This window comes from Veillonella infantium, from assembly GCF_002959895.1.
In the GTDB taxonomy this organism is placed as follows: domain Bacteria; phylum Bacillota; class Negativicutes; order Veillonellales; family Veillonellaceae; genus Veillonella; species Veillonella infantium.
Map to the genome: position 1 here is coordinate 114,319 of NZ_PPDD01000008.1, position 115,343 is coordinate 229,661.

The 115,343-nt window shown below is 39.9% G+C and carries 104 protein-coding genes, 8 tRNA genes and 1 riboswitch (2 of these 113 only partly in view); of the genes, 17 read left to right on the forward strand and 95 right to left on the reverse strand.

The genetic code is table 11. The annotated features are described in order from the left end of the window. The 13 genes from rplB to VCHSUH03_RS04515 form a co-directional block, all read right to left on the reverse strand. Window positions 1-389, reverse strand: partial view of a 50S ribosomal protein L2 gene (gene rplB, locus VCHSUH03_RS04455; protein ID WP_005385496.1) — the start only. Its footprint begins 442 nt before the window's first position; only the first 389 of its 831 coding nucleotides appear in the window; the start codon lies at window positions 387-389; the stop codon falls past the left edge of the window. 26 nt (window positions 390-415) lie between these two features. Continuing rightward, window positions 416-700 carry a 50S ribosomal protein L23 gene (gene rplW / locus VCHSUH03_RS04460; protein ID WP_004695108.1) on the reverse strand — a complete coding sequence of 95 codons (285 nt, stop codon included), beginning with the start codon at window positions 698-700 and terminating at the stop codon, window positions 416-418. Further along, entirely contained in the window at window positions 700-1,323 is a 624-nt protein-coding gene (rplD, locus tag VCHSUH03_RS04465) for a 50S ribosomal protein L4 (protein ID WP_005377066.1), read from the reverse strand. Before rplD ends, rplW begins: the two co-directional genes overlap by 1 nt. 26 nt (window positions 1,324-1,349) lie before the next feature. Beyond that, a complete protein-coding gene (rplC, locus tag VCHSUH03_RS04470) occupies window positions 1,350-1,991 on the reverse strand; it encodes a 50S ribosomal protein L3 (RefSeq protein WP_004695102.1) in 642 nt (213 codons plus the stop codon). A gap of 12 nt (window positions 1,992-2,003) precedes the next feature. Further along, complete coding sequence (gene rpsJ, locus VCHSUH03_RS04475; protein WP_004695100.1) at window positions 2,004-2,315, reverse strand: 30S ribosomal protein S10; 312 nt, start codon at window positions 2,313-2,315, stop codon at window positions 2,004-2,006. A 180-nt stretch (window positions 2,316-2,495) separates the two neighbouring features. Beyond that, entirely contained in the window at window positions 2,496-3,683 is a 1,188-nt protein-coding gene (gene tuf, locus VCHSUH03_RS04480; RefSeq protein WP_105084924.1) for an elongation factor Tu, read from the reverse strand. A gap of 50 nt (window positions 3,684-3,733) precedes the next feature. Beyond that, window positions 3,734-5,809 (reverse strand): elongation factor G, encoded by a 2,076-nt coding sequence (gene fusA, locus VCHSUH03_RS04485; protein WP_105083569.1) that lies wholly within the window; start codon window positions 5,807-5,809, stop codon window positions 3,734-3,736. Between the two features lie 15 nt (window positions 5,810-5,824). Beyond that, entirely contained in the window at window positions 5,825-6,295 is a 471-nt protein-coding gene (gene rpsG / locus VCHSUH03_RS04490; protein ID WP_004693556.1) for a 30S ribosomal protein S7, read from the reverse strand. Window positions 6,296-6,347: 52 nt separating this feature from the next. Beyond that, the gene (gene rpsL / locus VCHSUH03_RS04495; RefSeq protein WP_004693554.1) at window positions 6,348-6,722 is read right to left on the reverse strand and encodes a 30S ribosomal protein S12; all 375 of its coding nucleotides are present in this window, start codon (window positions 6,720-6,722) and stop codon (window positions 6,348-6,350) included. A 76-nt stretch (window positions 6,723-6,798) separates the two neighbouring features. Further along, window positions 6,799-7,044, reverse strand: coding sequence for a ribosomal L7Ae/L30e/S12e/Gadd45 family protein (locus VCHSUH03_RS04500; protein ID WP_005385487.1), 246 nt, complete (start codon window positions 7,042-7,044; stop codon window positions 6,799-6,801). 453 nt (window positions 7,045-7,497) lie between these two features. Beyond that, a complete protein-coding gene (rpoC, locus tag VCHSUH03_RS04505; RefSeq protein ID WP_105094185.1) occupies window positions 7,498-11,700 on the reverse strand; it encodes a DNA-directed RNA polymerase subunit beta' in 4,203 nt (1,400 codons plus the stop codon). A 29-nt stretch (window positions 11,701-11,729) separates the two neighbouring features. Beyond that, a complete protein-coding gene (gene rpoB, locus VCHSUH03_RS04510; RefSeq protein WP_105094186.1) occupies window positions 11,730-15,884 on the reverse strand; it encodes a DNA-directed RNA polymerase subunit beta in 4,155 nt (1,384 codons plus the stop codon). Window positions 15,885-16,214: 330 nt separating this feature from the next. After that, a complete protein-coding gene (locus tag VCHSUH03_RS04515; protein WP_105094187.1) occupies window positions 16,215-17,630 on the reverse strand; it encodes an aspartate ammonia-lyase in 1,416 nt (471 codons plus the stop codon). 301 nt (window positions 17,631-17,931) lie between these two features. Here VCHSUH03_RS04515 and VCHSUH03_RS04520 point away from each other — a divergent pair, with 301 nt between their 5' ends. Beyond that, entirely contained in the window at window positions 17,932-19,557 is a 1,626-nt protein-coding gene (locus VCHSUH03_RS04520) for an ArnT family glycosyltransferase (protein WP_105094188.1), read from the forward strand. Window positions 19,558-19,606: 49 nt separating this feature from the next. On the opposite strand, the gene rplL is transcribed toward VCHSUH03_RS04520, so the two are convergent. The 24 genes from rplL to hcp all read right to left on the reverse strand — a co-directional run bounded on the left by rplL (window position 19,607) and on the right by hcp (window position 38,828). After that, on the reverse strand, window positions 19,607-19,975 hold the full coding sequence (gene rplL / locus VCHSUH03_RS04525) for a 50S ribosomal protein L7/L12 (RefSeq protein WP_005385476.1): 369 nt from the start codon (window positions 19,973-19,975) through the stop codon (window positions 19,607-19,609). Between the two features lie 70 nt (window positions 19,976-20,045). Further along, the gene (rplJ, locus tag VCHSUH03_RS04530) at window positions 20,046-20,552 is read right to left on the reverse strand and encodes a 50S ribosomal protein L10 (RefSeq protein WP_060924345.1); all 507 of its coding nucleotides are present in this window, start codon (window positions 20,550-20,552) and stop codon (window positions 20,046-20,048) included. Between the two features lie 174 nt (window positions 20,553-20,726). Beyond that, entirely contained in the window at window positions 20,727-21,437 is a 711-nt protein-coding gene (gene rplA, locus VCHSUH03_RS04535) for a 50S ribosomal protein L1 (RefSeq protein ID WP_005385473.1), read from the reverse strand. A 76-nt stretch (window positions 21,438-21,513) separates the two neighbouring features. Continuing rightward, entirely contained in the window at window positions 21,514-21,939 is a 426-nt protein-coding gene (gene rplK, locus VCHSUH03_RS04540) for a 50S ribosomal protein L11 (protein WP_004693535.1), read from the reverse strand. A 102-nt stretch (window positions 21,940-22,041) separates the two neighbouring features. After that, a complete protein-coding gene (gene nusG, locus VCHSUH03_RS04545) occupies window positions 22,042-22,578 on the reverse strand; it encodes a transcription termination/antitermination protein NusG (RefSeq protein WP_105094189.1) in 537 nt (178 codons plus the stop codon). A gap of 12 nt (window positions 22,579-22,590) precedes the next feature. Further along, window positions 22,591-22,812, reverse strand: a complete 222-nt coding sequence (gene secE / locus VCHSUH03_RS04550; RefSeq protein WP_060924347.1) for a preprotein translocase subunit SecE — start codon at window positions 22,810-22,812, stop codon at window positions 22,591-22,593. Window positions 22,813-22,853: 41 nt separating this feature from the next. Further along, the gene (rpmG, locus tag VCHSUH03_RS04555) at window positions 22,854-23,003 is read right to left on the reverse strand and encodes a 50S ribosomal protein L33 (protein ID WP_004693530.1); all 150 of its coding nucleotides are present in this window, start codon (window positions 23,001-23,003) and stop codon (window positions 22,854-22,856) included. Between the two features lie 328 nt (window positions 23,004-23,331). Continuing rightward, window positions 23,332-25,569, reverse strand: coding sequence for a nitric-oxide reductase large subunit (locus VCHSUH03_RS04560; RefSeq protein ID WP_105094190.1), 2,238 nt, complete (start codon window positions 25,567-25,569; stop codon window positions 23,332-23,334). A 181-nt stretch (window positions 25,570-25,750) separates the two neighbouring features. Next, entirely contained in the window at window positions 25,751-26,938 is a 1,188-nt protein-coding gene (gene tuf, locus VCHSUH03_RS04565) for an elongation factor Tu (RefSeq protein WP_105094191.1), read from the reverse strand. A gap of 242 nt (window positions 26,939-27,180) precedes the next feature. Further along, window positions 27,181-27,257: transfer RNA gene (locus VCHSUH03_RS04570), tRNA-Met, on the reverse strand. Between the two features lie 5 nt (window positions 27,258-27,262). Further along, window positions 27,263-27,338 (reverse strand) — tRNA-Thr (locus VCHSUH03_RS04575). A 32-nt stretch (window positions 27,339-27,370) separates the two neighbouring features. Beyond that, window positions 27,371-27,446: transfer RNA gene (locus VCHSUH03_RS04580), tRNA-Met, on the reverse strand. A gap of 5 nt (window positions 27,447-27,451) precedes the next feature. Continuing rightward, window positions 27,452-27,536, reverse strand: a tRNA-Tyr gene (locus VCHSUH03_RS04585). A gap of 10 nt (window positions 27,537-27,546) precedes the next feature. After that, a tRNA-Thr gene (locus VCHSUH03_RS04590) sits at window positions 27,547-27,622 on the reverse strand. Window positions 27,623-27,975: 353 nt separating this feature from the next. Further along, window positions 27,976-28,440, reverse strand: coding sequence for a BREX-3 system P-loop-containing protein BrxF (gene brxF / locus VCHSUH03_RS04595; protein WP_005379848.1), 465 nt, complete (start codon window positions 28,438-28,440; stop codon window positions 27,976-27,978). Window positions 28,441-28,468: 28 nt separating this feature from the next. Beyond that, window positions 28,469-29,884: a hypothetical protein gene (locus VCHSUH03_RS04600; protein ID WP_105094192.1), complete on the reverse strand. Its 1,416-nt coding sequence runs from the start codon at window positions 29,882-29,884 to the stop codon at window positions 28,469-28,471. Continuing rightward, window positions 29,881-30,534 carry a hydrogenase nickel incorporation protein HypB gene (gene hypB, locus VCHSUH03_RS04605; protein WP_005385456.1) on the reverse strand — a complete coding sequence of 218 codons (654 nt, stop codon included), beginning with the start codon at window positions 30,532-30,534 and terminating at the stop codon, window positions 29,881-29,883. Before hypB ends, VCHSUH03_RS04600 begins: the two co-directional genes overlap by 4 nt. A gap of 14 nt (window positions 30,535-30,548) precedes the next feature. Beyond that, a complete protein-coding gene (gene hypA / locus VCHSUH03_RS04610; RefSeq protein WP_005385455.1) occupies window positions 30,549-30,890 on the reverse strand; it encodes a hydrogenase maturation nickel metallochaperone HypA in 342 nt (113 codons plus the stop codon). Further along, entirely contained in the window at window positions 30,883-31,710 is an 828-nt protein-coding gene (locus tag VCHSUH03_RS04615) for a bifunctional 5,10-methylenetetrahydrofolate dehydrogenase/5,10-methenyltetrahydrofolate cyclohydrolase (RefSeq protein WP_060924355.1), read from the reverse strand. The genes hypA and VCHSUH03_RS04615 overlap by 8 nt, the downstream gene beginning before the upstream one ends. 118 nt (window positions 31,711-31,828) lie before the next feature. Continuing rightward, window positions 31,829-33,796: a penicillin-binding transpeptidase domain-containing protein gene (locus VCHSUH03_RS04620; RefSeq protein ID WP_173015035.1), complete on the reverse strand. Its 1,968-nt coding sequence runs from the start codon at window positions 33,794-33,796 to the stop codon at window positions 31,829-31,831. Next, window positions 33,796-35,211, reverse strand: coding sequence for a CCA tRNA nucleotidyltransferase (locus VCHSUH03_RS04625; RefSeq protein WP_105094193.1), 1,416 nt, complete (start codon window positions 35,209-35,211; stop codon window positions 33,796-33,798). The genes VCHSUH03_RS04620 and VCHSUH03_RS04625 overlap by 1 nt, the downstream gene beginning before the upstream one ends. 70 nt (window positions 35,212-35,281) lie before the next feature. Next, window positions 35,282-36,154: an L-serine ammonia-lyase, iron-sulfur-dependent, subunit alpha gene (gene sdaAA, locus VCHSUH03_RS04630; protein ID WP_105094247.1), complete on the reverse strand. Its 873-nt coding sequence runs from the start codon at window positions 36,152-36,154 to the stop codon at window positions 35,282-35,284. Window positions 36,155-36,165: 11 nt separating this feature from the next. Next, a complete protein-coding gene (gene sdaAB / locus VCHSUH03_RS04635; RefSeq protein ID WP_105094194.1) occupies window positions 36,166-36,828 on the reverse strand; it encodes an L-serine ammonia-lyase, iron-sulfur-dependent subunit beta in 663 nt (220 codons plus the stop codon). A gap of 434 nt (window positions 36,829-37,262) precedes the next feature. Next, window positions 37,263-38,828: a hydroxylamine reductase gene (gene hcp / locus VCHSUH03_RS04640; RefSeq protein WP_105094195.1), complete on the reverse strand. Its 1,566-nt coding sequence runs from the start codon at window positions 38,826-38,828 to the stop codon at window positions 37,263-37,265. 274 nt (window positions 38,829-39,102) lie between these two features. Here hcp and VCHSUH03_RS04645 point away from each other — a divergent pair, with 274 nt between their 5' ends. After that, complete coding sequence (locus VCHSUH03_RS04645) at window positions 39,103-39,828, forward strand: Crp/Fnr family transcriptional regulator (RefSeq protein WP_105094196.1); 726 nt, start codon at window positions 39,103-39,105, stop codon at window positions 39,826-39,828. A gap of 162 nt (window positions 39,829-39,990) precedes the next feature. Here the strand turns inward: VCHSUH03_RS04645 and VCHSUH03_RS04650 are convergent, their stop codons facing one another. The 4 genes from VCHSUH03_RS04650 to VCHSUH03_RS04665 form a co-directional block, all read right to left on the reverse strand. Beyond that, window positions 39,991-41,862, reverse strand: a complete 1,872-nt coding sequence (locus VCHSUH03_RS04650; RefSeq protein WP_105094197.1) for an LPO_1073/Vpar_1526 family protein — start codon at window positions 41,860-41,862, stop codon at window positions 39,991-39,993. Window positions 41,863-41,871: 9 nt separating this feature from the next. Further along, window positions 41,872-42,423 (reverse strand): TIGR01440 family protein, encoded by a 552-nt coding sequence (locus VCHSUH03_RS04655; protein ID WP_105094198.1) that lies wholly within the window; start codon window positions 42,421-42,423, stop codon window positions 41,872-41,874. Between the two features lie 265 nt (window positions 42,424-42,688). Further along, window positions 42,689-43,249, reverse strand: coding sequence for a Fe-S-containing hydro-lyase (locus VCHSUH03_RS04660; protein ID WP_005385442.1), 561 nt, complete (start codon window positions 43,247-43,249; stop codon window positions 42,689-42,691). A 19-nt stretch (window positions 43,250-43,268) separates the two neighbouring features. Beyond that, the gene (locus VCHSUH03_RS04665; protein ID WP_009660830.1) at window positions 43,269-44,111 is read right to left on the reverse strand and encodes a fumarate hydratase; all 843 of its coding nucleotides are present in this window, start codon (window positions 44,109-44,111) and stop codon (window positions 43,269-43,271) included. Between the two features lie 742 nt (window positions 44,112-44,853). On the opposite strand from VCHSUH03_RS04665, the gene VCHSUH03_RS04670 reads away from it, so the two are divergent. The 4 genes from VCHSUH03_RS04670 to VCHSUH03_RS04685 all read left to right on the forward strand — a co-directional run bounded on the left by VCHSUH03_RS04670 (window position 44,854) and on the right by VCHSUH03_RS04685 (window position 46,104). Then, window positions 44,854-44,929, forward strand: a tRNA-Asn gene (locus VCHSUH03_RS04670). A gap of 4 nt (window positions 44,930-44,933) precedes the next feature. Beyond that, a tRNA-Glu gene (locus tag VCHSUH03_RS04675) sits at window positions 44,934-45,008 on the forward strand. 4 nt (window positions 45,009-45,012) lie between these two features. After that, window positions 45,013-45,088 (forward strand) — tRNA-Val (locus VCHSUH03_RS04680). Between the two features lie 107 nt (window positions 45,089-45,195). After that, window positions 45,196-46,104 (forward strand): hypothetical protein, encoded by a 909-nt coding sequence (locus tag VCHSUH03_RS04685; RefSeq protein ID WP_105094199.1) that lies wholly within the window; start codon window positions 45,196-45,198, stop codon window positions 46,102-46,104. 70 nt (window positions 46,105-46,174) lie between these two features. Here VCHSUH03_RS04685 and VCHSUH03_RS04690 read toward each other — a convergent pair whose 3' ends face one another. From VCHSUH03_RS04690 to VCHSUH03_RS04770, 17 genes are all read right to left on the reverse strand, one after another. Beyond that, the gene (locus VCHSUH03_RS04690) at window positions 46,175-46,531 is read right to left on the reverse strand and encodes a hypothetical protein (protein WP_105094200.1); all 357 of its coding nucleotides are present in this window, start codon (window positions 46,529-46,531) and stop codon (window positions 46,175-46,177) included. Window positions 46,532-46,679: 148 nt separating this feature from the next. After that, on the reverse strand, window positions 46,680-47,087 hold the full coding sequence (gene atpC / locus VCHSUH03_RS04695; protein ID WP_105094201.1) for an ATP synthase F1 subunit epsilon: 408 nt from the start codon (window positions 47,085-47,087) through the stop codon (window positions 46,680-46,682). A gap of 3 nt (window positions 47,088-47,090) precedes the next feature. Next, on the reverse strand, window positions 47,091-48,515 hold the full coding sequence (gene atpD, locus VCHSUH03_RS04700) for a F0F1 ATP synthase subunit beta (protein ID WP_105084942.1): 1,425 nt from the start codon (window positions 48,513-48,515) through the stop codon (window positions 47,091-47,093). Window positions 48,516-48,533: 18 nt separating this feature from the next. After that, window positions 48,534-49,388 carry an ATP synthase F1 subunit gamma gene (gene atpG / locus VCHSUH03_RS04705; RefSeq protein WP_105094202.1) on the reverse strand — a complete coding sequence of 285 codons (855 nt, stop codon included), beginning with the start codon at window positions 49,386-49,388 and terminating at the stop codon, window positions 48,534-48,536. Between the two features lie 3 nt (window positions 49,389-49,391). Further along, complete coding sequence (atpA, locus tag VCHSUH03_RS04710) at window positions 49,392-50,930, reverse strand: F0F1 ATP synthase subunit alpha (protein ID WP_105094203.1); 1,539 nt, start codon at window positions 50,928-50,930, stop codon at window positions 49,392-49,394. Between the two features lie 16 nt (window positions 50,931-50,946). Further along, a complete protein-coding gene (atpH, locus tag VCHSUH03_RS04715; protein ID WP_105094204.1) occupies window positions 50,947-51,498 on the reverse strand; it encodes an ATP synthase F1 subunit delta in 552 nt (183 codons plus the stop codon). A gap of 4 nt (window positions 51,499-51,502) precedes the next feature. Beyond that, the gene (atpF, locus tag VCHSUH03_RS04720) at window positions 51,503-52,000 is read right to left on the reverse strand and encodes a F0F1 ATP synthase subunit B (protein ID WP_105089726.1); all 498 of its coding nucleotides are present in this window, start codon (window positions 51,998-52,000) and stop codon (window positions 51,503-51,505) included. 18 nt (window positions 52,001-52,018) lie between these two features. Next, on the reverse strand, window positions 52,019-52,246 hold the full coding sequence (gene atpE / locus VCHSUH03_RS04725; RefSeq protein WP_004695064.1) for a F0F1 ATP synthase subunit C: 228 nt from the start codon (window positions 52,244-52,246) through the stop codon (window positions 52,019-52,021). A gap of 20 nt (window positions 52,247-52,266) precedes the next feature. After that, window positions 52,267-52,965, reverse strand: a complete 699-nt coding sequence (atpB, locus tag VCHSUH03_RS04730; protein WP_105094205.1) for a F0F1 ATP synthase subunit A — start codon at window positions 52,963-52,965, stop codon at window positions 52,267-52,269. A 170-nt stretch (window positions 52,966-53,135) separates the two neighbouring features. Beyond that, window positions 53,136-53,372: a hypothetical protein gene (locus VCHSUH03_RS09560; RefSeq protein ID WP_009352291.1), complete on the reverse strand. Its 237-nt coding sequence runs from the start codon at window positions 53,370-53,372 to the stop codon at window positions 53,136-53,138. A gap of 142 nt (window positions 53,373-53,514) precedes the next feature. Continuing rightward, complete coding sequence (locus tag VCHSUH03_RS04740; protein ID WP_009352385.1) at window positions 53,515-53,709, reverse strand: AtpZ/AtpI family protein; 195 nt, start codon at window positions 53,707-53,709, stop codon at window positions 53,515-53,517. A 1-nt stretch (window position 53,710) separates the two neighbouring features. Beyond that, window positions 53,711-54,853 carry a non-hydrolyzing UDP-N-acetylglucosamine 2-epimerase gene (gene wecB / locus VCHSUH03_RS04745; RefSeq protein WP_105094206.1) on the reverse strand — a complete coding sequence of 381 codons (1,143 nt, stop codon included), beginning with the start codon at window positions 54,851-54,853 and terminating at the stop codon, window positions 53,711-53,713. A 57-nt stretch (window positions 54,854-54,910) separates the two neighbouring features. Beyond that, a complete protein-coding gene (locus VCHSUH03_RS04750; protein ID WP_105094207.1) occupies window positions 54,911-56,062 on the reverse strand; it encodes a glycosyltransferase family 4 protein in 1,152 nt (383 codons plus the stop codon). Between the two features lie 33 nt (window positions 56,063-56,095). Next, the gene (locus tag VCHSUH03_RS04755; RefSeq protein WP_105094208.1) at window positions 56,096-57,454 is read right to left on the reverse strand and encodes a PFL family protein; all 1,359 of its coding nucleotides are present in this window, start codon (window positions 57,452-57,454) and stop codon (window positions 56,096-56,098) included. 8 nt (window positions 57,455-57,462) lie between these two features. Beyond that, window positions 57,463-57,738 (reverse strand): ACT domain-containing protein, encoded by a 276-nt coding sequence (locus VCHSUH03_RS04760; RefSeq protein ID WP_024065891.1) that lies wholly within the window; start codon window positions 57,736-57,738, stop codon window positions 57,463-57,465. A gap of 134 nt (window positions 57,739-57,872) precedes the next feature. Next, window positions 57,873-59,510 (reverse strand): phosphoglucomutase, encoded by a 1,638-nt coding sequence (locus VCHSUH03_RS04765; RefSeq protein WP_105094209.1) that lies wholly within the window; start codon window positions 59,508-59,510, stop codon window positions 57,873-57,875. Between the two features lie 83 nt (window positions 59,511-59,593). Then, window positions 59,594-60,523, reverse strand: coding sequence for a YitT family protein (locus VCHSUH03_RS04770; protein WP_105094210.1), 930 nt, complete (start codon window positions 60,521-60,523; stop codon window positions 59,594-59,596). 205 nt (window positions 60,524-60,728) lie between these two features. Between VCHSUH03_RS04770 and ispE the strand changes: the two genes are divergently transcribed. From ispE to VCHSUH03_RS04790, 4 genes are all read left to right on the forward strand, one after another. After that, on the forward strand, window positions 60,729-61,625 hold the full coding sequence (ispE, locus tag VCHSUH03_RS04775) for a 4-(cytidine 5'-diphospho)-2-C-methyl-D-erythritol kinase (RefSeq protein ID WP_105094211.1): 897 nt from the start codon (window positions 60,729-60,731) through the stop codon (window positions 61,623-61,625). Further along, on the forward strand, window positions 61,622-62,314 hold the full coding sequence (locus VCHSUH03_RS04780) for a GntR family transcriptional regulator (protein ID WP_105094212.1): 693 nt from the start codon (window positions 61,622-61,624) through the stop codon (window positions 62,312-62,314). The genes ispE and VCHSUH03_RS04780 overlap by 4 nt, the downstream gene beginning before the upstream one ends. 145 nt (window positions 62,315-62,459) lie before the next feature. Continuing rightward, on the forward strand, window positions 62,460-63,920 hold the full coding sequence (locus VCHSUH03_RS04785; protein WP_105094213.1) for an alanine/glycine:cation symporter family protein: 1,461 nt from the start codon (window positions 62,460-62,462) through the stop codon (window positions 63,918-63,920). 274 nt (window positions 63,921-64,194) lie between these two features. Further along, entirely contained in the window at window positions 64,195-65,451 is a 1,257-nt protein-coding gene (locus VCHSUH03_RS04790; RefSeq protein WP_105094214.1) for a Glu/Leu/Phe/Val family dehydrogenase, read from the forward strand. Window positions 65,452-65,535: 84 nt separating this feature from the next. Here VCHSUH03_RS04790 and VCHSUH03_RS04795 read toward each other — a convergent pair whose 3' ends face one another. From VCHSUH03_RS04795 to VCHSUH03_RS04835, 9 genes are all read right to left on the reverse strand, one after another. Continuing rightward, window positions 65,536-66,027: a QueT transporter family protein gene (locus VCHSUH03_RS04795; RefSeq protein ID WP_105094215.1), complete on the reverse strand. Its 492-nt coding sequence runs from the start codon at window positions 66,025-66,027 to the stop codon at window positions 65,536-65,538. Window positions 66,028-66,592: 565 nt separating this feature from the next. Further along, entirely contained in the window at window positions 66,593-67,282 is a 690-nt protein-coding gene (queC, locus tag VCHSUH03_RS04800) for a 7-cyano-7-deazaguanine synthase QueC (RefSeq protein WP_105094216.1), read from the reverse strand. A 68-nt stretch (window positions 67,283-67,350) separates the two neighbouring features. Further along, on the reverse strand, window positions 67,351-68,106 hold the full coding sequence (locus VCHSUH03_RS04805; protein ID WP_054748264.1) for an exodeoxyribonuclease III: 756 nt from the start codon (window positions 68,104-68,106) through the stop codon (window positions 67,351-67,353). A gap of 149 nt (window positions 68,107-68,255) precedes the next feature. Next, the gene (locus tag VCHSUH03_RS04810) at window positions 68,256-68,402 is read right to left on the reverse strand and encodes a hypothetical protein (RefSeq protein WP_241567136.1); all 147 of its coding nucleotides are present in this window, start codon (window positions 68,400-68,402) and stop codon (window positions 68,256-68,258) included. Between the two features lie 91 nt (window positions 68,403-68,493). After that, entirely contained in the window at window positions 68,494-69,312 is an 819-nt protein-coding gene (locus VCHSUH03_RS04815; protein ID WP_105094217.1) for a sulfurtransferase, read from the reverse strand. 221 nt (window positions 69,313-69,533) lie between these two features. After that, window positions 69,534-69,986 (reverse strand): hypothetical protein, encoded by a 453-nt coding sequence (locus VCHSUH03_RS04820; protein WP_105094218.1) that lies wholly within the window; start codon window positions 69,984-69,986, stop codon window positions 69,534-69,536. A 131-nt stretch (window positions 69,987-70,117) separates the two neighbouring features. Further along, window positions 70,118-70,663 (reverse strand): hypothetical protein, encoded by a 546-nt coding sequence (locus VCHSUH03_RS04825; protein ID WP_105094219.1) that lies wholly within the window; start codon window positions 70,661-70,663, stop codon window positions 70,118-70,120. 120 nt (window positions 70,664-70,783) lie between these two features. After that, complete coding sequence (locus VCHSUH03_RS04830; RefSeq protein WP_105084958.1) at window positions 70,784-71,188, reverse strand: (deoxy)nucleoside triphosphate pyrophosphohydrolase; 405 nt, start codon at window positions 71,186-71,188, stop codon at window positions 70,784-70,786. Window positions 71,189-71,194: 6 nt separating this feature from the next. After that, window positions 71,195-74,098 carry a DEAD/DEAH box helicase gene (locus VCHSUH03_RS04835; protein WP_105094220.1) on the reverse strand — a complete coding sequence of 968 codons (2,904 nt, stop codon included), beginning with the start codon at window positions 74,096-74,098 and terminating at the stop codon, window positions 71,195-71,197. 315 nt (window positions 74,099-74,413) lie between these two features. Between VCHSUH03_RS04835 and VCHSUH03_RS04840 the strand changes: the two genes are divergently transcribed. After that, window positions 74,414-75,349 (forward strand): YiiG family protein, encoded by a 936-nt coding sequence (locus VCHSUH03_RS04840; protein ID WP_105084960.1) that lies wholly within the window; start codon window positions 74,414-74,416, stop codon window positions 75,347-75,349. Between the two features lie 106 nt (window positions 75,350-75,455). Here the strand turns inward: VCHSUH03_RS04840 and VCHSUH03_RS04845 are convergent, their stop codons facing one another. The 10 genes from VCHSUH03_RS04845 to VCHSUH03_RS04890 form a co-directional block, all read right to left on the reverse strand. Then, on the reverse strand, window positions 75,456-77,009 hold the full coding sequence (locus tag VCHSUH03_RS04845) for an ABC transporter substrate-binding protein (protein WP_105094221.1): 1,554 nt from the start codon (window positions 77,007-77,009) through the stop codon (window positions 75,456-75,458). Window positions 77,010-77,321: 312 nt separating this feature from the next. Next, a complete protein-coding gene (locus VCHSUH03_RS04850) occupies window positions 77,322-78,137 on the reverse strand; it encodes an ABC transporter ATP-binding protein (protein WP_105094222.1) in 816 nt (271 codons plus the stop codon). Beyond that, window positions 78,130-78,927: an ABC transporter ATP-binding protein gene (locus tag VCHSUH03_RS04855; protein ID WP_105094223.1), complete on the reverse strand. Its 798-nt coding sequence runs from the start codon at window positions 78,925-78,927 to the stop codon at window positions 78,130-78,132. Before VCHSUH03_RS04855 ends, VCHSUH03_RS04850 begins: the two co-directional genes overlap by 8 nt. 12 nt (window positions 78,928-78,939) lie before the next feature. Next, window positions 78,940-80,508 (reverse strand): ABC transporter substrate-binding protein, encoded by a 1,569-nt coding sequence (locus VCHSUH03_RS04860; protein ID WP_105094224.1) that lies wholly within the window; start codon window positions 80,506-80,508, stop codon window positions 78,940-78,942. 153 nt (window positions 80,509-80,661) lie between these two features. After that, window positions 80,662-81,483 (reverse strand): nickel transporter permease, encoded by an 822-nt coding sequence (gene nikC / locus VCHSUH03_RS04865; protein WP_105084965.1) that lies wholly within the window; start codon window positions 81,481-81,483, stop codon window positions 80,662-80,664. Then, a complete protein-coding gene (gene nikB, locus VCHSUH03_RS04870; protein ID WP_105094225.1) occupies window positions 81,483-82,421 on the reverse strand; it encodes a nickel ABC transporter permease in 939 nt (312 codons plus the stop codon). Before nikB ends, nikC begins: the two co-directional genes overlap by 1 nt. Before the next feature lie 165 nt (window positions 82,422-82,586). Next, window positions 82,587-82,773, reverse strand: a riboswitch (cobalamin riboswitch). A 487-nt stretch (window positions 82,774-83,260) separates the two neighbouring features. Next, window positions 83,261-84,592 (reverse strand): putrescine-ornithine antiporter, encoded by a 1,332-nt coding sequence (potE, locus tag VCHSUH03_RS04875; protein WP_105094226.1) that lies wholly within the window; start codon window positions 84,590-84,592, stop codon window positions 83,261-83,263. A gap of 616 nt (window positions 84,593-85,208) precedes the next feature. Further along, window positions 85,209-86,636, reverse strand: coding sequence for an argininosuccinate lyase (gene argH, locus VCHSUH03_RS04880; RefSeq protein ID WP_105094227.1), 1,428 nt, complete (start codon window positions 86,634-86,636; stop codon window positions 85,209-85,211). Then, a complete protein-coding gene (locus VCHSUH03_RS04885; protein WP_005381291.1) occupies window positions 86,636-87,847 on the reverse strand; it encodes an argininosuccinate synthase in 1,212 nt (403 codons plus the stop codon). Before VCHSUH03_RS04885 ends, argH begins: the two co-directional genes overlap by 1 nt. Window positions 87,848-88,112: 265 nt before the next feature. Continuing rightward, on the reverse strand, window positions 88,113-88,919 hold the full coding sequence (locus VCHSUH03_RS04890; RefSeq protein WP_105094228.1) for a transglycosylase domain-containing protein: 807 nt from the start codon (window positions 88,917-88,919) through the stop codon (window positions 88,113-88,115). 330 nt (window positions 88,920-89,249) lie between these two features. On the opposite strand from VCHSUH03_RS04890, the gene VCHSUH03_RS04895 reads away from it, so the two are divergent. After that, window positions 89,250-89,528, forward strand: coding sequence for a metal-sensing transcriptional repressor (locus tag VCHSUH03_RS04895; protein WP_004695033.1), 279 nt, complete (start codon window positions 89,250-89,252; stop codon window positions 89,526-89,528). 170 nt (window positions 89,529-89,698) lie between these two features. Here the strand turns inward: VCHSUH03_RS04895 and VCHSUH03_RS04900 are convergent, their stop codons facing one another. Both VCHSUH03_RS04900 and ptsP read right to left on the reverse strand, forming a co-directional pair. Next, window positions 89,699-89,959 carry an HPr family phosphocarrier protein gene (locus tag VCHSUH03_RS04900; RefSeq protein WP_009352491.1) on the reverse strand — a complete coding sequence of 87 codons (261 nt, stop codon included), beginning with the start codon at window positions 89,957-89,959 and terminating at the stop codon, window positions 89,699-89,701. 149 nt (window positions 89,960-90,108) lie between these two features. Then, entirely contained in the window at window positions 90,109-91,836 is a 1,728-nt protein-coding gene (ptsP, locus tag VCHSUH03_RS04905) for a phosphoenolpyruvate--protein phosphotransferase (protein WP_105094229.1), read from the reverse strand. A 309-nt stretch (window positions 91,837-92,145) separates the two neighbouring features. Here ptsP and dapF point away from each other — a divergent pair, with 309 nt between their 5' ends. The 4 genes from dapF to VCHSUH03_RS04925 all read left to right on the forward strand — a co-directional run bounded on the left by dapF (window position 92,146) and on the right by VCHSUH03_RS04925 (window position 97,418). Beyond that, a complete protein-coding gene (gene dapF / locus VCHSUH03_RS04910; RefSeq protein WP_105094230.1) occupies window positions 92,146-92,979 on the forward strand; it encodes a diaminopimelate epimerase in 834 nt (277 codons plus the stop codon). Window positions 92,980-93,040: 61 nt separating this feature from the next. Continuing rightward, window positions 93,041-94,378, forward strand: coding sequence for a Na+/H+ antiporter NhaC family protein (locus VCHSUH03_RS04915; RefSeq protein ID WP_241567137.1), 1,338 nt, complete (start codon window positions 93,041-93,043; stop codon window positions 94,376-94,378). Between the two features lie 109 nt (window positions 94,379-94,487). Further along, a complete protein-coding gene (gene pfkB, locus VCHSUH03_RS04920) occupies window positions 94,488-95,402 on the forward strand; it encodes a 1-phosphofructokinase (protein ID WP_105094232.1) in 915 nt (304 codons plus the stop codon). Between the two features lie 33 nt (window positions 95,403-95,435). Then, window positions 95,436-97,418, forward strand: coding sequence for a PTS fructose transporter subunit IIABC (locus VCHSUH03_RS04925; protein ID WP_105094233.1), 1,983 nt, complete (start codon window positions 95,436-95,438; stop codon window positions 97,416-97,418). Between the two features lie 110 nt (window positions 97,419-97,528). Here the strand turns inward: VCHSUH03_RS04925 and VCHSUH03_RS04930 are convergent, their stop codons facing one another. Further along, complete coding sequence (locus VCHSUH03_RS04930; protein WP_105094234.1) at window positions 97,529-98,107, reverse strand: hypothetical protein; 579 nt, start codon at window positions 98,105-98,107, stop codon at window positions 97,529-97,531. A gap of 8 nt (window positions 98,108-98,115) precedes the next feature. Further along, window positions 98,116-98,700 carry a hypothetical protein gene (locus VCHSUH03_RS04935; RefSeq protein WP_105094235.1) on the reverse strand — a complete coding sequence of 195 codons (585 nt, stop codon included), beginning with the start codon at window positions 98,698-98,700 and terminating at the stop codon, window positions 98,116-98,118. A 292-nt stretch (window positions 98,701-98,992) separates the two neighbouring features. Here VCHSUH03_RS04935 and VCHSUH03_RS09525 point away from each other — a divergent pair, with 292 nt between their 5' ends. Continuing rightward, window positions 98,993-102,367: a subtype B tannase gene (locus VCHSUH03_RS09525; RefSeq protein ID WP_174683257.1), complete on the forward strand. Its 3,375-nt coding sequence runs from the start codon at window positions 98,993-98,995 to the stop codon at window positions 102,365-102,367. Window positions 102,368-102,561: 194 nt separating this feature from the next. Here the strand turns inward: VCHSUH03_RS09525 and cysK are convergent, their stop codons facing one another. From cysK to VCHSUH03_RS05010, 14 genes are all read right to left on the reverse strand, one after another. After that, window positions 102,562-103,497, reverse strand: coding sequence for a cysteine synthase A (gene cysK / locus VCHSUH03_RS04945; protein ID WP_105094236.1), 936 nt, complete (start codon window positions 103,495-103,497; stop codon window positions 102,562-102,564). Window positions 103,498-103,512: 15 nt separating this feature from the next. Next, window positions 103,513-103,962: an RrF2 family transcriptional regulator gene (locus VCHSUH03_RS04950; RefSeq protein ID WP_004698292.1), complete on the reverse strand. Its 450-nt coding sequence runs from the start codon at window positions 103,960-103,962 to the stop codon at window positions 103,513-103,515. A 460-nt stretch (window positions 103,963-104,422) separates the two neighbouring features. Next, window positions 104,423-104,986 (reverse strand): alkyl hydroperoxide reductase subunit C, encoded by a 564-nt coding sequence (ahpC, locus tag VCHSUH03_RS04955; protein WP_004698190.1) that lies wholly within the window; start codon window positions 104,984-104,986, stop codon window positions 104,423-104,425. A 192-nt stretch (window positions 104,987-105,178) separates the two neighbouring features. Then, on the reverse strand, window positions 105,179-105,394 hold the full coding sequence (locus VCHSUH03_RS04960; RefSeq protein WP_004698120.1) for a hypothetical protein: 216 nt from the start codon (window positions 105,392-105,394) through the stop codon (window positions 105,179-105,181). A gap of 8 nt (window positions 105,395-105,402) precedes the next feature. Further along, window positions 105,403-107,013: a CTP synthase gene (locus VCHSUH03_RS04965; RefSeq protein ID WP_105094237.1), complete on the reverse strand. Its 1,611-nt coding sequence runs from the start codon at window positions 107,011-107,013 to the stop codon at window positions 105,403-105,405. Window positions 107,014-107,028: 15 nt separating this feature from the next. Continuing rightward, window positions 107,029-108,762 carry an arginine--tRNA ligase gene (gene argS, locus VCHSUH03_RS04970; protein WP_105094238.1) on the reverse strand — a complete coding sequence of 578 codons (1,734 nt, stop codon included), beginning with the start codon at window positions 108,760-108,762 and terminating at the stop codon, window positions 107,029-107,031. Next, the gene (locus VCHSUH03_RS04975) at window positions 108,728-109,186 is read right to left on the reverse strand and encodes a YwiB family protein (RefSeq protein ID WP_105084980.1); all 459 of its coding nucleotides are present in this window, start codon (window positions 109,184-109,186) and stop codon (window positions 108,728-108,730) included. Before VCHSUH03_RS04975 ends, argS begins: the two co-directional genes overlap by 35 nt. Before the next feature lie 52 nt (window positions 109,187-109,238). Beyond that, a complete protein-coding gene (locus VCHSUH03_RS04980) occupies window positions 109,239-109,520 on the reverse strand; it encodes a GIY-YIG nuclease family protein (protein ID WP_241567138.1) in 282 nt (93 codons plus the stop codon). Beyond that, a complete protein-coding gene (locus VCHSUH03_RS04985) occupies window positions 109,510-110,151 on the reverse strand; it encodes a peptidylprolyl isomerase (protein WP_105089769.1) in 642 nt (213 codons plus the stop codon). Before VCHSUH03_RS04985 ends, VCHSUH03_RS04980 begins: the two co-directional genes overlap by 11 nt. 233 nt (window positions 110,152-110,384) lie before the next feature. After that, window positions 110,385-111,161: an HAD family hydrolase gene (locus VCHSUH03_RS04990; RefSeq protein ID WP_105094240.1), complete on the reverse strand. Its 777-nt coding sequence runs from the start codon at window positions 111,159-111,161 to the stop codon at window positions 110,385-110,387. A gap of 8 nt (window positions 111,162-111,169) precedes the next feature. Next, window positions 111,170-111,406: a DUF1653 domain-containing protein gene (locus VCHSUH03_RS04995; RefSeq protein WP_105094241.1), complete on the reverse strand. Its 237-nt coding sequence runs from the start codon at window positions 111,404-111,406 to the stop codon at window positions 111,170-111,172. Between the two features lie 44 nt (window positions 111,407-111,450). Then, window positions 111,451-112,524, reverse strand: coding sequence for an iron-containing alcohol dehydrogenase family protein (locus VCHSUH03_RS05000; RefSeq protein ID WP_105094242.1), 1,074 nt, complete (start codon window positions 112,522-112,524; stop codon window positions 111,451-111,453). A gap of 141 nt (window positions 112,525-112,665) precedes the next feature. Beyond that, window positions 112,666-113,997: a branched-chain amino acid transport system II carrier protein gene (gene brnQ / locus VCHSUH03_RS05005; RefSeq protein WP_105094243.1), complete on the reverse strand. Its 1,332-nt coding sequence runs from the start codon at window positions 113,995-113,997 to the stop codon at window positions 112,666-112,668. 129 nt (window positions 113,998-114,126) lie between these two features. Then, window positions 114,127-115,343 carry the 3' portion of a molybdopterin-containing oxidoreductase family protein gene (locus tag VCHSUH03_RS05010; protein ID WP_105094244.1) on the reverse strand. It continues 790 nt past the right edge of the window, so only the last 1,217 of its 2,007 coding nucleotides appear in the window; its start codon lies off the right edge, out of view; it ends in the stop codon at window positions 114,127-114,129.

A 115,343-nucleotide genomic window follows, 5' to 3' on the forward strand; every position in this document is an offset into this window, starting at 1 on the left:
AAGCAGTTACCAGGTTTAATATCGGACTCAGGACCGGAGAATACAACGTCACCAACTTTTAGACCGTTAGGAGCTAAAATGTAGCGTTTTTCACCATCAGCGTAGTTAAGCAAAGCGATACGAGAAGAACGGTTAGGATCATACTCGATTGTTGCTACTTTAGCTGGAATATTATCTTTAGTACGTTTGAAGTCAATAATACGATATTGACGTTTATGACCGCCACCTTGGTGACGAACTGTCATTTTACCAGTATTGTTACGACCACCTTTTTGAGAAATCTTAGCTAGCAAAGATTTTTCTGGTTTGCTTGCTGTGATTTCGTCGAAGGCGGATACTGTCATAAACCGGCGACCAGCGGAGTACGGTTTAAATGATTTAATTGCCATTAGTGGGCCTCCTTACAACTAGACTCTTAGACACCTTCAAAGAATTCAATGGATTCGCCAGCTTTCAAAGTAACGATAGCTTTTTTGTAATCGCTACGTTTACCTTGTGTACGACCCATGCGTTTAGTTTTGCCTAAAACACGAATAGTAGCTACTTTTTCTACTTTTACATTGAAGATTTTTTCAACTGCTTGACGGATTTGCACTTTATTTGCAGTCAAAGGCACACGGAAAGTGTATTTGCCTTCTTCCATAAGCATAGTGGATTTTTCGGTAATAACCGGGCGGATTAGTACATCATGTAATTGCATTATCCAAGTACCTCCTCGATTTTTGCGACAGCACCTTTAGTAATGAAGAGCTTATCGTAATGAAGAAGATCGAAAATGTTCATACCTTCGCAAGCCAATGCTTTAACACCTTGGATGTTGCGAGCGGAACGTTCAACATTTACATCACCTTCTGTGATGAACAATACTTTTGCATCACCAACGTTGAAGCTATTGATAATGTTCAACACTTCTTTAGTTTTAGGAGCTGCTAATGTGATTTCTTCCAAAACGTATAATTCGCTATTATTCACTTTATCGCTAAGAGCAGATTTAACTGCCAAACGTCTAGCCTTACGAGGCATAGCTTTGTAATAGCTGCGAGGTTGTGGACCAAATGTAGTACCGCCACCAATCCAGATTGGAGAACGGCTGGAACCGGAACGTGCACGACCAGTACCTTTTTGTTTCCAAGGTTTGCGGCCACCGCCACGAACCATACCTCTAGTTTTTGTTGCATGTGTGCCGAGACGTTCGTTAGACAATTGACGAACTACGGCTTGATGCATAACGGCTTCGTTTACTTCAACGCCGAATACTGCATCGTTTAACTGTATTTCACCGACTTTAACGCCGGATTGATTATATGTTGCTACTGTAGGCATTACATAATCCTCCTTTCGACAAATGATTATTTAACAGGTTTAACCGTGTTGCGAACCATAACCAAGCTACCTTTAGCGCCTGGGATACCACCTTTAACCAATAAAAGGTTACGTTCAGCATCAACTTTCACAACGGATAAGCGTTGTACGGTAACTCTGTAACCACCCATTTGTCCAGGGAGTTTTTTACCTTTGTATACCTTACCGCCGCCACCGGAGATCATAGGACCGATGGAACCAGGTTCACGGTGAGATTTAGAACCATGAGTTTCAGGACCACGGGAGAAGTTATGGCGTTTAATTGTGCCAGCAAAACCCTTACCTTTACCTGTACCCACTACGTCCACCAATTCACCTTCTGCGAAGATATCAGCTGCCAGAGTTTGGCCTACTGTGTAGTCAGCTGCATTAGCTACGCGAACTTCGCGAAGATATTTAACTGGAGCTACGCCAGCTTTGTCGAACTGACCTTTTACAGGTTTTGTTAAATGTTTTTCTTTAATGGAACCGTAACCAATTTGTACTGCTTCGTAGCCGTCTGTTTCAACAGTCTTAACGCGCACTACAACGCTTGGGGTAGTTTCCACTACTGTTACAGGAACTAATTGGCCTTCAGCTGTGAAGACTTGAGTCATTCCTAATTTTTTACCCAAAATAGCTTTAGACATTATCGCACCTCCTTATAGTTTTATTTCAATAGATACACCAGCTGGTAAATCTAAACGAGTGATAGCATCTACTGTTTTCGAATTTGGTTCAAGAATATCGATTAAGCGTTTATGTGTACGCATTTCGAATTGTTCACGAGAATCTTTGTTTACGTGTACAGAACGAAGAATTGTGAAGATATTCTTTTCTGTTGGCAATGGAATCGGACCAGATACCATAGCGCCATTTCTTTTTGCAGTGTCTACGATCTTAGCAGCGCTTTGATCGAGAGCTTTGTGGTCGTATGCCTTAAGGCGAATACGGATTTTTTGCTGTTTAGCCATTATTAATAATTCCTCCTGTCGTCCATTTCGTGAATGGGCTGCTCCATAGAAATTCTCCTCCGCAGAGGCAACCTTCTACTTCATAGTTTAAAAACACAACACTAGAGCGGCATTACTGCCGCTCTGAATGCTGCATGTATTGTGCTCAACGCATCACTACGATGAGCATAAAAGGTTAAATTAACCTTCGATTTCAGTTACAACGCCAGCGCCTACTGTATGGCCACCTTCGCGGATCGCGAAACGAAGACCTTCTTCGATAGCGATTGGAGTGATCAATTCGATATCCATTGTTACGTTATCGCCAGGCATACACATTTCTACACCTTCTGGAAGGTTTACAACACCTGTTACGTCTGTTGTACGGAAGTAGAATTGTGGACGGTAGTTGGAGAAGAATGGAGTATGACGGCCACCTTCTTCTTTAGTCAATACGTAAACTTCTGCTTTGAATTTTGTGTGTGGTTTGATGGAACCTGGTTTAGCCAATACTTGACCACGTTCGATGTCTTTACGGTCAACACCACGAAGCAACGCACCTACGTTGTCACCTGCTACTGCAGAGTCCAAAGTTTTGCGGAACATTTCAAGACCAGTTACTACGTATTGTTCAGCTTTTTCTTTCAAGCCTACAACTTCTACTGTGTCGCCTACGTTTACTTGACCACGTTCAACACGGCCAGTTGCTACTGTACCACGACCAGTGATTGTGAATACGTCTTCCACAGGCATCAAGAAAGGTTTGTCAGTGTCACGAACTGGAGTTGGGATGTAGGAGTCTACAGCTTCCATCAATTCGTCGATTTTAGCTACATATTGAGCATCGCCTTCCAAAGCTTTCAACGCAGAACCTACAACGATAGGTACTTCGTCGCCAGGGAATTCGTAGGAAGAAAGAAGTTCACGAACTTCCATTTCTACCAATTCAATCAATTCTTCGTCGTCAACCATGTCAGCTTTGTTCAAGAATACTACGATTGCAGGAACACCAACTTGGCGAGCCAACAAGATGTGTTCGCGAGTTTGAGGCATAGGGCCGTCAGCTGCGGAACATACCAAGATAGCGCCGTCCATTTGAGCTGCACCAGTGATCATGTTTTTAACATAGTCAGCATGGCCTGGGCAGTCAACGTGTGCATAGTGACGGTTAGCAGTTTCATACTCAACGTGTGCAGTGTTGATTGTGATACCACGTTCACGTTCTTCTGGAGCTTTATCGATCATGCTGTAATCTTGGAAATCAGCTTGGCCTTTTTCAGCCAATACTTTAGTGATTGCAGCAGTCAAAGTAGTTTTACCATGGTCAACGTGACCGATTGTACCGATGTTAACATGCGGTTTCGTACGTTCAAATTTTTCTTTTGCCATTTTAAATTATCCTCCGAGGAAAATAGTAATTCTATTAATCTAATGTAAGATTAACCGTTTTTCTTTGCTTGAATTTCTTCAGCAATTTTCTTAGGAACTTCTTCGTAATGATCGAATGTCATGGAGTAGTTACCGCGACCTTGAGTTTTGGAACGAAGGTCTGTTGCGTAACCGAACATTTCGCTCAATGGAACATATGCTTTGATATGTTGGTTACCATTACGAGCTTCCATGCCGTCCATGCGACCACGACGGGAGTTCAAGTCACCGATAACGTCGCCCATGTATTCTTCAGGAACGTCTACTTCTACGGACATATATGGTTCAAGCAATGCAGGATCTGCTTTGCGAGCACCTTCTTTAAAGCCCATGGAACCAGCGATTTTGAAGGCCATTTCGTTGGAGTCAACGTCATGGTAGGAGCCGTCAAATACGATAACTTTGATGTCAACCATTGGATAACCAGCGATAACACCGGATTCCATAGCTTCTTTAACACCGTTTTCTACAGGTCCGATGTATTCACGAGGAATTGCACCACCTACGACCTTATTTTCAAATTCGAAGCCAGCACCTGGTTCTTGAGGAATTAATTCCAACCAGCAGTGACCATATTGACCACGACCACCAGATTGACGAACGAATTTACCTTCAGCTTTAACAGCTTTACGGATAGTTTCGCGATAAGCTACTTGAGGTTTACCTACGTTACATTCTACTTTGAATTCACGGTTCATACGGTCAACGATGATATCCAAGTGAAGTTCGCCCATACCGGAGATAATAGTTTGACCTGTTTCTTCATCAGTACGAACTTTGAAAGTAGGATCTTCTTCTGCCAAACGAGCAAGAGCTGTACCCATTTTTTCTTGGTCAGCTTTTGTTTTAGGTTCAACAGCAACGGAGATAACTGGTTCAGGGAACTCCATGGATTCAAGAATTACAGGATTCTTTTCATCACAAAGAGTATCACCAGTAGTAGTATCTTTCAAGCCTACAGCTGCAGCGATGTCGCCAGCGTAAACCATGTCGATTTCTTTACGAGTGTTAGCGTGCATTTGAAGAATACGGCCAATACGTTCTTTCTTACCTTTTGTGGAGTTGAAAACGTAGGAACCGGATTCCAATGTACCGGAGTACACACGGAAGAACGCTAATTTACCAACATAAGGGTCAGCCATGATTTTGAATGCCAATGCGGAGAATGGCTCTTCATCGGAAGAAGGACGAGTTGTTTCTTCTTCAGTACCAGGAACGACACCTTTAATAGCTGGAATGTCGATAGGAGCTGGCATATAATCTACAACAGCGTCCAACAACATTTGTACACCTTTGTTTTTGTAGGAAGAACCACAAAGAACTGGGAACAATTGGTTAGCGATAACCGCTTTACGCAATGCTGTTTTCAATTCTTCAATGGAGATTTCTTCACCTTCCAAATATTTCATCATGATATCGTCATCAGTTTCAGCGATAGCATCGATCATCATTTCGCGACGAGCTTCAGCTACTTCTTGATATTCTGCTGGGATATCAGTGATTTCATATTCTTTACCGTCATCGGATTTGTAAATTTCCGCTTTCATAGTCATCAAATCGATGATGCCTTCGAAAGTATCTTCAGCGCCGATTGGCACTTGGATAGCTACGGAATTTGCACCCAAACGGGATTTCATCATATCAACTACGTTGAAGAAGTCAGCACCTACTGTATCCATCTTATTTACATAAGCGATACGAGGTACGCCGTAGTTAGATGCTTGACGCCATACTGTTTCGGATTGAGGTTCAACGCCACCTTTAGCACTGAACACCGCTACGGAGCCATCAAGTACACGTAGAGAACGTTCTACTTCTACAGTAAAGTCAACGTGACCAGGAGTATCGATGATATTGATACGATGATCTTTCCAGTGACATGTTGTCGCCGCAGAAGTGATTGTGATACCACGTTCTTGTTCTTGCGCCATCCAGTCCATCGTAGCAGCACCTTCATGTACTTCGCCGATTTTGTGAACAATACCTGTATAGTAGAGGATACGTTCTGTAGTTGTTGTTTTACCAGCATCGATGTGAGCCATGATACCGATATTACGAGTTTTTGCTAGGGAAAACTCTCTTGCCACAGTTGTCACCTCTTATTACCAACGATAATGAGCAAATGCTTTATTAGCTTCTGCCATTTTATGAGTATCTTCTTTTTTCTTGATTGCAGCGCCTGCATTGTTGAAAGCGTCCATCAATTCGCCTGCTAAGCGTTCTTTCATAGTGCGTTCACCACGAAGACGAGCATAGTTTACAACCCAGCGAATACCGAGTGTTTGACGGCGATCAGCACGAACTTCAACTGGCACTTGGTAGTTCGCACCACCGATACGGCGAGCACGTACTTCAAGTACAGGCATAACATTTTTCAATGCTTGATCAAAAACTTCCATTGGGTCTTGACCCATTTTGGAACGAATAATTTCGAATGCATCATATACGATAGTTTCAGCAATGCCTTTTTTGCCATCGTACATAACTTTGTTAATGAAACGTGTTACTAATTTGCTGTTGTACACCGGATCTGGAAGTACATCACGTTTCGGAACAGGGCCTTTTCTTGGCATGTTCAATTCCTCCTTTATAATGATGTGTGTTAGTTTCGTTTAATGGCTAAAATTATTTTTTAGCTTTTTTCGCGCCGTATTTGGAACGACTTTGCATACGGTTTTGTACGCCAGCTGTATCCAATGCACCACGAACGATGTGATAACGCACACCTGGAAGGTCTTTTACACGACCGCCTCTGATAAGTACAACACTGTGTTCTTGTAAATTGTGACCAATGCCTGGGATGTAAGCAGTTACTTCAATAGCGTTTGTCAAACGTACACGGGCAACTTTACGAAGCGCGGAGTTTGGTTTCTTTGGAGTAGCTGTGTACACACGAGTACATACACCACGTTTTTGTGGAGATTCTTGAAGTGCTGGAGCTGTAGATTTTTTAGTCAAGCTCATGCGACCTTTGCGTACTAGCTGATTAATTGTTGGCATTTGGGCACCTCCTTTCCAAATTTGAGATTTATAATTGATCCGTCATAACAAAGTGTTACATCGGATATTACCAAGATTAACGTAGGATGCCTACCGCTGTGGCCCGCACCTTAATGCGACACGCACGACCAAGGTCATCCATAGTGTGCTTGTCATTCACAGGTATTCCCTGTTCAGCACAAGCATTTCGTATAGGTCCAACTACACTTTCATCACTATCATGTCCTACGAACACATACTTCACAGTCCCTCGTGCAATGTTTTTCAACGTTTGCTTGGCACCGATTGTTTTGTTCATCGACTTCAGATGGGCAATGTCCATAGTAAAATTCTCCTTACGAAATTATGCTACTTAGGCATACTTGCCTCTGAGCACTATGTAAGTATACCAATTACACAAACACATGTCAAACGTTTTTCGATGCTCTACACCGCTATACAACTGCATTTTATGTGTACACGTTTCCGTGCGTTTCATTACAACGAATCATATAACAATATATGTAATTTTTATGCAAAAATGGTTGTTTTATTCTCATTTTTATACATTACTTTCATATTATTTTAATTAATCACATTTTATGTATGCATAATTGATATAATAGAAAAATAAATAGTCATTTTTTAGTTCAATTTTATTAACCATATTCAATATATCTATATTATTAAATTTATAGGTTTATTTATTCTATCTGAAAATTTCATCTTAACAAAGAACTTCAGTATTTATAAAAAAGAGCGTGCCCTAAGGCACGCTCTCTTCTATTGCAATAGATTATTCTTCTACAGCAGTTTCTTCTGTAATATCGATGATTTCAGGTGTGTTTTTAACAACCTCAATCTTACGGTAACGGCTCATGCCAGTACCAGCAGGAATCAATTTACCGATGATTACATTTTCTTTTAAGCCCAATAATGGATCAATTTTACCTTTGATAGCAGCGTCGGTAAGAACACGTGTTGTTTCTTGGAAGGACGCAGCAGACAAGAAGGAATCCGTAGCCAATGCAGCTTTAGTAATACCCAACAATGTACGTTTGCCTGTAGCATTTTCACGGCCATTAAGAGTAAGACGACGGTTTTCTTCGTCAAAGGTATTAACGTCGACCATATCCCCTGGAAGCATATCTGCATCACCAGCAGTTTCAACTTTTACTTTATGAAGCATTTGACGAACGATAACTTCGATATGTTTATCGTTAATTTCTACACCTTGAGATTTATATACTTTTTGTACTTCGTAAACGAGGTAACGTTGAGTTGCTTCAGTACCCATTACGCGCATAATGTCATGAGGGTTAATAGAACCTTCAGTCAAACGAGCGCCCAAGGATACAACATCACCGTCTTTAACGATAATACGAGAACCATAAGGGATTAGGTAATCGAGTTCAATACCGTCTTCACCAGTGATGAAGATAGTATTAGTACCTTTTTTACCTTCGTTAGGTACAACGCGAACTGTACCTTCGTTTTCTGCGATGATAGCATTACGTTTTGGTTTACGCGCTTCGAACAATTCTTCGACACGTGGCAAACCTTGTGTAATATCGTCACCTGCGACACCACCTGTATGGAATGTACGCATTGTCAACTGAGTACCAGGTTCACCGATGGATTGCGCTGCAATAATACCTACAGCTTCACCAACTTGAACTTGACCACCTGTACCAAGGTCACGACCATAGCACTTGCGACATACGCCATAAGGGCTGCGGCAAGTTAATACGGAACGGATTTTAACTGTTTCATAGTGTTTTACAACTTCATCAGCCAATGGTTCTGTGATTTCACCATTAAGAGGAACGATAACTTCGCCAGTTTCTTTATTAACCAATTCTTCAGCTGCAATACGACCTACGATACGATCTTTTAATGGTTCAATAACGCCAGTACCTTCAACGATGGCTTCCACTTCGATACCGTGAATTTCATTGTTGCGTACTTGTACTTCTTTTACATCGGAGTTAAGGATAGCTTCGATGCCTTCTTCAGTAAGGCGTGTGTTAGCAGGGAAGATTTCTACACCTTCACTGTCAACGATAGCATTAACAGTATCTTTGTTCAACATATTTTGAACCATAGTTTCTTTTAATGTTGCACGGATGCTGTCATCGCTTTCACCAAGAATAATTTTTTGAACCAAGTTAGTATGGTTAATATCGCTATCAGAGCCTAAGTGAGCACCGCGCAATGCAACGGATGTAACACCAGATTCAGCAATATCGGCCAAGCATTGTTCGTCTAAGATAGTTTCAGCAGGAACAACAAGTTCGCCTGTTTCTACGTTCACTACATCTTTATCTAGCACACGGCCAATAAGTTTATCTTTCAACAATTCCAATGCTTGACGTGGAGAAGTAGCCAAACGAGCGCGTTCACGAACGAGATCGATACCTACAACATCACAATCGTCCTCACGAACGATAACGTCTTGAGATACGTCAACAAGACGACGAGTCAAGTAACCGGAGTCAGCTGTACGAAGAGCTGTATCGGCCAAACCTTTACGAGCACCGTGAGAGGATGTAAAGTAATCCAATACAGTCAAACCTTCTTTAAAGTTTGCTTTGATTGGCAAGTCGATGATACGACCGGATGGATCAGCCATCAAACCACGCATACCAGCAAGCTGACGGATCTGTTGTTTGTTACCACGGGCACCAGAGATAGCCATCATGTAAACAGGGTTGAAGCCATCTTTATCGCGCGCCATATTATCCATCATGGCATCAGTAACATCTTCTGTTGCTTGAGTCCACAATTGAATAGTTTTACGGTAACGTTCTTCTTCTGTAATAAGACCACGACGATACAAACGAGATACTTTTTCTACCTCTTGTTCCGCTGTGTCTAATAAACCAGTTTTTACTTCTGGTACTTTAATATCTGCAATAGCTACAGTCATACCTGCGCGACGTGCGAAGGAGTAACCCAAGGATTTAATACGGTCCAAGAGTTCTGCAGTCTTTTCATTGCCAAACAATTGGAAGCATTGGTCAACCAATTTACCAACTGTTTTCTTATCCATAACCTTACCTAAAGAGTAAGTGCCATCTTCACGTTTTTCATATTGCCACAATTCTGGGAATAGAGCATTATTGAAGATCAAGCGACCTGCAGTTGTTTCTACACGGCCATGGTCAGGCAAACGGATATAAAGAATATCTTGCAAGCCAATAATATGAGATTCGTATGCAAGCATTACTTCATCATAAGTAGCAAATGTTTTTGCTTTATCACGAGTATCTTCACGTACAACCGTTAAGTAGTATGTACCCAAGATCATATCTTGAGATGGTACTGCTACTGGCTTACCGTCCTTAGTGGACAAGATATTATGGCTGGAAAGCATCAATGTACGAGCTTCCGCTTGTGCTTCTACGGACAATGGTAAATGACATGCCATTTGGTCACCGTCAAAGTCGGCGTTGAAGGCTGTACATACTAATGGATGCAATTTGATAGCACGGCCTTCCCAAAGAATTGGTTCGAAGGCTTGGATACCAAGTCTATGCAATGTAGGGGCACGGTTCAAGAGAACTGGATGTTCTTTGATTACCTCTTCCAAGGCTTCCCATACACCAGGACCGATTCTTTCTACTTGGCGTTTAGCAGCCTTAATGTTGGATGCTTGACCACGTTCTACCAAACGTTTCATAACGAAAGGTTTGAACAATTCCAATGCCATTTCTTTAGGCAAACCACATTGGTGCATTTTAAGCTCAGGACCTACTACGATAACGGAACGACCAGAGTAGTCAACACGTTTACCAAGCAAGTTTTGACGGAAACGACCTTGTTTACCTTTAAGCATATCGGACAAGGATTTTAATGGACGGTTACCAGGGCCTGTTACAGGACGACCGCGACGACCATTATCGATCAATGCGTCAACAGCTTCTTGAAGCATACGTTTTTCGTTGCGCACAATGATATCAGGAGCACCTAAATCTAACAAACGTTTTAAACGGTTGTTACGGTTGATAACACGACGGTACAAATCATTGAGGTCAGATGTAGCGAAACGACCACCATCTAATTGAACCATAGGGCGCAATTCAGGTGGGATGACAGGAACAACATCCATAATCATCCATTCTGGACGGTTGCCAGATTGACGGAATGCTTCTACCACTTCTAAACGACGAACCGCACGGATTTTACGTTGACCACTTGCAGTGTTCAATTCTTCGCGCAATTCAGCATTCAATGCTTCAAGATCAAGTTCTGCTAAAAGAGCTTTTACAGCCTCAGCACCCATGTCGATACATGCGAAGAGAACTTCTTCAGCAGCACCTAATTCATAGCGCTCTTCACGAGTTAGTTCTTCGTATTCTTTATCTGCTTCTGGGATTGTTGCATCATCGCGAAGAGCAGCATTATAGCGCTCTTTGCGTTGTGCTTCACGAACGATAGCTAAACGTTCGTTACGTTGAGCTACTGTTTCGATTACGACGGATTTACCACCGATAGTATAACCGTCTTCGTTAAATTGAGCTTCATATTCGCGGTACTCTTGCTCGGACAACAATTGGCGTTTTGCCAATGGAGTACCAGCTGGATCTACTACGATGTAGGAAGCAAAGTATAATACGCGTTCCAAGGAACGTGGGGATACATCAAGGATAAGGCCCATGCGGGATGGGATACCTTTAAAGTACCAAATGTGAGATACAGGAGTAGCCAATTGGATATGGCCCATACGTTCACGACGTACTTTTGCACGTGTAACCTCTACACCACATTTATCGCAGACTACGCCTTTATGGCGAATGCGTTTATATTTGCCGCAGTGACATTCCCAGTCCTTTGTTGGTCCAAAAATGCGTTCGCAGAATAGACCATCACGTTCTGGCTTCAACGTACGGTAGTTAATAGTTTCAGGTTTCTTAACTTCCCCATGAGACCAAGCTAAGATCTGCTCTGGAGAGGCTAAACCGATTCGCATGGAATCGAATTCATTTACGTCTAGCACTACTATCGCTCCCTTCCTTATAGATAGTTTTAGTCTTCATCGTTAGAGGAATCGCCCATTGGGAATGCCAATTGGCTAAGGATATCGTCTTCACCGCCGTTATTAGCTGGTGCTTCTTCCTCTACTTCTGGCTCTACTACAGTTACTTCATCAGTTTCTACTGCACTGCCTTCCATAACTTCTTCAATACCAGTTTCTACCACTTCATCTTCGTCATCAAGTTCTTTCATAACAACTTCTTCTTGATCTTCATTCAAGATTTTTACATCAAGACCAATACTTTGAAGTTCTTTGAGCAATACCTTGAAGGACTCAGGTACACCTGGTTCAGGGATGTTTTCGCCTTTAACGATTTTTTCGTATGCTTTCACACGACCAACAACGTCGTCAGACTTAACAGTTAATAGCTCTTGAAGTGTATAAGCTGCGCCATATGCTTCGAGAGCCCAAACTTCCATTTCCCCAAAACGTTGACCACCGAACTGAGCTTTACCGCCCAATGGTTGTTGTGTAACAAGGGAGTACGGACCTGTGGAGCGAGCATGGATTTTATCGTCAACCAAGTGATGGAGTTTAAGCATGTATACGTAACCAACAGTTACACGGTTATCCATAGGTTCACCAGTACGACCATCGTACAATACTGTTTTACCATCATCGGAACGACCAGCAATGCCTAATGTTTCAAACACATCTTTTTCATGCGCACCATCAAATACAGGTGTAGCAATATGAATACCTGCTACATCTGGTTTTGGCATACCATATGTTTCATAGTCGTAACCAAGGCCTTCGAGTTCTTGACGAATTTCAACGCGTTTAGCACGAGCAGATTCAATATGGTTCAATGTAGTTTTAACTTTATTAATAGCTTCTAATTCTTCTACAAGAGCTGGATCCATTTCTGGAGCATCTTCTTCAGAGTCGAAGAATTCTACATGAAGTGCATTGTATTTAGCTTCAATAGCTTTAAGTTCTTGATAACGAGCTTCGCCGCCAAGAGCTTCAAGTTTCTTTTGCGCTGCAGATTCTACATGGCCAAGAATTTGAGATTTCAAGTCGATAATTTTTTCATCGATGTCGAAATGAGGAACTGTCACATCTTCTTTAGCTTTTGCTTCTAATTCTTCAATTTCAGCATATAAACCGCAAATAGCGTCAATTTGTTCCCAATAAGATGCATCAGTACGAGCTTCTTTCAATACATTTTGAATGTGAAGGTCTGTAGCTTTGATTTTCATACCTAAGCCTTGAACAGCCCAACCCAAGTGAGTTTCAAGAACCTGACCGATGTTCATACGAGAAGGTACGCCCAATGGGTTCAATACGATTTGTACTGGAGTACCATCTGGAAGGAATGGCATATCTTCTTTTCTCATAACGCGAGAAACGACACCTTTGTTACCATGACGGCCCGCCATTTTATCGCCTTCGTGAATCTTACGTTTTTGAGCGATATATACGCGAACAAGTTTATTTACCCCTGGTTGTAATTCGTCGCCGTTTTCACGAGTGAAGACTTTAACGTCTACTACTTTACCAGATTCGCCATGAGGTACGCGCAAGGATGTGTCGCGAACTTCACGTTCTTTGTCGCCAAAGATAGCGCGCAATAAACGTTCCTCTGGAGTAAGTTCAGTTTCACCTTTTGGTGTTGCTTTACCTACGAGGATATCACCAGGATGTACTTCTGCACCAATGCAGATGATACCATCTTCATCAAGGTTTTTAAGAGTGTCATCACCAGTATTAGGCAATTCGCGAGTGATCTCTTCAGCGCCTAATTTAGTGTCGCGCGCATCACATTCGTATTCTTCAATATGAATGGATGTATAGATATCTTCTTTACAAAGTTCTTCACTAAGCAAGATCGCATCTTCGTAGTTATAACCTTCCCAAGGCATGAACGCTACAAGAACGTTATAACCTAATGCCAATTCGCCGCCATCAGTAGCAGGACCATCAGCCAACACTTGACCTTTTACAACATGATCGCCACGATTAACGATTGGTTTTTGGTTAAAGCATGTAGATTGGTTAGAACGAAGGAATTTATTCATACGGTATGTATCTACACGACCATCGCTATCGCGAAGAACGTGGATTTCATTACCCCAGCAACGTACAACTTTACCAGCTTCACGGGCAAGTACGCAAACGCCGGAGTCAGTAGCTGCTGTATATTCCATACCTGTACCAACAAGTGGAGCTTGCGCACGCAAAAGTGGTACCGCTTGACGTTGCATGTTCGCACCCATCAAAGCACGGTTAGCATCGTCATTTTCAAGGAATGGAATCATAGCTGTACCAATGGATACAACTTCTTTTGGACTAACGTCCATGTAGTCAACCTTATCAGGTGTAACTTCTAATACATCATGACCACGACGACAAGCTACGTGTTCATTAGTAAAGTAACCTTCAGCATCGATTGGAGAGTTCGCTTGGGCAATTGTCATGCCTTCTTCTTCATCAGCTGTCATATATACAACGGAATCAGATACACGAACCTTGATAACTTTGTCTGCATCTTCACCTGTACCATAGATTTTTTCAACCTTACGGTAAGGAGCTTCAATGAAACCGAATTCATTTACTTTCGCATAGTTAGACAAGGAGTTGATCAAACCAATGTTTGGACCTTCTGGAGTTTCGATTGGACACATACGGCCATAGTGAGAGTGATGCACGTCACGAACTTCGAAGCCTGCACGCTCACGAGATAAACCACCAGGGCCAAGGGCAGATAGACGACGTTTGTGAGTCAATTCTGCTAATGGGTTTGTTTGGTCCATGAACTGAGACAATTGGGAAGAACCAAAGAATTCTTTGATTGCTGCCACTACAGGACGAATATTAATCAACGCTTGAGGCGTGATAGATTCGATTTCTTGAATTGTCATACGTTCACGAACAACACGTTCCATACGAGTTAAACCAATACGGAATTGGTTTTGCAACAATTCACCTACGCAACGAAGACGACGGTTACCCAAATGGTCGATATCATCTGTATGACCTGCACCATCCATAAGGTTGAGCAAGTAAGAGATGTTAGCGATCATATCTTCCCGTGTTACTGTACGGTGATCGAATGGCAAATTGCAGTTATTGCAGATAACTTTGGACTCTACACCATCGTTATTTACGATGTAGAATTCAGCGAAACCTTCGCCATCGAATACATGGCTATTAGCAACGATATCAAGTTGTTCTTCCCCAACTTGTACACCTGCATCAAGGATAATTTCGCCAGTTTCTGGATCCACGATAGGTTGTGCCAATGTTTGCCCCAACATACGTTGACGCCAGCCAAGTTTTTTGTTCAATTTGTAACGACCAACGCGCGCTAAGTCATAACGGCGTGCATCGAAGAACAAGTTATCGAACAAGTTACGAGCGGACTCTACAGTAGGAGGCTCACCTGGACGTAATTTTTTATAGATTTCAACCAAGGCTTCATCAGCAGATTGAGTTGTATCTTTTTCTAATGTACGAACGATACGTTCATCATATACTGGTAAACCATCTTCATCAGTTTTACCATTCCAGAAGAGGTCAAGGATGCTTTCATTAGTATCCCAACCTAATGCACGTACCAATACAGTAGCTGGTAATTTACGGTTACGGTCAATACGAACAGCAACAACTTCGCTTGCATCAGTTTCAAGCTCAATCCATGCGCCACGGTTAGGAATAACTGTGGAATCGTACAAACGGTTACCCATTGTATCGATTTCTTTATTGTAGTAAACGCCTGGAGAACGTACCAATTGGGATACGATAACACGTTCTGCACCATTGATGATGAAAGTACCTGTATCAGTCATCAATGGGAAATCGCCCATGAATACTTCTTGTTCTTTAATGTCCATATTTTCGGGATCATTATTTACCAAGCGAACATTTACACGAAGTGGTGCTGCATAAGTAGCATCACGGTTTTTACATTCATTAATATCATACTTAGGTTCACCTAAGCTGAAACCTTCGAAAGAAAGTACTAGATTACCTGAATTGTCTTTAATCGGAGAAATATCGTTGAAAATATTTTGTAAACCACTCTCCAAGAACCACTCATACGATTTACGCTGAATGTCCAATAAATGCGGCATCTTGATAACTTCGTTAATTTTAGCGTACGTATAACGAGTTCGTTTGCCTACCTGTTCAGGTTTGAACATATTTGCTTTCACCCCTATCAAAACACACTGGTCTACCATTTTCTATAACGGCATGGAAAAGACATCTTACAGGTCTCAGTTTTCCTGCTCAGATAACGCCAAATAAAGCAAGGCCCATTTTATTTTTAAAATAACCTTGCTTTCCATTAACCAAGCACAACCTTGGAAGAAAACCTCATCACTATTCAAGTTATAGTTTTTATATCCAAAAGCAGGAAACGCTACTTTTGCAATATATAATTCTATCAGTATTAAAAAAGACTGTCAACCAAAAGGGTTGACAGTCTTTCATTTTCATGCTTTATTCATGTATCAAAACAACTTACTATATTAGTTGCCTTTTTGTTTTAAAAGATTGGCACCAGCAATACCAGGGCGAGTCATTTCCTTAGGAGAAAGAATATGATTGATTTCATCTTCAGTCAACAAACCTTTTTCCAAGATGATGTCACGAATAGCACGACCAGATGTATACGCTTCTTTCGCAAGTGAAGATGCTGTTTCATAGCCAAGATGTGGCAACAATGCTGTTACGATGCCAACGGAACGATTCAACCAGTATTCGCATTGTTCACGGTCTACTTCAAGATCGATAAGCAATTTATCAACAAATGTATTTACACCGTTTTTGAGGTAGCAAAGATTATTGAACAAGTTGTATGCCAATACAGGTTCCATTACGTTTAATTCAAATTGACCATTTTCTACAGCCAATGTAATTGTAAGGTCATTACCGATAACTTGGTAACAAACTTGGTTCAATACTTCGGCGATAACAGGGTTAACCTTACCAGGCATGATGGAAGAACCAGGTTGACGAGCTGGTAATTTCAATTCCCCAATACCACAACGAGGACCAGATGCCATCAAGCGGAAATCGTTAGCCATTTTAATCAAAACAAGAGCTGTTACTTTTAAACCACTGGAGATATCTGCAAAGATATCTGTATTATTTGTAGCATCAATTAAATTTTCAGCTGTATAGAATGGTTCGCCTACTACTTCACTAAGTTCGTACGCTACATCGTGAATGTAATTAGGTTCAGCATTAAGGCCTGTACCAACTGCAGTAGCACCCATGTTGATTACATGTGCACCTTCAACAGCAGATTTAATACGTTTAATACCACGGCGGATACCAGATGCATAAGCACCCATTTCTTGGCCCAATGTAATTGGCACCGCATCTTGTAAGTGAGTACGACCCATTTTCAAGATTTCGCTGTATTCTTCAGCCTTTTTCTCGAGCTCATCAACGAGGCGTTGTAATGCTTCAAGTAAAGGTTTGGTTTTAATAATAGCACATACCTTAATAGCTGTAGGGAACGCATCGTTTGTGGATTGCGCCATGTTACAGTGGTTGTTAGGGCTTACGATATCGTAGCTACCTTTTGGATGACCTAAAATTTCACAAGCGCGGTTAGCCAATACTTCGTTCATGTTCATATTTACAGAAGTGCCTGCACCACCTTGGATTGGGTCAACTGGGAATTGATCAGCAAATTTACCTTCAATTACTTCGTCTGCAGCTTGTACGATTGCTTTACCTATAGATACGTTTAAGCGACCAGTTTTCATATTCGCTAATGCAGATGCTTTTTTAACCATCGCCAATGCTTTGATAAAGTCTTGGTCCAAATGTTTGCCTGTAATATGGAAATTTTCTAATGCACGAATTGTTTGTACACCATAATATAATTCATCAGCTACTTCTAATTCACCTAAGAAATCATGTTCTTTTCTCATAATAAATCCTCTTTCTACTATTTTATAGTTAAAATAGTACTTTAATGAAACGGTTTTATCTTACGCGCTCATTATAGCATGTATTTTGTATACATAAAAGTCATTTCATGTATTCTGTACAAACAATATTCTATACAATATATTATTTCATAAATAATTCTTTTGTAGCTATTTCTATTTCATAAATAATTCTTTTTGTAACTATTTCTGTATTGTAAAAGATCCAACTTTAACTTTCATCGGTTTAATTATTACACGCCCTATAGTACAATAATATAAACTATGTAAGTAAGGAGTCACTATGATTAACAATCACATGCTGCGCATAGGTGCGCTTTTTTTATTGACCGTACTGAGTTACGGTTTCTATAACGCCTATCTTCCCATAACAGATCCGGTAGAATCCAACTATGTGTTATCTGCTATTACAATGTTAAAACATAACTCATGGATATCCCCCATGATATATGACCAAGTTTGGTATGATAAACCGCCCCTCACCTATTGGGCACTCATGATCAGTTATAAACTATTTGGCATATCTGACTTTACATCACGTATACCGAATACGCTTATTGCCGGTGGCAGTGTAGCACTTATGTATCATCTTGTATATCGCATTAAAGAATCTAAGTATATAGCTGTTATGAGTGCACTGCTTTTATTTAGTGCCTTACAGTTTTGGTACATTTCACACGCAGTCATAACAGACGGTTTTCTCTTCTTCTTTTCACTAGCTATCTTTGGCTATTCTTATCTAGCCTTTGCCAAGAACGACAAATATTCTATGGTAAAAGCTTACGGAGCAGCCGCCTTAGCAGTGGTAACTAAAGGACCGGTCGGTATTGTTCTGCCTGGATTAATACTACTACTATTTATTGCTATACGATGGTTTACCCAAAAAGATAATGATGACTACTCTCTAAATAAGGATATTAAATTACTATTTAATCCTTTTGGAATTTTCCTATTTATAATTCTTGCTAGTCCATGGTACATTGCCATGTATTCAATTCACGGTCAAGAGTTCATATCTGGTTTCTTAGGTCTGCATAATATGGAACGAGCACTAGTATCAGAACATCCGAAGTTTAACGTTTGGTATTATTACTTAATCATTGTCCCTATTGCACTTTTACCTTGGACACCTGCAGTTATTTACCAACTCAAAAGTATTAAATGGAAAGAAAATTTTTATCTTCTTGGTGCTATCTGGTTTATAGTGATTGTATTATTTTATTCTCTAGTAGCGACCAAATATATAACCTATACTTTACCAGCAATAATCCCTTGTATTATCTGGGGAGCTGAGGCTATTACAAATAGCTTTTACAATAAGAGTACTAGTTTTAAATATATTGTTACCATTCCATTAGCAATATATGTCCTCTTATTCCTAGTAGCCAGCATAGTAACACCTGAATTAAATTCAGTACCATTAATCGTTGCATTAATATTAATTGTGTTATTTGCGTTATTTGCGTTATTAGCAAAACAGTATAACAACAATAAGTTACCACTATCAATTTATTTAACTATACCTTTAACCATTTTATATACGGCAATCACTATAACTGTAACTCCTATTTTATTTGATCAATCCGGGATTCAATTCAAACCATATATTGAATCAAATACGCAACCTACCTATATATACAGTACATACTATACATCAATTTTGTATTATACCGGAGATACTCCAACACAAGTATTTGTACATACTACAGATAACCCTCTATGGACTGCAGGCAAAACATTAATGCCAACCATAACAGTAGAGGAGTTTGAAAAAAGAGTATCCATAGAAAAAGGTGCTATCATTATTGTGCCAAATAAATATATCAAAGAATTTACTAGTTCCCCGATCAATATAATAGCAACAGAAGTTGGTAAAAGCGGAGCTGCTAGAATTTATCAAATTCAGTAACTAAACAAAAAAGGCGTACCCAAAGGTACGCCTTTTATTATGGCTAGAATTATTTCAATTCTACAGTTGCGCCAGCTTCTTCCAATTGAGCTTTCAAAGCTTCAGCTGCTTCAGTAGCTACGCCTTCTTTTACAGGTGCAGGAGCGCCGTCAACGATAGCTTTAGCTTCTTTCAAGCCAAGACCAGTTGCTTCACGAACAACTTTGATTACGTTGATTTTGGATGCGCCAGCATCTTTCAAGATTACGTCGAAGGAATCTTTAGCAGCGCCGCCTTCAGCACCACCAGCAGCTGCTACAGCTACAGGAGCTGCTGCAGTTACGCCAAATTCTTCTTCAATTGCTTTTACAAGATCATTAAGTTCAAGAATAGTTGCTTCTTTCAATTCAGCAACGATGTTTTCAATGTTCAATGCCATTTTAGTTTTCCTCCATAAAATAGTTTATTGTATCAGTCTTAAGCGACCAATTGATAATGCGCAGAAATTATTATTCTGCAGCTTCTGCAGGTTGAGCTTCTGCAACAGCTTTGACAGCGTATGCAACGTTGCGAACAGGTGCTTGCAATACGGAAAGCAACATGGAAAGCATACCTTCGCGGTTTGGAAGAGATGCAATTGCTTTAACGCCTGCAGCGTCCATAACTTCGCCTTCAACGATACCAGCTTTAACTGTTACAACTTCTTTCTCAGTAGTTTTGATGAATTGTTCAATTACACGAGCAGGTGCAACAGCATCTTCTTTAGAAGTAGCCAATGCAGTTGGACCTTCCAAATGCTCAGCGAAACCTTCAAGATTCAATTCATTTGCAGCAATGCGAGTCAAAGTATTTTTGATTACTTTGTATTCAACGCCTTCAGCCAACATTTTGCGGCGAAGATCAGTTGCTTGCGCAACAGTCAAACCAGAGTAACCAATCAATACAGCGCCTTTTGCTTCAGAAAGAGTTTCTTTCATTTGAGCAACGATTGCTTTCTTTTGTTCAGTGACAGCCATTAGATTACCTCCTTATAGATTTTTTGGTGCTCTATGTACTATCTTAGCGTAAAAAACGACCCCATCGCACGCGATGAGGTCGAACTAGTCCTAGATTGTTCTAGTGTCAGCCTCAGCGGGCGGATTTTCATCCATTATACATACCAGCCGTCTACAGCTAAGAGACATATGTGATTATTGCTCTTTTGTAACGTTGCTCAATTTGAACACGTTCAAAGGCACACCAGGGCCCATTGTAGCGGACAAGGTTACAGATTTAATGTATTGACCTTTAGCTGCTACAGGTTTAGCCTTGATAATAGTATCAACGATTGTACGGTAGTTGTCAAGTAATTTTTCTTCATCGAAGGACGCTTTACCGATGGAGCAAGAGATAATACCTGCTTTATCAGTACGGTATTCGATTTTACCAGCTTTGATTTCGTTTACTGCACGAGCAACGTCTGGAGTTACTGTACCAACTTTAGGGTTTGGCATCAAGCCTTTAGGACCCAAGATTTTACCAAGACGGCCAACTTGACCCATCATGTCTGGTGTAGCAACTACTACGTCGAAGTCGCTCCAACCACCTTGGATTTTAGCTACTAACTCTTCAGAACCTACGAAATCTGCACCAGCTTCTTCAGCTGCTTTAATATTGTCGCCTTTTGCGAATACAAGAACGCGTTTAGTTTTGCCAGTACCATGAGGCAATACTACTGCACCACGAACTTGTTGATCAGCGTATTTAGGGTCGACATTCAAGTTGAAAGCGATTTCAACTGTTTCATCGAAATTTGCAGTTGCAGTTTTCTTAACCAACTCGATTGCTTCTACTGGTTCGTAGAACTTACCAGCTTCAATAAGTTTTACTGCCTCAGCGTATTTCTTACCTACTTTTGCCATTATAATATCCTCCTTATGTGGTCAAACGGGAATTCCCTCCCACCGATTTGCGCCTTATGCGCAAGTCGTACGCTTATTAGTCAACGATTTCAATGCCCATGCTGCGAGCAGTACCTTCTACCATGCGCATACCTTGTTCTACGGTATTAGCATTCAAGTCAGGCATTTTCAATTCAGCAATTTCACGAACTTTATCGCGACCTACTTTTGCTACTTTATCACGGTTAGGTACACCAGAACCTTTTGGAATACCTGCAGCTTTTTTCAATAATACTGCAGCTGGTGGAGTCTTAGTGATGAAGTCGAAGCTACGATCTTCATATACGTTAATAACTACTGGGATAATCAAGCCAGCTTGTTTAGCAGTACGTTCGTTGAATTCTTTTGTGAAAGCAACGATGTTAACACCTGCTTGACCTAGTGCAGGACCAACTGGTGGTGCTGGAGTAGCTTTAGCGGCTTCAATTTGTAGTTTTACTTGTTTAACTAATTTCTTAGCCATGGGTAATTAAACCTCCTATGCTTATACTGTGGTGGTAACGGATATACATCCTCCCACTGGCAACCAAAATCGATTGCTCTTTTTTAGAGTTATATTTATATATTAAAGAGTTTTCTCAATTTGAGAGAACTCTACCTCTACCTCGGTATCTCGGTTGAACATTTCTACATTAAGTTTCAATGTTCCTTTTTCAGGGTTAAGTTCGGTAATAACACCTAGTTTATCTTCAAAGGCCCCGGACGTAATGCGTACCGTTTCACCAACTTCTACATCGATGTTGATGTTTGGTTTCTTATCCAAGCCCTGAGACTTAAGTATATGTTCTACTTCGGAATCAGAAAGTGGAACTGGTTTAGTGGCAGAGCCAACGAAACCTGTTACACCTGGTGTGTTGCGCACAACATACCAAGAGCGGTCGTTAACTTCCATTTCAACCAATACGTACCCAGGAAATATCTTACGTTTTACTACTTTTTTAACCCCATCTTTTTCGTCAATTTCGTCTTCAAGAGGTACCAAAATTCGGCTAATCACATCTTGTAGACCCATAGACTGAACTTTAAGTTCAAGAGTGGTTTTAACTTTATTTTCGTAGCCTGAATAGGTATGAATTACATACCACTTCTTATCTGCTTCCATGAAATGGCCCCCTTATCCAACAAAGTGCAACAACGTATTAAAAAGTTGGGCAAAGACTGCATCAAGTATATAAATAATAAAGGCGATGAAAATCGTCACTAAGAATACTACTATTGTATAATTGATGAGTTCTTTTTTTGTTGGCCAGACTACTTTTTTAAGTTCAGCTTTCACACCGCGGAAGAATTTTCCAAATCCACCACGCTGCTGCACTGCTGAGTTAGACTTTGCCATTGTTTCACATCCTCAAATCAACAGGTAATGAATGATAAGAATTATTTTGTTTCACGGTGTAATGTATGTTTACCGCAGAATTTGCAATATTTCATCATTTCAATACGATCAGGATTGTTCTTTTTGTTCTTGTTCGTTTGATAGTTACGTTGTTTGCAATCTGTGCAAGCTAAAGTAATGGCATTACGCATCCGGATACACCTCGCTTTTTCTTTACTAAAATCTGTCTCTTGTACTCGAAAACGCTCGACTACATACTAAAGAAATATATCATACGTAGCAAGCAATGTCAAGATTTTTGAGCAACTCAAAAAAGCCAGGCACATGTACCTGACAGGGATAGTATAACAAAAAATGGCGTTCCTTGTCTAGAAAGGAACGCCATAATATGGTACTAAATCATCACATATTTTTCATACATTTTATGCTGTTAACTCATACAGTTAAATAGAATTAATAATATGATTTAATACCCATTAAATCATCTATTTGCAGATTAAGAAGTAATCTATTTATAGATTAAGATTTCTTCGGAAATAGAACTTTCACAATTTGCCAGAAGAATGCTACTGCACCAACGATTAAGATGGTATCACCAATTAAACGAGCCCAACGCAAGTTTTGTAACAATGGTTGTTGCATGAATTCTTCGCTACGTGCAAACCACAAACCATGTGTAATACTTGCCCATGCTTGAATAAGACCTATTGGCAACAAGCTAATGAGTACCATTAAGGCAAGACCTATATTGAGAGCCCAGAAGCCGAACTTCATCAATTTATCATTGAATTCTACTTCAGGTCGAATGTAACGCGCAATAAGGAATACAAAGCCTAAGCTTAAGAAACCATATACGCCGAACAATGCGGTATGCGCATGTACTGCTGTTGTATTAAGACCTTGAATGTAGAATAAGGATACAGGCATATTAATCAAGAAACCAAAGACCCCTGCACCTACTAAATTCCAGAAGGACACGGCAATGAAACAATACACAGGCCATTTTAGACGATGCATCCAAGGAGCACTATGAAGACGTGTATAGTTTTCAAAAGCTTCATAACCTAAGAGTACGAGCGGTACAACTTCTAATGCAGAGAAGGATGCGCCTGTTGCCACGATAGTAGATGTAACACCTGTGAAGTATAGATGATGGAATGTACCAGGGATACCACCTATGAGATAAATAGCCCCAGAAGAGATCGCCGCAACTGTACCAGCACGATACGATACAAGACCTAATGTAACAAAGATAAATGCCATCAATGTAGTGGAGAATACTTCGAAGAAGCCTTCAACCCAAAGGTGAATTACCCACCAGCGCCAATATTCCATAATCGCTAAATGGCTATGTTCACCATAGAATAACCCTGGACCATAGAAGATACCTACCATGATGACGGAGAATATGAAGGCTGCAATGAGGTTTTTATCACCTTTCTGTTTGAAGGCTCCAATAATGCTACGTATCATGAGTACAAGCCAGAATAAAATACCAATGTATTCAATCCACTGCCAAATACGACCCAACTCGATATATTCGTAACCTTGGTGTCCGAGAAGGAAATTCCACGCTGCTGGAATTTGATGTGCTACGCCTAAATATGTACCAGCGAAGGAACCTACTACAAGAACTACAAGAGCCCAGAATAAGATGTCCACACCAAGCTTTTGATATTTAGGATCCTTACCACCATTAATGATTGGTGCCAAGAATAGACCTGCACTTAGGAATGCCATAGCAATCCAGAACAAGGATGCTTGAATATGCCATGTACGAGCAATAGAGTAAGGGAAATATTGAGCCAATGGAATACCATAGAACGCTTGACCTTCTACAGTATAGTGAGCAATAATGCCGCCCATCCCTAATTGGAATAAGAACAATGCTAAGATTGTAAATAAATATTTACCTAATGCACGTTGAGATGGAGTTAAAGTAATCTTGCTAATTGGATCTTCTGTTGGTGGAACCAATGCATGTTCATCATCCTTTTTACCAAAGGACCATAGCCATACAACTACCCCAATGCCACATAATAAAATAATAACGCTCACAACAGACCAAGCAACACTTTCAGGTGTTGGATTATGATCCAATAAAGGTTCATGTGGCCAGTTATTGGTATATGTTGCATCTGTCCCCGGACGTTGTGTAGATGCCATCCATGTAGTCCAGAAGAAGAAACGTGCCATATCAATGCGGTCTTGCAACTCAGGTAGTGTGTTATCCTTCATCGCAAAATGATCACGAGTCAAAGTCAAGTCAGGATTATCACCATACAACTCAACAAAATAACGACCAGTTAAATTCATTGCTGTAATTCGTTCTGGAGAAAGTACTACAGTTCCATCTTCGCGGACTGCACTGCCTAAATACTCTTCTTTTACAACTTCTTTTACTGCAGCTTGTTGTGCAGTTCCCAATTGGTTATAAAGAACACCAAAAGCCTCTTGAGACTTAATATCCAACATTACGGATACTTCTTTATGCAACCAATCTGCTGTCCAGTCGGGTGCTTGATAAGCGCCATGACCTAAAACTGTACCTACAGATTGACCACCTGTAGATTGCCATGCCGATTGACCATGTAAAATATCTTCCTTAGTGAACAAGACCTGTCCATCTTGAGATACATACGCAGTCGGCACTGGCGGTGCTTGATGATACACATCAGTACCTAGATAACCAAGAATAGAAAAGCCAATAATAAGAACGGCTACTACGGCTATCCAATACTTTTTGTATTCACCCATCACATTACCTCCTTTTCTATAAAAACACAAAAGGAGAGCCTTTGCTCTCCTTATAATTATAATAACACTACCAAAAGAACATTTCTGTATCTTTGGTTACAAATACAATAAATAATATATAAACTAATATAAATAAAAATAGGACCCTTCTAGGGGTCCTATTTTCATAAAAAGGTATAAATTAACCTTCGATTTCAGTTACAACGCCAGCGCCTACTGTATGGCCACCTTCGCGGATCGCGAAGCGAAGACCTTCTTCGATAGCGATTGGAGTGATCAATTCGATATCCATTGTTACGTTATCGCCAGGCATACACATTTCTACACCGTCTGGAAGGTTTACAACACCTGTTACGTCTGTTGTACGGAAGTAGAATTGTGGACGGTAGTTGGAGAAGAATGGAGTATGACGGCCACCTTCTTCCTTAGTCAATACGTAAACTTCTGCTTTGAATTTTGTGTGTGGTTTGATGGAACCTGGTTTAGCCAATACTTGACCACGTTCGATATCTTTACGGTCAACACCACGAAGCAACGCACCTACGTTGTCACCTGCTACTGCAGAGTCCAAAGTTTTGCGGAACATTTCAAGACCAGTTACTACGTATTGTTCAGCTTTTTCTTTCAAGCCTACAACTTCTACTGTGTCGCCTACGTTTACTTGACCACGTTCAACACGGCCAGTTGCTACTGTACCACGACCAGTGATTGTGAATACGTCTTCCACAGGCATCAAGAAAGGTTTGTCAGTGTCACGAACTGGAGTTGGGATGTAGGAGTCTACAGCTTCCATCAATTCGTCGATTTTAGCTACATATTGAGCATCGCCTTCCAAAGCTTTCAACGCAGAACCTACAACGATAGGTACTTCGTCGCCAGGGAATTCGTAGGAAGAAAGAAGTTCACGAACTTCCATTTCTACCAATTCAATCAATTCTTCGTCGTCAACCATGTCAGCTTTGTTCAAGAATACTACGATTGCAGGAACACCAACTTGGCGAGCCAACAAGATGTGTTCGCGAGTTTGAGGCATAGGGCCGTCAGCTGCGGAACATACCAAGATAGCGCCGTCCATTTGAGCTGCACCAGTGATCATGTTTTTAACATAGTCAGCATGGCCTGGGCAGTCAACGTGTGCATAGTGACGGTTAGCAGTTTCATACTCAACGTGTGCAGTGTTGATTGTGATACCACGTTCACGTTCTTCTGGAGCTTTATCGATCATGCTGTAATCTTGGAAGTCAGCTTGGCCTTTTTCAGCCAATACTTTAGTGATTGCAGCTGTCAAAGTAGTTTTACCATGGTCAACGTGACCGATTGTACCGATGTTAACATGCGGTTTCGTACGTTCAAATTTTTCTTTTGCCATTAGGATTGTATCCTCCTTCACAAAAACAAATTACATTCTAGTATTAATATAATATATTAACCCTAATTTATCAATGGAATATAAGATTCCCTTATACATTATTATACCATATATAGAAAAACTTCTAAAAATACAAATATTCTTCTAAAATAAAAAAACTGACAAATGTAATCCTTACACTCATCAGCTTCAATTTGTATTTTATGGAGAAATAAAAAAATCCTCACCAATGTGAGGTTTAATGGTGGCGGCACACGGATTTGAACCGCGGACACACCGGGTATGAACCGATTGCTCTAGCCAACTGAGCTATGCCGCCATGTATGGAGCTAGTGACCGGGATTGAACCGGTGACCTTATCCTTACCAAGGATACGCTCTGCCGACTGAGCTACACCAGCACAATGAACGATCATTTCACTGTGAATTTTTGTGGTTGCGGGGACAGGACTTGAACCTGCGACCTTCGGGTTATGAGCCCGACGAGCTACCAACTGCTCCACCCCGCTATAAATGGTGGAGGGAGAAGGATTCGAACCTTCGAAGTCGAAGACGGCAGATTTACAGTCTGCTCCCTTTGGCCGCTCGGGAATCCCTCCAAAAATAAAATGGAGCTGGCGATAGGAATTGAACCCACAACCTGCTGATTACAAGTCAGCTGCTCTACCAATTGAGCTACGCCAGCATCATTACGACAAGATGTATTTTATCATCCGTCCCACTAAGTGTCAAGAACTTTTTAAAAACTTTTTTGAAGTTTTTTCGTTCACTGCGGTATCCCTTAGTGCTTAATCATAATAACATGAAACGATACCCTATGCAAGTATTTTTTCTAAACTTTTTAAACTTCATTTTTTCCTCATCGGCAATCATAGATAAAGATAGATAATTGCAAATATAGCCACTATTATCCGATAGTACCCAAAGAGATACCTAAAATGAGGGCAATTATATATTGTTCCATGATATCCACCTACCTTTTATATGCGGTCATACTCATGGCAATATATAATGCCCTCAGCAATCAATATAACTCTATTAATCAATAACCATAACACGATCAGGTTTAGTGATTGTCACTACCGCATGTTTTGGATCATTATTGTGTTCTAAGTATAATTGATCACCTTCGAGATGACCACGCCAACCTACAACAATCGGATATGTTTTACTAATAGTCTTTAATAGTTCAAGAGGATTTAAATTTAATATCGGTGCAAACAATACATTAATACCATCGATAAGAACAACTTCTGTATCACTGCGACTTAATGCACGACGAATTACTTCTTCTGCAAGTTGTGGTCTTTCATCACGAGGTACTAATAAAAACTCTTCTTCAATAAGTTGTTTTGCCTCTAAGTACTTCCAACCTTTTTGTTCAGATAATTCACGAATTAACAAACTTTTACCAGAACCAGGACCACCAACGATAAACAATATACGTTCATCATCACCTTGAATTTGTTCCCAACGTTCTCTTACATCTTGAACTGTAACCATATCCCTTGCCTCCTCGCTGTAACCGTTCCTACTTAACTGGACGGTCAGATAACATAACGGATTTGATATATTGGTTTTTATCATCTAGGGCAAACTGCAAATATGAGTCGCTTGCCGCTGGATTTTTATATTCATATACAGTAGATGTGCCCGCATTTGTTGTAGATTCAACAATACGAGTAGGCATACCATATACAAAGAGCAATAAGTATTTAGTATCCCCCATCGCAATACCGCGACGAGTAGGCGTGTAAATATTTAATAGAACACGATTGATGAGATTTTTTTTATCAACACTCACGCCATATTCGTTATATCCAATAAATGTGGACCCAAACAACATACCTTGATGTTTCCAATCATTATTGGGATCATTAACAAAATAATCATTTAATTTATAGCCACGCAACACAAAATCATCAGCAGTCAATTTACCTGCTTGAAAATCATATACTGGAGCTTTAGGCAATCCAAATCTTGGCCATACTTGACCACTAATCATATCAACAGCCTCTACATTGCTTTGTTTGATGGTGAAAGCAATATATTCTTTCTGTTGTCCTAGCATAGATTGTTGTTGGCTATTATTATTTGTATTCTCTATCGAGCTATTAAATTCCTTTTTTCGAGACCATGAATTTTCGGAATGACCTTCATATAGGAAGATATAACTTTCATTTTTCAAATCACGCCACATCGCAATAGGGCTACCATAGGCAAATACCAATTCCATGCGCGTGCTACCAACACCAATATCGCGTACAGTGTGGACGCCTTTTTTCGTACTATGAATATTAGTAATAGTATTCGGTTCAAAGAAATAAGTAGCACCTTGACCGCGCAATTGATTATTTACTAAACGCTCTTGAGCAGGTCCCGTGTAAACGGTCACCTCCAAGTCTTTCATATAGTACGTCGTAAAGTTATCACGAACCACTGTTTTTTCTACATCTTTAGGCGCTACAAACTGATCTCCTAAGCGATATCCATCAATAGCATAATCATCTTCAGACCCTAAAGCTGGCAAATTATTAGCCGTATAAGACTTACCAATATCAGCCAAGTTATTTTGCGTTACGCTAGGCAACGGACCTTCATTTTCGCTAGCCGCCTGCCAAAACTGTATGGAATCACCAAACTCAGTAACCGCCATTTGTTCAGCTAGCCATCCTGTTTTAGTGCTTTCCTTTTTTGTCTTTGTATCGATTTTAACAGTTTTAATCGGTGCATTATCTATATACGCAACAGACTCAGCCGCATCAGTTCCTGCTGCTTCTACAGTTGTCTTATCATCCGTATGTGCAACATTATTTGCACTCTCTGTAGATTCCACTGCAGTTTGTTTCACAGTAGAAATAGCCGGCTCTGCTGCATACCCTACCGATGTAGCAGATAAGCCTACTAGAAGTGCCGCTACAATACGGCTCTTAATAGAATGATTCATCGATTACTCTCCAATTGTGCACGCAACCATGTCAACCATGGCTCTAGTCCATTATGGGCCGTGCAACTTACTTCAAAAATCTCTCCTGTTGGATTCAAATTACGTATATCTTGTATGGCCTTATCTTTTTTGAAAGGTACATACGGCAATAAATCTATCTTATTAATGAGGATAGCCTTTGACTCTTTAAAGATTAATGGGTATTTAAGAGGCTTATCCTCACCTTCAGTAACAGATAATACAGTTACCTTCATGCTTTCACCAATCTCAAATTCTGCAGGGCATACAAGGTTGCCTACATTCTCGATAATGATCATATCGAGTTCATCAAGATTTAAATCACCTAGTGCATCTTGAATCATTTGTGCATCAAGATGGCAACCTCCCACTGTATTGATTTGAATAACAGGAACGCCTAATTCATGAATCCGTTCCGCATCCTTAGCAGTAAATAAATCACCTTCAATAACAGCAAGGCGGTAATCTTTTTTCAAATCATGTAAAGTTGCCTCCAATAGAGATGTTTTACCAGCCCCTGGAGAACCTAATAGATTAAATACAAAAATATTTTTTTCCTTAAACAACTGTTGTAAGGACTCTGCAATGGCATCATTTTTTGCCAATACATTAGTTTTAACTTGAACTTGCATGCCTAACCTTTCTATCAATCGATATCCATGGAGGTCACTTGTAGTTCGCGGCCACCAATGGTTTGTACGAAATGACTGTCACAATAGGGACAGATAAACTTATAATTTTCTACAGGAAATGTTTTATCACAATCCAAGCACTTTCCTTCAATAGGAATCGTATTAATTTCTATACGCGAACCTTCTGCTGCAGTCCCCTTTGTAACGGCTTCCCAGCAAAATAGGAGAGAATCTGGCTCTACTCCACTCATAAGGCCCAAATCGAGTTGAACGGAATGAATCACAGATGCATCGTGTTGGCGCAATGTATCGAGGGCTACATCAAGTATACCTTCTGCTATAGACATCTCATGCATGGTATGCCTCATATACAGCTTCAAGCATCATAGTAGTCGTTACAGAGCCTACACCACCAGGCACTGGAGTAATTGCAGACGCAATATCTTTTACCGCTTCATAATCAACATCGCCTACCGTCTTACCTTCTAGTTCATTAATGCCTACATCGATAACAACAGCACCTGGCTTAATCATATCTGCTGTAATCATATGAGCACGACCCGCTGCAGCAATAACGATATCGCCACGTTTTACTTGTTCTGCCAAATCAGGGGTTCTGGAATGGCACATTGTAACCGTACCATGTGCACCAAGTGTCATAAGAGCTACCGGCTTACCAATCACTTGGCTACGACCGATTACTACCACATGTTTACCCTCTACAGGAATATCATAGTGGTTTAAAATCGCCATGCACGCCTTGGCAGTACAAGGGGCAAAGCCACCTTTACCGGCAGTTACAAGACCAATATTATACGTAGTTAGACCATCGATATCTTTTTTAGGATCTAGCATATCGATAAGAGCCTCTGTATCAATGTGTTTAGGCATCGGCATTAACGGTAAAATCCCATGAACAGCCGCATCATTATTTAATTCTTGCAATGCTGTAACTACTTCATCCTGTGTAGCCGTTTCAGGTAATTGTTTTAACACAAAGCCATAGCCAAAGTTCTTGGCTGTCTTTTCCATAAATGTAGCGTACATATGAGCACCGTGGTCTTCACCAACGAGTAATACTGCCATAGTAATTACAGAGTCGCCAACTGCTGCAACTTTTTCTTGTAAAATCGCCTTGTGAGCGTCTGCTACTGCTTTACCGCGTAATTCGATCATAAGTATCTCCATTCATTCAAACTATCTATAAAATAAGGTGCCTCCGGAGAGGCACCTAAGTCTCTTATTCTATTATATAACGAACTGTCTATAATTTCTAATTATGACCGAATTCGTTTTATCTACGGAAATGAACAGTAATTGCTGTACCAGCCTGAACAGTTGTACCGCTACTTTCATCTTGAGATGTAGCCGTACCAGTTCCATCCGGTTTAAAGGCAAGTCCCGCCTTATGTAACCAATCACGCACTTCACCATAGGTAAAACCAGTAAAGTTAGGCAATGTAACAGAACCATCACTTCCCGGTTTTGGTTCAGGTAATGTATTAGCAGCTTTAACAGCTACTGGTGTACTTTCTTTAACATACGGACTCATTTGGTAATACCGTACAAGTTGAGATACGATGTCCTTAAATACAGGGGCTACAATTTGACTACCATAATAAGAACCCTTTTGTGGGTCATCAATAACGACAAGAACTACAAATTTTGGATCCTCTACAGGGCCAAAGCCAATAAAGGACGCAATGTATTGTCCGTCGAGATAACCGCCATGTTTGGTATCTAGTTTTTGCGCCGTACCAGTTTTACCGCCGAAGTGATAACCTTCTACCATCGCTTTTGTACCGCCACCTTCGGATACTTCTTTTTCTAGAATATCTACAATGGTTTTAGCGGTTTCCGCCGGAACTGGTTGTCCCACAACAGATGTTTCAGTCGTACTTGTAACATCGCCTTGAGAGTTACTATAAGACTTGATGATATGTGGTTTCATCATAGCCCCACCATTAGAAAGTGCACCAAAGGCGCGAACCATTTGTAATGGTGTAACCGCAATACCTTGACCGATGGACATAGTCGCAACGTCTAGCTTACTCATATCCTCTGGATTATACAAAATACCTGCTCCTTCACCAGGCAATTCAATACCTGTTTCAGAGCCAAAGCCATAATCACGTATATATTTCGAGAGAATATCTGCACCTGTTAATGTACCAATTTCAGCCATACCAGTATTAATAGAGTACTTCAAAATATCTAGCAAACGAACAGGACCATATCCCTCACCATTCCAGTTTCTAATGATATGTCCATTGGCAGCGAAGGCCCCTTTATCGTTATACACAGTGTCTAACTTCCATTTGCCTGCTGCAAGAGCTGCAGATGCAATGATAGGTTTGAATGTAGAGCCTGGTTCATATAAATTGGTAACCGCAATATTTTTGAAAGCCTCTTCACCACTTTGGTTGTAGTTATTAGGATCATAACTTGGACGATTGGCCATCGCTAATATTTCACCGTTCTTTGGATCCATAACGATAACGCTGGCATGCTTAGCTCCTGTATCAACCATCGCCTTATCAAGAGCGCGTTCTGCAATAAATTGAATTGTTGCATCGATGGTTAAGGTTACGCTTTTACCCTTATCTGGTAAAAATTTAGATAATACGGAACCAAAGATGGCATTCCCTTTATTATCAGTAGCTACAATTTCTTGTTGTACGCCCCCCTTTAATTCGTCATCAAGAACCATTTCTAGACCATCAAGACCTTTATCATCAGTGCCGACAAAGCCTAATACTTGTGCCGCTAAGACACCATTTGGATAATAGCGCTTAGATTCTTCAACGAAATTGAGGCCTGCAATATTATTATCCTTAATAACTTGTTGTACCGCTTTTGATTTGTCTGCATCCATCATACGATTCAACCAGACAAAGGCGGTATCCTCTTGCAAAGCTTTCACAATATTCTCTTTTGACATCGTTACATACGGTGAGATGAGATCCGCAATCTCTTGAGGAGACTGTTTAATCATCTTCGGATCCGCATATAAAGATTTTGTAACTACACTCATCGCCAAAGGCTTGCCATTACGGTCATAGATTGTACCGCGCGGCGATTGTAATTTTCTATCTACTTGAACTTGTAATAAGTTTTTCTTCTCTAGGTCAAAGGTATCAAAGACCTGTAACTGTGCTAAACGTCCGATAAGGACGAAGGCAACGGTCATGAGTATGGCAAGGCACCACGTAGTGCGACTCCAATCACTCATGCGTAATAACGCTTTATTTAATAACTTCATCATTTCTCCACTGGACGGCGTAACTTATGGTCTAATGCATCATATAATGCATCTGGTTCATTGGGAATCACCCCATTTTGTACCTGACCTAATAAATACTGCAATCCTTCCCCCACTTTTTTCCCTGCAAGCTTAATAACTCGTTCGTCATAATTTAAATCCTTTGTATGGATAGGCATCTCTAGGCTAAGATCTGCCATACATTCACCAAAGGCTAAGGTACCATCAGTCGATGCATAAGGCTTCCCACAGCCTAACACATCGGCAGCACAAACCTTAGATAATTGTTCCCATGCAATTCGCATAATTTGACTATCTCGAAACTCACCGCTGCGAGCCTCTTTACGGATCCACTTCTTCTCATTAGCTTCCCCATTTTGTACAAAATAGTGAAAGCGCATATGATTTTTTACAATCCAAGCTACACGGCGCACAAAAGCCTTAGGGTAACCTAAACGAGTAAGCAAGGTTTCTGTCATTTCAGCACCTAATGTATCATGGCCACGATCCGTCAAACGTCCGTTAATAACAGCTCGTACCGCCGGCATCCCCTTTGCTACATCGTGTAACAGTGCACCCCAACGCAATATTAAATCTGGTTCTGTATGAGATACAACGGCTAATGTATGATACCAACCATCAAATTCGTGAAAGTCTTTTTCTTGTGGTAAATTCACAAGATGGTATAGCTCTGGTAAAATAGGCACTTCACGAGCGATGCCATTTTCTACAACGCGACAAGAGCACTCGGCCAAGCGAGATTGTACTAATACATCAAGGCCCTTAGCCACAGCGGGCTCTAACATGAGTCGGTCCAGTTCACTACGGACTCTCTCAAGAGATAACCCAGGCACACGATAAAATGCCTTTGGCATAGCTTCTAATAAGTCTTCGGTAGGTAAGAAATCTAGCTTTGCCACAAAGCGGCATGCTCTAAATAATCGCAATGCGTCTTCTTCAAAGCGTTGCTGTGCATTGCCAATGGTTCGCAATGTCTTATGCTTGATATCTCGACGTCCACCTACTAGGTCTATGACCTCACCAAAACGATTCATCGCCATGCCATTGACCGTAAAGTCGCGACGCAACACGTCTTCCTCCAAGGTATCGGCATAAGCGACTTCTTCTGGTCGATGACTATCCGCTCCATATCGTTCAGTGCGATACGTTGCAATTTCATATTGCTTTCCTTCTAGTGTAGCTACTACTACACCAAAGGATTTTCCTACTAAGTCTGTCGTTTGAATACCTTGACTTCGTAGGACTTCAATTACCGTATCAGGACGTGCAGACGTCACAATATCAAAGTCATGAGGCTTTTGATGCATCAAAATATCGCGCACTGCTCCGCCAATGATATAGGCTTCATAACCGTCTTCTTCTAATACAGTCAATATTCGATTGGCTTGTTCCATCTACACACTCCTTTCTGAACTAGTCTAACCTTTATTTTACTACAAATGAAAGCATGAAAAAAGTGCAATCCTATAAGGATTGCACTCGTTCTGCAATAGCTGTACCCGTCGGTGTTACCGCAAGGCCGCCATCACTTGTTTCACGCAATGCTGCTGGCATAGCGCGCCCGATATTATTCATTGCTTCAATAACTTCATCTGGTGGAATTTGACTTTCAATATTCATCAAAGCCAATTCAGATGCAGTAATGGCATGAACTGCATAGAAACCATTACGTTTGACGCACGGTACCTCTACAAGCCCTGCTACTGGATCACAGGCAAGGCCCAATAAGTTTTTCATACACAATGCGATAGCATGTCCTACTTGACGAGGCGTACCACCCATCATTTCTACAATGGCACCGGCAGCCATACAAGCGGCCGTACCAATTTCTGCTTGGCATCCGCCAACGGCACCGGCCACACAAGCGCGATTCGCTACGACATTGCCAATGCCAGAGGCAGCCAAGAAGCCCTTTACCATAGTTGCTCTATCTAGCTTGTAATGGTCCGCTACTGCTTTCACCGCGCCAGGCATAACACCACAAGATCCAGCCGTAGGGCACGCAACAATGCGGAACATCTTTGCATTTGCTTCATTAACAGCAATAGCATAGGTCATCGCCTTGTACGCAATATCACTCATAAATCTTGGTGCTTGGCCATTAAGCTGTGCCGCCTGACCACCGGACATACCAGATGCCGTTTTATCAGTATATGCAATACCATCTTGGATAGACATTTCAAAAATATCTAACCGATGCTCAATTTCTCGAATAACCGCTTCTTCACTACGGTCATAATTCTCTAATTCATAACGCAGTACTACATCGCCGAAGGAAATATGATTCTCCTCAGCTAAGCGAATAATATCTGCAATTGTATCATATGCATAACTCATCATTCGCCCTCCTATAACGCTTCAAAGGTCATCACATCTTGAATGCCTGGACACTCGCGCATAAACTGAACGGTAATAGGATTTACTACTGTATCTGTAGTAATGACCATCACTGCATCCTTGTGCTTACCCTTCCGAAACACGCGCATGGTAGCGATATTAATATCGGACTCACTCAATGCTTGGCTCACCAAAGAGATGGCGCCAGGTCTATCTTCATGGAATACAACAAGAGTAAACTCATCGCCAGTAATAGACATATCATTGCCATCTACTTCGGTAATCATAATTTGACCGCCACCAAGAGATCGACCAATCACAGTCATATGACGATTATGTTCATCGTACATATCAAAACGAACTACATTAGGATGACCTACATCAAGAGGAGACTCGATAAAGTTATACTCCATGCCCTCTTTTTCAGCTAATTTATGAGCAATACGAATATTCGTATCATCCTCTTTAAAACCTAATAAGCCCCCAATCAAGGCACGGTCTGTACCATGGCCTTTATAGGTCTTAGCAAAAGAGCCATATAAGGTTAAATCTACCTTTTTAGGTGTGGAACGGAAAATGCACCGCGCCATCTTACCTAGCCGCGCAGCACCAGCTGTATGCGAACTAGACGGGCCAATCATAACAGGCCCTATAATATCAAAAATACTATTCATACACGCCTCTATATACACATAAACAATGTGAAAATCTTACTTTACCTATAGTATAACAATCAATATTTAAACATGTCTATATGCACATTAGAGGCATATTTGTTTGCCTACAGAGGACTACCACTCTTGTAAAAGCTGTTCTAAAAGTTTGTATATTGATGGGACGCCTTCTTATCTACAGTTATAAAAAGGAAGGACTATACTTATGCAGCGACATCAGGTCACGAGGAGCAAAGAAGTATAGTCCTTCCTTTTTAACTAGGTTGTAGATACAAAACTGGGCCCCATCAATATACAGCCACTAACGGATAGCTTTCACATAAATAGTAAAAAATGCACCTTAGGCGAACCTAAGGTGCGTTATTTATAACAACAGTCCTAAATCATAAAAGAGAGGGGAAGTAGGACTGTAGTTAATAAGTTAATGGATCCTATTAGCCCAAGATAGCTTTCATGTCAGCTTCTGGAGTTGTAATTGGATGTAATTGGAATTTTTCTACCAAAATGTTCAATACATTGCTGGAGAAGAATTTAGGCAAGGAAGGTCCGATGTAGATGTTGCGGATACCCAATGCCAACAATGTTAACAAGATACATACTGCTTTTTGTTCGTACCAGGACAATACCAATGTTAATGGCAAGTCGTTTACGTCACATTCAAATGCACCAGCCAAAGCTACTGCTACTTGAATAGCGGAGTAAGCATCATTACATTGACCCATATCAAGGATACGAGGGATACCACCGATTTCACCGATGTTAAGGTCGTTGAAGCGGAATTTACCACAAGCCAATGTCAATACTACAGTATCATCTGGAGTTTGTTTTACGAATTCTGTGTAGTAGTTACGGCCTACTTTAGCACCGTCACAACCACCAACTAAGAAGAAGTGTTTGATTGCGCCAGCTTTTACAGCGTCGATTACTTTATCAGCAATGCCCAATACTGTGCCATGACCGAAACCTGTAGTTACTTCGTGACCACCGTTGATACCAGTGAATTCTTGAGCTTCTTTGTAGCCGCCCAATTCGATTGCACGTTCAATAACAGCGGAGAAGTCTTTAGTGCCATCAGCTTTTTCTTCTACGTGTGCACAGCCGTCGAAACCTACCATATCTGTAGTGAAGATATTAGCTCTGTAGTTTTCTTTTGGTGGCATAATGCAGTTTGTAGTGAACAAGAATGCGCCAGGAACGTCAACGAATTCTTTTTGTTGGTTTTGCCATGCAGTACCGAAGTTACCTTTCAATTGAGGATGTTTTTTCAATTCAGGGTAAGCGTGGCAAGGTAACATTTCACCATGAGTATAGATGTTTACACCTTTACCATCAGTTTGTTCCAACAATTGATTCAAGTCGTGAAGGTCATGACCAGTTACAACGATGAAAGGACCTGGTTCTACAGTCAAAGGTACTGTAGTTGGTACTGGAGTACCATATGTTTCAGTGTTAGCTTTATCAAGAATAGCCATGCATTTCAAGTTGATTTGGCCGAATTCCATCAATAAGTTCAACCATTCTTCAGCACTGTGATCTTTAGCGAATTCTACCAAGCCTTTGATGAACCAAGCATCAACTTCAGGATCATGGAAACCAAGGCGTGCAGCATGCCATGCATAAGCAGCCATACCACGCATACCTAACAATAATGTGGAACGAAGGGATACGATATCTTCTTCACCTTTCCACAATTGTTCCCAATCGAAGTTTTGAGCTGCGCTATCGATTTTTGCATGATAAGCGTTTACTTCGTCGATGAATTCTTGAACGCGGTCTTCAGAGAAGTTTACGTTTGTTACACACATGAACAAACCACGCATTAAATAGTCAACGCCTTCTTTAGTTTGGCCTTTTACGTCTAAAGCGCGTGCTAAACCAACTAAAGCAGCAGTTAATTCGTCTTGTAAATTAGCAACTGGTGCAGTTTTACCACATACACCTTGTACAGTACAGCCGCCAGGTGCTGCAGATTGTTCGCATTGATAACAGAACATGCTCATTTAAAAATCCTCCTTTGCGAGACTTCCTCGCATTCAAGCTAGATAATATAAAACCTATACATTACACTGATGAATTATCAGGTGTCTGATTGATTACATTTGAAAGTATAACGTAAAGGTGATACAATTTCTGTAGCTTGAGCAACAAATAAAAAACTTTTTCAAAATTTTTACCTAGCTCCCCTTGTGGAACAGGTAGGTCATTTGACCTTATACTATTATTATACAATAATCAATTTAATTTACTATAGACTTCGTCACATCGGAGGCGACCATGAAGCAAATACTTTCAAATGACATTATCAACCAATATCTACCTACCCTAATTAAATGCCCTTTATTTAATAAGTTGGGCGAACCTGAACTACGCAGTTATTTACATAATGCGAAAGTTATTGTGCATAGCTATAAGAAAAATGATTTTATTGCCCTCTCTGGGGATCCGATGGAAGGCATTGGGGTCATTCTCGAAGGCAGTGCGTTACTGACACGTGAAAATGTTATGGGCCAACGCGTTATTATGGCTAACCTTGAACAATCTGATATTTTTGGTGAAGCATTACTATTTAGTAAACAACCATTATGGCCTGCTACGATTAAAGCTACAAAGGTTAGTAAAATTATGTTCATTCCTCTTGAAACATTTATTGATACATTGCCTGATTGCCAACAATGCCAAACCAAAATCTTGTCCAACCTATTGGAGGATTTGTCTGAAAAAGCTATTCTCCTCACAAGAAAGGTTCATTATCTTACCTTGAAAGGTATGCGCGAGAAGATTTTCGCGTACTTAACAGACATTTATAAACGTCAGCAGTCTACAACAATCCATTTACCACATAACCGCGAGCAAATGGCAGAGGTACTCAATGTATCTCGCACAGCACTTAGCCGCGAACTCGGTCGCCTAAGAGATGAAGGCATTATCGATATTACAGGCCGTACAGTAACACTAAAAGACGTGGAAGGAATCGAAGAATTCGGTTTTAATAGCTTCTAGCATATCTTTTAACCTATAATAAAACTAATAATATACAATAAACGTAAAAAGGTCTCCCTATATAATCTAGGGAGACCTTTTAGTATACAGTTATTATTTCTTTAGTATTAATTCTTTAGTATTAATTCTTTAATATTAGTTCTTAGCAATTAATTTTACACATTAGAACCAATGAGATAAATCGAATTCTTCACCAATCGTAGCTTTCACATGAGCACGACCTAAATATAGGCCAAGTAATGTTAAACTGATTTTAGACATCGGCGTATGATCAAATACATCCGCTAAATCTAGTAGAACTGGAGAAATATCATCCATAATATCACGTGCTTCTTGACCTCTGAAAGCAGTCGGTTTACTCTTCATAAGCGCAATGAGATCACGTTGAACCATAGAATCAGAAATACGAGTTTGTCTAAAGAAACGAGGTGCTAAAGACTCATCAACTAACGCCAATTTATAAAGATTGGAATTCAAGCTACGCACCACATAACGTGGATCAACGCCATGACCATCGGTAGCACGGAAGAGTTCCTCCTTCGAGAAGCCACGATAGTTGAACACAAATGGATAGGAATTGGATAACACTTGAGCTAATGTAATTGGTTCGCGTTCCTCTTGCGTACAGCGTAAGTAGTCTAGCTGACGATAGAAAGAGTTATTTTGAGGCAAATCAGAAATGAATGGCTCAATATATTTTTCTACATAATGTTGGAAGTGAATCAATCCATAGTTATTAGAGTTTCTAGAGTATTGTAACAATAATGTCAATGCCATAACTTGGAAATGACCTAGCGTTAAATGTGGCAATACGCGTAACGCATCAAAGGCTACAAGGTACGGTGTACTAGACTTAGGTGATTGTACTACATCTAGGAATGCACCTAACGCAGCGGATTTCATCCACTCTGTATTCGTAGCAGCATACGCCTTTTGCATACTCATCAATGCTTCTTGAATAACAATATTGTCTAAAAGTGCGTTGACTTCAGCTAACTTTGTAATATTAAGAGCTGCTAACGCATCTCTTGTAATAGATTCCACATAATGTTGTGTATCACCATGTAATACGCCGAAGGCATGAACAAATGGCGCCATTGCCAATTCAATACATTTATCTTCATGTGCCGCTTTAGCCCATTGCCCTGTTGGTACCTCTTCTTCAACCATACTAGCGGCTGCCAATTGAGCCTCTATTTCGGAAGCATCAAACAAGCGTGTTTCATCCAATACAGATGGGCCTTCTGCTGTTTTAATCTCATCGACACCACCGATCATTTGTGTAGCCTCAATATGTTCTGCTTCATCAGCTTCAAGAGCCTCTACAGATTCGCCCATAGCAATCGTATCCTCTACAGAATTAGCGCGATTGCGAAGTTCATCTGTAACAGCATCAAGAACAATCGTCTTATCCATCAATGGAGTGGAATGATGCTCACTATTAGAGCGTTTACCATCAGAAACTGCAGGCATTATAATAGTTTCATCATTACTATGTTCTGTTGGAGCAGATTCTGTCTTCTCTAGAGAAGCAGAATTCACTTGAATAGATTCATGTGAAACAGATTCATGCGGAATAGAATCAGCAGAAACAGATGTATCTTGAACAGGTTCTTGTCCTTTTAAGTCAGCTTGACTTGATTTAGTCTCAGTCTCTCCTGCATGATGACCTAAGGCCAAGGAATATCCTATTTCGGAGTTTTCCACATGTAATTGATTGCCATCTCGTCGGTTATAAGATGTATCTTCATCAGTTACCATAGATTCAGAAGCATTATACTCTTCATTATCCTCTAACACAGAGGCCGTATACACATTGGTTCCACCTTCATGTGTAACAGTTACATCCCCTACCCTAGATTCATTAACGGACTTTTCTCTATGATGTTCACCATCAAACTTAGTAACAGATCTATCATGGTGCTCATCTTTAGCTTGGCTTTCACTATCATTACGATTAAAAACGGCGTAACAAATGGCAAAAAATCCAAGCGCCACAACAGCTAATACAAAATATGGTATTACGTTTGACATACTATCCCCCTACATCAACGCTTCATTATATGCAGCACGTTCACCACCAATGCTCTTAGGTCGAACACGACAAGCGGTTACATGAGCCTCACCAATTTCTTTAATACTGAGGCGCACTGGTACAGTAACATGTTTCATATGCATACCTATAAAAGTGTCCCCGATGTCGATACCTGCATCAGCTTTAATAAATTCAACCATCACTGGATCGTCAAAACGTTCATAGGCAGTAACAGCCATGGCTCCACCTGCATGACGTTGAGGTACTACATTAACCTCTTCCTCCCATGTTACTGCACTTCGTTCCATAACAAGAGCTCGATTAATATGTTCACAGCATTGAACGGCCAAATTAAGACCTTTAGCTTTAACAGCTTTATATATTTCATCAAATAGGATCTGAGCCACATCAATGTGGGAATCAGTGCCAATTTTCTTACCCATAACTTCGCTAGTGGAACAACCCACCACGAATAATTGACCTTCTCGAACCTTTGCCAAATCTAGCAATTCAGCCATCGCTGTACGCACTGACTGACGAATAGTTTCTACAGAAGTCATGATATCGCCTCACTCACTTTGAATGTATAAATCTATATGTATATTATCACAAAATGGACAGAATCGGTAGACTTTACTCTACTAAGCAAAAGTGAATCTAACATAATAATATATAAACTATAAAAGTAATTTCATATATTACTATCATACTAATAAACAATGTAATAATCATTAAATATATACATGTACAGTGATAATTATTGATCTCTATAGATAAAAAAGAGGCTTGCATTAGCAAGCCTCTTTCAATCACTCAACGGTGATATTAGATTTTTCTATAAGGTTTTTGGCCTTGTTCGTAGAAGTTGTTACCTTCAGTATCGCCAACTACGATGCAAGGGAAATCTTCAACTGTCAATTCAGCCAAAGCTTCTGGACCAAGTTCACCATAAGCAAGTACTTCGTATTTTTTGATGGATTTTGCAATCAATGCTGCAGCGCCACCAACTGCTGCGAAGTATGTGCAACCATTTTTCTTCATGGATTCAACTACTGCTGGTTTACGGGAACCTTTACCGATCATGCCTTTAATACCTTGATCAAGCATTGTTGGTGTGTAAGCATCCATACGACCAGAAGTTGTAGGACCAGCGGAACCAATTGGGTCACCAGGTTTTGCAGGTGTTGGGCCAAGGTAGTAAACGAATTTGTTAGTCCAATCGATTGGTAATTTTTCGCCACGTGCTAAAGCTTCAGTCATAACTTTATGAGCAGCGTCACGAGCGGAGTAAATTTTGCCAGTGATAAGAACGCTATCACCAACTTTTAATTTACGGGAAAACTCTTCATTATATTCTTCAGTATTAATGCGAATTGTTTCAGCCATTGTAATTACCTCCTACCGATTAAAGTACTACGTGTTTATGACGAGCAGCATGACACATAATAGTAACAGCAACAGGAAGGCCGGCGATATGAGTTGCACCCCATTCGATGTTTACACCGATACAAGTTGTTGTGCCGCCCAATTGTGGACCGATACCAGTTTTGTTAACCATTTCCAAAATTTCTTCTTCCAATTTTGCATACTCAGGATCTTTGTGAGGAGTGCTAATATCGCGAAGCAAAGCTTTTTTGGACATAACAGCTGCTTGGTCCATAGTACCACCAATACCAACGCCAAGTACGATTGGAGGGCATGGGTTAGGGCCAGCATGTTTTACGATTTCAAGAACTGCATTTTTAACGCCTTCAACGCCATCTGCAGGTACCAACATAGCTACGTCAGATTTATTTTCAGAACCGAAGCCTTTAAGTTCTACGTTGATTTCTACTTTATCGCCAGGAACGATATCGATGTAGATGATTGCAGGTGTGTTGTTTTGAGTGTTTTTACGGTTGAACAATGGTTCTGCTACAACGGATTTACGAAGGTAACCTTCTACATAACCTTGAGCAACACCTTCATTGATAGCTTCTTTAAGATCGCCACCAACGAAATGAACATCTTGACCTACTTCTACGAATACCAATGTCATACCAGTATCTTGGCAGTATGGACGATCTTCAGCATCAGCAATTTCTGCATTTTTGATGATTTGATCGAGAACGATGCAACCAACTGGAGACTCTTCTGTTTCACGGCCTTTTTTCAAGCCTTCATAGATGTCTTTTGGCAAGTGGTAAGCTGCGTCCATACACATTTGACGGACTGTTTTTGTGATTTCAGATACTTGAATCTCGCGCAAGATAATCCCTCCTCAGGAACATAGTTGAATATTAATTCTAAATTACCGTGAGATAACTTTTAACTCTCAAGTGTATAAGACATATGTTTCTCATACACATCGAGATTAACTCTATGCATCAATCGTAACACACAACATACATGCTTTCAACGGCTTAACTATACAGTTTTCTCAATGCTTTTTCATGTTTTGAGAATTATTTTCATGAATATTGCTGTATATATTTCGGTATTTCAATAGTTCTTTTTCATCATATTTTCGACTATAAAAACTATATTTCCAATGTGATAAAAGTCATAGTTAATCATAGGTTGAAAGAATTTTTATACCCTATATATTAATCCACTTTTAGAGGCCAAAATTAGGTTGAAATCACCGTATAAATACAGAGTATATCTAAGATGATAAATACACTTTCAGACTACTTGATATTATTTTTCAAATAAAAGGTTTAAACTTTTTTGTAATGCATATGTATACCGATTATATTCAATATACTTATATTGCTAACTCTTAGTAAAATATCCCTCAAGATATCTCTATAAACACAGTATTTATCTGTGTTTATTCATTTATATAGATTATATTAATTTTAATGACTTGCTTATCAAAATTTTTAATAATTGATTTTTTGTATAACGTTATGTGTTTTAGTCATAGTTAACGTCTTTTGATTTATAGTAATTTTAAAAAAAACGCTTGCTTTTATAATTAATCTAACATATAATAACAATCGTACCATTCCTCGATAGCTCAGTTGGTAGAGCAATCGGCTGTTAACCGATCGGTCGTAGGTTCGAGTCCTACTCGAGGAGCCATTCTGGCCCGTTGGTCAAGCGGTTAAGACACCGCCCTTTCACGGCGGTATCCCGGGTTCGATTCCCGGACGGGTCACCACTATGGACGATTAGCTCAGCTGGGAGAGCGCCTGCCTTACAAGCAGGATGTCGGCAGTTCGATCCTGTCATCGTCCACCAGACCTAGAAGCAAGCGTAAAGCTTGCTTCTTTTTTTTGTATATGTGATATAATAGTACCAGTTGTTTTGTTTGTGAATTTTAAAGAGTCTTATTTAGAGGAGGAACTATGTTTCATACATTCGGACGCTATAAACGTTCGCTACTTACAGTACTAGGTGTACTATTGGCATCTACACTCGCTACAGCAAGTGCTGCCACTATTAATATGAGCCAGTTAACATCAAATACCGCTCAACCAGTAGTCATTAACTCTATGCCATCCAATGTAGATACGACTACCCCTACATTACAAGCCGATAATAATGGTCAACCTATTTTGAAGGTTGCAAATACACCTGTTTCAACTCCAATTGTTGGAACACCTGAAAAAGCGACTATCAATACTTCTAATTCTAATTATGATGGTCACTTAGATAATTTCCCTAGTCGCAAAGTTACAATTGTTGTACCTGCAAAATTGCGCAACGAAAACACAGCCCAATTAGGTCGTTACATGACAGACCGTCTATCTAATACGCTTAAGTATCCATACTATGATACAGCAATCGTAAGTACTAATACGCCAACAGCTGAAATTAGAGCTGTTGACCTTGCACAAATTGCAGCTGCACAAAATTCTGAAATCGTTATTATGCCTGTACCATTACAAGACGTATATGTACAAATCAATGGTGTTAATAGCCCATATACATATAATAATGATGATCGTGAAATGTACATCGCCGCAAAGGTAAATGCACTTTTATATTATTACGATGTGAATGATCAAGTAATTCACACTGTACGCAGTGGATTCAATCAAACTGATGATTCCTTAACAATGCCAACACATAAGGCTGTATGGAACAAAGTTATGACTGTATTACTTGATAAATTACCATACAAACGTATTCCAACAGACCGCGACCGCTATCAAGCGCCTGGCATCAACTCTGAATCTCCAGTTGTACTTGACTTCCAAGTAGAACAACCTAGAAATACTGCTTACTCCTTAAAAGGTGTTAGCGTATTATAAGAGACACTAAAAAGACCGTTAAGCAATTGCTTAACGGTCTTTTTGTATTCACCTATTAACGATACATAACTTAGTGAATCAAGCCGATTAATCTAAGTTGATGCTCTGTAAAACCAGCATTTCTTAAAAGTGCAGTAAATGAACTACGGAAGGAATCAGATAAATCGCTTACGTAATAAATTGAATCATCATCTTTTGCACTTGCTATACTTGTATTAGTAGTCGCAGCATATTTAGCATTATCAGCTTCATTTTGTTTAACCATGTTAGCTCTAAAAGCATCATTTGTAGGAGTTTCTACTGGTGGACGAACCGAGTCAGTATATTTATAACCATAAGATGCGTCTACATGTGTTCCTAGTGTAGATGCACCAAAACAGCATGCTAATACAGCAAAAGCAATGAAAGATTTTTTTGATACGTTCATTAGAAAACCTCCAAATTAACACAATAAGTCATTAAATTTAAATGACAAATTTTAGTATAAGTAGATGACCTTAATGTTAGATGAGTGTTTCCTATAAACAAAATGAAATTCTAAAGAAAAAGGCTAGCCCTATGGCTAGCCTTTTTCTTTATAGTTGTTTAGTTACATGCAAGCGCAATAATGCACGTTGCAATGCCGCTTCTGCGCGTTCTACATCGATATCTGGTGTAGGATTGGATAACCGGCCTTCTGCACGTTCTTTAGCTCGACGAGCACGTTCCACATCAATGGATGCTGGATCTTGGCAATCTGGTGTTAAAATACTCACCTTATTATGTTCGATTTCACAGAAGCCACCAAATACAGCAAGTTCACGAGATGTTCCATCTGGTTGATCTATGCGTAATGGCGCTAAATCTAATGCGATAATCATAGGTGCATGATTTGGCAAAATACCAAATTGACCATCGATAGCTTTACCTACAAAGAATGTAGACTTGCCTTCAAAGACAATTGCATCAGGTGTGATTATTTGTAGGGTCATAGGTTCCGCCATGGATTATTCCCCCTTCTCTTGCATTTCCTTTGCTTTTTGAACGGCTTCATCGATGGTACCAACCATGTAGAATGCACCTTCAGGTAAATCATCATGTTTACCATCAAGAATTTCTCTAAAGCCTCTCAATGTTTCGGACAATGGTACGTATTTACCAGGAGAACCAGTAAATACTTCAGCTACGAAGAACGGTTGACTCAAGAAACGTTGAATCTTACGCGCACGAGATACAGTCAATTTATCTTCGTCAGACAATTCTTCCATACCAAGGATTGCGATAATATCTTGAAGATCTTTATATTTTTGCAATACTTCTTGCACGCCACGCGCTACTTCATAGTGTTCTTCACCAAGTACATGTGGGTCCAAAATACGGCTTGTAGAATCTAACGGATCCACCGCTGGATAGATACCAAGTTCCGCAATGGAACGAGACAATACTGTTGTCGCATCCAAGTGAGCGAATGTTGCCGCTGGAGCAGGGTCAGTTAAGTCATCGGCAGGTACGTATACAGCTTGTACTGAAGTAATAGAACCTTCTTTGGTAGATGTAATACGTTCTTGTAATGCACCTACGTCATTAGCCAATGTAGGTTGGTAACCTACGGCAGATGGCATACGACCTAGGAGGGCAGATACTTCAGAGCCCGCTTGGATAAAGCGGAAGATGTTATCGATAAACAAGAGCACGTCTTGTTTCTTCACATCACGGAAGTATTCGGCCATTGTAAGTCCTGTAAGACCAACGCGCATACGTGCCCCAGGTGGCTCATTCATTTGGCCATATACAAGAGCTGTTTTGTTGATAACGCCGGACTCTTTCATTTCGTTCCACAAGTCGTTACCTTCACGAGTACGTTCGCCTACGCCGGAGAATACGGAGTAACCACCGTGCTCTGTGGCAACATTGTGAATCAATTCCATAATTAATACGGTTTTACCTACACCGGCACCACCGAAGAGGCCGATTTTACCACCTTTTACATATGGAGCGATAAGGTCAACGACCTTAATACCTGTTTCCAAGATTTTAGTATCTGGAGAAAGGTCATCAAATTTAGGTGCTGGACGGTGAATAGGCCATTTTTCATCGGCTACAACTGGAGCTGGATCATGGTCTACAGTTTCACCCAATACGTTAAAGATACGACCCAACACGCCTTCGCCTACAGGAACCGCAATTGCAGCACCAGTATCTTCGGCATCCATATTACGGGTCATACCGTCAGTAGAGCTCATCGCAACACAACGTACAGTATCGTCGCCTAAGTGTTGCATAACCTCTACTACAATTTTTTGTCTATCATGTGCCTTATGATCATGGTAGATGTTGATGGCGTTGTAGATGCTTGGCAAATGACCAGCATCGAAGCGCACGTCTACAACTGGGCCAATGACCTGCACAACTTTACCAATATTATTACTCATCGACAAATGTCTCCTTATTTATTGCAAGGCATTAGCGCCACCAACGATTTCAGAAATTTCGTTTGTAATGCTAGATTGACGTAACTTGTTATATTCAAGACCTAAGGAATCAATGAGTTCCCCTGCATTATCTGTAGCAGATGTCATAGCTGTCATACGAGCACCCAATTCACTTGCTGCAGATTGCAACAATCCATTATAAACAGTAATCTCTAAATATTTTGGTAGCAACGCCTCCAAGACAGATACAGCAGATGGCATGAAATCATACTCTTCGCCCTTTACCTCATCTTGTGGTTGCTCTATCGGCAACAAGCGCTCAGCCTGTGCAATTTGCGTCATAGAATTTACAAAACGTGTATAGATCATGATGACTTCGTCAACTTCATGACGTTCGTATAGTGAAAGTGCTTCATGCATAATGGCACGGGCATGTTCATAAGAAGGTTTATCAGAGAAGCCTGCATAGGACTTATCGATATGAATTCCTCTAGATTTCATGCTGTCTCTAGGCTTTTTACCTGCCGTGATAACACGGTATGTATCGGAAGATTTACCATGCAATTGTTCCATAGCAAACTTCAACACATTAGACGAGAATGCCCCTGCAAGGCCCTTATCGGCACCTATTACGATATAGCATGTGCGTTTTATAGGGCGTACCTCTAACAAAGGACTGCTAAAGCCTTCTAAATCACTATTAGACATATGACGCAAGATTTGCCCAATCTTCTCTGCGTAAGGACGAGTACCTTCCGCTTTTGTTTGCGCCTTACGAAGACGAGCAGAGGCTACCATCTTCATCGCTTTTGTAATTTGTTGCGTATTGGTAACACTTTTTATGCGTTTTCGCAAATCTTGTGCACTAGCCATACATTACGCCTCCTTATGAGACACTAATGTATGTGTAGAACCAAATGCTTCTACACATTCTGGGATTGCTTGTTTCAATAGATTTTCAGTATCTTCGTCAATTTTCTTAGACGTTTCAATATTTGTGATGATTTCAGGATAGTTAGCTTTTATATAACGTAAAAGTTCAGCTTCAAATGCTAAAATATCATCCACTTGAATACTTGCTAAATACCCTTTTGTACCAGCGTAAAGATTAATAACCATTTCCGCTACGCTCATAGGTTCATATTGACCTTGTTTTAACATTTCAGTCAAACGTTCACCACGGTCTAATTGTGCTTTAGTAGCCGCATCAAGATCGGAACCGAACTGAGCGAACGCAGCTAACTCACGATATTGAGCAAGGTCCAAACGCAATTGGCCTGCTACTTGTTTCATCGCTTTAGTTTGCGCACTACCACCTACACGGGATACGGACAAACCTACATCAACCGCTGGGCGGATGCCAGAGTAGAACATATCTGTACCCAAGAAAATTTGACCATCAGTAATGGAGATTACGTTTGTTGGGATGTATGCAGATACGTCACCTGCTTGTGTTTCAATGATTGGCAACGCAGTAATGGAACCACCACCAAGTTCTGGTGAAAGTTTCGCAGCACGTTCTAATAGACGGCTGTGTAAGTAGAATACGTCGCCTGGATACGCTTCACGCCCTGGTGGACGACGTAATAATAAAGACATAGCACGGTAAGCAGCTGCTTGCTTAGTTAAATCATCATATACACAAAGTACATGTTTGCCTTTGTACATGAAGTATTCACCCATAGCAACACCTGCGTACGGAGCGATGTATTGTAATGGAGCCCCTGTAGAAGCACTAGCAGAAACGACGATTGTATACTCCAACGCACCTGTTTCTTCCAATTTTTGTACTACACGAGCTACGGTAGATTCTTTTTGACCAATTGCTACATAGATACAAATTACATCTTTACCTTTTTGATTGATAATTGTATCAAGAGCAATTGCAGTTTTACCTGTACCACGGTCACCAATGATAAGCTCACGTTGGCCACGGCCAATTGGTACCATCGCATCGATAGCTTTCAAACCTGTTTGCAATGGTTCGTTTACAGATTGACGATCCGCAATACCAGGTGCTGGATGTTCTACAGGACGACGTTCAGTCGCTTGAATAGCACCCTTGCCATCGATAGGCTGCCCCAATGGATTTACTACACGACCAATAAGAGCATCCCCTACTGGTACGTCCATAATTTTGCCAGTACGGCGTACTTCATCGCCTTCTTTAATTAAGAAGTCGTCACCTAATAGTACGGCACCAACATTATCTAATTCTAAGTTCAAAACCAAGCCATATACGCCGTGTGGTAACTCTAACAACTCACCAGCCATGGCTCTTTCAAGACCATAAATATGGGCGATGCCATCCCCTACGTCAAGAACAGTACCCACGTCATCGACATTGAGGTCAACATCATAGTCCTGAATCTGCTGTTTAATTATAGCAGTGATTTCTTCAGGCTTCATTTTCATATATACCCATTCACCCCTATCTAATAGAGTTCGTTCTTAATAAAGATTTTTCTAATTCCTCTAAACGGCGAGCTACAGAGCCATCGATGCGTTTATCCCCTACTTGGATAACGATACCACCCATAATGGATGGATCTTGACGCACGGATAAGATGACATCTTTTCCTGTTACTTCTCTTAGTTTAGCTTGTACAGATGCTTCTACATCAGCTGTAATTGGTTCAGCTACTGTTACAGTAGCTTCCAAAATACCACGTGCTGCACGTGATTTCTTAATAAACGCTTCGATAGTCGATGCTATATAGCGATAACGACCGCGCTTAATCATCACATAAATAAAGTGTAGAGCAACTTTATCGATACTAGAGTCAAAAATTTTACCAATAAGCTTAATCTTTGCATCTTCTGTAACGATTGGATTCTCTAGAAATGAACGCAACTCAGGTTGATCAACCATTACGGATGCTACATAACCTAATTGCTCCTCCATGAGTTCCAACTTATTTTGTTCTTGAGCTAATTCAAACATAGCCGAACTATATTTATCTGCTACAATTTCTATGCTCATCGTATCACAACCCTATCGTTTTACTATCAAGTTGACGAATAGCGTCTTCGATCAATTTCGTATTAGTTTCGCTGTTCATATCTTTAGCAACAACTTTACCAGCCATAGCTACAGATAAAGAAACAACTTCATTGCGCAAGCTGTTCATAGCACGATCACGTTCAATGGCAATATCTTGACGAGCACGATTTTTTTCTTGTTCAATTTGCTCGCGAGCTGTTGCTAATTGTTCGCGTGTTGTATTTTCTGCTTCTTGAATTGCTTTTTCAACAATTTTTTGTGCCTCTACACGAGCATTAGAAATTTGAGCTGCATAATCAGCTTTAAATTCTTCTGCTTCTGCACGAGCTTTTTCTGCAGCTTCTAAGTCTTTAGCAATTCGTTCTTTACGTTCTGTCATCATAGCCAATAATGGTTTATATGCAAAACGAGCCAATAGCCAAACTAATATAAAAAAGTTCAACATTTGAGCAAGAATCGTTCCAAGGCTTAAGTCAACCAAGGTTATTCCTCCTCGTTATTATCTGAATAACAAAATAAATGCTACTACTACACCGATGATAGGCATCGCTTCGATCAAGCCAATCGCTACGAACATAGTAGACATCAATTGACCACGCAATTCAGGTTGACGCGTAATACCTTCAATTACTTTGCTAGATACAAGACCGTCACCGATACCTGCACCAATGGCACCACAACCTACTGCGATTGCTGCTGCTAATGCGAATAAACCTTGAGCTTCCATAATATATCCTCCGTAAAAAATTAATGTTCCTCACTAAGAGCCATCCCCAAGTAGGAGGCAGTAAGAACGGTAAAAATAAAGGCTTGAATAATACCAATAAATAAACTAAAAGCAATCCATACCCATGGTACCGGTACAAACCAAGGCAAATTGTACAATACTTCTAACAGAATTTCACCAGCTACGATATTACCAAATAGACGGAAGGCAAGTGTAACAGGTCTAGCAATCTCTTCAAAAATATTCAGTATTAGCAAAGCCTTATAAGGTCGTACGAAATGCTTGAAATAGGATAAGCCTTTAACTTTAATCCCCATAACCCATACTACCAATGTACTACATAAAGCTAATGCAACAGTAGTATTAATATCGGATGTTGGTGATGTTAAAGCCTTAAGCGTAGGCATTAAACCTAATTCATTTCCTACAAAAATAAATAAGAAAAACGTAAATAACAAGGAACTCACCATCGGCCAATGACGACCTAAGTTCGGAGCTAATTGCCCCTCTAAGCCTTCCAATATAGATTCAACTATATTTTGCAAGCCTACAGGCACCAATTTTCGTCCCCGGGTGGCTAGTACTGTTATCAGTATTACAATAGCCATAGTAACCCATGTAGCAATTAGAGTATCCAAATTAAATGTCAACCCTAACCACTGCACGACTTCATGGTGTCCCGCATGTAATTCCACGTTCTCAACCCCTTCCATAGACATAATAAAAAACTAATATACTTACAATAAATATAAATATAATATATATGTATCATCATACATCGTTATAGATATATAATCAACACTTGAAAGGTAAACAATTCTAATTTCTCATGAATGTATTGTGTATAATGCATTATTGGAATATATCTATAATTTAACACATCATAAGATTAGAAATGTCGACTAAGCCACCAGTAAACAACATATAATGCGGGCTGAATAAGTGCGACGCCAACAAACATGCTAATAGCCTCTATGCCGGGAATCTTTAATCCTAAGACTACTAAGGAACCTACTAACATAAGACGCCATATCATCTGTCTACGAGCTTTACGAACGGCTTTGTAAGGATCCCCTGATACAATGGATTGACCATGCAAAGCTAAACTTAGCAAGTAGAGTACCATTATAAAAATCCCCCAAAACCATCCCCATAGATACTGTTCTAGGCCACATAAAACTTGTATTATACCGCCTAAAAAGGCAATAAAAAAACAAGTTAGTAGCACGCGCACTATGAATTTAATATATTGATTCATATATACCTCACTACTTAACTTGTTTATATAACATATAAAAACCTGTTATAGCTCCAATAAGACCAAATATAATCATACATAACGGTTCAGTTCTAAACCAACCATCCAGTGTATATCCAATCCAAATGAAACCACCTATACAGAAAACGAGTGTGAGCCCCGCCGATGTTGCCATGGCGAGGGCTTTCACAAGGTCCTTATCCATATTATTTACCAAACCGTTCAGGACGATTAGAATCGCCTAAGAACTCATGGCGTAACGCTTGAATAATGCGTTCAGATGCTTTGCCGTCACCATAAGGGTTAACGGAGTTAGACATCAATTTATAAGCTGCTGCATTGCTCAACAATTCATGAGCCGCTGCGTGTACTGCATCTTTATCAGTACCTACTAGACGAACCGTACCAGCTTCAACCGCTTCAGGGCGTTCTGTGGTATCGCGCAATACGAGAACTGGTTTGCCAAGGGCTGGCGCTTCCTCTTGAATCCCACCAGAGTCAGTAAGAATCAAATAAGATTTAGCCATTAAGTTCGCAAATGGTTCATAATCAAGCGGATCAATTAAGGTAACACGTTCTACAGAACCAAGTTCCTCTTGTACAACTTGGCGAACCTTAGGATTCTTATGTACAGGGAAGACCACTTGAATATCTTCAAATTCATTAATTAAATCGCGAATAGCTTGGTACACGTGGCGCATAGGTTCACCCAAGTTTTCACGTCGATGTGTAGTAACAAGAACTGTACGTTTTTCAGGATCCAATGCATTGATAGCAGCATCATCAAAAACATAATTATCTTGCACTGTTGTATCAAGGGCATCGATAACAGTATTACCTGTTACATATAGATGATCTGTATTGATATTTTCTTTCTTAAGATTGCTTTCAGAACTAGCTGTTGGTGCAAAATGATAGGTTGCAATAGAGCCAGTCAATTTACGATTCATTTCCTCTGGGAACGGAGAATAAATATCTCCAGTACGAAGACCTGCCTCTACGTGACCTACAGGAATTTCTTGATAGAAGGACGCCAAAGCACCTGCAAAGGTTGTTGTTGTATCACCATGTACAAGAACTACATCAGGTTTAGCTTCTTCTAACACATCTTTAAGGCCCATCAATGCACGGTTTGTTACATCGTACAATGTTTGACCTTGACTCATAATATTTAAGTCGTAATCAGGGGTAATATTAAACAAGTTTAGTACTTGATCGAGCATATCGCGATGTTGTGCCGTAACGGTTACAATCGGCTCCATATCTGGTGCTGCTTCTAGTGCTTTTACAAGAGGAGCCATCTTGATAGCTTCAGGTCTTGTACCAAAGATTGTCATAACTTTTAACATAGTTGCCTCCAACATAGTAGGATAGAAAAAATGGGGCGCCAAGCGCCCCACATATGGTTATTTCTTATGGGAATCGTCAGATTCCTCTAAAGCTTTTGCCAATTCTTCACGATCAAAAGAAATAGTTTCATCTGAATCGCTGCGTTCAATTGTAGGACGTGGTAATGGATGTCCCGCCGCATCACTATGGGTAATAACACCAAGGCGACGAGCCACAAAAATACTGCCTAAGAAGATAACGAGTACCAATGCAATACCAATCCAAGCATTGACCTCTGCTACGATGACAGACACGCCACCAAACAGAGCTGTTACGGCATACATCATTAGCACCGCTTGTTTTTGAGATAAACCTTGAGCTAACAAACGATGATGCACATGGCCTTTATCAGGCTTAAAAATTGGACGACCGCTAATTTTACGGCGTACGATAGCAAATAATGTATCCAGAATTGGTAAGCCAAGTACGATTGCAGGAACTACCAATGCAATAGTAGCTGCCGTTTTAACAGCACCCATTACAGAAATAGCTGCTAAAGTATAACCGAGGAGCATAGAACCCGTATCACCCATAAAAATTTTCGCTGGGTTAAAGTTATACCGCAAGAACCCTACTGTTGCACCTGCCAGTGCAAGAGATATACATGCTAAGTCAGTTTGGCCAAGTTGTAATGTCATAGCGCAAACAGCAATACAAGCAATGAAGGAAATCCCTGCTGCCAAGCCATCAAGGCCATCGATAAGATTTACGATATTCGTAAATCCTACGATCCAGAAAATAGTCAATGGAGCAGCCCAATATTTAAGGTACACTACACCACCCCAAGGAAGGTTGATAAAGTCCACCCGAATATCATAAGCCACCAAAATTGCAGCTGCTATGATTTGGCCCATTAACTTAGTCTTTGGCTCAATCTGTTTAATATCATCCCAAATGCCAACGAGCACAAGAATAACTGTACCAAGTACCAAGCCAAATAGTTTATGGTCATGTGGGATAGAGCCATTAAAGAGGACCGATCCTACATAACCGAGAAAGATTGCTAACCCACCAAGTCGTGGAATAGCACCATGATGCACCTTTCGGGCATCAGGTTTATCTATTGCCCCTACAGCAACGGCAAAGCGTTTTACCAAAGGGGTTAGTGCAAAGGTTATGATGAGCGCCAGAGCAAAGGCCCACACATAATCGAGCACATAATCACTCATAAGACACCTCCAACAACTGGGTTATAAACACAATTAATTAGTTAAGCTACGAATAGGTGCTGGAATACGACCACCACGGGCGATGAACTCAGCTGCACTATATGGACTCACTTCAATAATTGGAGCGTAACCTAAAAGGCCACCAAATTCAACAACCTCACCTACGGTTTTGCCAGGTACAGGAATTACACGAACCGCAGTTGTCTTATTATTAATCATACCAATAGCAGATTCATCAGCAATAATTGCAGAAATTGTATCCGCTGTTGTGTCTCCAGGAATAGCAATCATGTCAAGGCCAACAGAACATACGCATGTCATAGCCTCTAATTTATCGAGGGATAAACTGCCACAAGATACGGCATCAATCATACCAGCATCTTCAGATACTGGAATGAATGCACCACTGAGACCACCTACGTGAGAGGATGCCATAAGACCACCTTTTTTCACCGCATCATTAAGTAATGCAAGTGCCGCAGTCGTACCATGACAACCACAAGATGATAAACCCATTTCTTCGAGAACGTGAGCAACAGAATCGCCTACCGCTGGTGTTGGCGCCAAGGACAAATCGATAATGCCGAATGGTTTACCAAGACGACGAGATGCCTCTTGTGCTACTAATTGGCCTACACGAGTAATTTTAAAAGCAGTGCGTTTAATCGTTTCTGCTACAACGTCAAAGGACTGACCACGCACAGACTCAAGTGCGTGTTTTACAACGCCTGGGCCAGATACGCCTACAGAAATAGCACTATCACCTTCAGTGACGCCAAAGAATGCACCTGCCATGAATGGATTATCCTCTACAGGATTACAGAAAATAACGAGCTTAGCACAACCAAGAGCATCATTATCCTTTGTAAGTTCTGCCGTTTTCTTAACGATAATCCCCATGTCGCGAACTGCGTCCATGTTGATACCAGTTTTAGTAGAACCAACACCTACAGAGCTACATACGATATCTGTAATTGCCAATGCTTCTGGGATAGAATCAATCAAGATGCGATCAGCTCGTGTAGCACCTTTTGTTACAAGAGCGGAGTAACCACCGATAAAGTTAACACCTACTGTTTTAGCAGCGCGGTCCATCGCTTCTGCAATTGGTACATAGGATGTTAAATCACTACCACCTGCAACAAGAGAGATAGGAGTTACAGAGATGCGTTTATTAATGATAGGAATACCAAACTCACGCTCAATATCCTCACCAGTAGACACAAGATGCTCAGCTTCTTTTGTAATGCGATCATAAATGCGATCACATAGTTCTTTACCAGAACTAGATGCGCATTCTAGCAAGCTAATGCCCATCGTAATAGTACGAACATCAAGCTTGTTGTCATGAATCATCTGATTCGTTTCTAAAATATTGTCGATAGATAACATAGTGCCTCCTATCCTACACGGTGCATGCTTAAGAAAATATCAGCATGTTGTGCACGGATTTCAACACCAAGTTCTTTACCGAGTGTAGTTAAAGCCTCTTGAATGGAGGTCAAATCTTTTATATCTTCAGACTTTGTTTCACACATCATAATCATATTGAAAACGCCGTCAAGAATGGTTTGATTAATAGACATAATATTTACACCGTGATTAGCAAGTACCGTACTAACCCCAGCAATGATACCAACGCGGTCAACGCCGACAACGGTAACAACTAATTTCATAACATCACCTTTTCTGAGCACTACAAACTATTTAGCCCCTATAGGGTATTCAATAAACTATATTAATATATTATATCATATTTATTACTTTTCTACGGTGAAATCTTCATGAGTTTTCACCCGAAAACAGTATTTTATACTTCGTCGGATAATGCAGCCGTTACAATAGCCTCTCCTGCTGTCAATAACGCCACTAAACCTTTATCCCCTTTATAGCTTTCACCATAGATTTTATACAAATCTTCCGTGCCAGACGGACGTGCTACAAACCAGCCTGTTTCAGTTTCTACACGAACACCATCGATTGGCATATCCTTATACAAGGAAGTAGTACGTATATTAGTAATAGGATCTCCGTCTACCTCAGTAGCGGTAATGGAGCTTGCATTCAACTGCTTCAACTTAGCCTTTGCCGCCTTTGTGCACGCCGCATCAATACGACCAAAGCGAGGATCTCCACAACCTTCAACAATGTTATTATACAGCCTATCAACAGTGGCTCCCATTACGGCATATATTTCCATCGCCAATAAAGCCATTACCATGCCGTCTTTATCAGTAGTCCATACGGTACCATCCTTTTTGAGGAACGATGCACCAGCAGATTCCTCCCCACCGATACCAATCTCACCATCAAATAATAAGGAGCTAAAATATTTAAAACCTACTGGAACCTCATAAACAGGTATCTCTTTAAGAGCTGCCCATTTATCAATCATCGTAGTACAAACTACTGTTTTCCCTACCCCTTTATCAGTCCAACCACGGGTCGTAAACAAATAATCTGCAGCAACCGTAAGGAACGCATTTGGAGAAGCAAGACCCTCTGTAGTAACGATACCATAGCGATCATAATCAGGATCATTGCCAACAGCGAGATCATAATTGCCAATTTGTTTAATTACATCCGCCATCGCATATTCAGAGGAACAATCCATACGCACCTTACCATCATGGTCATAAGTCATAAAGCTAAAGGTTGGATCGTACTCATCATTGATGATATCCATATTGAGATTATATCGTTCTTTAATAGCCCGCCAATAACCGAGGCCACTACCACCTAATGCATTGACAAGAACCTTAGGCTTAGCACTTTGAAGAGCCTCCATATTGATGATAGAAGATAACTCTTCAACATATAAACCCTTGTAGTCATACGGAACTTGTTGATCTGGTTCAATATTATCAACACTAATACGTTTGAACCCTTCTAATTCACAATAAGCACGAACGTACTCATTAGCACGGGTTTCAATCCATTTCGTTATCAACGTATCCGCAGGGCCACCATTGGTAGCATTATACTTAATACCCCCATTATCTGGTGGGTTATGAGATGGGGTAATAACAATACCATCCGCCTTATCAAAATGACTTTCATTATACCGAATGATAGCACGAGACACTGACGGTGTAGGCACAAAGTCCATATCCGCATCAACCATTGCAACCACGCCATTACCGGCAAGGACCTCAAGCACGGTTACTAATGCAGGCTGAGATAAAGCATGTGTATCTTGGCCCACAAAAATAGGACCTGTCGCACCAAACTGTCCACGACCATCACAGATAGCCTGCGTAATAGCTGCTACATGTAAATCTGTAAAGGTACCATTCAAAGAGGTACCACGATGACCAGATGTACCAAAGGATACGAGTTGTGTCGGATCCGTTACATCCGGTGCATTATCAAAATATGCATCCACCAATATTTGCACATCAATAATATCTTGTTCTTGTACAGGCATACCTGCTAATTTATGAGCCATAGGAACCTCCTAATCTCAACTGTATATATCATTCATAAAATATTATATTTACACATGATTAAGATGAGATGACAAATACGCACTTATTGATTGTGTATAGTCTCTGTATTGTCCTCTTGTGTAGTACTCTTATCTTTCAACTGTTCACATACTTCAGTCGGTATAATAGGCTGTGTAAAGCCTTGACCAATAACCTCTTGTGCATCGGTTATCAAAATAAATACATTTGGATCCGCCTCTTGAATAACCTCTTTTAATTTATTTACTTGCAAGAGATTAACGGCTACCATAACGATTTGCTTCGGCGTCCGTGTATAGGCACCCACACCATTAATAATAGTGGCTCCACGGCCAACCTTTTTGATGATGCAATCGCAGACCTCATCAGTACGATAGGTAATGATGAAAGCTACCTTTCGTTGATTAAACCCGATAACCACCTTATTCGTAATGATGGTATACACATAGACACTAATAAGTGTGACCGCTACGGCTTCAAGGCCAACAACACCAATTGCGGCAACAAGGATAGCACAGTTTATGGCACTATTAATGGACCCCATTTGAAGTCCATAATATTTGCGTACAATGAGTGCAATAGGATCAAGCCCACCTGTGTTACCGCCTACGCGGTATACAATGCCAAGACCTACACCAGTAGTAATACCAGCCATCATGGAACTCAACAAAGGATCCTTAATAATCATGTCATATTGCAAGAAGTTAAATAAATCAACCATCCAAGACAGCATCAATGTGCCATACAAGGTTTTGATAACAACACGGGTGCCTAGCCACTTCCAAGCAGCCCAGAATATAGGAATATTTAAAATCATATTCCAAGAACCAACGGATAAGCCCGTTACATAATACAAAATCAAGCCTACCCCACTAATACCAGTACTCACCAATTTGTGTGGCAATACAAAGGCATCAAGGCCGGCACCAAATATGGCACATCCAAGAATGACCATAAGGCTTTCATAGATAACACTTTTATACTTAGCGAACATAGCTTCCTCCAAATTGCCATTTCACTATAAATATTCTATAATGAACTAACTAAAACATACGCTATTTACAATACATTTAGTAATAAAACAATATGCGTATACAAATTCATCATAAACCACTTAATGGTTATTTTCAATCACTTTATAAGAGTATAAAATAAACATATAAATTGCATATATTCTGTATGTTACAAACGAGGCTATTATGAGTAAAAGTTTTGAGCAACTCGGTTGCAGTAAAATCAATATTGGACTTGCTATTACGAGCAAGCGTGAAGATGGATATCACGATATCGACTCTATCTTCCAATCCATTCGCCTTAGCGACTCCATTTATTTTGCGAAGCATCATTCCGTAGTTTTCTCCGGTGGCGCTCCAGAATTACCTGAGTATATGCAAAAATTAGTTACTTACGGGGAAGAAAATCTTGCCCTCAAAGCATTACGGGCAGTCCAAGAATATACCGGCTGCAAGGCAGGCGCAGCCATCCATCTATTAAAACGGGTACCTATTCAAGCCGGTCTTGGCGGTGGTAGTGCTGATGCGGCAGCTATGTTAGTAGGTCTCAATCGATTCTGGGACTTACGACTCACCCAAGAGGAACTTTTACAAATCGGTGCTACTCTTGGATCCGATGTGCCATTCCTATTGCAAGGTGGTACAGCACGTGGCACGGGACGTGGTGAAATATTAACGTACGGAAAATCTCCAGATCCACATTGGTTATTGCTAGTAAAGCCAAAGGTTTCTGTATCAACTGCAGCTGCTTATGGTCGCTTCACGAATACGTCCGTAGCAACAAAACAAACCATCGATACAGTCCAACAACACCTAGAAAACAATGACTTAAAATCAGCATTCCTTACTAGTGCTAATACATTTGAAGAACTACTCTTCCCTGACCATGAAGAACTTGTCATTTGTAAAGAATTCTTCACTAGTCGTGGATATCCAACGATTATGACTGGTAGTGGCCCTACAATGGTGGTATTGCTGGATAAACCAATGGAAGCATTACAACTGCAAGAAGAAATCAAAGCAGCCGGCCATGATTGGCTATCGCTCATTACAAAAACATGTACACAGGAGGACTTACCATGACAAAACGGTTACAACCAATACGCTTAGATGCGTATAAACCTCTACGCGAAGTCGTAAGTGAAACATTGCGTCAAGCCATTCAAGACGGCGTGTTAAAACCGGGCGAACGCCTTATGGAAATTCCTCTAGCTGAAGAACTTGGTGTGAGCCGCACCCCAATTCGCGAAGCCATTCGTAAGCTTGAGCTCGAAGGTTTTGTTGTCATGGTTCCTCGCCGTGGTACATATGTAGCCAATATATCGTTAAAGGATATTACTCAAGTATTCGAAATTCGATCTGCTCTGGAAGAACTCGCAGCAGGCCTTGCTGCCGAACGCATAACCGAAGAGGAAATCGAAACACTAGAACGAATGCTCGTAGAGATTGGCGATCATATGGAGAATAAAGATATGGAGTCCGTCGTAACAGCAGACGTAGAATTCCATGAAGTACTATATCGTGCATCTCGTAACGAACGTTTAGCAGATATCGTACACAACTTGCGGGAGCAAACCTATCGATTCCGTAGCTTCTCCATGAATCAACCGGGCCGCCTTAGAAAGACATGGGAAGAACATCGCCAATTGGTAGAGGCTATCGCTTCACATAACGCTACACAAGCTCGAAAACTTGCTAGAATTCATATGGAACATTCTGAACAAACCTTACTACAAGGTATGGAAGAATCACCGGAATTCACTAAAGCTTAAAGAAACATCTTAGTTGCTATACAATAATAAACTATTAATAAAATCCTTCACTCTTGTGAGGGATTTTGTTTTACATAGTCTATAGAAATTGATACAATATTATTAATAATTATAAGAATTCTTTTTATGAGAAAGGAGCGTTTTTATGGAAGCAATGCTCAATGATGCTATTTCTACCATTAATGGCTATTTATGGAGTTATTTCATCATCTTTATCCTCATCGGCGCAGGTCTCTTCTTTACGATGACAACGAATTTTGTACAAATTCGTATGATCAAAGAAATGATTCGCCTCGTAATCAATGGTGCAGGTAGTTCTACAGAAAAAAATCATGTATCCTCATTCCAAGCGTTCTGTGTTAGTACCGCATCTCGTGTAGGTGTTGGTAACATCGCAGGTATTGCGATTGCTGTTGTACTCGGTGGTCCTGGTGCTATTTTCTGGATGTGGGTTATCGCTCTTATTGGTGCTGCTACAGGTTTCATCGAATCTACATTGGCACAAATCTACAAAGAACCTGTTGCTAAAGGTGGCTTTTACGGCGGCCCAGCATACTACATTCGCTATGGTTTAAACAACAAAGCATTATCCGTTTTATTTGCTATTCTAATCAGTATTACATACGGTTGGATTTATAACTCAGTACAAGCAAACACATTAGCTGCCTCTCTTCAAGTATTTAACTTTGATGTATCCTACACTGGTGCCGTTGTAGCAATACTTCTTGGCCTCATTATTTTTGGTGGTATTCATCGCGTTGCAAAAGCATCTGAAATCATCGTTCCTATCATGGCTGTACTATATATTGCTACTGCATTATTCGTAGTCATTATGAACATCACTCAATTCCCACATGTTATTTATACTATTATTAGCTCAGCCTTTGAACCAGTAGCAGCAGGTGGTGGCTTATTAGGTGCCACTGTAATGAATGGTATTAAACGTGGTCTATTCTCCAACGAAGCCGGTGAAGGTTCTGTGCCTAATGCAGCGGCTACTGCGGCTGTTAGCCATCCTGTTGAACAAGGTCTTGTACAAGCATTTGGTGTATTCCTTGATACTTTCATCATTTGTACAGCTTCAGCATTCATTGTACTCATGGTTGGCGACTATAGTACAACAGGTTTAACTGGTGTTGCGCTAGTACAACATAATCTAGAACAACAACTTGGTTCTTGGGCACCAACAGCGGTGGCAATCTTTATCGTAATGTTCTCCTTCAGTTCCTTAATTGGTAACTATTACTATGGTGAAATCAACATTAGCCACTTAACAGAAAAGAGATTCTATCTTCATTTATTCCGTATCGGTGTAATCATCATGACATTTGTAGGCTCTATCGCCTCTCTTGATCTAGTATGGAATTTAGCCGATTTATTCATGGCCTTCTTAGTATTAACTAATATTAGTTCCATCGTACGTATGGGACGTACTGCAGGTCTTGCTCTTGATGACTATATCAAACAACGCAAGGCAGGCATCGAAACACCTGTATTTAACCGTTCTGTTCTTAATCATACATACGGTATCGTATGGTGGGGTGACGGTCAAACTACAGACTCTTCTGTACCTCCTACTCCAGTGGAAGATACAATGGAAAAATAAAATATATTCTCTTATGAGATCGGTGAAAGTATCTTTCATCGGTCTCTTTTTATTTTTTGTAAAAGTATCCATTTATACTGTAAAAACTACGATTTACCTCTAACTCCAGAAGTGACTATTATCACAGTAAATATCTATATTCTATACACTTTTCAAGCATTAAAAACTATAGAATATAGTTATAAAATCATAGAGGGTATTCTGTATACAACGTCGAATACAATATGTGTAAAACTAACAACATTTTATGTACTCTGATATTCAGGAGGTAATTATGAGCACATATAACCCATACGAAAACATGTTAAACACATTAGACGTAGCCGCAGAAAAACTTGGCTATACTCGTAGCGAATACGAAGTATTGCGTCATCCAGAACGCGAATTAAAGGTAGCAGTACCTCTTCAACTAGACAATGGTGAAGTTCGCGTATACGAAGGTTACCGTTGCCAACACTCCACATTACGCGGCAGTGCTAAAGGTGGTCTTCGCTTCCATCCGGACTCCGATGAAAACGAAGTTCGTGCACTGGCAGCTTGGATGACTATCAAAAACGCTATCGCTAACATTCCTTACGGTGGCGGTAAAGGTGGTATCAAAGTTGATCCTAAAACTTTGAATCCTCGCGAATTAGAACGCTTAACTCGTAACTTTGTACGTCGTATTGCTCCTATCATTGGCGTAAATACTGACGTGCCTGCACCAGACGTAAATACAAACGCCCAAATCATGAGCTGGATTGCTGACGAATACAGCACATTAAAAGGCGAATGGAGCCCTGGTATCGTTACTGGTAAACCTATCGAAGTAGGCGGCTCCTTAGGTCGTAACGAAGCAACTGGTCGCGGCTGTCTCATCGCTTTACAAAGTTACTTAGCTAAGAAAAACTTAGACATCAAAAACCTTACTGTAGCAGTTCAAGGCTTCGGTAACGTAGGCTCCGTAGGTGCTCGCCTTATGGCTCAAGCAGGCGCTAAAGTTGTTGCTATCGGCGACGTAAGTGTTAACATCTACAACCCTAACGGTATTGATGTGGAAAAAGCATACGAATATGCTAACTCCCATGGTCGTTCCCTTGAAGGTTACAGCGAACCAGGTATGACTACAATTGGCGCTCAAGAATTATTGGCTCAACCAGTTGACGTATTGTACATGGCAGCTCTTGAAAACCAATTGAACAAAGACAACATGGAAAACATCCAAGCTAAAATCATCTTGGAAGGTGCTAATGGCCCTACCACTAATGATGCAGATAAATACTTCTATGAAAAAGGTATCGACATCATCCCTGACGTTCTTGCTAACGGCGGCGGCGTAGTTGTATCCTACTATGAATGGGTCCAAAACAAAGCTAGCTTCTACTGGACTGAAGAAGAAGTTAATGAACGGTTAACTAAAAATATGCAAAATAGCTTTGAAGCAGTTTGGGAAATGCAACATAAATACAATGTACCTCCTCGTCAAGCAGCGTACATGGTTGCCCTTGAACGTCTCGTAGTAGAAACTAAATGGCGCGGCTACAACTGCTAATACTTTCAACCTCCATAACATTTAGCCATAAAAAAGGCGTAAGCTCACATCGAGCTTACGCCTTTTTATTTACCTATGTACTTTTTATTTGAAAGCACCTAATAAAGCAGCCATGCTAGGACGGCTGATCAATGCTTTCACCAAAACAGAGCCAAGCACTGCTGGAATTGTTTGACCTACGATGAGGTTCAATACCAATGGCCAGTATGGAAGGCCAAGTAATGGGCTGAGCCATAACGGTACACATAATGCTGGAACAAAGATAATCGGTAGAATCGCCCACCAAGCACTAAGGCCAAGCTTACGCATACCTACGATTATACCTGTTGTTAAAATACCAACGCCAAAGCCTCCCATCATATCGAGGATACCAAGACCACCGAATAGGAAGTTAGAAATGAGGTTACCAATCCCCATTGGAATTACCAAAAACGGAAAGGCATAAGCAAGTGCATATAATGATGTTGCTATACGAATTTGGTACGCTCCGAAAGAAATGCTTTGCGTTAAATATAGTACAACGATGTACAATGCCACAACCATGGCAGAAATAGTCAATTTACGTGTAGTAATCATAACACTCACCTCCTCAAATAAAAAAAAGCATGGCAAAACTACCATGCTATAAATGCTTATGAATTTCCGTAGTTTTGTTTAGAGACAGGATGGTTTCAAACTGTCTTATTTAGTTGTGCGCTTATAATATCATATATTTTCAATATTTTCAAGTCGAGGAACGTTGAAAGCGGCCTATTACAGTAACTACTATCGGTGTAATATTGGCAAGGACGGGGTGGCAGGAGATACCTTTCCTCATCGCTCCACTGGCGAACCGATCATCGGCCGAGGGCCTCGACCTGCCAAAGTCGCTCTTTGAAAAGGTATCTCCTACCACTGCGAATTTAGCAAATCAACGTTACGGATATTAGTAATGCTAAAGGCCGCTTTAACTCAGCACCATCAAAATGATAAATAATCTGAAGTATATTACTCATCAAAGCGCCTCAACTAATCTAAGCCAGTTGAGGAGAGTTAGTGACATATAAGTCCGCCAGTTCTCAAATATGCTATTAATCTATTAGAATATATAAATTAATAGCCGCCTAAATGGCGGCTACTAATTTAATCCAGATTACGGGTATTATAGGGCTGGGTCTTCGACGCCGTTGGCGTGGAAGGCGGCTTGTCTGTCGATGCAGGTACCGCAGTGGCCGCATGGTTTGTCGCCGCCTTCGTAGCAGGACCATGTTAGGTGGTATGGTACGCCGAGTCGTAGGCCTTCTTTTACGACGTCTGCTTTGTTATGGTTGATGAATGGTGCTTCTAAGGAGCATTCTTTGCCGGATCCTTCGAAGATAGCATCGCCCATGGATTTATAGAAGTGTTCTGTACAGTCTGGGTATGCATTACCAGCCGCATCATCGCTATGGGCACCGTAGTAGATATAGCCGCAGTCTAGAGATAAGGCTAAGGAAGCCGCCGCAGATAGGAATAGACCATTTCTAAATGGCACATAGGTGCTAACCGTACCTTCCCCTTCTGTTTCTTGTTGTTCCTTGTATGAACCTTGAGGTATTGCCTCTGTGGATTGGGTCAATAAAGAGCAATTGCTGAAGGCAAACAATTTAGTGACATCCATCGTTTTACCTTCAATTCCATAATAAGCGAGAATAGATGCAGCAGCCTCTAGTTCTTTACTATGTTTTTGACCATATTGAATGGATAACGGCACTACATTGTCTTTGCCAAATCTTTCAATAGCTAGCGCTAAACATGTAGTACTATCTACCCCACCGCTGAATAAGACAACAGCCTTTTGTTTTTGAGCCATAAGGTCTCCTTTCACCTATTATAACAGCCCCATCCTAAGATGAGGCTGTAGATTATACTTTCAATATATTATAAATCGATATCTAATTCTACTGGGCAGTGATCAGAGCCAAAGATTTGTTGATGAATCTTAGCTTCTTGAATTTTATCATCAAGGCGTTTAGACGTAATAAAATAGTCAATTCTCCATCCTGTATTTCGTTCACGAGCTTTGCCCATATACGACCACCAACTGTATTCTTCAATAGCATCTGGATAGAGGTGACGGAATGTATCTGTGAAACCAGCACCTAAGAGCTCTGTCATTTTTGCACGTTCTTCGTCGGAGAAGCCTGCATTTTTACGGTTTGTCTTAGGATTTTTAAGGTCTATTTCTTGATGGGCTACGTTAAGGTCACCACAGAGAATAACTGGTTTTTTCTTATCTAATTCAAGCAAATAGTTACGGAATGCATCTTCCCAAGTCATACGGTACTCAAGACGAGCCAATTCACGTTGGCTATTTGGCGTATAACAGCATACTAAATAGAAATTATCATATTCAGCAGTAATAACACGGCCCTCTTGATCGTGTTCTTCAATGCCAATACCGTTAGTTACGGACAACGGTTTAATACGCGTGAATACAGCCGTACCACTATAGCCTTTTTTCACAGCGCTATTCCAGTATTGCTCATAGCCTGGCAATTCCAAAGAAATTTGATCAGGTTGCAATTTTGTTTCTTGTAAACAGAAAATATCCGCATCTAGTTCGTTAAAGGATTCCATAAATCCTTTTGTTACAGCGGCACGAAGGCCGTTTACATTCCAAGAAATTAATTTCAATGCTTACTCCTTATTCTAATAGTGCTTTTACATACTAATATAGTTTGTGAAAGCCTCTATTTCAACATTTTCCTTATATTTCAAAAATATTCTTATTTATACTAGCAATTATAGTATGTTATACAGTTCAGCCAGAAAGTTGTACATTACTATTGTTTGTGTTTCTTTGCATGTCTTGCTTCCGCACGAGCCTTTCGAGCGTTTTCGTTTGCTTTAAGATCACTTTCACGTTTTTCACGGAAATAATTAGCTATGGAAGATAAAACAAGAATTACCAACACCGTAACATTAAACATGCCGGGCCCGAAGGTATAGATGTGATAACACAAATAACCAAACGCAACAAGGGTTAGTAGATGTTTTAATATTTTCATTTGCCCTCCTGTTTTATCGTAATGTTTCTACACCAGTCTTAAGTGGGAAACCGTCATAGGTTACCCAATCACTAGAGCTACCAACATATAAAGCCGATTCAAGCCCTACTTCGCTCATAGTTAACAGTGCATTACAAGCGGTTACCCCTGAGCCACAGTAAGTCACAACAGGTCTATTTTGATAGATTTCATTATAGTACTCGGCTTCTAAATCTTTTACAGACTTAGGCCCATCTACGGTATAACCACTTTCATAAAAATGATTAACAGCACCAGGAATGTGACCAGTCATGCCATCCATCGTATCTACTTGAGACCCATCGTAGCGGAACGGCGCACGAGCATCAATGATAACATGATCCCCGCTTTCACTAGCCTTGAGAACCTCATCACGACTCATAACCATATGGGTTTGCAATTCATAATTAAAAACTGTTCGTTCTGTAGGCAACGGAGTAGGATCTTTAGTAAGAACATGACCTTCTTTAACCCAACGTTCAATACCGCCCGACAATACCCGCACATCAGATAACCCCATATAGCGCAAAGTCCACCACAGGCGGCCCGCCAAAAAGAGCCAAGAATCATACACAACGACCTTGGAATTGCGAGTAATACCATAAGACTCGAACGTATGAGCCAACTGCTCCATATCTGGTAATGGATGACGACCGCCATGCTCACCTACAGGACCTGTTAAATCCTTATTTAAATCTACAGGAAAAGCCCCCTTAATATGGCCTTGTTTATAATCTTGATAACCACGAGCATCTAAAATGATGACCTCATCGAGACAAGCTAATAATTCTTTAGGAGTGATAAAATTTGACATATTGTACTCCTTTCATATAATTATATCGAAAAATACAAATCTGATAATATTATTATATAACGATATGAAAGTATGGACAATGAATATCAAAATATAATTTAAGCAATACGCCAATATGTTCTAATAGCTCTTTCACATTACAAATATCCTATCCATACAAATAAAAGGTACACCTATATAGTATTATAGGCGTACCTTTATATTGTATGGTTGTATTTCAATTATAAAAGAAAAGAATTCCCACAACGTAAACATACATATGTATGCTCCCAGTCGCGACGTAATCCTGGATATGTGTCTCTATTCCATACATAACGTTGATATGTTTTGTAGATTAATAACGCATATGCACCAAAATAAATAATTAGTGAAGACTCATGTTTACTTAGACCGGAAATCCAAAGCAATAATACAAGACCAAATTGAATCGCAATCCACCACTTTAAAACATATGTAGCAATTGATTTTTTCATTGGAGGTTTTGCCATCATAGAAAGTGCTGTTTGTTGCGTACCTACTGTATTGCCAATACCAACACCTACTCGACCACCAGCACCTATACCTACACCTGTAGTTACCCCATTTACATTAGAAAAACCACCTGCATAAGCAATATTATAACTTTGGATATTTTCCGACTGGCAATATGGACATACGTATGCATTCTCGCTCATAATTCTCTCTCCTATTGTATCTCAAATTATTATAATCGTTTATATCCTACTTATAATTAATGAGAAAGTAATGAGAGTCACAATATTTTTAAGGCTAAAAAAGCCTCTATCATAGATAGAGACTTTCACAATTAAAATTTCACATTATAATATTTTTTAAATGCTTTTACTGAAATAACATATCCACTTGAAGTTGCATCAACTTTTTCTTTTTTAAATGCCACAATTGAATCTCCAGAATATATTACATTACCATTAAAGTCATAAACAGCACTAAATTTTAGCCCACTTACAACTCCTGAATCTTTTAACTTTGCTTTTTTTACTGTAGACTTAACCTTTTCTGAAGTATATGGCACTTTTGATAAATTATTCCTTTTTATTATACCCTCTATGGACTTATTATAATCGTAATCAGCTATAGCCTCGCCTTCAGCAATAAAGTTTTCTTTTTTATCAACTGCATACACCTTGAATTTTAGGGTATATTGGGGCGGTTCATAAATAACATTCTGTACAGAATTCAAATCTAGATAAATATCCCTACTACTATCATGGCGTTCACGCCAAAACTGTGGTGAGTTTTGTAATTCACCTAAAGAAATGGCAAATGTTGCACTAGAAATACAAATAAAAGTAACTGTTAAAGTAAATAGTCTAATAAAACGTAACAACATAACTTAACCTTTCTAAAATACTAAAAGAAAAGAGCTCTATATGAGAGCTCTTTTTTAGATAGCATCAATCTTTTGAAGCTCATCACATAATAAAACTAGAGTTTATACTGGCACTAATAATTATAAACGTTTAGAGATCGCATCTACTGCATCAATATCAGCAGGTAACCAATCTACTGAGTATAAATTCTCTTTTGAAAGCCATTTTGCCGCTTCATGTTCTAATAGAGTAATATCAGAGTCATTTACTAAAGAACATAAATAACAATGCATTGTTAAATCAAACTTCTCATACCCTGTATATTCAATAGTAATAATATGTTCCAGAACGGTAATCTCGGCTTCTAGTTCTTCATGTATTTCTCTTTTGAGTGCAACCTCGTGAGCTTCGCCAGGCTCAACCTTACCACCTGGAAACTCCCAACCATCTTTTAGATCACCATAACCACGTTGAGTAGCTAATATAGTATTATCTTTTTTGATAATTGCTGCTACAACTTCAATATGTTTTCGTTCTTCACTCATATATCCTTACCCATTAATAATATAATCATAAATATCATCCCGTACAGGCACTTCAAGTTGATACTCTAGCTCTACTGCCATAGTACCATTTGCCATAAAGATTTCTTTAGCTCGTTCTCGTCCTGTAGAATGAATAGGACCCAAATAGTAAAACTCTTTAGACTCTTCATCGTCCTTATTCTTTCTCATAAATAAGTGCATAGAAACACCTAAGGCATCAGCATAAAATGCAGTCTGCACATCATCAGAAGAAAATGATCGTTTATTTTTAGAAATAGCTTTCAATAATCCTGGATTTTCAAATCTATCTTCATACTTAATAGTATCTTGAATATCATCTGCTTTATGATAATTGATGAATACAGGATATGTCTTTGTTTCCTTATGGAATTTATATCCCCCAATATTCAATGGTACTTCATTTTGAGGCCATTCTAATAATTGGCACACTTGTTCATAGGTATACTTTTCATATAAAGCAAAAGGAGTATTCGGATAAATCTTACCTTTATATTTATCATCAAACTGTTTCAAACCATAGGCGACAAGTTCTTGCACTTGTTCTTTAAAATTACTATTTTCTAATGCATCTTTAAATGCTTGAGATATTCCATAACGACCATTAGATAATTCAATAAATACACTATCTTCAAATGTTTTTTGTGCCGCTTTCACACCGAATTGATTTGTCATAACATTAATGAGATTAATTCGCCCATGCTCAGATAATTCTACATTATATGTATTTAAAAGCTCATTAGATACATATGTAATAACATCCTGCTTTTCTTCTAATAATGCTTGTAATACTAATAGCTCTCGTACACGTATTCCTGTTGTTAGTTTTTGAGATATAAAATGTAACATCCGTTCCTGAGCAGGTGTGAATGATACAACATAATCCTTATCTTTAATCTTTATCAAGAAATTATGATAAGACTTAAATTTATAAAAAATCCGACTTACATCAATAGAGCCATGTTCTGCAAAATCAGAAATTCTAGGAATACGGCCTAATTTAAAGCGCAAATTAAAATAGGCTTCTTTTATTAATTTCATATCAGAAAACTTTGCTGTATCAATAGATTCGTAAATACGTTGTTTCGCAATTTTATCAAAATGTACTGTTGAGCTACCAGGGATAATACGATTACCGGCTTGTACATATCGACGCAATGTATCTTTGTTATAACTTCTATCACCAGATAGTGCCAAGGGAATCATAAAGTTATTTGTATAGTTCCCAATAAAATCAAGGATAACTACATATTCCTTATCTTCAAACTTACGAAGTCCACGCCCTAACTGTTGAATAAAAATTATTGGGCTTTCAGTTTGACGTAACATAATAACTTGATTGATTTCAGGTATATCAACGCCTTCATTAAATATATCTACAGTAAAGATATAATCTAACTGCTCATCAAGTCTACCTTGATACTCCCCAGTTCCTGTTAATCGAGCGATCGTTTTCTCTCTAATTTCTTGGCTATCCTCACCCGTCAAGCTTACCGTGCGATAAATCCCCCGCTCATTAAAAGCGTCAGATAAAGCCTTTGCTTCAACGCGATTACTGCAGAATACCAGGCCTTTTACTCGACTACCACTATGTCCAAAGTAGCGAATCTTTTCAATAATTTTATCTACACGCTCCTTTGTTGATAAATTAGAAAAAGTAACCTCCATATCACCAATCGGTTCGTCTGTATCAACCCATAAGTCACTAATACCAAAATAGTGGAATGGACATAATAAATCTTCCTCTAGAGCCTGTTGTAATCGAATTTCATAAATAATATTATGATCAAAGAGCTCATATAAATCATAACCATCAGTCCGCTCCGGACTTGCAGTCATACCTAATAGAAACTGTGGTTTAAAATAGTCGATAATACGTTGATAACTTTCAGAGCCTGCACGATGTACTTCGTCAATAATAATACAATCAAAAGTTTTTGGATCGTATTGTTTCATTACATCATAACGCCCCATCATTTGCATTGTAGAAAATACATGGGTAGCATCATATTTTTTAACATTACCAGATACTAACCCAAACGTTATAGATGGATCATTATAAACCCGTGAAAAACTTGCCATTGCTTGTTTTGCTATTTGTTCTCGATGCACTATAAATAATATTCTTTTCGGATTCATTTCGCGCATCGCAAAAGCCGCTGCATAGGTTTTCCCCGTCCCCGTAGCAGAAATTAGAAGTCCTCGTTTAGCATGATTCGCTCTTAATTCATTAAAGTTGGCAATAAACTGCTGTTGCATCATATTAGGTTCTAAGGCCGGTAAATCTACCTTCTTAAATTGTTCCGCTACAGACCTTTGTGAAAAACGCTCTGGACGAACCCATCTAGGCTTATACCAAGGTATAAACTCTTCATAAGGAATGGCAAATTTTGAATTCCAATACAGTTCAAATTCCTCATTAATCTCTCGAGCATAAGTATCGCTACCATGTACTTCAGAGCGAGTATTCCACTCTCTATTGCTCTTTAGCGCATTAATAGTTAAATTAGAACTACCTATTATAATTTGATAGGATTCATCTTTCCTAAAAATATATCCCTTTGTGTGAAAACCATGTCCACTACCTTGAGTAGTACAATATACCTTCAAATCAATATTCTTTAGATTACCTAAATCTTCTAGAACTTGTGGACTATTAAAACCAAGATAATCTGTTGTTAATATGCGACCATGTACGCCTTGATTTTCTAACTCTTTAAGTATTGGCTTTAATGTTAGTAATCCTTCTGGTGTTATAAATGCTACAGATATTAAAAACTCATCACAATTACGCAAGCCATCTTCTATAGCAGATAGCACATTGCGCCCTTCCCCATTTGCTATGAGTTCTGAAGATGTAGCAAAGTTGAGCAAACGATTCGATTCTGACATAAAAAACTCCCCATATAATGAATACTATACTTGCTATTATACCAGCCGCAGCTGCAGCGTCTAGAGAAATATATTTTTATGCAGAATAGCTTATTTATGTGAAAGCCTTTTAAGGCTATCCCTCTACAAATCACTAATTACAAATATTAATACATGTTCACATAACATAATTTCATCTATTCCTTATGATTCTCCGCTCTATACGTCTTTTTTGGGACCTAAGTTTATGATATAATATAACTAATGACTCTTAGGGGCGTAGTCCGCCCAAACGGATCCAAAAAGGGTTAGTGTGTTTTCAAGGAGCGTGCGCAGTTGAAAAAGGGGTACATCAAGTTAATAGCAGCCGTTATACTTGGCATCGCTATTATCGGTGGTGGGATCTACGGGGTGTATACACTCTTGTCATCCAATACAACGACAATTTTATATCGATCAACCGTTGACGACAAGATCAACGCTATCCGACCTTATATCGTCGCATTAGACTCATATAACGCGTACAGTGTAGCCTATGCAAATCAATTACAACCAACTCTTGAAGAGTTACGTAATGGGTCCCATAACACGACGATTACATTACCTAAATACAAAGATCTTAAAACAGCGTTAGAGGCTGCAAAGCAAGATAGCCCTACTCCATACGAAGATGTAAATCAATCAACTAATGATGTATTAGCAGTGCTAGATCAATTGATTCCTGTTGCGGATCAATTGCAAGCCTACTATGTAGAACGTCGTTTTGAAAAAGATAATTTCAAAGGTAGCGATGAGTTAGCAGCACAGTATGTACCTCTAGCTGAACAATTCTACGCTACATACAACGCTTTAGATTTAGCCTTAGATAATCGTAATAATGAGCTCTATACAGAACGCATGACTGAATATCAAGGTGAAAAACGTGAAAATGCAGTTAACTTTATCGAGTTAAATCTCATGACTGCCCAAACAATCGACCTTATCGATCCAGATGGAAATACGGATACCCAAAAGGTTGAAGCAAACTTGCAACAAATCACGCAACGCATCAACAAATTACAACCTGGTACAACATCAGAAACACAAAATGCGGTTCGCGAGTATCAAGACTCCGTAAAAGAATTTGTCGCAGAGGCTCGCAACTATATCATCATCAATTCTTCCTACGGCGAAGCATATACACAACTTTTTATAAAATATAACAAAATGGTTGGTAAAGCAAATGTCGTAAATATGGCAGAACTTGATGCAACAGAGCAAAAGAAAAAATAACTAACTACACAAAGAGGACTAGCCATGGCTAGTCCTCTTTTGATATGTCTACAACTACTTTAAATTATATTAACAAGTTTCATTACTATAGGTTTATATAATAAAATTATTTCCGTTTTAAGTCTTTCGTAATAATATAGTATTCAGATGGAGTTATCTTAATACCATCAATATGGTTATTCCCTACAATATTAATCTTAGGATATCCAAGGAAGAGTGCTATCGAATCATCTAGCATCAATTGTTGTGCATTGATCACCGCATTACGACGCACCAGTGGATCGTTAGCGCTTTCACCAAGAGCTAACAATTCATCGAAACGTGGATTAGAGAATCCAGAGCCGTTTGTATCACTACCTGTCCCCCAGTATTGTTTCAAGAACCATACAGGTTGGCCAGTATTAGCAGTAACTACACTAGAGATGAGCATATCGTAATCTCCAGATTGCGCCAATGTATCGATCACAGCATAGTCTACGATTTTAATTTGTAAATCTACACCAATTTTCTTATAGTCCGCTTGTAATGCCTCTGCATATAATGGCAATTCAGGGCGAGATGTATAGGCATAGAAATCAAGTACTAGGTTTTCACCATCTTTATCTACAATGCCATCTCCATTTGTATCAATATAACCTTCACGTTTAAGTAATTCTTTAGCACGTTCAATATTATATTTATTAGGGTCCCGCAATTGATTGAATCCATAATCAATGGACGGTGGCAATGGAGCCTTACCGGCAACAAAGGTATCCTTCATAAGATTCTTTGCATAGGACTCACGATCTGCTCCGGCAATGAGAGCCGCTCGAAGATTAGCATTCTTAAGCTTGCCTTTTTGGCTCATCCGAACGAATACATCACGTAAGGATGATTCTTCATAAATAGTAAATTTCTTATCGTTTTGGAAGATACCATATTCGCCAGGTCCAATGCTAACGGCCATATCTACATCACCCGCTTGCAATGCCATAGCTCGTGTATTGGCATCGTTAATAGATGGAATTTCAATCTTACCGAAGCCTGGCTTGCCATCCCAGTAGTTATCATTCCGTGCTAGCTCAGCACGCTCTTTTGTAAATGATGTCACTACATAAGGCCCAGTCCCAATAGGACCTTCCTTCGCAATATCACGACCATTTGCTTCTGCAGTCACATCCATAATTAAGAACAATGGATCTCCCAACAAATTTGGCAAATTATAATAAGGCTTATCTGTCTTGATTGTAAGCTCTTGACCATTAGCCGTCATTTCTGTGTAATTAAAGAATGTTTTTGCCCGTTTACTCTTCGCAAAGGTTCGTTCCAAAGACGCCTTTACGGCCTCAGCAGTAAGGGCATTACCATTAGAGAACTTAACCTTATCGTTAATGGTAAAAGTCCAGGTCAGCTTGTCATCACTTTGTTTCCAAGATGATGCTAACCATGGTTTAGCATTCATGTGATCATCAAACTTGGTGAGTGTTTCGCCAACACCGTACCGTACAACAGCCCAGCTAAAATAGTTTTCTGTTGGTTCCAAGGTACCAGCAAAGCTAATTGCCCCTACCTTTAATACATCATTAGATGAATCGAAGGATTGATTTATGCAGCCTACAGTACCAAGGACCGTAACACCCAGCATCATGCTAATCAGTAACGCCTTACGTAATCCTTTCATTCACACACCTAACCTTTCTCTATATCACTTCATATGAGCATATTTCAATTATACCCATGGGGGTATGTTACTTAGTCAACTATACTATATATTTAGTGTTAATACAATCATCTCTAAGAAAATTTTCGATATAATTATATATATGAGAAAATCTGTATAGATACGTAACATACAAAAATAGCAGTTAGCTCTAAAGCTAACTGCTATTATATATGTACCTATTATATTTTACCCATATTAGTAGGCGAATCCTCTAGTCGAATACACTAGGCGATCGCTACAATGAGAAGTCGGATACGTTGTGCCAAAGTCCTATGCTTCTACAGCCGCTTCTTCTAAAGTAAGTGGCTTATGATCTTGGCCAATTTCAAAGATGGAGCTCAATAGAACTTTTGTATAAGGATGCTTCGCATCAGCTAAGTGAAATGCATCTAGCTCTTCAACAATAGTGCCTTTGTGCATTACGACCACCTTGTGGCACATAGTACGAATGAACGCAATATCATGAGCGATAAATAGGTATGTTAAATTCTTCTTTTTTTGTAAACGCGCCAATAAATAGGCAATGGAGTCTTGTACGGATACGTCTAGAGCACTAGTAGCCTCGTCTAATACGAGAATTTCAGGCTCTAATACGATAGCACGAGCAATGGCAACACGTTGACGTTGTCCACCAGACATTTCATGAGGATAACGATGCATGAACTCACGAGGTAAATCTACCATTTCAAGATAATCACCAGCAATCTGTTCTTCTTTTCCTTTTTCTAGAAGACCAAAGTTGTATAACGGTTCAAGAATAATATCTTTTACCTTCATACGCGGATTGAAAGCTGCAGATGGATCTTGGAATACCATTTGAATTTTCTTGCGGTATTCTTTTGTTTGCTCAGAGTTCATATGTTGAATCTCTACACCATCTACATAAATCTCGCCTTCTGTAATAGGCAGCATCTTCATGATCATACGAACCAAAGTCGTTTTACCAGAGCCAGACTCACCTACAATCCCAAGGGACTGGCCTTTTTCTAAGGTAATATTGATATCCTTACATGCTTCGAGCTCACCACCAGTAGGAAGTGGGAATCGTTTACATACATTTTTTAATTCTACAGCGTAGTTAGTCAATGTAACGACCTCCTCCCAATGTTGGTACCGCATCTTTTAATTGTTTCGTATATTCATTAGATGGATGTTCCAAAATGTCTTGAGGCGTACCAGCATCTACGACACGACCTTTTTTCATAACGATAATATAGTCGGACATATAGGCCGCTACACCAAGGTTATGCGTAACCATTACGATAGCAGAATTATGCTCTTTAGCAAGTTCTAGCATTTGCATAACAACTTGTGATTGTGTTGTTACATCTAAAGCAGATGTAGGTTCATCACCAATCAATAACGCAGGATCCATCGCTAATGCCATAGCAATGCCCACACGTTGGCGTTGACCACCAGATAATTCGTGAGGATAACGACGTAATATATCTGCCCCATTAGGAAGAGAAACAGATTCTAATAACTCAATTGCTCGTCGATCACATTCATCATTGGTAATTTCCACATGAGATTTAAATAATTCTCTAAACTGTTTACCAATGCGAACTATTGGGTCTAAAGCACTACCACTATCTTGGAAAATCATGGCCATATCTTTACCACGTATAGCTCTCCATTCTGACTTAGATAGGGTGCGAAGATCTTGACCATTAAAGATCATGGTACCATCTGTGACCTCACCACCTATAGGCAACAAACCCATGAGGGCACGGATCACGGTAGTTTTACCGGATCCAGATTCCCCTACAATGGTCAATACCTTACCGCGTTCCAAGGTAAAGTTTACATCCATAACAGCAGGCACACCTTGGTACGCGATGTTAAGGTTCTCTACAGTTAGTATGTTTTCTGCCATTATAGCTCCTTATTATTTTGTAATTTTATTAGTAATCCAGTAGTAGTCACTTGGGTACATGACAGCACCTTTCAAGTAAGAACCAGTAACGATATTAGTTTTAGGGTAACCTAAGAACAATGCAGCACCATCATTCATCAATAATTGTTGAATTTGAATTGCATAGTCACGACGTTTTGCAGGATCGAATTCAGTTTCAGCAGCATCTAACAATTGGTCAACTTGTGGATTGGAGTAACCAGAACCGTTTTGAGGGTTGGAACCATTGTCATTTGTATGCCAGTAGTTAGCCAAGAACCAGATTGGATCGCCTGTATTAGCTGTTACGATATTGGAAATAAGCATATCATAGTCGCCATCTTGACCCATTTTATCGATCAAGTTATAGTCAACTGTTTTAATTTTCATGTCGATACCCACTTTTTTGAGGTCAGCTTGAACAGCTTCTGCATAAAGTGGCAATTCAGCACGAGAATTATATACTACGAAGTTGAATGTTAATGGTTTACCATCTTTATCAAGGATGCCGTCGCCATCAGTATCTTTCCAACCGTCTTCCGCTAACAATTGTTTAGAGCGTTCAGGATTATATGCATTAGGATCTTTCAATTCATTGAATCCATAGTCCATGGATGGTGGAATTGGAGCAGAACCAGGAATGAATGTACCTTTTAACAATACATCTGCATAGTTTTTGCGGTCTGTGGCAGAAATAACAGCTGCACGAACTTTGTCATCACCAAGAACGCCTTTTTCGTTGATACGTGCCAATACTACACGAAGGGATGCAATTTCATCAACCTTAAACTTATCGTTATTTTGGAATAAGCCGATTTCACCAGGACCGATATTAACCGCCATATCAACATCGCCAGATTGCAAGCTCATAGCACGCGTATTAGGATCGTCGATAGAAGGAATTTCTACAGTTTTGAAAGGTACTGTACCATCCCAGTAATTTTCGTTGGCCGCCATTTCAGCACGTTCTTTTGTGAAAGATTTAACTACGTATGGGCCTGTACCGATAGGACCTTCCTTGGCAAAGTTGCGGCCATCTTTTTCAGATTGGACATCAACAATTAAGAATAATGGATCGGCCAAAAGACCAGGCATATTAGGATATTCTTTCGTCGTATGAATTACCAATTGTTGACCATTTGCTTCGATGGAATCATATTCAAAGAACGTTTTTGCACGATTGGATTTTTCAAAAGCACGTTCGATAGATGCTTTAACAGCTGCAGCATCAACCTTTTTACCGTTGGAGAATTTTACTTTGTCATTGATAGTAAACGTCCAAGTTTTATGATCTGGGGATACTTCCCATTTAGAAGCAATCCAAGGTTGTGGCTTCATTTTTTCATCAAACTTAGCCAATGTTTCACCTACACCATAACGCATTACAACCCATGCGAAGAAGTTTTCTGTAGGTTCTAATGTAGATGCGAAGTTAGTTACACCAACCTTTAACACATCCTTGTTAGCAGCGCCATTATTATTGGAACCACAACCAGCGATGAAAGAACCCATCATCACAATGCTAAGGCCTGCTAAAAGGGCTTTTTTCCAAGATTTTTTCATATAAAATCTCCTTGTACAATTACATATAAACATAAAACATACACATCATAACTACTACAAACCATAATAGTCATAATGGAAAAACCACATTATTGCTTATTTATTTATCCAACAACTTTCACAAAGCTATCCATAAATAAGCATCACACGTAACTAACCTTGATTTTTAGGATCCACTACATCGCGCAAGGAATCAGACCAAAGGTTAAAGATAGCAACTACAATAAGGATGGACATACCAGGGAAGGCCATCAGCCATGGACTGGTTTGTAAATATTGACGACCTTCGTTAAGCATAAGGCCCCATTCTGGTGTTGGTGGTTGAGCACCAAATCCAAGGAAGGAAAGACCAGCAACCTCAATCATAATAGCCCCAATATCTAGTGCACCTGTTGTAACAACAAGAGGCATAATATTAGGAATGATATGACGTCTAATAATAGTTGATGTAGATGCCCCCATCATGACAGCAGCCGTTACATACTCTTCGCCACGAACTTTCAATGTCATAGATCGTACCAAACGAGCATATTTTGCCCAACCTACTACAGATAATGCCAAAATCGTATTCATAATACTACCACCCAAAATACCTGCAATGGCAATGGCTAATACTACACCCGGGAAGGATAGCATAATGTCCGCAAAACGCATGAGGACCATTTCGATTTTCCCGCCGAAATAACCGGCTATGGCACCGATAATAGTACCAATGCTTACCATAATCACTACGATGGATACACCCATGAACAAGGATAATTGAGTACCATAAATGATACGAGACAATACGTCACGCCCCAGTTTGTCGGTGCCAAACCAATGCTGAGCACTAGGGGCTTGTAATGCTTTAGACATATCCGATGTGAAAGCATCTCCCGGCGCAAGCCATGGTGCAAAGATAGCAATGAATACGATGACAAGCATCAATGCAGTGTAGAAAGAGAACAATTTATGTTTCTGAATAAATTCTTTCATTATGCTCTCTCCCTTTTCAATCTAGGGTCCAACAGAACATAGGATGCATCAACTAGAGCATTGACACACATATATGCTAAGGCAACCCATAACACAAAACCTTCGATCAATGGATAGTCGCGCATGGTAATGGCATATACCGCCATATTCCCAAGGCCAGGCCAGGAGAATACCATTTCAACAACTGCAACACCGCCTAATAGCCAACCGATGAGAACACCTAATATAGTGATGAGTGGTAATACTGCATTAGGCAAAATATGACCGAATAAAATTTTCATCTCACTCACACCACGAGCACGTGCGCCGATGACATAATCCTTTTGCATTTCTTCAAGAATAACAAGACGAACTTGGCGCATGTACTTGGACCCAACTACAACAGCTAATGTAGCGGCTGGTAGAATTACACCGATTGGAGTTACACGAGAGGACGCAATAGGAACGAGCCCTAATTTAAGACCAAAGATATAAATCAATACAAGGCCTAACCAGAATGATGGCATAGACACGCCTACAAAGGAAGCAGTGCGCAACAGATAGTCGATCCATTTGTTTCGATTTAAGGCGCTTATAATCCCTGCCGGCAATGCATAGAGCAATGTAAATACTAATGCTGTACCCGCTAACATAACTGTTCCTGGCAAAGCCTCTAACATACGATCTACAACAGGCTTTTTAGCAGAGTAACTCATGCCCAAATCACCGTGTGCAGCATTTACAACCCAGTTCGCATATTGCACTATAAACGGTTTATCTAGCCCAAGCTGAGCTCGAGTCTCATCAATGAGCTCCTGAGACACGATAGTATCGGCCGTTTCTAGTAGCATCGTTACTGGATCGCCTGGTGCTAAATAAGTGAGACAAAATGTTAAAAAAGTAATGCCAAACAAGGTTACAATAAATTGTCCCAAATGTTTAGCAAATCGTTTACCCATAGGCGCCTCCTAAACTCTCTAAACACTAACAACAAATCAAATGAAAACTAATGTTACTATCCGCGCAACGCAGTAGTAAGAGCCGAAATCAAGGAAAAATATAGCTCTCTGAGGACCAAAAAAAGGTTAGTCCACCTGACTAACCTAAATTAAGTACGGTATATGCAATACCATACATTTAGAGCAGGCTTTCTGACTCAGACTCATCGCAATATTTCAGCCTTCCCAGTTTCCCAGTGACCCTATAATGAAACCTTGCTCCTCATTACAGCTATTTGCATAGTATGGGATTTTCACCCATTTTCCTCTTTTACGCTCGGTGAACACCGACACTCACTAGTTCATTCACTTTTATCGATTATTAATATACTATATTAATATTCTGTTTACAATACACATACCCCTTAGGGGTATGTGTATATCGTGAATTCTCAATATAATTTTTATACTAATAAAAATTATTAATTAGTAATTAAGGTCACATTCATGTATAAACTTATACGAATTATTTTATATATATGATTTTTTACTATATTAACTGTATACAACTGTATATATATTAATTATTATGATAATAGCAATTTTTTCATAATTATTTTTATATCTGCCAAAAAACTTTTAATCTTTTTATCAACTACCATTTATTTGTAATTAATGGAACATTGATTAATATGCATAGCTAATATATATGTTATCTGTACCTCTTGAACCCCCAAAACACCTAATATATGCGCAAGTAAAATTAATACAGTCTTACCATAGTTGCCTCACTCTTACGTACAACATCAAAAAGAGGCTGTTACTAGGTAACAGCCTCTTTTAAGACGAGAGTTATTTAATTAATCGATACTTTGTTGTAAGCGGTGCGCTTTGCGTGTAGCCCACGCTTTACGCAAAACATAGATCACAAGACCAATGCTTACTGCCACGGCACTACCAACCATAGCATCAAAGCCACATGCGTAAATAGCATATAAGCAGTAGATAACGCCAGCACCAAATACGTAGTTAAAGCGTTTAATGCGGCTTTCAGCTACGCCAGCCATACGCATCATTGTAGGTACTGCTAAGATGCACAATACATATGGTACTACGTTAGTTACAACCGCCAAGTTGACCAATACTTCAAATTGCTCACGCAAAGAATCACTTGCAGTGAACAATGTAAGTAATGTTTCAACAGCGAGTAGAATGAATACGCCACGAACAGGAGCATCATTACTATTTACACGAGCGAATACTTTAGGGAAGTAACCATGTTCCGCTGCGCTTTTAAATACGCGAGACAATGTGAATTGCCAGCAAAGTAAAGCGCCAAAGCAAGAAATAACCATTGCAGCCATCACGATGTTTGCAATTGTATCATTGAACATGTATACGAATGTCAAACCAAATGGTGCATTAGAATTTAACAAGTCGATGTTAGGCACGATACCGGCCATAACATTTGTGGACAAGATGTAAACCACTGCCACTGCTAATGTACCCGCCACAGTTGCGATAGGTACGTTTTTCTTTGGATTCTCAACAGCATCAGCATTAGCCGCTGCGGACTCAAATCCTAGGAAGCCCCATAAAGTAAGGGAAATAGATTGTTTTATTGCATCAAAAAACGGAAGATCATTTGGGTTCCACGCTGCCCAATAAATAGATGGGTCAAACCAATACCAGCCGATTGTACCAATTAATAAAACCGGCACAATAGAGCCCCAAATAGTCATGTTGCTGAGTCGACCTGTGAAGCGATTACCACGGAAGTTCAAAATCGCTGCAAACCACAAAAGCACAATTGTTACTTGGCTTGTTTGTGTCGCATTGAGGTCAACACCAAAGAAAGCTGCGCCATAACCTACGGCAGATACCGCGATGGCGATATTAGCAATGATGAGAGATATGCTGTAAGCATAGCTCGCCATAAAATGTCCAGTTTTACCGAAGCGGTGTTCTGCATAACCGCCCATGCCCCCCTTAATCTGGGAGAACATACCCGCTTGAGCAAAAATATACGCTAACAAAAGCGCACCCACAGCTGTTACGAGCCAAGATAAAACTGAAATAGTACCAACTTGAGCCAAATTAGTTGGTAACATAATGATCCCAGCTCCTAGCATATTGGCTGCTACCATTGTGGTTAGCTGGAATACAGACATTTTTTTAGCGGTGGTTTTCATGTATCAATCCCCTTTCAAAAGGTGAATTTTTTCTCGTCCATAATTCACTTAAATATAATATACCGCTAAGTAAATTCAGTTCGTGCTGTGATGGGCTTGAATGTGAATTTACCGTTGTTATTCTTATTACGAATTAAATAATAACACCTATGAACTCAAAATGAAAGTACTTTATTGGCGGACAAGCATTATTACACGAATTGAATAAATTATAGTTAATTTATCATCTAAAACGAACAGAACTCATTTTAACAATGACAGAGTATATTTTTACCCCATTTTATACTGTTTATATATGTGATTTTTACTATCTATCATGGTTATAGTGTCGTAGTACAAGACTATTGTTTTCGCACAGTCCACTGTATGCGTACATAAATTTACACCATTTTAATAGTAATTTATCAATTAGAATAGCGCTCTTTTTAGGTGTTATCTATCATATAAATAAAAAATCGATATACACATAAGCTTAAAGGTTAATATAAAGCGCTTTAATATAAGACTTATATGTATATCGATCTTAAAATTTTAATATCACAAGTAACTGTTACTCTGAATGTTACTCTTGTACAGGATGTGGCCTTAAATCAAAACATTAGGCTTACTAAAGCAGTTATGCTTGCACAGACTCAACAATTGCTTTCCACTGAGCAATTTGTTTTTCTTCTGTAGCAATAATAGCCTTACCATTGTTCCGTTGTCTTTCCACACATTCTGGAGCAGTACCAGAATAGTTATTACGGCCAGCTATGCAAGCTTCGATGGAAATGGCATCAAGGATATCTGCATCAAAATGGTCGGATATAGCTTTAAAATCCTCAACGGATAAATCAAGCAATACGCAACCTTTTTCAATGCAATGATGTACAGCATTACCTACGATTTCGTGAGCTTCACGGAATGGAACACCTTTTTTCGCAAGGTAATCGGCCATATCTGTAGCATTAGAGAAGTCATCATCGAGGACAGCTTTCATATGCGCCCCATTGACCTTCATGCCGCGAATCATTGCCGCATTAATGGACAATGCAAAGTGCACTGTATCGATAGCATCAAAAATGCCCTCTTTATCCTCTTGCATATCTTTATTATATGTAAGTGGCAAACCTTTTAATGTAGTTAATAAACCTAACAAGTGGCCATAGGTACGACCTGTTTTACCACGAACAAGTTCACATACATCAGGATTTTTCTTTTGTGGCATAATGCTAGAGCCTGTGCAATGAGCATCATCAAGTTCAATGAAGTTAAACTCATTGGTAGACCACAAAATCAATTCTTCGCTAAGGCGGCTCAAGTGCATCATCACGAGAGATGCAAAGGACAGGAATTCAACCACGTAATCACGGTCGGATACGGCATCCATACTATTTTCGTAAATACGGGAGAAGCCGAGTAGCTTTTGCGTATAGGTTTGATCAATACCGTATGTAGAACCAGCTAAGGCCCCTGCACCAAGTGGCATGATATCTGCATGTTTGAAGACCATCAACAAACGGTCAAAATCGCGTTCTAGCATGGAGAAGTATGCCATCATATGATGACCAAATAATACAGGCTGTGCCCGTTGTAAATGCGTATAGCCAGGCATGATAACATCGCTGTATTTTTCAGCTGTTTCGATGAGGGCTTTTTGCATATCTACGATAAGCTCGCCCATTTCTATTACGGCTTTACGCACGTACATGTGCAAATCTACTGCACATTGGTCATTACGGCTACGGCCTGTATGTAAACGGCCACCTGCTTCACCAATATCATCTGTTAGGCGCTTTTCAATATTCATATGAATATCTTCAAGAGCCACGGAGAATGGGAACTCACCTTTATCGATTTGGCCTTTAATCTTTGTTAAGCCCTCAACAATAGCATCTCGATCTGCGTCGGAGATAATATTTTGTTTTGCCAGCATTGTAGCATGTGCTTTACTACCTGCAATATCTTCGGCGTACATCCGCGCATCAAAAGCGATAGAGGATGTAAAATCCTCTACCGCTTTATCAGTGCCTTTTGTGAAACGCCCGCCCCACAATTTAGCCATTATTTACCTGCCTTTTCTTTCATTAATGCATTAATTTTAAGAGGTAAACCGAACAAGTTGATGAAGCCCGCCGCATCAGCTTGGTTGTATACATCATCTTCTTCGAATGTTACGAAATCTTCGCTGTACAAGGAGTATGGAGAAGTTGCACCAGCAGAGATAATGTTGCCTTTGTACAATTTAAGTTTTACTTCACCAGTTACAGTTTTTTGAGTTTCATCAACGAATGCTTGCAAAGCGTTCATCAACGGTGCGAACCACATGCCATCGTATACAAGTTCAGCGTATTTGTTAGCAATAAGTTCTTTGTAGTGGTATGTAGCTCTGTCGAGGCAAAGGTATTCAAGTTCTCTGTGAGCATACATGATGATGGATCCACCTGGGTTTTCATAAACGCCACGGGATTTCATGCCTACCAATCTATTTTCAACGATATCTACAACGCCTACGCCATAGTGTGCACCGATTTCGTTGAGTTTTTCTAACAATTGTAATGGAGTACCTTCTTGGCCATCTACTGCTACAGGTACGCCATCTTTGAAGGATACAGTTACATAACCAGCTTCATCTGGAGCTTGTTCAGGAGTATGTGTTACCAAGTACACATCATCTTTAGGAGCATTTGCTGGATTTTCAAGATCGCCGCCTTCATGGGACAAATGCCATACGTTTTGGTCCATGGAATATGGATGGGATTTAGTAGCTACAACTGGAATATCATGTTTAGCTGCATATTCCATGCAGTCTGTTCTGGATTTCAAATCCCATTCTCTCCAAGGAGCAATAATTTTCATATTAGGAGCCAATGCTTTGATAGCGAGTTCGAAACGAACTTGGTCATTACCTTTACCAGTCGCACCGTGAGCGATAGCATCAGCGCCTTCTTTTTTAGCAATATCTACAAGGATTTTACCGATTAAAGGTCTAGCGAAGGATGTACCTAATAAATATTTACCTTCATAAACTGCACCAGCTTTTACTGTTGGCCATACATAATCTTTTACGAACTCTTCTTTAGCATCAACGATGTACGCTTTAGAAGCACCAGATTTGATTGCTTTTTTCTCAACTGCATCATAATCCTCAGGTTGGCCCAAGTCTACGCATACGGCGATAACTTCAGCGCCATAATTTTCTTTTAACCAAGGAATGATAACAGATGTGTCCAAACCGCCAGAATATGCGAGTACTACTTTATTTGCTTTACCCATGATAACACCTCATAAAAAACTTACTATGTATTTAAACTCATATAATCAATATTATATCAGATAATTGTGAAAGCACCGTGGCATCTAGCTCAACGGTCATTCCCTCTTTCTGACAAAAAATAGTATACACCTGTATAATTATAAATGCAAGCATTATTTTTATTCAATTTAGTAATATATTTCGGAATGTAACAATCTTCGCAAAAAAATCTCTGTTCGCCAATTAATTATTCATTAGCAAACAGAGATTATAAAATATATTCAATTATTCATCCACAAGGCCCAAGTCTTGTTGGTATGCATAGTCCGCTTCTGCTTGTGTAATCATACCTTGGTCTACCATTTGTTCAAGCACCAGTTTTTGTCTAGCCTTAGCCCCTTTATAGTTCGTATAGGGATCCAAATAAGATGGTGCATTAGGTAGTGCTGCAAGGAGTGCACTTTGGCCTAGTGTCAATCGGCTTGGGCTCGTTCCAAAGTAGCCATGCGCAGCTTCGTAAATGCCGTAATAATTATGACCATAATATACTGTATTTAAATACATGGTGAGGATTTCTTCTTTCGAGTAGTAATGTTCCATTTCACTAGCAAGGATTGCTTCCTCTACCTTACGACTCATGATGCGTTTTGATGAAAGAAAGAGATTTTTTACTACTTGTTGTGTAATAGTACTCCCACCCTCTACAGTTTCACCTGCTATAGTATTGGTATAAAAGGCGCGAATAATACCGAGCACATCAATAGCTCCATGTTTATAGTACCGCTTATCCTCAATGGCGATAAGTGCATTCTTTGTATATTCTGGAATGACATCCCCCTTCACCCAGTGTTCTTTAGAAACACGTTGATTAAGGGCCGCCTCTACCTTTTCTTTAAATGTAAATATTCGTATGATACGATCTGTACGGCTGAGGGTATCTTCACCTTGTTCTATGCGTTTTTCAACAGTTGTGTGAGCCTTACTTTCACGATCTGTACCTTGAAAGCTATGGTATCCGTCATATATAAACATGGCCAATATGATGACCACCACGAACACCACTAGATTCCGAAGGTAGCGAAACACTTTCATTGCTTTCACCTATTTCATAAAGGACCTTAGTATACATACAGTTATTAACTAACAGTATCTACAACGCCTTATATACATATACTACTATAATGTGTATTAAATGTATTGTATCACATCAATCAAGAAGAAGATATGGATAGACCTTGCTATTATAGCTGTTAGGAAAAGAATTCTAACAATATAAAAGAGAGAATCTTAATATTTATAACCAAGCGTATATCTACATATACAGATTTTATTCATATTAGGTATACTTATAAAGTTGTATTATAAACTTTACATGGAGTATAATAGTAAAGATGATAAAAACATGCCCATTGGAGGAGTATTATGAAACAATGTATGGATTCAGAAAATCTACATCGTCGATTGCGTAAAATCCTTGGTCAAGTGCAAGCTATTGATCGAATGATTGAAGAAGACATTCCATGCGAAGATGTGTTGAGCCAAATTAATGCAGCTAAATCTGCACTACATAAAGTAGGTCAAGTAGTTCTTGAAGGACATATCAACCACTGCGTACGAGATGGTATCGAACACGGTGACGTAGAAAAAACCATTAGCGACTTTACAAAAGCTGTAGAGCGTTTTGCAAACATGGGAAAATAAAGAAGAGGCTAAGAGGCCTCTTCTTTTTTTACCCAAAACAAGGCTCTACTAAATCTCGAAGATCCCCCGAAAAAGCAAATAAAAATCAAATCTGATTAAAGCATCCATCATATATAACTCAAGAAAAAAGGACTCTACATTCGTAGAGTCCTTTATATTACCACAAAGTATTAGTCGTGGTTAGTTGTTAAGAATTCGCTCAATGCAGCGAGTGCGTCATCTTCGTCAGCACCGTCAGCTGTCAATGTAACAGATGTGCCTTTTGTAGCGCCCAAAGTCAATACAGTTAAAATGGATTTAGCATCAGCTGTTTTACCGTTAGCAGCGATTGTCACTTTGGAAGCGTATTTAGCAGCCAATTGTGTGAAAGCTGTAGCAGGACGAGCATGTAAACCAGATTCGTTAGTAATTTCTACTGTTAATTCTTTCATGATAACCTCTTTCTATCTCGATAGGTAGTACCTATCCCATACGTTCTAATAGATATATTGTATCAATTTCAAGCATTTTAATTCAAGTATATAAAAAGTTCTTTGCTATATACTGATGAGCTTAACACTTTTCTTAGAGTTATACAGAATTATAATAAGCCTTTTTCGGCTAGTACAGATTTAGCATATTCTGTAATTTCTTCAGCTGTATCCATGGAAAGTGCTTTATTAGCCACCTCTTCACATTCTGCTTTAGAAACGGAACGCAAGATTTTCTTAATAAGTGGTATAGATGACGCTGTCATAGAGAATTCATCAAGGCCAAGACCTAATAGAATCATAGTAGCTACAGGATCACTAGCTAGTTCACCGCACATGCCTGTAAATTTACCTTGTTCATGGCTCGCATCGATAACATGCTTGATAAGACGTAATACACCTGGATGCAATGGTTGATATAGAGAACCAATAGACTCATTCATACGGTCTACCGCCAAGGTATATTGGCATAAATCATTTGTACCGATACTGAAGAAGTCTACGTATTTAGCCAAAATTGGAGAAATAACAGCAGCTGCAGGCACTTCGATCATAATACCAACCTTGATATCCTTATTGAACTCTTTGCCTTCAGCTGTAAGTTCTGCCTTACATTCTTCGAGCATAGCATTCGCTTGTTTTACTTCTTCTACGGAAGCAATCATTGGGTACATGATGTGAATATCGCCAAAGGAACTAGCACGCAATAACGCACGTAATTGTACTTTAAAGATATCCGGACGGTTCAAGGAAATACGAATCGCACGATACCCAAGGAATGGATTCATTTCACTTGGCAAATCAAGGCATTTCAATTCTTTATCGCCACCGATATCCATGGTACGGATAATAACAGGTTGACCCTGCATATCTTCTGCAACCTTTTTATATTCTTCAAACTGTACATCTTCTGTTGGCAACTCGTCGTTTTCCATGTACAAGAATTCTGTACGATATAAGCCAATACCTTGTGCGCCCATTGTAAGAGCGTGTTTAGCATCTTTAGACTTACCGATATTACCGAATAATTCTACATGATGACCATCAGTTGTTGTAGCTTCAAGATTGGCAGATTCGCGCAAGCGTTTCAATTCCTCTTGGTATGCAGCCGCTTGATTTGTATATTCAGTCCAATCCGCATCAGATGGATTTGTTTCCACAATACCATCTGTACCAAGTACAACTGCTTTCTCGCCATCTACGAAGCCTTCAATATCACCAACGCCCATAACGGCAGGAATTTCCAAGGTGCGCGCCATGATAGCTGCATGAGATGTAGGGCCACCAGCCGCTGTCACGATGCCTTTTACCACATTTTTATCAAGAGAAGCTGTATCAGATGGCGCCAAATCATGAGCCACCAAAATAACCTCCCCAGAAATATGGGATAAACCACGAGGGTTCATACCTAACATATTGCGCATCAAACGATCACCAATATCTTTGATATCTGCACCGCGTTCGCGCATATATGGATCGTCCATACCGAGAAAGATGTTAGCAAAGGTTTCAATGGTTTGAGCTGTAGCCGCTACCACATTAGTATGGCTAGACTCAACGAGGGATTTAATACCATCAGACAAGGATGGGTCTTGAGCAATTTGCATATGCGCTTCGAAAATAGCCGCCTCTTCAGGGCCCATGTCTTTCAACGCCTTTTGACGAATTGTATCTAATTGCTTTAAGGTAGCTGCCATAGCAGAAGCGAACTTACCAATTTCCGCTTCTACCTTGTCCTCAGCCACGGTGTAATCAGGAATGACAATTTCCTCTTGAATATATCTATATACATTGCCTACTGCAACGCCACGAGATCCAGAAATCCCTTGAATTCGCATATGTGTTCCTCTTTCTATTACGATAAACTACATTACTCTCTATTTTATCATTTCTCCGTTAAACAATAAAGTAATTAGACAATATCTATCCGTCTTAAACGCCATCCCATATGGGTTATTTATGACGCATCAATCAATTTAGCTAGGCACTAAAAGTAGGTTACGTTTTCCTCTATTTCGCCATAATTTTATAAGATTTTTTCTCATAACCAAGTGCCATTTATGTTATAATATAGAATATATAATTATATACATCTGAGACTTTCACGGGCTTCATGGTGAAAGTCTTACTTATTGATAGGAGACTTTATGAAATTAACTAAAATGCATGGTCTCGGCAATGATTTTATCCTCTTTGCTGACCCAAAAGGGACTGAAAAAGATTACACAGACCTCGCTATTCACCTTTGCGATCGCCGCACAGGTATTGGCGCTGACGGTCTTGCCATTCTAGTTCCTTCAAAAACCTGTGATGTGCGCATGCGCATCATCAACTCTGATGGTAGTGAAGCAGAAATGTGCGGCAACGCTATTCGTTGCTTTGCCAAATACGCTTACGAACACGGTGAAACTACGAAAGAGACTTTCACCATCGAAACCTTGGCAGGTGTAATGAAACCTACCTTGACCATTGAGAATGGCATCGTAACAAAAGTTACAGTAGACATGGGCAAACCATTCTTTAAATCTCAAGACATTCCTATGAATGTAGATATGGATAAGGTTATCGACGTAGACCTCAATGTAAACGGCGAAACCGTAACGGTCAGCTCCGTATTGCTCGGTGTACCGCACACAGAGGTATACATCGATGATATTACAAAAGCACCTGTCACAACACAAGGGCCTATCCTTGAAAAACACGATGTATTCCCAGCCAATACAAATGTTAACTACATCGAGGTAGTAAACGACAAGCATATCAAGGTGCGCACTTGGGAACGCGGTGCCGGTGCTACATTAGCATGTGGTACAGGCTCTTGCGCCTCTGCGGTTATGTCCTTTGAAAAAGGATTAACAGGCCGCGAAGTTGATGTAGAGCTCTATTTAGGAACCTTACATATTTCATACTTGGAGGATGGCACGGTGCTCATGACTGGCCCGGCCGAGGAAGTCTTCGAAACAGAACTTCCTATCGATTAAGATGAAGTGGTTACAACTCATATTAAATGCGTTTCTAAAGTATCAACAAGGCCGTTCTCTAATGCCGAAAAATACAGAATCGCTCATAGGTTTACTCATATCTATCCTCGTCATTATCCTCGCCGTAGCTAATGGTATTGCTATTGGTTACGCCTTGATAGTGGTATGGTGCATTATGGCCTTTGTATTTTATCGCAAAGGATATCAACCAAGGGAGCTGTTAAACCTATCGTGGACAGGTGCTAAAACGTCCATCGTAGTGATGCAAATCTTCCTTCTTATCGGTTGGCTCATCGCCATGTGGCAGGCTGCAGGCGTTATCCCTATGATTATCGCTACGGGCATCGATTTAATTAGCCCGTCTATCTTCATTGCCTCCGCCTTCTTATTAACCGCCCTAGTAAGCATGCTTTTAGGCACAGCACTAGGAACTGTGGGTACCATGGGTATCGTGCTCATCACGATGGCAAGGGCAGGCAATATCCCAGAGGATATCGTAGCAGGTGCCATTATTGCAGGTGCGTACTTTGGCGATCGCAATGGTCCTTTATCATCGAGTGCCTCTCTCGTAGCGGCTTTAACGCATACAAAGGTACCAACCAATATTCCTATTATGTTTAAGGATGGTCTACCAGCACTTGTGATTTCCACAGTGCTGTATCTATTACTATCTCAGTGGTTTCCACTCAACTATACTAATAGCTTATTGTCCGATACAATCCACTTTGTGTTTAATATTGATTGGACCTTATGGATTCCCGTGATTATCGTCATCGGTCTGTTGCCTTTGAAAGTATCCATCCGATGGCCTATCGGCGTCAGTGCATTAGCGGCGGCAATTCTAGCTTATACAAATCAAGGAGCTACCCTTTCCGAATTGGGATGGTATACCTTAACAGGCTTTGAACTACCACATTATAATCCACTAGCAGATATCATTCACGGCGGTGGATTACAAACTATGTTCATCCCTACATTATCCATCTTTATGGCCACTGCCATTTCTGGCATGCTCGAAGGGGTTGGTTTTTGGAACGATGTTAGACAACTATTAGAACGAGCTAAAACACGGAGCGATATATTTGCTGCCAATGTAGGTCTCGCACTCTTAACCGGCGCTGTAGGTTGTAGTCAAGCTATCGCTGTAGTGATGACACATTCCATTATGCGCATTACCTACGCGCAACGGGGTATTCAAGATGAAGATGTGATGCTCGACTTTGAAAATAGCGGCATTGTCATTGCCCCCTTACTCCCATGGAACATCGCGGCTTACGTACCTGTAGTTATGATGGGTACTAGCATAGCAGGCTTTGTACCATTCGCCTTCTTCCTATATCTCGTGCCGATTATATATTGGTTACGATTACGGAAGCAAGATCAACCAATCATAGGCTAATTACAAAATCAGCTGATTATAAGCTAATTACAAGATCAACTGATTATAGGCTAATTACAAGATCAGCCAATCATAGGCTAATCAATTTATCTTATCAAGGGGAATTTGTATGATTTACACCATTACCTTTAACCCAGCCCTCGATTATATCGTGCGCCTTGACCACCTCAAGACGGGCACTATTAATCGTACAACTCAAGAATACGTGCTTGGTGGCGGCAAAGGCATCAACGTATCTATCGTGCTCAACAACTTGGGCATGGATACAACGGCACTCGGTTTCATCGCCGGCTTTACAGGTGAAGAAATCGTTACGCAGCTCAACAGCTTTGGCGTAAAAGAAGATTTCATTCGCCTCCGCGAAGGATTAACCCGCATCAATGTTAAGGTGAAAGCCTCTGATGAGGAGACAGAGATCAACGGCCGTGGCCCAATTATCGCAAGCGACGAATTAGAAGCCCTCTACAAACAGCTCGACGCATTGACTGAGCAAGATACACTAATCCTTGCAGGCAGCATTCCTTCTAGCTTACCTAGCGATATGTACGAGCTCATTATGGAGCGCTTACAACACAAAAACATTCGCATTGTCGTAGATGCTACAAAGGATTTACTTACACGAGTATTGCCATATAAACCGTTCTTGATCAAACCTAACAATCATGAACTTAGCGAAATCTTTGGTCGCATCCTTTCTACCAAGGAGGACCTCGTAGAAGCTGCTAAAGCATTGCAAGAGAAAGGCGCACAGCATGTACTTATCTCTATGGCTGGTGATGGAGCTATCTTGGTCGCAGCTGATGGCACTGTATATACGAGCCCTGCCCCTAAAGGAATACTCGTAAATTCTGTAGGCGCTGGCGATTCCATGGTAGCAGGATTTATTACAGGCTTTGAAAAGACAGGCGATTTACAAGAGGCTCTTTACTGGGGTATCTCTAGTGGCTCTGCCTCCGCTTACTCTGAAAACCTCGCTACACTGGCTGAAGTAGAATCATTACTTTCACAAGTACGAGTTAACTAGTTTTACATTTTATTTGCATCAAGGAGTACATATATGCAAATCACTGATTTATTAAAACCTCAATCCGTCCTGCTAAATGCAGACCCTGTGACAAAGGCTGACGCCATTTATACCTTAGGCGAGTTAATGGAAAAAGGCGGCCACCTCATCGACAAAGGTGAGTACTTAGCAGCCGTTTTCGCTCGTGAAGAATCTGGCTCTACCGGCCTTGGCGATGGCATCGCTACACCACATGCTAAATCCGGAGGCGTAAAAGAAGCAGGCCTAGCCGCTATGGTTGTGCCTCACGGCGTAGACTTCGAAGCACTCGACGGTCAACCATCTCGTTTATTCTTCATGATCGCTGCTCCAGAAGGCGCAGCTGATACTCATGTAGAGGTATTGAGCCAATTAGCTATGATGGTTATTGACCCTGATTTCAAAGAAGCCCTTATCGCTGCTCCAACAGTAGAACGTTTCTTGGAACTCGTAACAGCTAAAGAACAAGGTAACTTTGATCCATCTGTTGAAGGATATATCAAACAGCCAGAATCTCAAGAGACTCCAAGTATTACCGATGCTATCGAAGCTAAAGCTACGGAAGCTATCGAAAAAGTGGCTCCTAAGATTTCTGTAGACCACCCACATTACGATGTATTGGCTGTAACTGGCTGCCCTACTGGTATTGCTCATACCTACATGGCTGCAGAATCTTTAGAGCGTAAAGCGAAAGAAATGGGCATTTCCTTAAAGGTTGAGAAAAACGGTGCTTCTGGTGTTAAAGATGCTCTTACAGCAGAAGAAATCGCTCACGCTAAATGCATCATCGTCGCTTCTGACCGTCAAGTAGAAATGGCACGCTTTAATGGCAAACCTATGATTCAAACTAAGGTTGCTAACGGTATCAATAAAGCAGAAGAACTGCTAACAGAAGCAATGGCTGGTACAGCAGCTGTATACCAAGCATCCGCAGCAGACCGCGAAGCCGCTGAAATCGCTGCTAGCGCATCCGACAGCGTTGGTCGTCAAATCTACAAACACTTGATGAACGGCGTATCTCACATGTTGCCATTCGTTATTGGTGGCGGTATCTTGATTGCCCTCGCCTTCTTGTTCGACACATTAGATCCTACGAATCCTAAAAACTTTGGATCCGGCAATCCTCTTTCTGCATTCTTAATGCAAATTGGTGGTGCATCCTTTGGCTTCATGTTGCCAGTATTAGCTGGTTACATCGCTATGAGTATTGCTGACCGTCCAGGTCTTGTAGCTGGTTTTGTTGGTGGCTTATTGGCTAACCAAGGCGGCTCTGGTTTCCTTGGCGCATTAATTGCGGGCTTTGCTGCAGGTTATTTAGTATTATTAGTTAAAAAATTAGTATCTGGTTTGCCTCAAGCATTAGAAGGTACAAAACCAGTCCTCTTCTACCCTGTACTAGGTGTATTATTCATAGGTTTAGCTATTACCTTCGTAATCAACCCACCTGTATCTGCCCTTAACCACTGGTTGATGGACTCCTTGCAATCCATGGGCACTACTAGCCGTGTATTGTTAGGTCTTATCTTTGGTGCTATGATGTCCGTTGATATGGGCGGCCCTGTAAATAAGGCAGCTTACGTTATCGGTACTGGCGCACTTGCGACTGGTGAATATGGCATCATGGCTGCTGTTATGGCAGGCGGTATGGTTCCTCCATTGGCAATCGCTCTTTGTACAACATTCTTCCCTAGCCGCTTCACAGAGGCTGAACGTAAATCTGGTATCACAAACTACATCATGGGCCTTTCCTTCATCACAGAAGGCGCTATCCCATTTGCAGCGGCCGATCCAGTTCGCGTATTGCCAGCTTGCATCATCGGTGCTGGTACAGCTGGTGCATTGTCCATGTTCTTCGAATGTACATTACGCGCTCCACATGGCGGTATCTTCGTAGTACCAACAATCGGTAACCCACTTCTTTACCTTGCATCCATTGCAATCGGTTCCGTTGTGGCTTGCTTCATCTTGGCCCTTGTAAAACCAAGCTTGAAAAAATAATTGTAAAAGCTAGTTAATACTAGTACATATATCAAAAACGTACATATGCTAAATAAGTACATATAGCAAAAGGACTAGAACAAAATGTTCTAGTCCTTTTCTTATGTAAACTATCGACTTACATCATCATAAAATATGCCAAATACTTTCTTAAAAACTCGGTTTGCAACGTGATAGCTTTCAAAATCAAAATCCGTTGGTGTTAAGAAGGTAACATGCTCATACCCTTTATAACCGGGTTGCGTAGGTTTGCTTTCACCCTTAAGGGTATAATCCTGTTGTGCCTTAACAGTACCTACAATACCAGAATCATCCAGTTTGAGATTCCATATATCATTTAAACTAAACTCAGGAAATCGTTGTTTAAACTCCGGCATTCTTGCTACTAAATTAGCAAAGGAATACATTAGATTATAGTCATACCGAATTGTATATTCTCGAATCAAATCAGAAGACGGTAATATAACGTATATCTTGGCTTCTATGCTTTTTGTACTAGCACTTGTAGATACATCTTTGAGAGTACTTAGCTCAATATATTTGCCATCCCCACCTCCTGTATCACCTTTAGATATAATATGTTCGAAACGGCTAGTATCTTGTAATTCAGCATTAGAAACTGCTTTCACAGAATTAACAGAAACACACCATATGCATAAGATAGCCATTACAACAAAAAAACGTTTCATAATGAACCTCATTTCACCACAATATCATCGAAATGCTGCTGATATGCAACGACAAACATGGCATCTGCTATAGCAAAGAGATTTTGATCGGAACGACTACGATCTAAAGGTCGTAATTGGTGCACTAAAGGAACTGTACTACTAACCTCAGTACCATCCCCATTAAATCGCTTCACCTCTCGTAAGTCAATTTGTATGCCAGAATCATCTTGTGCTGCCTTTATAACCGCATACATAGATGGGGATGGCTGTACCACTTGACTAGCATGTATTAAAGAACCTAGTGAATAATTAGTATTATATGTGGCCGTTACTTCATATTCAGTAATAAATGTACCACGAGTATATGTATAAACGGTATAAAAAGTACCTTTTAATTTATAATGTGGCGCTGCGTATTCTAGTGCTTCTACAGAGTAAGTGTTTAAATAGTTTATTAACCGATCCTTTGGGTAAGTACCTTGATAGGAATCGGTTTTTTGATATACTTTTTTAAACTGAGGCGAACTATTTAACTCATTAATCGATATAGCTTGTGTCTGTATGGTAAAAGCACTCAGCACCATACAGGCTAATAAGAATTTTCTAAACATATTCTCTCCTTTATTATCAAAAACTCAGCTAAATTATCAAAAGCATATCATATTTTATGGAAAGATGTATACATAAGAAAACGCCTCTTCTAATTATTAAAACCAAAGTTTAATATTCCATGTGCTTTAAATTTATTTATATTTTTCTAAGTTTATTTTCTTCGTACTCATCCAGTATTCATCTATTCTTCTATAAGTTGTACAAATATATCGATTTATGTTAAACTATATAAATATAAATAAATTTTAAAATTATAAATTATTATTTCAATTCTAGTTCGGAGAGTAATTCATGAAATCATCTAGGAAACGTAAGGTTACCGCTGCATTTTTTGCAGCTGCAGCGTTGGGTGGTGTTGCCCACGCAGCCCCTACCCTCAACATGAATGATTTGGTAGGTTCGAGCACTACCACTGAATCAACGACTCAAGGCAATACTAATTTTGCTACTCCAGTCGTACGACCTATGGCAACTCAGCCTACCCCTGTAACTACACAATCAGTTCCAAAGGTAACACCATTAATACCGCGTGTACGTCCAGTACCAGTAAACGATATTGCAAAAGCTTTATCAGATCAACAACGGGCCGTTTCACAGCCACAATATGTTGTTAACAAACAAACTAATGCTGTCATGGAACCTACATTGGCTATGCATAGCTTGATGAACGTACAACGAAAAACTGAACCTGTTACAGTACAAAAACAAGTTGATGGCAAGCAACAAATTCAAACTACACAAGTACAACGTACTCCTGTAGTTGTACAAGAGCAATCTACTATGCCATTAACAGTGGCTAATACAACAACTACTAAAGCCGTTGTAGCAAAACAAAAATTAACTATTCGAGATATTCAACGTGCAGAACGTGAAAGATTAGCTCAATTAGCAGCAGAAGAAGCCGCACAGCAAGCAGGTACAAACCAAGTTGATCAGCAAATGGTTGCTCAAAAACAAGCTGAAGCTCAGCGTCAATCTGCAATTCTAGCAGAACAACAACGTCAAATGGCTATACAAGCGGAACAGCAACAAGCTGAAGCCCAACGTCAAGCGGCTTTGCAAGCAGAACAGCAACGTATATCCCAACAACAAGCTGAGGCTCAACGTCAAGCTGCACTAAGAGCCGAGCAAGAGCGTATCGCAGCTCAACAAGCGGAGCAAGCACGTATTGCGGAAGCACAACGTCAAGCTGCTGAGCAAGAACGCCTTCGTATCCAAGAAGAGCAACGTCGTATCGCGGCTGAGCAAGCTAAAGCGCAACGTCAAGCGGCTTTGCAAGCTGAACAAGAACGTATTGCTGCTCAACAAGCTGAAGCGCAACGCCAAGCGGCTCTAAAAGCTGAGCAAGAACGTATCGCTGCCGAACAAGCTGAAGCTCAACGCCAAGCGGCTCTAAAAGCTGAGCAAGAACGTATTGTAGCTCAACAAGCAGAGCAACAACGTATCGCTGCCGAACAAGCTGAAGCGCAACGTCAAGCGGCTCTAAAAGCGGAGCAAGATCGTATTGCAGCTCAACAAGCAGAGCAACAACGTATCGCTGCCGAGCAAGCTGAAGCTCAACGTCAAGCAGCTTTACAAGCTGAACAACAACGTATCGCTGCTGAACAAGCTGCTCGCCAACGTGCAGAAGCTGCTGCTAAAGCTGAGGCAGAACGTCAAGCGGCTATAAAAGCTGAACAAGAGCGTATCGCAGCAGAGCAAGCTGAGGCTCAACGCCAAGCGGCAATCAAAGCTGAACAAGACCGTGTTGCTGCCGAACAAGCTAAAGCTGAACGTGAAGCGGCACTCAAAGCTGAACAAGATCGCATTGCAGCACAACAAGCAGAAATGGCTAGACAAGCTGCAATCAAAGAAGAGCAGGAACGTTTAGCTGCTGAGCAATTAGCAAAAGAAGAAGCTGAATCTGCTGCTAAAGCTCAAGCTGAGGCAGAAGCAAAAGCTAAAGCCGAAGCTACCGCTAAAGCTCAGGCTGAGGCAGAAGCAAAAGCTAAAGCTGAAGCTGAAGCTAAAGCCCAAGCTGAAGCAGAAGCTAAAGCACAAGCTGAAGCTAAAGCTAAAGCCGAAGCTGAGGCACAAGCTAAAGCTCAAGAAAATAAATTGCCTCAATCTTATGTAGATGCTCGTAATGAAGCTTCCACAAAAGGTGCTGGTGTAACAGAAGAGAAAAATATTCTTTCTCAACCAATAGAACCACCATTGCAAGCCGATACATCTGCTAAGATTAGCCTTGCTTTCGACGTGAAAAATTACGAATCCATGTCTACCACAGTAGATAATAAGGAAATCAAATATCGCGCCTTCGAATATATCCCTTACGTGGCTAATCCAATCGATATCGATCAACAGTACATGAACATTTATGTACCAGAAGAATACTTCAACAATGGCACTGTAAATGGTTACAATACGCAAACAGCTCCTATTTTCATGCCAAATGCAGTAGGTGGTTACATGCCTAGCCAAGCTATGACACCAAAAGTTGAGAATGGCAAACCTAACAGTGTTCTTTATGCATTATCTCGTGGCTACGTAGTTGCTTCTCCTGCTACACGCGGTCGTACCAATAAAGCATCCGATGGCAACTTCATTGGTAAGGCTCCAGCAGTTATTGTTGACTTACAAGCTGCTACAGCATACTTACATGCTAATGACTCCACTATGCCTGGTAATGCAAACCGCATTATCACAAATGGTACAAGCGCTGGCGGTGCCGTATCCTTGTTACAAGGCGCTGCGGGTAACAGTTCCGACTTCCAACCGTATTTACAAGCATTAGGCGCAGCTACAGCGGCAACGAATGTATACGCAGTTTCTGCGTACTGCCCTATCACTAACCTTGATGCGGCAGATATGGCTTATGAATGGAGCTATAAAGGTATTACCTCCTTCAACAAAGTAACGATGGGTCAAGGCGAATTGCCTCAAGCTAATGTAGGTGGTAACGCTGCTCCACCGCAACGCACAATACAACGTGTAAACTTGAATGCTAATGATGTAGCATACTCCAACTTACTAAGTGAACACTTCCCTGAATACGTAAATAATTTACAATTACATGACTCCATGGGGCGTGTCTTAAAATTAGATAAGAATGGTAATGGTACTTTCAAAAATTATGTGAAAGCGTTTATTATTGATGCAGCTAATAAAGCACAAGCTAAAGGTACTGATTTATCTAAACATACATACCTTGTACGAGATAATAAAACCGGAGCTATTAAAGATATTAACTGGGAAGCTTACAACCAATTTGTAAGCCGTTCTAAAGCACCAGGTGCATTCGACTCCCGTTCTAATGACTCTGGCGAGAACAACTTATTTGGTACAAGTACAACAGATAACAATCACTTTACAATTACTGCTGCATTACACGATACAACATCTAACCAAAATGTATACGTAGAAAATGCTAAAATTGTTACTATGATGAACCCAATGAACTATCTAGGTTCCCCAGCAGCGACAAATGCACAGTTCTATCGTATCCGCTACGGTACAGCTGATAGCAATACATCTGTAGCAATTCCATTGATCGTTGGTACCCGTGCTCAAAACCTTGGGTATAAAGTAGATATGGCAACACCATTTGGTGTAGACCATTCTGGTGACTACGATCTAGATGAATTATTCAACTGGATGGACAATATCGTTAAAAACGGTAGATAATAACAACTAAATACATACCATAACATAAAAGGAGCTACCTAGTAGCTCCTTTTACATTATGCCAATTTTCTTTATACCAAATTAAGTATCCCTAAAATAAAGTCCTGTTGTGTTAACCAAAAACAAAGCCCCTCTACCGAGGGGCTTTACTATATCAGGAAAGTCAGATTATTGCTTTCACTAATCATATTCTATTATACTTCTGGGAATAATGCAGTAGACAAGTAGCGTTCGCCTGTATCAGGAAGAATGACTACGATGTTTTTGCCTTTATTTTCAGGGCGTTTAGCCAATTCTTGAGCAGCCCAAAGAGCAGCACCAGAGGAGATACCAACTAGGATACCTTCTGTATGACCAAATGCTTGAGATGTAGCAAATGCATCATCATTAGTTACTTGGATTACTTCATCGTAAATATTAGTATCCAAAGTATCAGGAATGAAACCAGCGCCTAAGCCTTGAATTTTATGAGGGCCTGGTTTGCCATTAGACAATACTGGGGAATCAGTTGGTTCAACAGCTACAACTTTTACGCCAGGGTTTTGTTCTTTTAAATAACGACCTGCACCTGTTAAAGTACCGCCTGTACCAACACCAGCCACATAGATATCTACAGCACCATCAGTATCTTGCCAGATTTCAGGACCAGTTGTTTTGTAATGAATTGCTGGATTTGCTTGATTTACGAATTGACCTGCTTCGATAGCACCAGCAGTAGCTGTTACGATTTCTTTAGCTTTAGCAATGGCCCCTTTCATACCAAGAGCACCATCAGTTAAAACAAGTTGAGCACCATAACCGAGCATCAATTTACGACGTTCGATAGACATTGTTTCAGGCATTACAATAACTACTTTATAGCCAAGAGCAGCACCAACAGCAGATAAACCGATACCTGTATTACCAGATGTTGCTTCTACAATTGTACCGCCTGGTTGTAATTCACCAGATTCAACAGCTGCTTGAATAATTGCTGCAGCGATACGATCTTTTACAGAGCCACCTGGATTGAAGTATTCCAATTTAGCTAAAATATTAGCATCTGCTCCATATTTTTTACCAAAACGTGTAGCAGCCAATAAAGGTGTTTTACCAATTAATTCAACGAAAGATTTTGCAATATTAGACATAATAGTCACTCCTTATTAAATAGAACCATCCCAATTGTCATATTTTGTATCAAGTTTAGCGTAAGTTCCATCAATTACATCTTGAAGAGTTACGTTTTCTAGATAATCATGAATATAGTTTTGTAATCCTGCCCAGAAACCAACAGTTCTTTCATTGATTACTGTATCAGTACTCACCCCTTCATCAAGAGTGGAGATGATAGCCATGGATTCTTCCGTGGCAAGCAAAATTTCAATAATAGTGTACTCTTTAGGGCTTTTAGATAAGCGATAGCCTCCGTATTTACCACGAATACTATCCACTAGGTTAGCGGCACCCAAACGAGCCACAATACCCTCAAGGTATTTCTCAGATATACCTTGTCGTTCTGCAACGGATCGCAAGGAAACCGGTTTATCCTGACCTTGCTCTGCTAAATCGATGAGAACCATCAATGCATAGCGACCTTTTGTGGAAATCCTCATATATCTTGCCTCTCTTTGTAAAAGTTAGTGCTAACACACCCCATGTTATAAAGCACTTATCCTACTTCATTTATAAAACCTTGTGTATCACTAGGAATTAATTTCATTATAGACCACTAAATCTAAAAATGCAAGAACTTATTTCCTACTTTTACAAGGGGGTATTTAAAGCCCTTATATTTATTGGCCTAAACCTATATTATTGATTTATTTTATTCTATTATTAGACTTGCAATCACACCTATTGATACATTAACAATTTTACATAACACAAAAGGACCAGCCCGAAGGCCAGTCCTTTTGCGTATAGTTTGTAGTTTGTTATATGAGGTTTACCATGATGAATTGGAGAGGGTTCATCTGGTATTGGGACTTACCGTATCGTCAGGAAAACGATGCGCGCCCGTTTTGTCATTTGAGGAGTTGTCTAGATTATTCTAGCGTTTAGGTTATTTCTAAATTAGATTTTACCTACTAGGTCAAGACCTGGTTTCAATGTGTCTTTACCTGGTTTCCAACGTGCAGGACATACTTGATCACCATGTTTTGCTACGAATTGAGCCGCTTGTACTTTACGAACCAATTCTTCAGCAGAACGGCCGATACCCATATCATGGATTTCAGCTGTACGAACGAAACCTTCTGGATCTACTACGAATGTACCACGGTAAGCCATAGCAGATTCTTCTTGGAATACGTCGAAGAAATCAGCTAATTCATGTTTTTTATCAGCTAACATGTAGTACTCGATTTTATTAATGCTTGGAGAAGCATCAGACCATGCTTTGTGAACGAATTCAGAGTCACAAGATACGGAGTAAACTTCGCAACCTAGTTCTTTCAATTCTGCATAAGAGTTTTGTACGTCTTCTAATTCTGTAGGGCAAACAAATGTGAAGTCTGCTGGATAGAATACGAAGATGGACCATTTGCCCAACACATCGGCAGTACTAACTTTTACTAATTCAGGTTTTTTGAAAGCATCTAGAGTAAATTCAGGAAGTTGTTTACCAATAATAGACATGTTATGTCCTCCTTAATTGAGTTCTAATGTAACAATTATATTATTATCGGTGTACTTATCACCAAATCTATATCTATATCTATCTTTGTCTATATAATAACAAATATCATTCAAGATTGCAAGTGTTATTTTTAAATTTATCGATATATTTTTCCAATATTGTTCGATGTAAATAAAAAAGAAGAAAGATGCTCATTTCTGAGCATCTTTCTTCTTTTTACGTACTACAACAGACTTACTGTTCACAGTAGCATGATCAAAAGCGATTAAACCCGCTATATTAGCAAGCCCTCTCCGTGCTATATGACCAGTTGTAGATTGTTCTTTTCCTGATTTACCATATACAAACTGCTCTAGTTTGAGTGCAGCTAATATAAATAAACCTATAATAGATAAAATAGATCCCATTTTTTACTTTATTTTTTAAGTTCTAAGATCGCATCTACGAAGCCACGGAATAATGGATGAGCATTGTTTGGACGAGATTTAAGCTCTGGATGAGCTTGTGTACCAATGAAGAATGGGTGGTTTTTCACTTCAATACTTTCCACAAGGCGACCATCTGGAGATGTACCAGAGATAACTAAGCCAGCATCAGTCAATTGTTGACGATATTCATTGTTAAACTCATAACGATGACGATGACGTTCATAAATCAAATCTTCACCATAGGCTTCATGAGTTTTTGTACCTGCTTCCACTTTACATGGATAGATACCAAGACGCATTGTGCCGCCTTTTTTATCTACATCAACTTGATCACTCATCAAGTCGATAACTTTATATTTAGCGTTTTCGTCGAATTCACTAGATGTAGCACCTTCCATACCACATACGTTACGAGCAAATTCCATTACTGCAGATTGCATGCCAAGACATAAGCCAAGGAATGGAATATTGTTTTCACGAGCGTATTGAATTGTGCGGATTTTACCTTCTACACCACGGGAACCAAAACCACCTGGTACAATGATACCATCAACACCTTCATACACTTCTTTAGGATCTACAGCTGTATCATCTAGTTCTTCAGAGTCAATCCAACGAAGGTTAACTTTAGTACCTGTAGCGATGCCAGCATGATCTAATGCTTCAACTACGGATAGATACGCATCATGTAATGCTACATATTTACCAACGATAGCCACGGTAATATCTTTGCTTGGGTTCAAGATTTTATGAACCATTTCTTTCCACTCAGTCATATCGCAAGGGCGTTCTTCAAGGCCTAATTTTTTAATAACAATATCATCAAGGCCTTGGTCTTGCATCATCAACGGTACTTCATAGATGGAACTACAAGTTTGATTTTCAATAACTGCTTCTGGTTCTACGTCGCAGAACAAAGCAAGTTTTTCTTTCATTTCATCGGAAATGTGTTTTTCGCTGCGGCATACCAAAATATCTGGTTGAATACCGATGCTGCGCAATTCTTTTACGCTATGTTGTGTAGGTTTAGTTTTCAATTCGCCTGCTGCATTAATGTAAGGCACCAATGTTACGTGAATGTAAAGTACATCATTACGGCCTACTTCTTTTTTCACTTGGCGGATAGCTTCCATGAATGGCAAGCTTTCAATATCACCTACAGTACCACCGATTTCAGTGATAACTACATCAGCATTATCCTCTTTACCTACGCGGTATACATTTTCTTTAATTTCATTTGTAATATGTGGAATTACTTGTACAGTGCTGCCCAAGTAGTCACCTTTACGTTCTTTATTGATTACAGACCAGTACACTTTACCTGCTGTGATGTTGGAACGTTTACTAAGGTTAATATCGATAAAGCGTTCATAATGGCCTAAATCAAGGTCAGTTTCAGCGCCATCATCTGTTACGAATACTTCACCATGTTGGTAAGGGCTCATCGTACCAGGGTCAATATTAATATATGGATCAAATTTTTGAATCGTTACATTGAAACCGCGGTTTTTAAGCAAGCGACCCAAAGATGCTGCAGTAATCCCTTTACCAAGAGAAGAAACAACGCCGCCAGTTACGAAAATATACTTAGTTGCCATGATGCCTCCCACCTATTACATTTTTTCCGGAGCGGAAATACCTAAAATACCCAAGCCTTGACGAAGAACGAGGGCAATCGCTGTGATTAATCCTAGACGAGCTTGTTGCAATGCTGGATCTACGCCAATGATACGACCTTGACGATAGAAGGAGTGGAACATGCTTGCTAAATCGTATAAGTAACGAGCAATACGATGAGGTGCACGATGTTCAGCAGATTGAACTACCTCTTCTGGATATTCAGCTAATTTCTTAATTAATTCTAATTCCATTTCGCTTGTAAGCGTTGTGAAATCAGTTTCACTATAATCGCCAAATGCGATGCCAGCTTCACGCACTTGGTTGTAAATGCTGTGAATACGAGCATGAGCATATTGGATATAATACACTGGGTTATCATTGCTACGAGATTTCGCCAAGTTAATATCAAAATCAAGTTGGCTATCTAAGGAGCGCATCAAGAAGAAGTAACGAGATGCATCTACGCCTACTTCATCAATCAACTCATCTAAGGTAATGCTATCGCCGCTACGTTTAGATAATTTAACGAGTTCCCCATCCCGGAACAATGCTACCATTTGCAATAACAATACAGTTAATTGGTCTGGATCATAACCAAAAGCAGCCATAGCAGCTTTTACACGGCATACATAACCATGATGGTCAGCACCCCAAATATCAATCATTTCTTTGAATCCACGATCATATTTGCTGCGGTGGTATGCAATATCTGCCGCTAAGTATGTAGGAACACCATTATCACGAATAACAACGCGGTCTTTATCGTCACCATAATCAGTGGATTTCAACCACAAAGCGCCGTCTTTTTCGTATACTTTGCCAAGAGCCTTTAACGCCTCTACGGAGTGATGAATTTCCTCAGTTTCATGAACAGTACGTTCAGAGAACCAATTATCGAAAGTAACACGGAAGTTTCTCAATGTCTCCTCTAGGCGAGCTAGCTTTTCTTTAAGACCTTCCTCTTTGAACAAGGCAATACGATCTGCTTCGTTCATAGCATTTAATTTATCAAAGCCTTCGCGTTCTGCAATAGCTTTTGCAGTCTCGATAATATCAGGACCACGGTAGCCATTTTCAGGGAATACGAGAGCCCCTTCTGGAATATCGAATTCAGGCATGGAACCGTCTTCGTTGCGCTTAGGTGGGAACACTAATGTAGCACCTTGCAACTCTTGGAAACGGTACTCAATGGAGATAGCCATATTATCGATTTGGTTACCTGCATCATTGATGTAATACTCAGATTGTACATTGTAACCTGCTGCACGCAACAAGTTTACAAGTGCACTACCATATGCAGCACCACGACCATGACCGACATGCAACGGACCTGTTGGGTTCGCACTTACGTACTCTACTTGAATCGTATCGCGCGCACGCAATGGTTGAACACCATACTGTTCACCAGCATTTAAAATGGCTTTCAACGTATCGTACACCATATCAGATTTCAAGAAGAAGTTGATGAAACCTGCACCAGCAACCTCAGCACGTTCGAGCCAATCAAAATTCATATGGCTAATCAAAGCCTCTGCAATAGCACGCGGGTTTTGACGAGCTATACGAGCGGATTGCATAGCGATATTTGTAGAAAAATCACCGAATTCTTTTTGAGGTGGCACTTCGAGAACGATTTCTGGATATTCCCCAGCTGGTAAACCACCGCTGTTAATCGTATCTTGTAATGCCTGTTCAATCCCCGATTTCAGGATTTCCTTCATTTCCATGCTCTGTATCCTCCCGCACGTCTATATCTAACTGATTATAAAATTGCCATTCACCTTCTACGGAAATGTCATATCCTAAATGAACATGACCTACGCCTTCGTGAAAGTCTACTGTTAATTCATGAGTGTTCACGGCCATGTGTAAATCACCATACGGTGTTTCATACACGGACTCGCGCTCTTCACCACGGACATATTGATGACGCATATTAACAGCCCCTGTTCGGAGCAATACAATAGAGTCATCATGGATTTTAATGGTCGTCTTTACCCCATCTAAGCCAGTCACACTAGATTCTTCGTAACGCACATACTGTGTATTACCCTTTTCATGTGATGTACCCGGGGAAATCAGTTCCACTACGGTATCCTTGCCGTCCATATCTCGTTGTACACTTTTTACGGACACTAGAACCCGCTTCATTTTTCAACCTCCATGGTAGTAATTAATCATCATATTATACCATAACTAAGGACTATTTTGCACCCTTAATGAGCCTCAACTTCTTAGTCTTTGTCATCTGTTTAATGGCATACTCTCTACGTTGTGCATCCTGTTTATTGTGAAAGCTTTCAGAATATACCAATTCAACAGGACGTCGCCCCCTCGTATACTTAGCACCACCTGGGATATGGCCATTATGAGCCTCCATACGACGCTCAAGATCTGTAGTCCATCCACAGTACAAGGAATCATCAGAACAACGCACTAAATACACATAGTGTCGTTCTTCAGGCTTAGCCTCCTTATTTACCATTTTTCGCATCATCAGTAATCGGTTCCAATGTAATGGTATTAATGATTACTGGTTCTACAGGCTTATCATTGCGACCCGTTTTCACTTTGCCGATTTTTTCAACTACATCCATGCCTTGTACTACAGTACCAAAGATAGTGTGTTTATTATCTAACCAATCTGTAGGTCCCAATGTAATAAAGAACTGAGAGCCGCCTGTATTAGGGCCACGATTTGCCATAGCGAGAACGCCCATTTTGTTAAAATGTAAATCATTAGAGAATTCATCAGGAATTGTATAGCCTGGACCACCAGCACCTGTACCATCTGGATCCCCACCTTGAATCATAAAGCCTTCGATAACGCGGTGGAATGTAACACCATTATAGAAACCTTTTTTCACTAGGTAATCAAAGTTTTTTACGGTAATAGGCGCTTTAGATCCTAGCAAACGAACTTTGAATTGACCATAATTTGTATCAAAAATAGCATACTCATCAGCGATTGGCGCATTAGAGAAATTGGGCATGGTTACAGACTCTGCCTTTACAGTATTCCCTTGTGGTTGTTCCCCACTTTTTGTACCACAAGCTGCTGTCCCAAGCATTGTAATCCCTAACATTGCGCATAAAGCCAAGCGTTTCCAGTTCATAGTTCCCCCCAAAATGTATCGTATATACTAACATGTATGTAAAATTCACATAGAAAAGCCGCTCAACCCGTGAGCGGCTCTTTTTTAGTATATCATGTTTTAGAGAAAATTTGGTTTAAATAATTATTAAATTTACCAATTTATATAACCTTATACTTTCAGTTATATATTAGCTATTATTTACCATCAAATTGTTCTGGGTTCGTACTGTTATAGGTATGAATTTAACTAAACTAATCAATCCACTTGAAATGCTTACACGCATTATAAATGCCATCCTTATCACAGTCGGTAGTGATATAATCGGCTTTTTCTTTCAATTCAGTACGTGCATTCCCCATGGCAATATTAAGCCATTCTGGCCTAAACATAGATAAATCATTATATCCATCACCAAATACTACGGCTTGATTAGGTTTCATACCAAAATAATCAAGCATATTGCGAATACCCAAAGCTTTTTCCATTGGTTCATATAAAACACAGCCATCGCCATAACGAATGAGCTTATGCGTCATATGCTCAATTTCTTTTTCCTCTTCTTCCCCTTCTTTAAAGAACACATAAATCTTATAAAACTCTTCTACATTATGAAAGTCAAAATTAGGATCTACTGTCGTTTTAAAAACATCCCAATTCGGATGCCAATCTAATATTTCCTTATACGGCGTAATTCGGCCTAATTTATTCTGATCTGTTACAGCCCAAGGAATATGATGAGACTCTAAATACTCTAAATATTTAATACATGCATCGCGATCCATGCCAATCATAGACACTAGCTCATTATTTACAGTAATACTGTGACCACCATCAGCTACAAAGTCAGTAAGCCCCGCTTGATCCGCAAAGCGTTTAGCATCCACTTGAATACGTCCAGTAGCCAAGGCTACACGGTGTCCGCGACGTTTCAGCTCATCTAAACAGTATTGTGCACTATCAGGAATCTTCCCTTCAGGCCATACAGCTAGGGTATTGTCAATATCAAAAAAGAAAAACTTCTGCTCCACAGGCCCTCCTAATCGCGTCCACTCATTAACTTAAACCGCTCTTTTTGTTTTACATCTGGATATTTTTCTTGATCCACATCACTCAAAAACATATCTAGTGGTCGTACATATAAGTCACGTTGATCATATAATTTTTGATACACTACGAACTGTTCACTCGTTTCCGAATGAGTTGCAACATCTAACACATAATAGTACATGCCTTTAAAATGACGATATAAGCCACCCTTTACAATTTTTCGCATTTATAACCTCATCACATAACATACACAAACGGTTACAAATTATATTAATCAAGAGATTCCATGTATTGAATAGCCTTAGTTAACATATCTGCTGTAATTTTGTACGGAGATACATCAATATCATGAACAGATGTAGCCTTTTCAACAATTTGAGGAATATGCGATGCAGTAAGACCTAATTGTGAAAGTTTAGTAGGCCAACCTAATTCGCGGTATATTGGCAACCACCGTTGTAATTCATCCATTTGTTGGTCAACGGTTAACAAAATAAGTAAGCCATATGCTACCATTTCACCATGCAAATGGTTTTCTTCTGTTTCTTTATTAGTAACACAGCCATAACATACAGCATGAGCCATATTACTATTATATGCCATAGGAACACAACCCGATACAATACCGGTAGTAAAGATAACAGTCATAGCAATGGTATCAAATGCATCACTACGTTTTTTAGCTTGACTGTCTTTATAGGCTTGTATACCATATGCTAAAATTGGTTCACTACACATAGAAGCTAGAGTAAGGCCTAACTGAGTATTATAGTCTTGCTCACGATTGCGAGCAGAAAGATGAGTTTCATAGTGTTTTGCAATAGTATCTCCCATTCCCGCCCACAAGTAACGGCTTGGTGCTTCTACGAGAATATCAGCATCAATAAAGCAGTGCACAGGAGGATGATTTACAAAGGCTACGTCATCAAAAGTATGATCTGCAGTGTATACAGCTGCTACTTCTGACGTTGCAGCACAAGTAGAGGCAATGGTCGGAATTGTAAAGAATGGTTTATCATCTAACTCTAGAGCTACTACTTTTACCGTATCCATGGCCTTACCGCCACCAACAGCAAACATAAAGTCCGCATCTTTTACAGAAGCCATTTGTGCAATTTCCTTACCTCGAGCGAAAGTACACTCTCCACCAAAGTGAATAATATCTAGCACTTTAATCCCTGCTTTATCAAGCACTGGACGAATGTGTGGCAAAGCTTTAGAAAGAGCTGTTTCACCACCGATGATGGCTACAGACTTGCCATATAATTTTGTAAATTTGGGAATACTGTCAAACACATCATGACCGCCAAAACTATAACTAGGTAAACAATGAGTACTACGCATAAAATTTTCCTTCCTTCCTCTATCATGTATATCCTTATTATAGAAACTTCTACTTACAAAATCAATTTTATATGACAACACATAAAACACAAAAAGGTTCTATACTTTCACAAAAATGAAAGCATAGAACCTTTAGTTTTATTATTTATTATTAGAAACAAGACCTTTATGAATAAGACCTACAATAAAACCGAGTATTGCAAAGCTCACCCATCCCATACCTGCCGCTTGGAATGGAATATATTGAGTAAATAACCCCTCTAAAGCATCTGGTGCAATACCAGCGGTTTCTAAGCCAGTCATAAGTGCAGAGATCATTGTAAGACCAATTGTCCATGCATATATACATCGACGACCGCCAAATACATCGTTAATTAATGCGAGTAAAATAATTACAATTGTCAACGGATACAACAACATTAACACAGGAATGGCAGCACTGATGATTGTCTTTAGGCCAAACATACTAAGACCAAAAGCTGCAACAGAGAAAATAACTACATATAACTTGTAGCTAATCTTTGGTGTCAACTTATGGAAGTATGTACCACAAGAAGTAATTAAACCAATACTTGTAGACAAACAAGCTAAGAGAACAATAATTGCCAAGATAATTTGACCAAAATCACCAAATAAATAACTAGCACTAGTAGACAGTACAGGCGCACCTGTATCAAATAGACCGAAGCGTTCAACACTAGTAGCACCAATGTTAGCGATAAATACATACACAATACCGAGAAGACCTACGGCAATAGCACCAACTTCCATCACGGTTTTAGTAATTACTTCATGATTTGTAGCGCCACTAAGTCGAACAAAGTCGATAACAAGAATAGCAAATACTACAGAAGCTAACGCATCCATTGTATTATAGCCATCTAAGAATCCTTGTAACACAGCAGTAGGTGCATCTCCATACGCTGGTTGTGGCAATGCATAACCACCAATTGGCGTAATAAAGGATTTAACAATAAGTAACAAGATAACTAATAATAAAGCTGGAGTTAAAATGTTACCAATGCGATTTACAAGCTTGTGAGGGCTAATGGATAACCATAAAGATACACCAAAGAATATGGCGAGGAATATGGGTTCCATATTCATATGCAAGCCTTCAGCAAATGGCTTAATCGCAATTTCATAAGCTACTGTACCAGTACGCGGTGTGGCAAACATAGGCCCAATACTCAAGTAAAGTGCGATAGTGTATATTAAGCCATAAATTGGATGAACACGACTCGCTAACTCTTCAACATCTTTACAAGACGAGTAGCCCATAGCTACAACACCTAATAGTGGAAGGCCTACACCGGTTAATACAAAGCCGAACAAAGCCCAACCCACGTTATCACCAGAATGTTGACCTAAGGCCGCTGGGAAGATCAAGTTCCCTGCCCCAAAGAATAGGGCGAATAACATCATGCCTATAGCCCAATAGGCACGAGCAGATAATTTATCATTACCATTCATAAACGTAACCCCCTTTAGGTTATATATAGAAATAATATTACTATTATAATCCTAACGAGGATATGTATGCAATAAAAATATCCTTGTTATGATATATCGGCATAACGTTATTCCTATAAGTAAAGGAAATTAAACATCCGCCTTTTTGATGTGAACTTGCACATCATAGAATGTACTACCCCAACCTTGATCCGTAGGTCTGTCTGCTGTAAGTACATTAATACCTACATTAGGATCACTAGATTGTGATTGCCACCATACGCCAAGGGTTACCAACGTACCTCGTTGCACATCTTCATCGTAGTAACCTTTAATTCTTACACTACCACGTTGATTATAGATTTCTACTTCGTCGCCATCATTAATATTATATACTTTTGCATCTTCAGGATTGATGCGTAGTTTCATCAATTCAGGATCATCAAACTCTAACTCACAGAAGCTAGAATCTAAAATACGAATATCATTGCCGATAATAAGCCAGAATGGTGCCCCATCTCCATATGGCGGCAAATAGCGAATTAACGGTTCTACATCTTGAGGATTATATAACTCAATCTTTCCAGATGGCGTTTTAAAATCTAATTTATAATTTTCAGGCAATGTCATTTCTACTGGTTCACCTTGGAGAATTAAATTTTGATCATCCTTAGAAATACGGTGCGACGTACTTACAATTTGGTCTATTAACTCTCGTTCACTATGATTAAAGAATTCATCTGTAAGTCCCATACGTTTAGCTAATTCAGAAATCACTTGCCAGTTAGAGCGTGATTCGCCAATAGGATCGATTAATTTATAACCCGTTCCAATTGTATAGTGCCCATAGGAGTTATATATATCATCATGTTCTACTGATGTTGTGGCGGGCAATACAATATCTGCATATTTACATGTGTCGGTGAAGAAGCGTTCATGAACAACAGTAAATAAATCATCTCTCATCAAGCCTCTTCGCACCACATTTTGATCAGGTGCTGTTATAGCCGGATTACTAGAGAATACATAGAGACTGTGCACAGCTGTACCTGATGGTTTTGTAAGCATTTCACCTAGTTTAATCATAGGCATCAATCGTTTTGCTGGTGCATCCACATGAGCCTGTTGCATCACTTCTTTGCCCACAAACTTACTACCACTAGCACTCGATAATAAGCCACCGCCTAAATGTTGCCAAGCTCCAACTACAGCAGGTAATGCATTAATAGCACGACAGTTCATAGCACCATTCCCATAGCGTGATAACCCACTGCCAAGGCGTATAAATGGAGCCTTAGCTTTAGCATATGCATGGGCAAACTCAATCATACGCTCTACGGAAACGCCACAAAGTTCAGCTGCTTTTT

Bases quoted from the DNA above. Each gene is read 5' to 3' on its own strand.
- sdaAB (WP_105094194.1), bottom strand. From the start codon at position 36,828: ATGAATAGTATTTTTGATATTATAGGGCCTGTTATGATTGGCCCGTCT.
- hcp (WP_105094195.1), bottom strand. From the start codon at position 38,828: ATGAGCATGTTCTGTTATCAATGCGAACAATCTGCAGCACCTGGCGGC.
- VCHSUH03_RS04600 (WP_105094192.1), bottom strand. From the start codon at position 29,884: ATGAATCATTCTATTAAGAGCCGTATTGTAGCGGCACTTCTAGTAGGC.
- rpsG (WP_004693556.1), bottom strand. From the start codon at position 6,295: ATGCCAAGAAAAGGCCCTGTTCCGAAACGTGATGTACTTCCAGATCCG.
- atpE (WP_004695064.1), bottom strand. From the start codon at position 52,246: ATGGAAGCTCAAGGTTTATTCGCATTAGCAGCAGCAATCGCAGTAGGT.
- VCHSUH03_RS04520 (WP_105094188.1), top strand. From the start codon at position 17,932: ATGATTAACAATCACATGCTGCGCATAGGTGCGCTTTTTTTATTGACC.
- argH (WP_105094227.1), bottom strand. From the start codon at position 86,636: ATGGCTAAATTGTGGGGCGGGCGTTTCACAAAAGGCACTGATAAAGCG.
- VCHSUH03_RS04830 (WP_105084958.1), bottom strand. From the start codon at position 71,188: ATGAGTGAAGAACGAAAACATATTGAAGTTGTAGCAGCAATTATCAAA.
- VCHSUH03_RS04660 (WP_005385442.1), bottom strand. From the start codon at position 43,249: ATGGCTGAAACAATTCGCATTAATACTGAAGAATATAATGAAGAGTTT.
- VCHSUH03_RS04690 (WP_105094200.1), bottom strand. From the start codon at position 46,531: ATGAACGTATCAAAAAAATCTTTCATTGCTTTTGCTGTATTAGCATGC.
- VCHSUH03_RS04750 (WP_105094207.1), bottom strand. From the start codon at position 56,062: ATGAGTGATTATGTGCTCGATTATGTGTGGGCCTTTGCTCTGGCGCTC.
- VCHSUH03_RS04615 (WP_060924355.1), bottom strand. From the start codon at position 31,710: ATGATCGAATTACGCGGTAAAGCAGTAGCAGACGCTCACAAGGCGATT.
- argS (WP_105094238.1), bottom strand. From the start codon at position 108,762: ATGGAAATGAAGGAAATCCTGAAATCGGGGATTGAACAGGCATTACAA.
- VCHSUH03_RS04925 (WP_105094233.1), top strand. From the start codon at position 95,436: ATGCAAATCACTGATTTATTAAAACCTCAATCCGTCCTGCTAAATGCA.
- VCHSUH03_RS04515 (WP_105094187.1), bottom strand. From the start codon at position 17,630: ATGAGAAAAGAACATGATTTCTTAGGTGAATTAGAAGTAGCTGATGAA.
- VCHSUH03_RS04855 (WP_105094223.1), bottom strand. From the start codon at position 78,927: ATGGCAGAAAACATACTAACTGTAGAGAACCTTAACATCGCGTACCAA.
- VCHSUH03_RS05000 (WP_105094242.1), bottom strand. From the start codon at position 112,524: ATGCGTAGTACTCATTGTTTACCTAGTTATAGTTTTGGCGGTCATGAT.
- rplC (WP_004695102.1), bottom strand. From the start codon at position 1,991: ATGTCTAAAGCTATTTTGGGTAAAAAATTAGGAATGACTCAAGTCTTC.
- VCHSUH03_RS04560 (WP_105094190.1), bottom strand. From the start codon at position 25,569: ATGGGTGAATACAAAAAGTATTGGATAGCCGTAGTAGCCGTTCTTATT.
- rplJ (WP_060924345.1), bottom strand. From the start codon at position 20,552: ATGGCTGTCACTGAACAAAAGAAAGCAATCGTTGCTCAAATGAAAGAA.
- VCHSUH03_RS04845 (WP_105094221.1), bottom strand. From the start codon at position 77,009: ATGAAAGGATTACGTAAGGCGTTACTGATTAGCATGATGCTGGGTGTT.
- ptsP (WP_105094229.1), bottom strand. From the start codon at position 91,836: ATGCGAATTCAAGGGATTTCTGGATCTCGTGGCGTTGCAGTAGGCAAT.
- VCHSUH03_RS04935 (WP_105094235.1), bottom strand. From the start codon at position 98,700: ATGTTTAGAAAATTCTTATTAGCCTGTATGGTGCTGAGTGCTTTTACC.
- tuf (WP_105094191.1), bottom strand. From the start codon at position 26,938: ATGGCAAAAGAAAAATTTGAACGTACGAAACCGCATGTTAACATCGGT.
- nikC (WP_105084965.1), bottom strand. From the start codon at position 81,483: ATGAAAGAATTTATTCAGAAACATAAATTGTTCTCTTTCTACACTGCA.
- sdaAA (WP_105094247.1), bottom strand. From the start codon at position 36,154: ATGAGTTATGCATATGATACAATTGCAGATATTATTCGCTTAGCTGAG.
- VCHSUH03_RS04985 (WP_105089769.1), bottom strand. From the start codon at position 110,151: ATGAACTGGAAACGCTTGGCTTTATGCGCAATGTTAGGGATTACAATG.
- VCHSUH03_RS04685 (WP_105094199.1), top strand. From the start codon at position 45,196: ATGTTTCATACATTCGGACGCTATAAACGTTCGCTACTTACAGTACTA.
- ispE (WP_105094211.1), top strand. From the start codon at position 60,729: ATGAGTAAAAGTTTTGAGCAACTCGGTTGCAGTAAAATCAATATTGGA.
- VCHSUH03_RS04780 (WP_105094212.1), top strand. From the start codon at position 61,622: ATGACAAAACGGTTACAACCAATACGCTTAGATGCGTATAAACCTCTA.
- pfkB (WP_105094232.1), top strand. From the start codon at position 94,488: ATGATTTACACCATTACCTTTAACCCAGCCCTCGATTATATCGTGCGC.
- rpsJ (WP_004695100.1), bottom strand. From the start codon at position 2,315: ATGGCTAAACAGCAAAAAATCCGTATTCGCCTTAAGGCATACGACCAC.
- VCHSUH03_RS09525 (WP_174683257.1), top strand. From the start codon at position 98,993: ATGAAATCATCTAGGAAACGTAAGGTTACCGCTGCATTTTTTGCAGCT.
- VCHSUH03_RS04960 (WP_004698120.1), bottom strand. From the start codon at position 105,394: ATGGGATCTATTTTATCTATTATAGGTTTATTTATATTAGCTGCACTC.
- atpH (WP_105094204.1), bottom strand. From the start codon at position 51,498: ATGAGCATAGAAATTGTAGCAGATAAATATAGTTCGGCTATGTTTGAA.
- VCHSUH03_RS04810 (WP_241567136.1), bottom strand. From the start codon at position 68,402: ATGTTTAATGTTACGGTGTTGGTAATTCTTGTTTTATCTTCCATAGCT.
- atpC (WP_105094201.1), bottom strand. From the start codon at position 47,087: ATGGCGGAACCTATGACCCTACAAATAATCACACCTGATGCAATTGTC.
- VCHSUH03_RS04815 (WP_105094217.1), bottom strand. From the start codon at position 69,312: ATGTCAAATTTTATCACTCCTAAAGAATTATTAGCTTGTCTCGATGAG.
- secE (WP_060924347.1), bottom strand. From the start codon at position 22,812: ATGGCAAAGTCTAACTCAGCAGTGCAGCAGCGTGGTGGATTTGGAAAA.
- VCHSUH03_RS04500 (WP_005385487.1), bottom strand. From the start codon at position 7,044: ATGGACATTGCCCATCTGAAGTCGATGAACAAAACAATCGGTGCCAAG.
- VCHSUH03_RS04885 (WP_005381291.1), bottom strand. From the start codon at position 87,847: ATGGGTAAAGCAAATAAAGTAGTACTCGCATATTCTGGCGGTTTGGAC.
- VCHSUH03_RS04835 (WP_105094220.1), bottom strand. From the start codon at position 74,098: ATGTCAGAATCGAATCGTTTGCTCAACTTTGCTACATCTTCAGAACTC.
- VCHSUH03_RS04770 (WP_105094210.1), bottom strand. From the start codon at position 60,523: ATGTTCGCTAAGTATAAAAGTGTTATCTATGAAAGCCTTATGGTCATT.
- VCHSUH03_RS04645 (WP_105094196.1), top strand. From the start codon at position 39,103: ATGAAGCAAATACTTTCAAATGACATTATCAACCAATATCTACCTACC.
- wecB (WP_105094206.1), bottom strand. From the start codon at position 54,853: ATGTTAAAAGTTATGACAATCTTTGGTACAAGACCTGAAGCTATCAAG.
- VCHSUH03_RS04900 (WP_009352491.1), bottom strand. From the start codon at position 89,959: ATGAAAGAATTAACAGTAGAAATTACTAACGAATCTGGTTTACATGCT.
- atpG (WP_105094202.1), bottom strand. From the start codon at position 49,388: ATGGCTAGTGCACAAGATTTGCGAAAACGCATAAAAAGTGTTACCAAT.
- VCHSUH03_RS04760 (WP_024065891.1), bottom strand. From the start codon at position 57,738: ATGAAATTAGTTGTTACCGTTGTCGGCGTTGACCGCGTTGGTATCATT.
- VCHSUH03_RS04950 (WP_004698292.1), bottom strand. From the start codon at position 103,962: ATGAGGATTTCCACAAAAGGTCGCTATGCATTGATGGTTCTCATCGAT.
- queC (WP_105094216.1), bottom strand. From the start codon at position 67,282: ATGGCTCAAAAACAAAAGGCTGTTGTCTTATTCAGCGGTGGGGTAGAT.
- potE (WP_105094226.1), bottom strand. From the start codon at position 84,592: ATGAAAACCACCGCTAAAAAAATGTCTGTATTCCAGCTAACCACAATG.
- VCHSUH03_RS04785 (WP_105094213.1), top strand. From the start codon at position 62,460: ATGGAAGCAATGCTCAATGATGCTATTTCTACCATTAATGGCTATTTA.
- VCHSUH03_RS04790 (WP_105094214.1), top strand. From the start codon at position 64,195: ATGAGCACATATAACCCATACGAAAACATGTTAAACACATTAGACGTA.
- rpoB (WP_105094186.1), bottom strand. From the start codon at position 15,884: ATGTTCAAACCTGAACAGGTAGGCAAACGAACTCGTTATACGTACGCT.
- rpsL (WP_004693554.1), bottom strand. From the start codon at position 6,722: ATGCCAACAATTAATCAGCTAGTACGCAAAGGTCGCATGAGCTTGACT.
- VCHSUH03_RS04650 (WP_105094197.1), bottom strand. From the start codon at position 41,862: ATGTCAAACGTAATACCATATTTTGTATTAGCTGTTGTGGCGCTTGGA.
- rplW (WP_004695108.1), bottom strand. From the start codon at position 700: ATGCAATTACATGATGTACTAATCCGCCCGGTTATTACCGAAAAATCC.
- VCHSUH03_RS04625 (WP_105094193.1), bottom strand. From the start codon at position 35,211: ATGGAACAAGCCAATCGAATATTGACTGTATTAGAAGAAGACGGTTAT.
- VCHSUH03_RS04825 (WP_105094219.1), bottom strand. From the start codon at position 70,663: ATGTTGTTACGTTTTATTAGACTATTTACTTTAACAGTTACTTTTATT.
- nusG (WP_105094189.1), bottom strand. From the start codon at position 22,578: ATGGAAGCAGATAAGAAGTGGTATGTAATTCATACCTATTCAGGCTAC.
- VCHSUH03_RS04895 (WP_004695033.1), top strand. From the start codon at position 89,250: ATGAAACAATGTATGGATTCAGAAAATCTACATCGTCGATTGCGTAAA.
- VCHSUH03_RS04755 (WP_105094208.1), bottom strand. From the start codon at position 57,454: ATGTTATCTATCGACAATATTTTAGAAACGAATCAGATGATTCATGAC.
- nikB (WP_105094225.1), bottom strand. From the start codon at position 82,421: ATGGGTAAACGATTTGCTAAACATTTGGGACAATTTATTGTAACCTTG.
- VCHSUH03_RS04655 (WP_105094198.1), bottom strand. From the start codon at position 42,423: ATGACTTCTGTAGAAACTATTCGTCAGTCAGTGCGTACAGCGATGGCT.
- brnQ (WP_105094243.1), bottom strand. From the start codon at position 113,997: ATGAATGGTAATGATAAATTATCTGCTCGTGCCTATTGGGCTATAGGC.
- VCHSUH03_RS04995 (WP_105094241.1), bottom strand. From the start codon at position 111,406: ATGCGAAAAATTGTAAAGGGTGGCTTATATCGTCATTTTAAAGGCATG.
- rplL (WP_005385476.1), bottom strand. From the start codon at position 19,975: ATGGCATTGAACATTGAAAACATCGTTGCTGAATTGAAAGAAGCAACT.
- VCHSUH03_RS04765 (WP_105094209.1), bottom strand. From the start codon at position 59,510: ATGGCTCATAAATTAGCAGGTATGCCTGTACAAGAACAAGATATTATT.
- rplA (WP_005385473.1), bottom strand. From the start codon at position 21,437: ATGGCAAAAGTAGGTAAGAAATACGCTGAGGCAGTAAAACTTATTGAA.
- hypA (WP_005385455.1), bottom strand. From the start codon at position 30,890: ATGCATGAGATGTCTATAGCAGAAGGTATACTTGATGTAGCCCTCGAT.
- atpB (WP_105094205.1), bottom strand. From the start codon at position 52,965: ATGTCTATGGAAGGGGTTGAGAACGTGGAATTACATGCGGGACACCAT.
- VCHSUH03_RS04930 (WP_105094234.1), bottom strand. From the start codon at position 98,107: ATGAAACGTTTTTTTGTTGTAATGGCTATCTTATGCATATGGTGTGTT.
- VCHSUH03_RS04740 (WP_009352385.1), bottom strand. From the start codon at position 53,709: ATGGATAAGGACCTTGTGAAAGCCCTCGCCATGGCAACATCGGCGGGG.
- rplK (WP_004693535.1), bottom strand. From the start codon at position 21,939: ATGGCTAAGAAATTAGTTAAACAAGTAAAACTACAAATTGAAGCCGCT.
- rplD (WP_005377066.1), bottom strand. From the start codon at position 1,323: ATGCCTACAGTAGCAACATATAATCAATCCGGCGTTAAAGTCGGTGAA.
- VCHSUH03_RS04620 (WP_173015035.1), bottom strand. From the start codon at position 33,796: ATGAAGTTATTAAATAAAGCGTTATTACGCATGAGTGATTGGAGTCGC.
- tuf (WP_105084924.1), bottom strand. From the start codon at position 3,683: ATGGCAAAAGAAAAATTTGAACGTACGAAACCGCATGTTAACATCGGT.
- VCHSUH03_RS04820 (WP_105094218.1), bottom strand. From the start codon at position 69,986: ATGAGCGAGAATGCATACGTATGTCCATATTGCCAGTCGGAAAATATC.
- VCHSUH03_RS04975 (WP_105084980.1), bottom strand. From the start codon at position 109,186: ATGAAGCGGGTTCTAGTGTCCGTAAAAAGTGTACAACGAGATATGGAC.
- VCHSUH03_RS04860 (WP_105094224.1), bottom strand. From the start codon at position 80,508: ATGAAAAAATCTTGGAAAAAAGCCCTTTTAGCAGGCCTTAGCATTGTG.
- brxF (WP_005379848.1), bottom strand. From the start codon at position 28,440: ATGGTTACAGTTCAAGATGTAAGAGAACGTTGGGAACAAATTCAAGGT.
- cysK (WP_105094236.1), bottom strand. From the start codon at position 103,497: ATGTCTAATATTGCAAAATCTTTCGTTGAATTAATTGGTAAAACACCT.
- VCHSUH03_RS04915 (WP_241567137.1), top strand. From the start codon at position 93,041: ATGCCGAAAAATACAGAATCGCTCATAGGTTTACTCATATCTATCCTC.
- rpmG (WP_004693530.1), bottom strand. From the start codon at position 23,003: ATGCGTAATGCCATTACTTTAGCTTGCACAGATTGCAAACAACGTAAC.
- VCHSUH03_RS04965 (WP_105094237.1), bottom strand. From the start codon at position 107,013: ATGGCAACTAAGTATATTTTCGTAACTGGCGGCGTTGTTTCTTCTCTT.
- VCHSUH03_RS04890 (WP_105094228.1), bottom strand. From the start codon at position 88,919: ATGAAAGTGTTTCGCTACCTTCGGAATCTAGTGGTGTTCGTGGTGGTC.
- VCHSUH03_RS09560 (WP_009352291.1), bottom strand. From the start codon at position 53,372: ATGGTACTCTACTTGCTAAGTTTAGCTTTGCATGGTCAATCCATTGTA.
- hypB (WP_005385456.1), bottom strand. From the start codon at position 30,534: ATGCAAGTTCAAGTTAAAACTAATGTATTGGCAAAAAATGATGCCATT.
- atpA (WP_105094203.1), bottom strand. From the start codon at position 50,930: ATGAAAATGAAGCCTGAAGAAATCACTGCTATAATTAAACAGCAGATT.
- VCHSUH03_RS04980 (WP_241567138.1), bottom strand. From the start codon at position 109,520: ATGGTAAATAAGGAGGCTAAGCCTGAAGAACGACACTATGTGTATTTA.
- VCHSUH03_RS04795 (WP_105094215.1), bottom strand. From the start codon at position 66,027: ATGATTACTACACGTAAATTGACTATTTCTGCCATGGTTGTGGCATTG.
- ahpC (WP_004698190.1), bottom strand. From the start codon at position 104,986: ATGTCTATTATTGGTAAACAACTTCCTGAATTTACTCTAGATGCTTTC.
- atpD (WP_105084942.1), bottom strand. From the start codon at position 48,515: ATGAGTAATAATATTGGTAAAGTTGTGCAGGTCATTGGCCCAGTTGTA.
- dapF (WP_105094230.1), top strand. From the start codon at position 92,146: ATGAAATTAACTAAAATGCATGGTCTCGGCAATGATTTTATCCTCTTT.